A 103,942-nucleotide genomic window follows, 5' to 3' on the forward strand; every position below is an offset into this window, starting at 1 on the left:
GGGGGAGTTTATCAGCCTTGCCGACCTCGCCATGCCGGCAAGGCACGGCGCCATGCGATCATCGCCGGATGCAGACCTTCTTCTGGCATGACTACGAAACCTCCGGCGCCGACCCGCGCCGGGACCGGCCGCTGCAGTTCGCCGGCATCCGCACCAGCATGGCGCTGGAGATCATCGGCGAACCGGTGATGTTCTACGGCAAGCCGCCACGGGAGATGCCGCCGCACCCCGACGCCTGCATGATCACCGGCATCACGCCGCAACAGGCCGAACTCGACGGCGTCAACGAGGCCGACTTCGCGGCCCGCGTGCATGAAGAGCTGGCCCGGCCGGGCACCTGTGGCGTGGGCTACAACTCGCTGCGCTTCGACGACGAGTTCACCCGCCAGATGCTGTACCGCAACTTCCACGAGCCCTACGGCCGCGAGTGGGAGAACGGCAATTCGCGCTGGGACCTGATCGACTTGGTGCGCATGTGCCAGGCGCTGCGCCCCGAGGGCATTGTGTGGCCGACGCGCGAGGACGGTTCGCCCAGCTTCAAACTGGAGCACCTCGCGCGCGCCAACGGACTGAACCAGGAACGTGCCCATGACGCGCTGTCCGACGTCTACGCGCTGATCGACCTGGCCCGGCTGATCCGGGTGCGCCAGCCGCGGCTGTGGGACTGGCACTACGCGCTGCGGCGCAAGCAGAAGGTGTTCGAACTGCTCGACGTGGTGAACATGACGCCGCTGGTGCACGTGTCCTCGCGCTATCCGGCCAGCCGTCACTGCCTCACCGTGGTCGCGCCGCTGGCCGCCCATCCCAGCCGCGCCGGCGAGGTGATCGTGTACGACCTGGCGACCGATCCGGCCGCATGGCTGGCGCTGGACGAGGACGAGATCGCCGACCGCATCTTCACCCCGCGCGCCGACCTGCCCGAGGGCGTCGAGCGGATTCCGCTGCGCACCGTGCGCGCGAACCACGCGCCGGCGCTGGCGCCATTGTCCGTGCTGCAGGGCGTGGACCTGACGCGGCTGCAACTGGACCTTCCCCGCTGCCAGGCCCATCGCGACATGCTGCACGCCGCCGCCGGCCTGCCCGAAAAGCTGCGCCGGGTGTTCCAGCGTGCCGCCGAACTGCCGCCGCCTGAAGATCCCGAGTTGGCCCTGTACGGCGGCGGCTTCCTGCCCGACGCGGACAAGCGCCTGCTCGCCCAGGTGCGCGCCACGCCGCCGGCGGAACTGGGCAGCCGTCCGTTTCCTTTTCGCGACGCGCGTTACCCGGAACTGCTGTTTCGCTACCGCGCACGCAACTGGCCCGAGACGCTGGATGCCGACGAACGCCTCCGCTGGGAGCGCTTCCGCCAGGCACGACTGACCCGGCACACGCCGCTGACCGGGTTGACCCTGGACGACTACTTCGCCCGCATCGCCGAGCTGCGCGGCGATCCGCAGGCGCAGGACAGGCAGGGTCTGCTCGACCGGTTGCAGGCCTGGGGCGAACAGCTTGCCGACAGCCTCGGCGATACCTGAGACGCACACCGCCACCGCAGCACGATGGCGGGCATCGCCCGCCCTGTTCCCCTCTCGACGAACCCCCATGTCCAGAAGCTATTTCACCCCCGCCACATTCCGTTTCCTGCGCTCGCTTGGAAACAACAACAACCGCGAATGGTTCCACGCGCACAAGGACGACTACGAGCGCCATGTGCGCGAGCCGTTCCTGCAACTGATCACCGACCTGCAGGCGCCGCTGGCGAAGATCAGCAGCCACTACCGCGCCGATCCGCGCAAGAGCGGCGGCTCGCTGTACCGGATCCATCGCGACACCCGCTACTCGAACAACAAGCTGCCGTACAAATCGTGGCAGGGCTCGCGCTTCACCCATGAGCGACGCCACGAGATCCAGGCGCCGGGCTTCTACCTGCACATCGAGCCGGGCGACTGTTTCGCCGGCGGCGGCCTGTGGCATCCGGAACCGGACGCGTTGAAGCACATCCGCGAATTCCTGGTCGACAACCCGGCCGCATGGAAGCGCGCCACGCAGAGCAAGGCGTTCCGCGAACACCTGCAACTGGGCGGCGAATCGCTGGTTCGCCCGCCGCGCGGCTACGACCCCGCGCACGAGCTGATCGACGATCTCAAGCGCAAGGACTTCGTCGCCACCATGCCGCTTGGCGAAGAGCTGGCCTGCTCCGACGAACTGCTGCCGTGGACGGTGGCCGCGTTCAAGCGCGTCGCGCCGCTGGTCGACTATCTGTGTGCGGCGCAGGAGCTGGAGTTCTAGCGGGAGTCACCTCGGCTGCCTGCAGCCACGATCATCCCGATCACGGCGGCAAACGCCACGTAGTGCGCCGGCGCCAGCACGCCGAACTGCTTCACCAGCCAGCCGATCAGCGGCGGGGTGATGCCGCCGAACAGCGCATAGGCGATGTTGTACGAGAACGACAGGCCGGAAAAACGCACCGCCGGCGGGAACGCCGCCACCATCAGCGCGGGAACGACACCCACCACGCCCACCGCCAGTCCGGTCAACGCGTAGAGCGCGAGGAAATGCCCGGCGCCGGCCTGCAGGTCGAGGTAGAGCGCATAGCTGCACAGCAGCAGGCCGATCGCGCCGAGCAGCAGCGTCCGCGCGTAACCGATCCGGTCGGCCAGCCAGCCGTATCCGAGACAGCCCAGCGCCAGCGCGAACGAGGCCAGGTTGTTGCCCAGGAACGCCCGCGCGGGAGCAACATGAAAAGCCGACTGCACGATCGACGGCGTCATCAGGATGATCACCAGGATCGCCGCGGTAAGCATCCACGTCACCAGCATCGACAGCAACACACTGGGCAGATGTCGTTCGAACACGAGCCGCAATGGCAAGCCGCTGGCCAGTTCCCTGCGCGCATGCATCGCCTGGAACACCGGCGTCTCGCTGAGCCAACGGCGCAACCATACCGCGCAGAAGCCGAATACGCCGCCGACCAGGAACGGCAGGCGCCAGCCCCAGTCCAGCACCGCCGCGGGCGTCAGCCGGCTGTTGATCGCCGCCGCCACCAGCGAGCCGATCAGGATGCCGACGGTCAGGCCCGAGGTGAGGCTGGCGCAGGCGAAGCCCACCCGTCGCGCAGGCACGTGCTCGGCCACGAACACCCAGGCGCCCGGCACCTCGCCGCCCACCGCGATGCCTTGCACCACGCGCAGCAGCAGCAACAGCAGTGGCGCCAGCATGCCGATCTGCGCATGGGTCGGCAGCAGGCCGATGCCCAGCGTGGGCACCGCCATCAGGAACACGCTGAGCGTGAACATGCGCTTGCGCCCCAGCTTGTCGCCGTAATGCGCCATCACGATGCCGCCCAGCGGCCGCGCCAGATAACCCGCGGCAAAGATGCCGAACACCTGCAACTGGGCCAGCCACGGCGCCGTGTCGTGGGGAAAGAACAACTGGCTCAGCGGGATCGCGAAGAACACGAACACCACGAAGTCGTAGAACTCCAGCGCACCGCCCAGGGCGGCCAGCAGCAAGGTCTTCACGTCGCGCCTGTCGAGGCGGTCGCGATCGGGCAAGGCAGCAACGGCAGGCATCTCGACCACGCAGGCATCCCAAGCGTAAAGCGCGCAACCTTAGCGCACACCGGCGCTGCGGCGGTTGTGCACTTGCGTCAAGACGCGCACGTATGGCGCTGCTAGAGTCCATACCGTGCCGCACGGTCTGGGGGGATCTGGCGACACGTCCTGACGATGTCCTGGACATCACCTGTAGTCGGCCTGCCTGCAACACAGGGGGTTTGGCGTACCTGTGGCTGCACCCGGTTGGCTCCGCCCGCGGCATTCCGCCGCCTTGATGGGGAGAGATCAACGTGCGACGTACAACCTTGATGTTGGCACTGGCCCTGAGCTGCGCCACGGCGCAGGCAGCCACCACCGGCGTGGCCCTGGTCCACGGCACCGGCAACCAGACCGATGCGTACAACGACTACTGGCAATCCGACATGGTCGAAGGCGTGCGCAACGGCCTGACCGACCGCAGCAACCTGCTGGTGGTCAACTGCGACTTCAACCAGTACATGTGGGACGACCGCGCCGCCGGCTGCCTGGCCACCCAGCTCACCAGCTTCATCCAGAACCGCCACATCGATCGGCTGGTGGTGATCACCCACTCCAACGGCGGCAACGTGATGCGCTGGATCCTGTCCAACCCGACCTGGGACGCGCGTTACCCCGCGATCATCAGCCGCATCGTCAAGGTCGACGCGATCGCGCCCTCCAGTGCCGGCACGCCGCTGGCCAATGCGGTGATGGCCGGCAACGTGTTCGAGTCGGCGCTGGGCTGGCTGCTCGGCTACAAGACCGACGCCGTGCGCCAGCAGCAAACCGGCTGGATGGCCACCTACAACCAGCAATACCTGCTGGGCACGTCCGGCCGACCGGGTCTGCCGGTGCCGTTCCGCGACGTGGTGGGCACGGACGTGGTGTCGGGCCTGTTCAGCAGCCAAGCCTACTGCGGCGGCTACACCCAGAGCGTGGGGCTGGAGATCACCCAGAACTGGTTGAGCAGTTGCTCGGACGGCTTCATCGAATGTTCCAGCGCGTCGGCGGCCGGCACCGTGTGGTTCCGCGACACCCAGCGCACCGGTGGCTCCGTGCTGAACCACAACCAGAGCCGGCGTGCCTGCTTCGGCCTGCCGTCCATTCTCGCCAACGACATCAGGGGATGATCACCATGAAGAAAGGGATACTCGCAAGCGCATGGCTGGTGATCTTCGCCGCCGCGCCGGCCATGGCCGGCACCCACGCGCTGCTGCCGGCGCAAGCTGATGACATGGTTCCGCCCAGCCTGCAGGCACGCAGCGCCGGCACCCGCTTGACCGCCACATCTGCCGCCGCGACGCGCATGCATGTCGAGCGCCGGCCGGTCAGCGTGAGCTGGCCGCTGGCGCAGGACGCCACGCTGCAAGCGGTGCCGCAAGCGTTTTCGCGCAGCAGCCGCGAATACTGGCGCGACGTGTCGGCCACGGAACTCCAGCAGGGCCTGAAGCTGCCGCTGACCGCACCGGGCGCGATCATCCGCCTGAGTCCGGGCGACCAGGCGGTCGGCAAGCTGGACCCGGCCAGCGTGCGGCTGCAACTGGGCCGGCAATCGCTGAGCGCCGCGGCGGCCAGCAGCCAAGTCGCCGGCACCGCCCAGCTGCACGCCGCCGGCATGGACGTCCCGGCTGCCTCGATGGTGATGCGGCTGAAGCCCGAGCTGGGCAGCGGCGTGGCCACCTTGCAGGTCGCCTCCGCCCGCGGCCGCTACGTGGTGCATGTGTTCGAGCCGCAGAGCCCGTTCGCCGTCACCGCCCAGGGCAACCGCGACGACCTGCTGCTGGGCGAGGCGATCAAGGTGCGGGTGGTCCTGCGTGACGCCGATCGCGCCTTGCCGCTGAGCTCGGTGGGCGGCCTGCTGCGCGCACCCGATGGCAGCACCACGCCGCTCAGCTTCCGTCGCCAGGCCGACGGCAGCTTCACCGTCGATGTCCGTCCGCACAGCATCCCGACCACACCGGGCCTGTGGGAGGTGCACAGCTTCACGCAAGGCACCGACAGCGCCGGGCACGAGATCCGTCGCGACACCACCACGGTGTTCGCCGCCGCCCAGCCCGATGCCCGCCTCAGCGGCCTGGCCAGCACCGCGGTCGCCACCGATCGCGGCCTCGACATCAGCCTGGGAGTGGATGCCGTCTCGGCCAGCCGCTACGCCGTCTCGGCGGTGCTGTACGGGCGCGCTACCGACGGCCGGATGGTGCCGGCGGCGTTCGCCCAATCGGCCAACTGGCTGCCGGCCGGCAAGGGCCAGCTGACCCTGCACTACGACCCGCACAGCCTGCAGGGCATCGGCGCACCGTACGAACTGCACGACCTGCGCCTGCAGGATCAGCCGGCGGTCGGATTGCTCGAACGCCGCGCCGTGGCGATGCGCTTCGACACGCCCTGACTGACCCGTTCCGTCGCCAGGGACGGCGGCGGAAACGGCACGACGGACGGTGCGCGAATATGCCTGACCTGGTGCGCCCGTGAGCTGCCACGGCATCCACATGGGCGCGCCGGCCATCTCCTTCCTCTTGCAGCAGGAGTAAACGTGATGAACATGAGCAAGCGTCTGGCTGCCGAGTTCTTCGGCACGTTCTGGCTGGTTCTGGGTGGATGCGGCAGCGCCGTGCTGGCCGCCGGCTTTCCGCAACTGGGTATCGGTTTTGCCGGGGTGGCATTCGCGTTCGGCCTCACCCTGCTGACCATGTGCTACGCGATTGGCCACATTTCCGGCTGCCACATCAATCCGGCGGTCACCTGCGGTCTTGCCGCCGGCGGTCGCTTCCCGCTGAAAGACGTGATTCCGTACATCGTCGCGCAGGTGCTCGGCGGCCTGCTCGCCGGGCTGGTGCTGTACACGATCGCCTCGGGCAAGCCCGGCTTCGACGCCGCCACAAGCGGCTTCGCCTCCAACGGCTACGGCGCGCATTCGCCGGGCGGCTATTCGATGGGCGCCGCGGCGCTGTGCGAGATGGTGATGACCGGCTTCTTCATCTTCATCATCATGGGCGCCACGCACAAGAGTGCGCCGGTGGGTTTCGCCGGCATCGCGATCGGCCTGGCGCTGACCCTGATCCACCTGATCAGCATCCCGGTCACCAACACCTCGGTGAACCCGGCGCGTTCGACCGGCGTGGCGGTTTTCCAGGGTGGCTGGGCGCTGGATCAGCTGTGGTTCTTCTGGGTCATGCCGATCATCGGCGGCATCGTCGGCGGCGTGATCTATCGCTACCTGTGGAGCGACCGGCTGGAGCAGCCGGCGATCAAGGGCGACACCGCCTGAGCGGCACGGCGCGCGGCCAGCAAGGTCGCGCGCCCTGCCTCACGCCCGGGCAAACGGAAACGCCAGCACGTCGGCAATCGCGTCCGTGTCGGCCAGGCACATCAGCAGGCGTTCCACGCCCAGCGCCACGCCGGCGCAGTCAGGCATCGCATCCAGTACGCCCAGCAGGTTTTCATCCAGCGGAATCTCGTGCAGGCCGCGTTCGCGACGCACGGTGTTGTCGCGCTCGAAACGCGCGCGCTGTTCGGCCGCATCGTTCAGTTCGTGATAGCCGTTGGCCAGTTCGTAGCGGCCCAGGTAGAGCTCGAAGCGCTCGGCCAGCGGCGGCTCGCCCGGGCGGATCTTCGCCAGCGCGCACTGGCTCGCCGGGTAATCGTGGATCACCGTGATGCGATCGCGGGGAAACACCGGCTGCAGCTTGTGGGTGATCAGCAGGTCGAGCCAGTCGTCATGCCCCAGCCCCTCCGGGCCGATGCCGAATTCCGCCAGCGGCGCACGCAGTTCGTCGATCGACGCGTGGACGGGATCGATGCCCAAGCCGTCGAGGAACAGCTGCCGGTAACTGGTCACCACCACCTCGGCACGCCGACCGCGCATCGCCAGCGCCGCTTCCACCAGCTCGATCGTCTCGCTCATCAGCCGCCGGTGATCCCAGCCGACCCGATACCACTCCAGCATGGTGAACTCGGGGTTGTGCCGACCGCCCGCCTCGCCATTGCGGAACACCCGGCCCAGCTCGTAGCAATCGCCGATGCCCGCGGCCAGCAAGCGCTTCAGTGGATACTCCGGCGACGTGCGCAGCCAGCGCTCGCGCTCGCCCGCATCGACATGGCCGCTGAAGATGCTGCCGAAGCTCTCGATGTTGGGGTCGGTATTGCCCGCCGCGGACAGGATCGGGGTTTCCACCTCCAGCACGTTGCGCTCGGCGAAGAACGCGCGCAACAAGGTGTACAGCCGTGCGCGCAGTTCCAGCGTGGCGCGTGGGGATATCGTCATCAGGTGCGCTCGTGCTCATCGAGCAGGGCAAGCAACTGCGCCTCGTCCCACACCGGCGCGCCCAGTTCCTTCGCCTTGTCGAGCTTGGAGCCCGCTTCCTCGCCGGCGACGACCACGCTGGTCTTCTTCGACACCGAACCGGACACCTTGGCACCCAGCGCTTCGAGCCGATCCTTGGCCTGATCGCGACTGAGCGACGCCAGGCTACCGGTGAGCACGAAGGTCTGCCCGGCCAGCGGCGCCTGGGTCACTTCGTCCGCGGCGGGCATCGCCTCCAGCAGACGCTGCATCGACGCCTCGGCGCCCTGCAGTTCGGCATGGGCCGCCGGATCGGCCAGGAAGGCTTCCAGCCCGCTCGCCGCCACCTGGGGCACGCCGGCGGTGATCCAGTGCGCTGCCCCGCCCGCCAGCAGTTTCTGCAAGGTGGGAAAGTGTTCGGCGAGCAGCTTGCTGCTCTTGGGGCCAAGCTTGCTGATCTTCGCCATGTCCAGCAGCACACCGAGATTCAGCCGCTCGCGCAGCAGCGGCGACGGCGCGGCTTCGTCGCTGAAGCTGATGCCGGCGGCCAGCAACTGGTCGACCACCTGCTGGTTGCCGTCCTGCGCGAAGAAGCCGGCGATCGACCGGGCCACTTCTTCGCCGATGTCCGGCAGTACGCGCAGCAGCGGTGCCGGCGTGCTGCGCACGAAATCGAGCCGACCCAGCCACGCGGCCAGGGTCTTAGCCGTGCTTTCGCCGATGTGCATGATGCCCAGCGCGTAGAGGAAGCGGGCCAGCGTGGTGTGCTTGCTGGCCTCGATGCCGGCGACCAGGTTCTCCGCCCACTTCGTCGCCACCTTGCCGGCCTTCACCGTTTCCGGGGTGGTGCCATCGCGCTCGTCGATGCGCCGTTTCATGTCGACGAAATCGTCCACGCCCATGCCGTACAGGTCGGCTGGCGTGTGCACCAGGTCGAGCTCCACCAGCGCCTCGGCAAAGCGCTCGCCCAGGCCTTCGATGTCCATCGCGCGACGCGAGGCGAAATGGATCAGCGCCTCCTTGCGTTGCGCGGCGCAGATCAGTCCGCCGGAACAGCGCCAGGCCGCCGCGCCCTCCTCGCGGATCAGCGCGGAATCGCAGATCGGGCAGCGCGTGGGCATGGTCCAGGGCTGCGTGCCTTGCGGCCGCAGGTCCTCCACCACGCGCACCACTTCGGGAATCACGTCGCCGGCGCGGCGCACGATCACGGTGTCGCCCACGCGGGCATCCAGTCGTGCCACCTGGTCGGCGTTGTGCAGGGTGGCATAGGTCACGGTGACGCCGCCCACCTGCACCGGCTCCATCCGCGCGCGCGGGGTGGCGGCGCCGGTGCGGCCGATCTGGATCTCGATGTCGAGCAGGCGGGTGGTCTGTTCCTGCGCCGGAAACTTGTGCGCGATGGCCCAGCGCGGTGCGCGCGAGACGAAGCCCATCTCGCGCTGCCCGGCATAGTCGTCCAGCTTGTAGACCACGCCGTCGATGTCGTACGGCAGGCTGTCGCGCTTCGCGCCGATGCGGCGGAAATAGGCGATCAGGCCATCGAAGCCGCGCGCCACATCCACTTCCGGCGAGACCGGAAAGCCCCACTCGCGCAGTTGCTGCAGGGTGGCCGAATGGGTCGGCGGCAATTCGCCGCCCTCGACCACGCCGATCGCGTAGGCGAAGAAGCTGAGGCGCCGCTTCGCGGTGATCGCCGGATCGAGCTGGCGCAGCGAACCGGCCGCGCCGTTGCGGGGGTTGGCCAGCGGCTTTTCGTCGTGCTTGCGGGCGTATTCGTTGAACGCCTCGAAATCCTTGCGCAGCATGATCACTTCGCCGCGCACTTCCAGCACGGCCGGCCAGCCGGAACCGCGCAGCTTCAGCGGGATCGCCCGCACGGTGCGCAGGTTCGCGGTGACATCCTCGCCGGTCTCGCCGTCGCCGCGGGTGGCGCCCTGCACGAATACGCCGTCCTCGTAGCGCAGGCTGATCGCCAGGCCGTCGAGCTTCGGCTCCACCGAGAACACCGGAGTCCTGCGTTCGAGCGTGTGCTCGATCCGTCGTTCGAAGTCGGCGATTTCGCGGAAACGCTCGCGCTCGTTCTCGCCTTCCTGCTCGAACGCATTGCCCAGCGAAAGCATCGGCAAGGCATGCCGCACCTCGGCAAAGCCGCCGCTGGCCCGCGCACCCACCTTGCGGGTCGGCGAATCGGCGGTGGCCAGCTCGGGCCATTCCGCCTCCAGCGCTTCCAGTTCGCGCATCCGGCGGTCGTACTCGGCGTCGGTGATGTCCGCGTCGTCGAGCACGTGGTAGCGGTAGTTGGCCTGCTCGATCTGCGCCCGCAGCGCGGCGCTGCGGGTAACGATGTCGGCGGGAACCGGGCGTTCGGTCATGCGGGTCTCCTTCGGATCACCCCGCAGTTTAACGACACCGGCACGCGATGCGGCCTCAGCGGTGGAAGTGTCCGGCGGCCTCGGGCTGGTAGGCGATCTCCAGCACTTTCAGGCGACGCTTGCGACCGTCCGGGGTGGGCCAGTCGATCTGCTGGTCGCGCGCCAGTCCAAGCAGGGCGCTGCCCACGGGAGCCAGGATCGACACGGTGCCGGCCGTGCCGGCCGACGCGGGGTAGACCAGGGTCAGGGTCAGCTGCTCGCCGTTGCTTTCGTCCTCGAAGGTGACGGTCGAGTTCATCGTCACGACATGGTCGGGCATCGCCGACGGCTCGACCACCTCGGCACGATCCAGCTCCGCGCGCAGCGCGTCCAGCTTGTCGGCTTCCGCCGTCGGCAGACGCTCCAGCAGCGCTTCGATGCGCTCCATGTCGATGCGGGAAACAGTGATCGGTGGCTTGCTCATGGCTTTTCCTGATGCTCGCGGCTCCTGCCGCGCAAAAGCACACGCCGGAACGAAGCCGCTCCGGCGCGTGTGGTTGATAAGGCCGTGATACCTGTATGGGCATGACCGGCAGATGAAACAAGGTTCACTGTGATGACAGTGGCAGCAGAAATCAAGCCACCGTGGCCGCTATCATGGCCGGCCATGCCTGTTCGAAGCCCCGTGGTCCCTGACGTTGCACCGCTTTCCGCGCCCGATCCCCTGGCCGGCGCCGTCGAAGCCGAGGAGCCGACCTCGCGTGAACGCTACCGCGGCCTGCTGTGGCTGGTTGCCGCAGCCTTCTTCATGCAGGCGCTCGATTCCACCGTGGTCAACACCGCGGTGCCGGCGATGGCCGAGGCACTCAAGGTCACGCCGCTGGGCATGCGCACGGCGCTGACCAGCTATGTGCTGACCCTGGCCATCCTGATTCCCGCCAGCCCGTGGCTGTGCGACCGCTTTGGCACCCGCCGCGTGTTTGGTGCGGCGATCATCGTGTTCGGCCTGGGCTCGTTGCTGTGCGGTATCGCGCAGACGCTGCCGCAGCTGGTGGCGGCCCGCGTGCTGCAGGGCGTGGGTGGCGCCTCGCTGATGCCGGTGGGGCGTTATGTGCTGGTGCGCAGCATCGACCGGGGCGAGTTCGTGCGGGCGATGAGCACGGTGGCCACCTTCGGCCTGCTCGGCTCGGTGCTCGGTCCGCTGCTGGGCGGCGCATTGGTGGAGTTCACCTCGTGGCGGCTGATCTTTTTGATCAACGTGCCGGTGGCGATCGCCGGCGTGTGGATGAATAGGCGCGACATGCCGGAGTACCGGCTCGATCACGCCAACCGCTTCGACCTGGTCGGCTTCCTGCTGTTCGGCGCGGCCTCGGCGTTGCTGCTGACCGCTTCCGAGCTGGCCGGCTCGACCCCGGTGCCGTGGTCGCGCATGGGCCTGTGCACGCTGGCCGCCCTGCTGCTGGGCGCGATCTATCTGTGGCACAGCCGGCGCACCGAGCATCCGGTGGCCGACCTGGCACTGCTGCGCGTGCGCAGCGTGTCGGTGGCGATCGCCGGCGGGCTGTTCACCCGGCTGGGCATTTCGGGCATGTTCCTGCTGCTGGTGTTGTTCCTGCAGGTCGGCTGCGGCTGGTCGCCACTGGCGGCCGGCCTGATGATGGTGCCGCAGGCACTGGGTTCGATCATGGCGAAGTGGGCGGTCAATCGGGCGCTGGTGCACTACGGCTATCGTCGCCTGCTGATCGGCAACACGCTGATCGTGGCGGCCCTGCTGGCGACGTTCGCGCTGCTCGGCCCCGCCACGCCGGTGTGGCTGATCGCCGTGCTGACCTTCGCCTACGGCGCATTCGCCGGCCTGCAGTACACCACGATGAACACACTGATCTATGTCGACCTGGACATCCGGCATGCGTCGATGGCCTCCTCGATGGCCTCCACCGTGCAGTACCTGGCGATGAGTTTCGGCATTGCGCTGGCCACGCTGCTGATGGAATTCATGCTCACCGGGCACGCGCACGACGACTACGTGATGGCGTTCCGCTGGACCGTGCTGCTGCTGGCGCTGGTCACCGCGGGAGCAAGCCGGGTGTTCAGCCGGCTGCGCCCGGAGCGGCGGCCCGACCTCGCCGCGCCGTCGGACTGACCGCGACGGGTTGCGCCGGCCTCGGCCGGCGGCTGCTACCCTTCCTGCCAACCGATATCACGTTCTTGCCCAAGGATCTTCCATGCGATGGTTTGCCGCCCTGGCGCTCCTGTCCGCCAGCACGCCGCTGATGGCGGCCGAAACCGGCGCCGGGGTGAACTTCCACCTGGTGGCGCACCCGATCGGCTGGGTGGCGCTGGCGCTGTTCGTGCTGGCCTACGTGGCGGTGATCCTCGAAGAGCGTATCCACATCGCCAAGTCCAAGCCGGTGATGCTGGCCGCTGCGCTGATCTGGGGCATGATCGCCTGGCAGAACGGTGGCACCGGCACCGATGCCAACCTCACTCGCGAAGCCTTCGAGGCGATGTTCCTCGAGTATGCGGAGATATTCTTCTTCCTGGTCGTGGCGATGACCTACGTGACCGCGATGGGCGAGCGCGGCGTGTTCGAGGCCTTGCGCTCGCAGCTGATCCGCTACGGCTTCAGCTATCGCAGCCTGTTCTGGATCACCGGCCTGCTGGCCTTCCTGATCTCGCCGGTGCTGGACAACCTGACCACCGCGCTGGTGATGTCGGCGGTGATCCTGGCGGTGGGCGCCGGCAACACGCGTTTCATCACGCTGGCGATGATCAACCTGGTGGTGGCGGCGAATGCCGGCGGCGCCTGGAGCGCGTTCGGCGATATCACCACGCTGATGGTGTGGCAGGCCAACAAGGCACAATTCTTCGACTTCTTCCGGCTGTTCTTCCCGGCCGTGGTGAACTGGCTGGTGCCGGCGCTGATCATGTTTGTCGCGCTGCCGAAAGGCCGGCCGGCGAGCACCGAAAGTCACAGCCGGATCAAGCATGGCGGCATCAGCATCTGCCTCACGTTCGCCTTGACCATCGCGATCACCGTGGTCGGCCGCCAGTGGCTGGGCATGCCCGCCGCCTACGGCATGCTCACCGGCCTGGCCCTGCTGAACCTGCTGGCCAGCCGCATCGACTATCGCCAGCGCCACTACGCGCTGGCGCACGGCGCCGAGGAACAGGGCTATTCGATCTTCCGCATCATCGCCAACGCCGAGTGGGACACGCTGCTGTTCTTCTACGGCGTGTTCGCCTGCGTCGGGGGGCTGGCTGCGCTGGGCTACCTGGAACTGGCCTCGACCCGGCTCTATGGCAACCTCGGACCGACCACGGCGAACGCCGCGATGGGCGTGCTCTCGTCGGTGGTCGACAACATCCCGATCATGTTCGCAGTGATCAAGATGAACCCGCCGATGGACGCCTCGCAATGGTTGCTGATCACGCTGACCGCCGGCGTGGGCGGCAGCCTGCTGTCGGTCGGCTCGGCAGCGGGCGTGGCGCTGATGGGCGCAGCGCGGGGCCAGTACACCTTCATGAGCCACCTGCGCTGGAGCTGGGCGATCGCGCTGGGCTACGCCGCCAGCATCGCCCTGCACCTGTGGCTGACCCGGTTCGTGTTCGGCTGATCGAAGCGCGCGTCGCGCAAAACATCGCCGGCGGTGGCCCTGTACCATTGGGCGCTTGCCCGACGGAAAGACGATCCATGCACCACGCCGCCGACATCCTGCTGACCCTGTTCGTCATCTTCGTCGCCGCGCAGATCGGCGCGGAAATCGCCCAGCGGATAAAGCTGCCCGGCGTGGTCGGCGAGATCGCCGCCGGCTGCGTGATCGGACCGTCGCTGCTGGGCTGGCTGAGCCCGGAGCAGATCCTGCCCGGCACGCCGCTGGACGTGCTGGCCGAGATCGGCGTGGTGCTGCTGCTGTTTTCGGTAGGCCTGGAAACGCGGCTGGATGATCTGAAAAAGGTCGGCAAGAGCGCCCTGCTGGTCGGCGTGCTCGGCGTGATCATTCCCTTCGTGGCCGGCGCGCTGTGGGCGCATGGCGAAGGTTTCGAATGGATCAAGTCGATGTTCGTGGCGGCCGCCTTCGTCGCCACTTCGGCCGGCATCACGGCGCGGGTGCTGCAGCAACTGGGCGTGCTCCAGCGCATCGAGAGCCGGGTGATCCTGGGCGCGGCGGTGATCGACGACATCCTGGCCATGCTGCTGCTCGGCGTGGTGTCCTCGCTGCAGGGCGGCGGCTCGCTGGACCTGCATTCGCTGCTGCTGACCCTGGCCGGCGCGATCGGGTTTGTGGCGATCATCGGCTGGGGTGGCTCGCAGGTGATGCGACGTCGCTCGGGCTGGCTGGAGGCGCCGATCAGTCCGCACTCGGCATTGAGCGTGGTGCTGGCGATCTGCCTGGGCCTGGCATGGCTGTCCACGCGCTTCGGACTGGCCGCGATCATCGGCGCGTTCCTGGCCGGCATGATCGCCTCGGAAACCCGCCAGCGGAAGGAGCTGGAGCACCAGACCCTGCCGCTGCTGTCCTTCCTCACGCCGTTCTTCTTCGTGGTCACCGGCGCCAAGGTCAACCTGGCCGAACTGGCCAGCGTGGATGCGCTGCTGATGCTGCTGGTCGCCACCGCGATCGCGATCGTGTCGAAGTTGCTGGGCGGCTTCCTGGGCTCGCTGTCGCTGGGCCGGCGCAGCGCCACCATCATCGGCTTCGGCATGGTGCCGCGCGGCGAGGTGGGTGTGGTGATCGCCAGCCTGGGCCTGGCCGCGGGCGTGTTCAGCGATCGCATCTACGCCGTCATCGTGGCGATGTCCCTGCTCACCGCGATGGTCACGCCGCCGCTGCTGGCCTGGCTGCTCCGCCGCGGCGACGCCGGCGAAGCAGCCGGGTGACCCTCGGCCCGTCAGGACAATCCACCCACGGCAAGCGGAGTCGGCCTATGCTGGGCGCTGCCGGCAGCAAACGGGGGTAGCACCGCGTGGATACGAACAAGACCGTCCTCATCGTCGACGACGACAACATGGTGCTGGAATCCATCGACCTGTTGCTGTCGGCTGCCGATGGCCTGCAGAGCATCCGCGCGCTGGGTTCTGCCGGCGCGATGAGCCACCTTCGGCAGGCGCACGTCGACGTGGTCGTCGCCGACGTGATTCTCGCCGGCAGCGTCTCCGGCATCGACATCTGCCACGAGGCGATCAGGCACAACGACGAGGTGGCCATCGTGGTGATCACCGCCGACACCGAAGTCCACGTGCACGACATTCCCGATCGCGGCGTGTTCCTGCGCAAGCCGTTCGGCGCGGCCGAGCTGCTGGCGGCGATCGGCCTGGCGCTGGGCAAGGTCCGGCGGCGCTGAAGCAGGTCGTGCCCGTCGGCGGGCAGCGGACTGCTCAGAACAGCTGCAGGCGTTCGCGTACCTCGCTAGCCGTGCGGCCATAGCGGGCGCGGAAGGCGCGCTGGAACTGCCGCTCGCTGGAGAAGCCGTGGCTGAAGGCGAGATCGGAGATGTTCCGTTCCGGCTGCTCGCGAAGATCCCGGTGCACCGCCTCCACCCGCCGGTCGCGGATGTAATGCTGCACGCCGCCGCTGTCGGCGAACATCCGGTACAGCTGCGCCCGTGACACGTGGAACCGGCGCTGCAGCACGGCCGCGCTCAGTTCGTGGTCGCCCAGCTGGGCCTCGATGTGCTCGCGGATGCGCACGTGCAGCGTCTCCGCCCATTGCGGGCGGTCGCGCTGGCGCGATTCGGCGCGCAGGCAGCCGCGCACCACCGCCAGGGTCGCGCTGGCGGCCTTGCCGGCGTGACTGGTCTCGATCCCGGGCAGCGTCCCCAGCAAATGCAGCAGGTGCTGGGTCAGCATCCGGCACGGCAGGTGGTCCTTGCGCAGCACCCGGCCGTGCAGTGGCGAGTGCGCCTGGTCGATCGCCTTGTGCCTGAGCAGCAGGTTGAGGTGCGCGCAACCGGCTTCCCACAATTCGGCCGGCTGCGCCAGGTCGTTCAGGTAGATGTCGCCCATGCGCAACTCGACCGTGCCGCGCTTGCCGAAGCTGCCCCGCGCCGAACCGCTCAGCAGCAGGCGCAGCAGCACGCACTGGCTCAGCGGACTGCGGGCGATCAGCGCGGCATCGCGCCGGTACCTTGCCGGGCTCGCGCTCGACTGCGCCACCCGCAGCGAGCCCAGCTCGAACACGACGATCGAGGCATCCATCGGCTCGTCGTCATCGGGCTGCACCTCGGCCAGCGGGGCGATCCAGCGCGCGTACGCCCGCGAGCGCAGACGCGGCTCGATCAGTGCGGTGCTGAAGGTCCTGCATGGCAGCGTGGCTTGCCGGCCCTTCGCTGGAACGGACGTATCCATCGAACTCCTCCTGAGGTCGAGTCCTCCCCTGCGGGAAGTCTTGAAGCCACGCACAGACCATGCCAGCGCGCTTCGCATGGGCGCCGTCGTCGTGCGGCGATGCCTGCCGACGGCGACGGCGTCCATCACGCGAGACGGTCTTCCTGCGAAGTCCTCCTCACCGTCGCCATGGATGCCATCGGCGCCGGAACGTGTCCAGTGGGTCGACAGGTAAAGCCGCCAGCTGGAGACGAAACGTCGCGAGCGCGCGAATGAAACGTCGCGTGCATCGATATCGCCCTGCCTAGAATGCAGATGTGGGAATCCGCTGTGACGATGCGCGATGGCGTTGCGCACCTCGGGGAATCCCGGTCGTTCAAGTCTGCGTCCCCGGCCGGATGCGGTGCGCTGTGCACCGACTCTGTCCATCCGGCCGGCGACGCATCCCGGGCGATGCGTCGGCACGAACCCTGACGGCGAAGCAGGCCTTCGCCCTCTTCTGCGACGCGCCGGATCGATCCTGGCGCGCGACAGCGGCATCCAAGGCGTCTTCATGTGGACGTCCAGACGAAATCGGCAAACATCCGAAGGAGCGGATCGCCACCTGAATACCGTGCCATCTCCCCGCGCAGGGCGGATGAATGGTTCCGCGCGAGACCGCCCGATGAGCTGACCCAGGCGCCAGGGCGACTGTCGCAACTGAGCAGTTTCTGACCTTGCCGGCGACATGAAATGACAGTGCGAGATGAAATGACGCGTGCCCGTGGCATGCGGGCCAGACCGGCCGGGAGCGGCAGGCGGCCGTACGGCGCGCCGGGACGCGGCGCTTTTTCACGTCGCGACGACACTTCCGCCGCCGCGACCGCCGTCGAGTTCAAGCGTGTTTCTCAGACCATGGAAAGTCCGATGAACTGCACCCTGGCAAATGAATCGCCGCAGGCGCGCTGGCTGGATCAGCTCGATACCGCCACGCGGCCGGTGGACATCGCCGCCATGATTGTCGAGCTGGTCGAAGCCTATGCCGAATGCGCCAGCGCCCGCGTGCTGTGGGAACTGGGCAGCGGCTTCGATCATGCCCGCGGCGGACCCGCGGGCTGGCTGCGCGGCGTGGCCGCATCGGGCATTCCGCAACGCGTGCCGGCCATCGGCGCGCTGGCCTTTCGACTGTGCGAGCGACCACGGCCGATCCTGCTCCTGCTCAACCTGCACGGTGGCGCCGACGCCACCGCCCTGATCACCGAACTGGAGCCCCTGCTGCAACTGGCGGGGCGTCGACTGGGCATCCTGCTGGGCTGGATCGAACAGCACAGTGCGCCGCCTCCGCTGGAGTATTCCGAGCGGCTGCACCGCGCCCTGTTCACCATCGCCGACCTGGCCGGTTGCGGCCGCGACATCCGCGCCATCCTGCGCGAGATCCACGCGGTGCTGGGCTCCCTGCTCCGCGCCGAACATTTCTGCGTGGTGGATCACCAGCCGCAGCGCGAACTGCTCCGCTTCGTCTATACCTCCGACCCGCGCAGCCTGCCGCCGCTGGCGGCATCCGGCCATGAGGTGTCGCTGGCGTCGATCGGCGGCTCACCGCTGTGGTATCTGCTCCACGATGGCAAGGCGCTGCTGGGCACGCCGGCACAACTGGGCAAGCAGGTCTCCGGGCCGCTGGTGGTGGAACTCGACGATGCCCAGTGGATGGGCGTGCCGATGCTGCACCAGGGCGAGATCCACGGTGCCGTGATGGTGCGCAGCCGGCAGCCGGACAGCAGCTACTCCAACGAAGACCTGGTGCTGCTGGAATTCGTGGCCACCCATATCCGCTGCGTGATCGAGCGGCATCGCGAGGCCGAACAGAACCTCGACGAACAACGGCAAACGCGGGCGCTGGCCGAGGCTAACCGGGCGCTGCAGGACCGCGTGGCGCAACGCAGCCGTGCCCTGCACAAGGAAGTCGGCGAGCGCGCGCGGGTGCAGCAGCAGCTTGCCCACGAGCAGACCCACGACGCCCTCACCGGCCTGGCCAATCCGCGCTGCCTGCATGAGCACATCGAACGATTGCTCCACGCGTTGCAGCGCGATCCGACCAGCCCCGCCGTGCTGCTGCAGTTGAACCTGGATCGCTTCGCCGGCATCAACGAGGGTCTCGGCCATTTCACCGGCGACGAGGTGCTGCAACAGGTCGCCACGCGCCTCACCGAATGCCTGGGCAACCGGCCCGGTCTGGTCGCCCGCCTGGCCGGTGACGAATTTGCCGTGCTGATCCCGCAGATGGCCGGGACACGCCAGGCCATGCGCATCGCCCAGCGGATGATCGACTGCATCGGACAGCCGATCACCGTGGCCGGCCGCGAGCTGCACCTGTCCGCCCGCCTCGGCGTGCTGCTGTGCGACGCCGGCTACCGCACGCTCGAACACGTACTGCGCGATGCGGACATCGCCCTCCATCGCGCCGCGTCCATCGACGTTCCGCGCATCGCGATGTTCGAGCCGGCGATGGCCGGCGAGGTCGTCGAGCGGCTGGCACTGGAAACCGACCTGCGCGAGGCGCTGCGCGAACACCGCTTCGAACCCTGGTTCCAGCCGATCCGCCGGCTGCACGACAACGGCATCGCCGGCTACGAAGCACTGATCCGCTGGCGCCGGCCCGGCCGCGGCCTGGTCGAGCCGGGCGACTTTCTCAAGGTCGCGCACAGCTGCCGGTTGCTGGAGGCGATCGACTGGCAGATGTTCGAGCGCAGCTTCCGCACGTTCGCCCAGCACGGCCCCGCCGATGCCTTCCTCACCTTCAACGTGTCGGCTGCGCATCTCGGCTCGGACGATTTCGACCGGCGCCTGCTCGGCCTGCTGGCCAGCGTGAAGCTGCCCGCCTCGCGGGTGATCGCGGAAGTCACCGAGGACGTCCTGCTGGAAGACCCAGACCACGTGCAGGCGATGCTGCTGCGGCTGCGCGCCGCGGGCGTGGGCGCGGCGCTGGATGATTTCGGCACCGGCTATTCCTCGCTGCAATACCTGCAGCGCCTGCCGTTGCGCATGCTGAAGGTCGACCGCGCCTTCGTGGACGGGCTGGGCAAGCCGGCCAACCGCGGCAGCGCCTGCATCATCGCCGCCGTCATTGCGCTGGCCCGTTCGATGGACATCCAGGTCATCGCCGAGGGCATCGAAACCATCGAGCAGTGCAACGCCCTGGCCGAGATGGGATGCCCGCTGGGTCAGGGCTACCTGCTGGGCAGGCCGGCAGCCGCAATGGACGTGGCGACGCCAGCGGTGAAGACGGCCATCGCCGGCTGATCGTCTGGCGCGTGACGGTGGACGATTGCACCCGGACAACGGAGCGCCTAGGCTCGGCGCTTGCGATCACACCGGGGAAGTCGATCATGCGTCCATTGCGCGTACTCACGCTGTCTGCCGTCGTTGCCGCCACCCTGCTCGCCGGCTGCTCGTCCGGCACCTCGTCGTCAACGGACCAGGCCGCGTCACCGGCCGCCGCTTCCAGCGTGCATGCCGCCCGTCCCGACGGACAGGCTGCGCTGGCCTCGGCCGTCGACACTTTCCTCACCGGCTATTTCGAGCACTACCCGGTGTTTGCCGCCGGCGCGGGCAAGCACGAGTTCGACGGCAAGCTGCCCGACTTCAGTGCGGAAGGATTGCAGGCCAACGCCGCCTGGCTGCACGCGCAACGCGACAAGTTCGCCGCGTTCCCCGACGACCAGCTCGATGCCCAGGGCCGCTTCCAACGCGACTACGTGCTGGCGGTGCTCGACGGCCAGCTGTTCTGGCTCGAAGATTCCGGCGCGCCGTACAAGAACCCGACCTTCTACACCGGCGACCTGTCGCCCAGCATGTACCTGACCCGGCCGTATGCGCCGCTGGCCCAGCGCATGGCCGCCTTCGTCACCTACCAGGAGGCGCTGCCCAGGGCGCTGGCCCAGATCAAGGCCAACCTCAAGCTGCCGCTGCCGGCGTCGTACATCGACGTGGGCGTCAATTCCTTCGCCGGCTTCGCCAGCTTCTTCAAGACCGACGTGCCCGGCATCTTCGCCGAGGTGAAGGACGACGCGCTGCAGGCACGCTTCAAGGCCAGCAACGCCGCCGCGATCAAGGCCTCGCAGGACCTGGCCGACTGGCTGAAGTCGCAGAAGCCGCACGCCACCCAGGATTTCGCCCTGGGCGCGGAAAAATTCTCGAAGATGCTCCATGCCACCGAGCGGGTCGACCTGCCGCTGGAGCAGCTCAAGGCGATCGGTGAATCCGATCTCGCGCGCAACCTCGCCGCGCTGAAGAGCGCCTGCGCCCAGTTCGCGCCGGGCAAGTCGCTCACCGATTGCGTGGCGAAGGAAAGCGCCGACAAACCCACCGGCGGCGCCGTCGAAGGCGCCCGCGCCCAGCTTGCCAGCCTGCGCCAGTTCATCGTCGACAAGGACCTGGCGACGATTCCCGGCACCGAGCAGGCCAGGGCCGAGGAGGCGCCGCCGTTCAACCGCTGGAACTTCGCCTATATCGAAATCCCCGGCCCGTACGAGAACAACCTGCCCTCGGTCTATTACATCGCCCCGCCGGACCCGACCTGGAGCAAGGCCGACCAGGCCGCCTATGTGCCGGGCAAGGCCTCGCTGCTGTTCGTCTCCGCCCACGAAGTCTGGCCCGGCCACTTCCTGCAGTTCCTGCATGCCAACCGCGCGCACTGGAAGTTCGGCCAGCTGTTCGTGGGTTATGCCTTCGCCGAAGGCTGGGCGCATTACGCCGAGGAGATGATGTTCGATGCCGGCGTCGGTGGCGGCACGCCGGAAACCCACATTGGTCAGCTCACCAATGCCCTGCTCCGCGACGTGCGCTTCCTCTCCGCCATCGGCCTGCACACCGGCGGCATGAGCATCGCCCAGTCCGAGCAGATGTTCCGCGAGCAGGCCTTCCAGGACCCGGGCAACGCCCGCCAGCAGGCCGCCCGCGGCACCTACGATCCGGCCTACCTCAACTACACCTTGGGCAAGCTGATGATCATGCAACTGCGCCAGGACTGGATCGCCGCCCATCCCGGCCCGAACGCGCTGAAGGCGTTCCATGACCAGTTCCTGAGCTACGGCGGCCCGCCGATTCCGCTGGTGCGGCAGCAGATGCTGGGTGGGCCGGTGGAGGCGAAGCTGTGGACGAAGGGCGACGTGCCAAGCGCACCCGCAGCGGCGGCCGCGCAGTAATCCGCACTGCGCCCCGCCGTCGGTCCACACGAGGGCGCGCAGACTGACGGCAGTTCACGGCACCGTTCCCGCACAGCCTGTGCCGGAACGGGCTTTGTGGCAGGCTTGGGCGAAGCGCCGCGATGGATGAACGTCGGCGTCGACGTGCCGCTCCCTCAGCGCCGGGACATCGCGAGATGAAAATGTACGCCGGAATGTCCCGCATCTATGTGCCGCTGCTGCTGGCGCAACTGGGCGTGATCGCGTGGGCGCCGGCGCACCTGCTTTCCTGGAGCTACGCCGCCGTGCTGGCGATGCTGGTGCTGACGGTGGCGCAAGGCTGGCGGCGGCTTCGCCTGAGCGTTCCGCACAATCGTCCGCTGTGGAGCCTGCTGTTGCTGGCGCTGGTCGCGCAGCTCGGCGCGTTCGGCCTGCTGTTCACCGATTCGCTGTCCAATCCGCTGGGCACCCTGGTCGCCTTCGACCCGACCTTCTACTTCTGCCTGAGCAGCCTGCTGCTGACCATCGCCGCGGCCTACAACCCGGTCGCCACGCTGTACCGCTGGGCGGGCGTCGTCGATGCGGTGCTGGCGTGCGCCATCGCGGCACTGTTCTACTTCACCCTGCACCAGGTGCTGAACGCACCATCGCCGACACCGCCGCCGGCCACGTTCGTGATGTGGATGTTCGATGCGATGGGCCTGTTCGTGGCGGTGTTCGCCACGCTGCGCCTGGTTTCCACCAAGCGCTCCGACGAGCGGCGCTTCTTTTTCGTGCTGAGCGTTTTCGCCTGGCTCGAACTGGTCGTGCCCGGCATCCACAACCGTTTCATCCTCCACAGCGAGTCCTACCTGCCCGAGCTGCTGCTCGGCCTGCCCTTCGTTGTGCTGGGTTTTATGCTCGGTCGGCGGCGGAAGGTCTGGTTGCGCAGCTATCGACCCAGCCGCCGGATTCGCCACCTTGCCGAAAGCATCAGCCCGTTCGTGATGAGCCTGGCCTTGTGCTGTCTCGCGTTCGCCCAGCTGGGCAAGAACCCCGTGCTCGCCACGAGCACGTTGATCCTTGCCATCGCGTCCTACGCGGCGCGCAACGCCATCGTGCTCGGACAACACCTGGCCTTCGAGGACGACCTGCGCAAACTCAAACGCGGCCTGCAACAGGCCGTCGTGCGCGACGACCTCACCGCCCTGCCCAACCGCCGCGGTTTCTATCGGCTGATGAGGCGTGAATGGGAAGACGCCCTGAAAACGGGGCGCGCGCTCAGCGTGGCGATGATCGACATCGACAGCTTCAAGGCGTTCAACGACACCTACGGCCATCTCGCCGGCGACGACTGCCTGGTCGCCGTGGCGCACGCATTGCATCGCGAGGCGAGCCTGCAACCGGACGTGATGGTCGCCCGTTACGGCGGCGAGGAATTCGTGGCCCTGACGGTCGGCTACGCGCCCGCCGCGTCGGAGGACATCCTCGAACGGTTGCGCCGGCGGGTGGAGGCGATGCAGATCCGCCACGCGCGCAGCGCCCAGGACGTGGTGACCATCAGCGCCGGACTCGCCTCGACCGCGACAGCCCGCTACACCAACAGCGAAAAATTCCTGAATGCCGCGGACGAGGCCTTGTATGTGGCCAAGGGAAGCGGAAAGAACCGCGTGCAATGGGTGGAGTGATCCGGCACCGGATGAGCACCAAACCTGGCGATTCGCGACGAGCAGGGGTAGGGGTAGCCGCCAGTGCAGCAATGGCTCAGGCCAGCAACCCCAGCGTCCGGAGCGCCGCTTCAGCCGCTTCGTGATCCTGCGCAGCCGTGCCGCCGGAAATGCCGATGCCACCGGCAAGCTGGCCGTCGAGGATGATCGGCACGCCGCCGCCCACCGCCATCAGTCGCGGATGCCCTCCCAACGGCGCCACCGACGGCTCGCCCATGTACTGATTCCACTGATGGGTGGACATGCCGAACGATGCGGCAGTCCAGGCCTTGTCCATGGCCACCTCGGCGGTCAGGAAGGGAGCGCTGTCCGCACGTTCGAAGGCGCGCAGGTGACCGCCCGCATCGGTGATGGCGATGGTGGCGGCGAAGCCGCGCTCCGCGCATGCCGAGCGGGCGTGGCCGAGCAGTGCCTGCGCGGCTTCCAGGCTGAGTGTGGTGTTGGATGCATTCATGGCAGTTCCCGGGAGTGATGGATTAGCGAGCGGCAACGACGACTTTGCCGATCATGTTGCCGGCCTCGACCAGCGCGTGGGCCTGGCGCAGGCCGGCGGCATCGAGGCCGTCGATGCGTCGGGTGAGCGTGTGCACGACATCGCCACGATCGACCAGTTCGGCCATGCGACGCAGCAAGGCGTGCTGGCGGGCGATGCTGCGCGTGGTGAAAATCGGGCGCGTGTACATCAGCTCCCAATGGATCGAAATGGACTTGTTCTTGAACGGCCCGATGTCGAGCATCTTCGGATCGTCGATCAGCGCGAACTTGCCTTCCGGGCGCATCACCGCGGCGATCTGTGGCACGTAGCCGGCGCTCTCGTTGAGTCCCACCACGAAATCGACTTCCTCGATGCCCAACGCCGACAACTGCGGCGCCCACGGCTCGCGATGGTTGATGACGTGGTGGGCGCCGTGCGCCAGCACCCACTCGCGCGTCTCCGCCCGCGAAGCCGTGCCGATGATGGTGACGCCGGTCAACCGGCGTGCGAGCTGGGTCAGAATGGAACCCACGCCGCCGGCCGCACCCGTCACCAGCAGCACGGTGTTCTCGGTGGGATCGACTTCGTGGATGCGCAGGCGGTCGAACAGCAGTTCCCACGCGGTGATGGCGGTCAGCGGCAGCGAAGCCGCTTCGGCGAAATCCAGCGACCGGGGCATCGGACCCACGATGCGCTCGTCGACCGCATGCAGCTCGCTGCTGCTGCCCGGCCGCGTGATGTCACCGGCATACCAGACGCGATCGCCGGGCTTGAAATGCGTGGCCAGCGGCCCCGTCGCCCGGACGATCCCGGCGGCATCCCAACCCGGGATGCGCGCGGCTCCGTCCGGAACCTCGCCATGGGCCCGGATCTTGGTATCCACCGGGTTCACCGAGACGGCTTTCACTTCGACCAGCAGATTGTGGTCGCGCAATTCCGGCGTGGCGACCTCGATGTCCTGCAAGGCCTCGGGGTGATCGATCGGAAGATTCTGGTAGAAGCCGACAGCTTTCATGGCATGCGCCCGGTGTGGTGAGGGGCACAGTCTGGCGAGTCTCGCTTTGTCGAAAAATGGGTTAATGTCGGTAACACTTTCCGACTTTCAAAGAAAATGATCCGACTCGACGACATCCAGATCTTCGTGCAGGCGGTCGAAGCGCAGAGCTTTTCCGAGGCGGCTCGCCAGCTCAATATCGCCCCCGGCCTGGCCAGCGCCGCGGTGCAGCGGCTGGAAAAGGCGCTGGATACCCGGCTGTTCGTGCGCTCCACCCGAAGCATGCAACTGTCGACCGAGGGCGAGCGGTACCTGCCGCATGCGCGCGCCATGCTCGAGGCGCAATCGCAAGGCCAGCGCGCGCTGGCCAGTGGCCAGGACACGCTGTCCGGCAGCCTTCGTCTCTCGGTGCCTTCGGACTTCGGAAGGAATCTCCTGCTGAGCTGGCTCGACGAATTCCAGCACCTGCATCCCGCGCTGTCGCTGCACGTGCGGATGAGCGATCGCGCCGCCGCCCTGACCCGCGAACCGCTGGATGCGGTCGTGCGCTACGGCGCATTGTCGGACTCGTCGCTGGTCGCCATACCGCTCGTCGACAACAACCGACGCGCGCTATGCGCGGCACCTGCCTACCTGGAGCGTGCGGGCACGCCCGCCAGCGTGGACGATCTCAGACAGCACAATTGCCTGCGCTTCGTGTGGAGCGAACAACTCCACGAACGCTGGCTGTTCACCCTGCCCGGCGGCAACAAGACCGTCAGCGTATCGGGCAATCGCATCAGCGACGACGCGGACACCGTCCGTCGCTGGGCCGTGGCCGGCGAAGGGATTGTCTACAAATCGCGCCTCGACCTCATACCGGACCTGCGCGCCGGCCGCCTGGTCGAGATCTTTCCGCCGGATCATTGCGAACCCTCCCCGCTCAACCTCATCTGTGCGGACCGCTCGCGGCTGACGCCGACGATCACGCAGCTGAAAACCTTCCTGCAGGCGCGTTGCGCGGGCCTGCTCGACGACTACTGGCGTCATGTCGCAGCCAGTACCGCCACTCGAAACCCCAAGGCCAGGGCGGCCCGGTCAACGGCCAGTCGTCGCACATCGCGGAAATGACCATGCTCCAGCAGGTGCCGTCCCCGGCACCTGTTCCCAGGTTCCGTCCTGCGCGTACATGAGGGGCTCGGACAAAGCCTCGCCCCGCACGCTCAGTAGTCGCGTCCCTTCTTCTCGCGCTGCAGTCGTTGCGCAGTGCGGTTCAACACGCCGTAGTGGCGCTCGTGCTCGCGACGTTCCTTCGTCGAACGCGCCGCCTGGGCGGCCTCGCGCTGCAGCTTGCGGTAGTTCGCGAGCCGGCGGCCGTCCAGCGTGCCAGCGGCGATGGCATGCTCCACCGCGCATCCGCGGTCGCCCTGGTGGCGGCAGTCGTGGAAACGGCACTGCGCAGCGAGCCGTTCGATGTCATCGAACGCGGCATTCATGCCCGTTTCGACAGCGCCGACACGCAGCTCGCGCATTCCCGGCGTGTCGATGACCCACGCGCCCGACGGCAACGCAAACATCTCGCGCGCCGTGGTGGTGTGACGGCCGCGGGCGTCATCCTCGCGAATCCCTCCGGTGGCCCGGGCCGCGCTGCCCATGAGGGTGTTGGCCAGCGTCGACTTGCCGACGCCGGACGAACCGACAAAGGCCACCGTCTGCCCACCGCCCAGCCAGCCCGCCAGCGGTTCGGCACAAGCCGTCGAGGTCGCGTCGATCGACACGCTGGCGACGGCGGGCGCGATCGTGCGCACCGCGTCGAGGTAGCTTCCGACGTCATTGCACAGATCCACCTTGGTCAACACGATGACCGGTTCGACGCCCGCCTCGAAAGCGACCGCCAGGTAGCGCTCCAGCCGCGACAGGTTGAAGTCGTGGTTGCACGAGGTGACGATGAAGAGCGTGTCGAGGTTGGCGGCGATCGCCTGCAGCCGATGCTCCGAACCTGCCGCGATGCGGGCGATCAGGGATTGCCGCTCGAGTAACCGCAACACTCGTGGCGCCTCCATTTCAAGCAACAGCCAGTCGCCCACCGTGATCGCGGGTTCGACTGCCGCCGACAGGGTGACGCTGGCCGCACCACGTGCAGACAGCACCGACAACGCGTTGCGATGCACTCCCACGACCCGGGCCGGATAACCGGCCTCGAAATCCTGCAGGGTCAGATCGTGCGAATAGCTCAACCGCCAGCCGAGCTGGGACAGCGTAAAAGTCTGGGAATACATGCGTGGAACCCCGGATAAAGACAGAACGCAGCAACCACCCATGCAGGTGGTTGAACGGAACGCCAGGTTCGACGCGTATCAGGAAGAAAGGTGGATCGGCCGACGAACGGCGATCCGGGGCGCGTATATCAGCGCAGCGCCAACCCGGCGGAAATCGTGGAATGAACAATCATGGTCAGCGACCTCCAGGCTCGGTTGGTGGAAGGGGTTTGGAGATTATCGGGTGGTCGGGTGGAGTGCAAGACGGCCGGAACGGGAGGTTCGAGCGCGGACACTGCATTCGTCCGCGCTTCGTTTCGGAGCGATTGCATGGTTCCCGACAGGACTGTTGGTGACGCGAGGCGGAAAAAATCCACTTCAGTCGGTCTGACCAAGGATGCCAGGGAAGTCAGCACTGCTTAACTTCCTCCGTCCCGGTTTCCGGTTTCCGACCTGATGTCGAACGCGAGGCTCGACCATGTATTTCGATGAGGGCTTGGCAGGAGGCAGGCGTGGGCGTTCAAAACAATCAGCCTCTTCCTACATCGAAACGTCTATCTGGTCACACTTCATCGTGCTTGAGGGACGGACGATTCACTGGCTCCAATATCGGAGCGTCAGGGAGACGTAAGCATGAATATACGACTGACCTGTTTGGCTCTCGCTGCCGTCGCAGCAGGGTCGCTGTTTTCATCTCAGCCAGCCACTGCGCAGCCCAATTGCCCCACCTGCATGGCGGCGTATTACGCGTGCGTTGCATCCGGCAAGACGACCTGCGACACCACCTACGCCACGTGCCTGCGATATTGCCCGGTGGCAGTTTCCGCCCCGAAACCGATCAAGCGCGATAAGTCGCAGGAACGAGCGATCGACAACAAAGGCGCTGTCGCGTCGCTCGCGACGCTGTAACGATCCTAGGCCACGCGGCTCCCGCGTGGCCTCTTACTACGCATGAACAGTTCGCAGTCCTGGCGCCGCTCTCCAATCAATACGCCAGCGGCCCCCGTGTCGGGCACCCATCGCTGCAGCTTGGCGTGCACTTCTGCGCTCTGAAGCGCAGCGACCATCTCGTCCGCTTCCGCCTGATGTTGCAGCGTCGGCTAGCGCCGGACACCTGTCGGTTTGTTTCCTGACTCGCGGGGTGGTCTCAGATTGTGCCGATCGCGGTGGTGTGGATATCAGCTGGTTCGCTGGCGCGTGTCGGGTTTTGCTCAAGTCGCCCGCCGCGCAGATACAGCCACACCATGATGCACCTCTGGAAACGTCGGCACGCTCTCCGAGCCAGGCACCTCTTTCGCGAGCTCTTCCTGAGATATCCGGATCCGCTTCCATATGCCAGGTATCGCACCGACCAGTCACAGACCGCGATGCCGTGCCAGCCGCGGCGCCAGGCTAGCGCACCGGTGACGCCTTCGAGCGTGACCAGGAACGGGACAGGTTCACCCTCCCCTTGAGGATGGCGGAGAGTGTGGGATTGTTCGGCTCATCCGTGAGCCTCGGCGCTGCGCGCTACGGGGCCAGCCAGGGGCTGTTCGAATTCGTTCCAGACGGATTCATCGACGACGTAGGCAGGATGCCGTAGTCGAACATCGGCGCAGCCGATGGCCCGCAGGGCGAGGCACAGGATGAGCCGAGTAACCGGTGGGTCTCATCCCAGTCGTTACCATCACAAACGCAAAACGCCCCGTAGGGGCGCTTTGCGTTTGTGGCGGAGAGAGTGGGATTCGAACCCACGGTAGGCTTACACCTACGGCAGTTTTCAAGACTGCTGCCTTAAACCGCTCGGCCATCTCTCCATAAGCTCGTTGTCTGCAGCAAGGCGCGCGTTGCGCGCCACTACGGCAGTTTTGTTCCGGGCATCCTGCCCTCCACCCCTTCGGGGCCAGCGGCTGCGCCGCTGTCCGCTTCGGCTCCTGCCTCCGCGTCAAGACTGCTGCCTTAAACCACTCGGCCATCTCTCCAAACTTGTTCGCGATCCTCTGCGAGGGTCGCCATGCTATCAGGAACCACTCTGCGGATGACCGCCGGGACGCTTCTTCGACAGCGCGACCAGGCACCCCACCAGAATCGCCACCGGAATCAGCGCCCCCAGTAGCGGGAACAGCAACACCGGTTCGCGAATGACCATCGGCACCAGTTGGGTGGCGCTGGCGAAGGCGATGATGCACAGGCGCAGGCGGCGGTTGTGGCGGGCGAACCAGAAGCTGCCGATGACCAGCAGCAGCGCGATGATCGACAGTGCCAGGTCGATCTTCGGCATCTGCCATACGCCATCGAAACCGAGGCGCATGCCGAGGACCGAGAGCAGCACCAGCATCAGGAAGTAGCTGGTGTAGAACTCGACCTTGTCCCACTTGCCAGCCGACGTGACCACGGTGTTCACGCGATGCGATCCAGCCCGGCCATGTACGGGCGCAGCACTTCGGGTACGGTGATCGAGCCGTCGGCGTTCTGGTTGTTTTCCATCACGGCGATCAGGGTGCGGCCGATGGCGAGGCCGGAGCCGTTCAAGGTGTGGACGAGTTCGGGCTTGCCGGTTTCCGCGTTGCGCACGCGGGCCTGCAGGCGGCGGGCCTGGAAGTCTTCGCAGTTGGAGCAGCTGGAGATTTCGCGGTAGGTCTGCTGGCTGGGCAGCCACACTTCGAGGTCGTAGGTCTTGACCGCGGTGAAGCCCATGTCGCCGCTGCACAACAGCATCTTGCGATACGGCAGGCCGAGTTTCTGCAGCACGGTTTCGGCGTGGCCGACCATTTCTTCGAGCTGCGCGTGTGATTGGTCGGCGCGGGCGATGTGCACCATCTCGACTTTCTCGAACTGGTGCTGGCGGATCATGCCGCGGGTGTCGCGGCCATAGCTGCCGGCCTCGGCACGGAAGCACAGGGTGTGCGCGGTCATGCGCAGCGGCAGCGCGTCGGCGTCCTGGATGGTGTCGCGCACCAGGTTGGTCAGCGAGACTTCGGCGGTGGGGATCAGGTAGCGCTTGGTCTCGCCCACTTCGGTGGCGAACAGGTCTTCCTCGAACTTCGGCAGCTGGCCGGTGCCCTGCATGCTGTCGGCGTTGACGATCACCGGCACGTTGCACTCGAGATAACCGTGCTCGCTGGTGTGCAGATCGAGCATGAACTGGCCGAGCGCGCGGTGCAGGTGGGCCAGTTGGCCGCGCAGCACGGTGAAGCGCGCGCCGGAGAGCTTGGCGCCGGCGTCGCCGTCGAGCCAGCCATGGGTTTCGCCCAGCTCGACGTGGTCTTTCACCGCGAAGTCGAACGTGCGCGGCGTGCCCCAGCGGCTGGTTTCGACGTTGCCGTGTTCGTCCTTGCCGATCGGCACCGACTCGTGCGGGATGTTCGGGATGCCCAGCGCGATGTCGGCGAGCTTCGCCTGCACCTCGGCCAGCGCCTGTTCGTTGGCCTTGAGCTTGTCGCCGATGCCGGCGACTTCCGCCATCAGCGGCGCCACGTCCTCGCCTTTCGCCTTGGCCTGGCCGATCGCCTTGGAGCGGGTGTTGCGCAGGTTCTGGAGCTCCTGCGTTTCCATCGCCAGTTGCTTGCGGCTGTTCTCCAGCGACTCGACCGCGGTGACGTCCAACGTGTAGCCACGGGTTTCGGCGAGGCGTGCGGCGGTTTCGGCGAGGCGCGAACGCAGCAGGGAGGGATCCAGCATGAGCGAAGTCCGGGTGAAGGCTTGAACCGGGAATTATCGCTGGGGGGTGGTGGTGGCTGCAATGTTGGTGCGGGTGGTGTGGGGTTTCTCTCGCTGCGCGGGCCAGAATCTGTTGTTTGAACCCGGCACTGGCTAGAACTTGTTTTCGTGGGGGCTTCACCCCTCCCCGGCCCTCCCCTGCTGCACGTCCCATAAGGGGACTTCCTGCGGTCGCAGGGAGGGAGCGAGAACCGGCTGCGCGAGTTGGATCTGGGCTTTTAGGTGGCCAGTTTGCGTTCGCTGCGGCCCAGCCACCAGGCCATCGCGGCGCCGGCGAGCAGCCAGCCGACGAGTTGTTCGACCAAGGCGGCCAGGGTGAAGTCGAGCGGGAAGCGGTACCAGTTCCAGTACGGCAGCATCGTGCTCAGCCAGGCGAACACGGCGGCGGTGGCCGCCACGCCGATGCGCCGGCGGAAGCCCATTCCGGCCAGTCCGAGGATGCAGGCCAGCGCCAGGGCGGCGAGCGTGTCCGATGCCCATTGCCGTCCGATTTGCGGGCCCATCTGCATCATGTCGTCGCCTTGCGGCAGGTAGACCACCCACGCATACGGCGAGGTCGCAGCCTTGGCCGAGTAGGCCTTGATCACCGCCTCGTCGCCCATCTGCTTCGGGTCCAGCGACGGCAGAATGTAGACGCCTGCCTGGTTGCCTAGCCCTTCATGCAGGCTGTTCAGCACCACGTTCTCGTTGGCCGGCAGCTGGATGCCGACGTTGCCCAGTCCCAGCGCCATGTGCGCCAGCACGCCCCATACGAAGATCACGATGCCGCCGACCAACCCCGCCACGAGTACGCGCATGGTTCACCCCTTCCCGGCTGACGGGCCGAATCTATGCCGGGCATCGCGGCAACGGCAAGGGAGCGTGCAGCAGCGGAATCAGCCGCCGCGGGCTTTTTCGCGGGCGGCGCGCAGGGCCAGCAGTTTTTCGCGCAGTTGCAGTTCCAGGCCACGTTCGACCGGTTCGTAGAACACGCTGCCGACCAGTTCGTCGGGCAGGCATTGCTGGTCCAGCGCGATGCCGCCTTCGGCGTCGTGGTCGTACTGGTAGCCCTTGCCGTAACCCATGCCCTTCATCAGTTTCGTCGGCGCGTTGCGGAGGTGCATCGGCACTTCCAGCGTGCCGCCCTGGCGCACCGCGTCGCGGGCCTTGTTGTAGGCCATGTAGGCCGCGTTGCTCTTGGGTGAGATGGCCAGCCAGATCGCCAGCTGGGCCAGGCCCAGCTCGCCCTCGGGGCTGCCCAGGCGCTCGTAGGTATCCCACGCGTCCAGCGCCATGCGCCAGGCGCGCGGTTCGGCCAGGCCCACGTCTTCGACCGCCATGCGGGTCATGCGGCGCGCGAGGTACAGCGGGTCGACGCCGCCATCGAGCATGCGGCACAGCCAGTACACCGCGGCGTCGGGATCGGACGAGCGCACGGATTTGTGCAGCGCCGAGATCTGGTCGTAGAACTGCTCGCCCTGCTTGTCGAAGCGGCGGGTGCGGTCGGCCAACACCTGGCTCAGCGTGGTTTCGTCGATGGTGCGTTCGTGGGCCAGCTCGGCGGCGATTTCCAGCAGGGTCAGCGCGCGGCGCACGTCGCCGTCGGCGGCCTGGGCAATCGAGTCCAGCGACTCGTCCGACACCTGCAGCTGCAGCTCGCCGAGGCCGCGTTCGTTGTCGGCCAGTGCGCGTTTCAGCGCGGCGATGATGTCGGCGGTGGAGACCGGCTCCAGCACGTGCACGCGGCAGCGCGACAGCAGCGCGGAGTTCAATTCGAACGAGGGGTTCTCGGTGGTGGCGCCGATGAAGATGATCACGCCGCGTTCGATGTGCGGCAGGAACGCATCCTGCTGGGTCTTGTTGAAGCGGTGCACCTCGTCGACGAACAGCACGGTGCGCCGGCCCTGGGCGAAGTTCACCTCGGCCTCGGCCAGCGCCTTGCGCACGTCCGGCAGGCCCGAGAGCACGGCCGAGATCGCGCGGAAATCCGCATCGGCGTAGCGCGCCACCAGCAGCGCCAGCGTGGTCTTGCCGCAGCCGGGCGGCCCCCACAGCACCATCGAGTGGATCTTGCCGGCCTCCAGCGCGCGACGCAGCGCCTTGTCCGGGCCGACCAGGCGCTGCTGGCCCACGATTTCGTCGATGCTGGTGGGGCGCATGCGCTCGGCCAGCGGCTTGAGCGCTTCGGGTTCGGCGAACAGGCCTGGGGAGACGGGGGAAGTCGGGCGTGGCATCGGGCCATGATAAGGCATCGTCCCCCCACCGACCGGGCTCCGGAAAGCTCGCAAAATACCGCTAGAATGGCGGCACCGTGCGGCCCATGTCCGCACGGACAGGCCGGGGGGCGCGGGCAGGATGAAGTCGGGTACGGGGGAATCGTTCAAGCGGACCATCTTGCGGGCGGGCGCGAGCAGCACATGCCTGCCATGCAGCCTGCTCGATCCGTGACGCGATCGGGTCGCCAGCTGCACTGCGCGACCCTGGTCGGGTTGCTGCTGTGCCTGTTGACGGCGTTCGCGCCGGTTCGGGCCAGCGGCACCGACCCCGACCCCTGGTCGCCGTTCGATGCGCCATGGTTCAGCACGCTGGACATCGCCGAAGGCATTCCGCACTCCACCACCACGGCCGTGGTGCAGGATCGCAGCGGGTTGATCTGGATCGGCACCATCGGCGGGCTGGTCCGCTACGACGGATACCGCATCGAGGTGCTGGGCACCCGCAACAACAACAGCCCCGGCCTGCCCGACAACTATGTGCGTTCGCTGTACGCGTTGCCCGATGGCGGTCTGCTGATCGGCACCAACGCGGGCGGCCTGGTCAGGTTCGACCCCAGCGACAACAGCTTCAAGGTGTATCCGGTCGGTCCGCAGGGGCTGTCCGATCACAAGGTCTACGCGATCAGCAGCGATCGCGCCGGTGGCGTCTGGGTCGCCACCGAGGGCGGGCTTGACCATCTCGACCTGGCCAGCGGCGCCATTCGCCGCGTCGACACCGGCAAGGCGACGGCGGCGCGCAATTTCAGCGTGCTGCAGGATCGCGACGGCAACGTCTGGCTGGGCAACAACAGCGGTTTGTTCGTGCGCCACCGCGGCAGCGCTGAGTTCGTTCGCGAAACGCCCGTCGACCAGGACGCCGGCACCGTGCTGGGCGACCAGATCTGGAGCATCCTGCAGGATCGGGCCGGACGATTGTGGGTGGGCAGCGTGCAGGCCGGCGCAGCCTGGCGCGACGCCGACGGTCACTGGCACGGCGTGCCCGGTTTCAGCGGCTACGCCAACGGTGCACGCCACCCCACCGTGCGCGACATGCTGGAGGTGGCCGACGACAAGGTGTGGATCGCCACCGACGGCAACGGCGTCATCGAATACACGCCCGGCAATACCGCCACCCACGCGATCGCCCACGATCCGGCGGTGCATTCATCGCTGCCGGGCGACTCGGTGCGGTCGCTGCTGCTCGATCGTGCCGGCAACCTGTGGGTCGCCACCGACCTGGGGGTGGCACGTACGCACCGGGGCATCCACACCGCGTTCTCGCTGCTGCCCTCGCCGCTGGACCCGAACGCGCTGAGCACGTCCAATGTGCGCGCGATCTTCGTCGACAGTCGCGCCCGGATCTGGCTGGGGCTGGGCGCGGGGCACATCGACATCATCGACCTGAAAGCCGGGCGCATGAAGCACCTGCTGCTGGCCGGCAGCCAGATCCAGCGCGGCGTGCACAGCATCACCGAAGCCGCCGACGGTTCGATCCTGGTCGGCACGCAAGGCCTGGCGAGGATTGATCCCGATACGCTGGCGATCGAGAACTCGATCGTGCCCGAGCTGCACGACAAGCCCGTGCTGGGCCTGAAGCCCGATGGCGACCGCGTGGTGATCGGCACCTACGACGGCGTCTATCGCTACGACCCGCGCACGCATGCGCTGGAACATCTCGGCCACCGTGCCGGCGATCCGGCCAGCCTGGCCAGCAACACGGTGCGCGAAATCGTGCGCGCGGGCAGCGAGTGGTGGTACGCCACCAGTCGCGGCATCAGCATCGCCCGCGGCAATAGCCTGCCCACCAGCTTCACCAATCTGCTGCATCGTCGCGGCGACCCCACCAGCCTGCCGCAGGACTACATCAGCTCGCTGATGGCCGCCGCGGACGGACGCGTGTGGGCCAGCACGCTGGGCGGGCTCAGCGTGCTGCACCAGCAGGACGACGGCACCTGGAGCGCGCGGACCATCGGCACCGGCGACGGCCTGTCCAGCGACAACGTCAACACCGTGCTGGCCGATGACGCCGGACAGATCTGGGCCAGCCTGTCGAACGGCGTGGCGCGGGTCGACAGCCAGACCCTGGCGGTGGCCAACCTCGGCGCCCGCGACGGCCTGCACATCGCCAGCTACGTCAGCATCGCCGCCGCCCGCGCACCCACCGGCGAACTGCTGTTCGGCGGCCAGGCCGGACTGACCGTGATCCGCCCGCACTGGCAGCCGCCGGCCAGCGCGCTGGCTCCGCTGGTGATCACCCGCGCCGAGGTCAACGGGGTGCTGGTGCCGTTCGGCAAGCTGCCCGGCGATGGCGGCAGCATCCGGCTCGACGGCGACACCCACAACCTGCGCCTGAACTTCGCCCTGCTCGACTACCAGGCCGCGATGGAGACGACGTACCGCTACCGCCTGGAAGGTTTCGACCAGAGCTGGACCGACATCCCCAAGGGCAGCGCGCCCAGCGCCAACTACACCAACCTGCCCCACGGCAGTTACCGGTTGCGCCTGGTGGCGACCACCCAGGGCCTGCAGCCGCGCACGGCCGAAACGCAACTGACGGTGCTGGTCAGCCCGTACTGGTACGAGACCACGCGCACCCGGATCGCCGCCGCCATCCTGCTGCTGGGGCTGATCGTGCTGCTGGTGCACCTGCGCACGCTCTACCTGCGGCACCAGGCGCGCCGGCTGCAGCGCGAGATCGACGAACATACGCAGGCCCTGCTGGCCGCCAATCGACGACTCGACGAACTGGCCAGCACCGACGGGCTGACCGGCGTCTTCAACCGCCGGCGCTTCCTGGAACTGGTGCGCACGCTCAGCGAGAAATCGCCCGACGGCGTCGCCTGCATGGCCCTGTTCGACCTGGATCGCTTCAAGCTGATCAACGACACGCACGGCCACCAGGCCGGCGACACGGTGATCTGCCAGGCGGTCGAGGTGATCACGCGGCATTGCCGGCACACCGACCTGATCGGACGCTACGGCGGCGAGGAATTCGTGCTGTGCCTGCCCGATACCCACCTGCAGCAGGCGCACGAGATCATCGAGCGCATCCGCGTCGAACTGGCCGGCATGATCCTGGTCCACGACGGCTCGCCGGTGATGGTGACGGCCAGCATCGGCATCGCCCAGCGGCAGCCGCATGAAGCCTTCGAATCGTGGTTGTCGCGCACCGACAAGGCGCTGTACCAGGCCAAGCGCAACGGCCGCAACTGCTGCGCCCTGGCCAGCTGAAAGCTGGCCAGGATCAGCGACCACCCGACTGAAAGCGGGCCAGGATCAGCGTCCGCCCAGTTGAAAACGGGCCTCGATCAGCCGACGCCGGCGCGCCGTTCCATGCTGATCCGGTACTGGCGGTAGATGCTGTAGCCCAGGCCGCACAGGCCGGTCAGCGCCGCCGGCACCAGCAAGGTGCGCTCCTGCATCAGCTTGAACAACAGCGCACCGGCCGCGCCGCCGAGGGTGAAGGCGGTGACCACCAGCACGCAGACGCGGATGCGCAAGGTATCGACCTGCAGGCCGCGCAGGCGTTGCCCGATGTAGATGCCCAGGTCGGTGAACATGCCCGACACGTGGGTGGTGCGGAACACCATGCCGCTATACGTGCTGGCCATGCCGTTCTGCAGGCCGATGGCGATCGATGCCAGGTAGATCCCCGCCGGATTGCCGCGGGTCATCAGGGGCACGGCGGCAAACAGCAGCAGCGACTCCAGCACCAGCGCCAGTCCGTAGCGCCGGCCGAGCTTGAGCGTGTGCTGCTGCACGATGATTCCGCTGAGCACCGCACCGAAAACGAAGGCCGCGACCGACAATCCCCAATGCACGATTTCGGGCCCATCGGCGGTGCCCAGCGACGCGCCCAGCAGGGTCGTCGATCCGGTCAGGTTGGTGATCGCCTGATGGCGGAAGCCGAGGTAGCCGGCCGCATTGACGATGCCGGCAATGAAGGCCAGCACGCCGCCGCCCACCCAGGCCCAACCCGGCAACTGGCGCAGGACGGGCATCGACGGATCAGTCTTTCAGCGGCTGGGTGGTGATCACCGGCAGGTCGCCGATCACGTCGGCGCCCTGCGGTGGCACGAAGTTGAAGGTGGCCGGCGGGATCGGTGCGTTGCGCTGCCAGTTGGAAAAGCGGATGTCGGTGGTGGAACCGAGCTGGTCGCGGAACGTCATGCGGGCCAGGCCATTGGCGTCGAAGCCGAGGTCGGCGTAGTCGAACTGCGGGTCCTTCGCGGTGGAGCTGAGCCGCAGCCAGACCAGGCCGTCATGCTCACCCTGCTCGACGACCTTGAAGTCCCGGTCCATCTGCTTGAGGTCGGTCAGCACGGTGAGCGGGCTGTGCGATTCCTCGCTGCTCTGGATGCGCACCGTCACCTGCTCCAGCTCCGGGTCGTACAGCCACACCCGGCTGCCGTCGGCGACGATGGTCTGCTGGTACGGCTTGACGGTGTCCCAGCGGAACTGCCGCGGCGCCTGCAGGGCCAGCGTGCCGGAGCTGTTCTTGCTGGTGCTGCCGTTGATGTCGGTCAGGGTCTGGCTGAAATTGCCGGTCAGCGAATGCAGGCCGGTGGCAAAGGCATCCAGCCGCGCCCGCGCCGGGCCGGTGGCGGCCTGCGCCGCGGCACTCAGCAACAGCGCGGCAGCGGACAGGACGAGCATGAAGCGTTTCATCGGATTCCCCGAGAATGACGATGGAAGGAATTGTGGGCAGTGCTGGCTTAACCGAACCGTAGGAGCGCACAGGGTGCGCCGACTTCAGTTCTTCGGCGGTGGCGGCGCCAGCACTTCGCGGTTGCCATTGTGTTGGGGCGCACTGACCACGCCGTCCTGCTCCATCTGCTCGACCAGTCGCGCGGCCCGGTTGTAGCCGATGCGCAGATGCCGCTGCACGCCGGAGATCGAGGCGCGCCGCGTCTGGGTGACCACGGCCACCGCCTTGTCGTACAGCTGGGTGTCGGCATCGCCGCCTTCCTCGCCTTCCTGCGGCAGGCCGGAGTCGTTGATGAACTTGCCGTCGCTGGTGGCCTGCACTTCTTCCAGCACGCCCTCGATGTAGTTCGGCGCACCCTGCGAGCGCAACCAGTTGACCACGCCATGCACCTCGTGGTCGTCGACGAAGGCGCCGTGCACGCGCTCGGGCGTGGCGGTGCCCGGCGGCAGGTAGAGCATGTCGCCGTGGCCAAGCAGCGCTTCGGCGCCGGACTGATCAAGAATCGTGCGCGAGTCGATCTTGCTGGACACCTGGAACGCGATGCGAGTCGGGATGTTGGCCTTGATCAGGCCGGTGATCACGTCCACCGACGGACGCTGGGTGGCCAGGATCAGGTGCACGCCGGCGGCGCGCGCCTTCTGCGCCAGGCGGGCGATCAGCTCCTCCACCTTCTTGCCGACGATCATCATCATGTCGGCGAACTCGTCGATGATGATCACGATGTACGGCAGCGGCTCCAGCGGCTCGGCCGCCAGGTTCGGCATCTCCGGGTTGGGCCGGAACAAGGGGTCCAGCAGCGGCTGGCCGGCGTTCTCGGCGTCCTTCACCTTCTTGTTGAAACCGGCCAGGTTGCGCACGCCCACCGCGGCCATCAGCTTGTAGCGGCGTTCCATCTCGGCCACGCACCAGCGCAATGCGTTGGCCGCTTCCTTCATGTCGGTGACCACCGGCGCCAGCAGGTGCGGGATGCCCTCGTACACCGAGAGCTCCAGCATCTTCGGGTCGATCATGATCATCCGCACGTCCTTGGGGCTGGCCTTGTACAGCAGGCTCAGCACCATCGCGTTGACCGCCACCGACTTGCCGGAACCGGTGGTGCCGGCCACCAGCAGATGCGGCATCTTGCCCAGGTCGACCACGATCGGTTTCCCGCCGATGTCCTTGCCCAGCGCCAGCGCCAGCGGCGACTTCAGCTGGTCGTACTTGTCCGAACGCAGGATCTCCGACAGGTAGACGATCTGCTTGTGCGTGTTGGGGATCTCCAGGCCGATCACGTTCTTGCCGGGGATCACGTCGACCACGCGCACGCTGACCACCGACAGCCCGCGGGCGATGTCCTTGTCCAGGCTCGACACCTGCGAGCCGCGGATGCCGGGCGCCGGCTCCATCTCGAAACGGGTGATCACCGGGCCGGGATAGGCGCCGACCACCTTTACGTCGATCCTGAAGTCTTTCAGCTTGAACTCGACCTGGCGCGAGAGCACTTCGAGGGTTTCCTCGGAATAGCCCGGCCCCTGCGGCGGCGCTTCGTCCAGCAGCGACAGCGGCGGCAACTCGCCCGGCGTGGCGGCGCCGACGAACAGCGGGATCTGCGTTTCCAGCCGGGCTCGTTCGCTGCGCGTCACCGGCGCGGGAGGCGCCTCGATGCGCACCGGCTCGCGCTTGGCCTGGCGCACCGCGTCGGCCTTCTTCACCACTTCGCGTTCGGTGCGCGCCTGCCGCGCGGCCATCGCCTGCGGCGCCTCGCGCAACTTGCCGCGCAGCCAGCCGGCCAGCCTCAGCACGCCCTGCCCGGTCCAGTCCATCACGCGGAACCAGGACAGTCCGGTGGCCAGGGTCACGGCGATCAGGAACAACGCCAGCAACAGCAGCGGCGCGCCCTTGTCGCCGAACGCGCTGAGCAGCGCATCGCCGACCCACACGCCGATGATGCCGCCCACGCCCTGGGGCAGCACCGGTTCGTCATGGAAATTCAGATAGAGCAGCGCCGGCCCGGTGATGAAAAAGAACACGAAGCCGATCAGCCGCAGCGCCGGTTCCCACGGATGCACCACCCGTTCGTCGGCGCGCTGGCGCAGTACCTGCACGCCCAGCAACAGCAACAGCAGCGGGAAGCAGTAGGCCACCAGGCCGAAGATCCAGCGCAGCAGGTCGGCGATGTACGCGCCGACGGTGCCGCCGAAATTGTGCGCATGCTCCAGCTGGCCCGCATTGGTCCAGCTGGGGTCATGCGGGTTGTAGCTGAACAGGCATACCAGCAGGTATACCGCCAGCGGCAGCAGCAGCAGGGCGCCGGCTTCACGCAGCCGGCGCTTCAGCTCCTCGCTGAGGCCTTCCCTCGGTTTTTGCTTCACGTTTGCGCTTCGCGCCACCTTGGGTGCCCCCTTCCTGACTGCCAAGGGTCAGAGCATACCTTGCAGCGCCGGATGCACCAGCTTGCCGCCATCGACGTTGATGCCGACCTTCAGCGGCTCGAACTCGCGCCACTCGTTGCCGGCGGCCAGGCGCTGCACATAGGGCAGGATCGCGGCGGAGATCGCCAGCGACGAGGTCTGCGGCACGGCGCCGGGCATGTTGGTCACGCAGAAGTGGGTGACGCCATGCACGTCGTAGGTCGGCTCCTTCCAGGTGGTCGGCCTGGAGGTCTCGAAGCAGCCGCCCTGGTCGATCGCGATGTCCACCAGCACGCTGCCCGGCTCCATCGTCTTGACCATTTCCTCGGTGACCACCCGCGGCGCCTTGGCGCTGGGCACCAGCACGGCGCCGACCACGATGTCGGCATCGCGCACTTCCTCGGCCACCGACGACTCGTAGGCGTACAGCGCGGTGACGTTGGGGGCCAGTTCCATCATTTCGGCCAGGCGATCCTGGCGCTTGTCGAACACCACCACGCGCGCACCGGCAGCCGCCGCCAGCGAGGCCGCGGCCTTGCCTGCGGCACCGCCGCCCAGCACCACCACCTTGCCGCGCGAGGTCGAGGCCATGCCGCCCAGCAGCTTGCCCTTGCCGCCCTGCGGACGATGCAGCAGGGTGGTGCCGATCTGCGTGGCGATACGGCCGGCGATCACCGACATCGGCAGCAGCAGCGGCAGGCCGCCGTTCTCTTCCACCGATTCGAACGCCACGCCGGTCAGGCCGATGTCGAGCAGGCTCTTGGTCAGCGCCGGTTCGGCAGCCAGGTGCAGGTAGCAGAACAGCAGGTGATGCTTCTTCAGCAGGGCCAGGTCGCCGGCGATCGGCTCCTTCACCTTGACGATCAGCTCGCCCGCTTCATACAGGGCCGCGGCGTCCGGCACGATCTTGATGCCTTCCTTGACATAGGCCTCGTCGGCAAAGCCGCTCTTCAGTCCGGCGCCGGACTGGATGAACACTTCATGGCCACGACGCACCAGGTCGGCGGCGGCGGCGGGAACGAGGGCAACACGACCTTCAAGGGTCTTGGTTTCGGAGGGGATACCGATACGCATGGAGAAAGAATCCTGTGGGAGCACGTTGTAAATCCATCGCGCAACCGCCGCGGTGGTGTCGTTGATCTGCCGGCACCTTGAATCGGTGCTGCGTATTCCCCATCCTTCCGGGGTTCGTGCGCTTTGTCGTCGTCAGCCCGCGCGTGGCGATGAAACCGCCGCGTGGGCTGGAGCGAATAGCCACTCAAGTCACCAGCAAACCCAAGGATTATAACCATGAGCACCCCCAAGCACAGCCGCCTGCTGATCCTCGGCTCCGGCCCCGCCGGCTACACCGCAGCGGTGTATGCGGCGCGCGCCAACCTGAAGCCGACCATGATCACCGGCCTGCAGCAGGGTGGCCAGCTGATGACCACCACCGACGTGGACAACTGGCCGGGTGACGTCGAGGGCCTGCAGGGCCCGGCGCTGATGCAGCGCATGGCCGAGCACGCCGAGCGCTTCCACACCGAGATGATCTTCGACCACATCCACACGGTCGACCTGAAGCAGAAACCCTTCCGGCTCAAGGGCGACTCGGGCGAATACACCTGTGACGCGCTGATCGTCACCACCGGCGCCACCGCCAAGTACCTGGGCATCGCCAGCGAAGAGAAGTTCAAGGGCAAGGGCGTGTCCGCCTGCGCCACCTGCGACGGCTTCTTCTTCCGCGACCAGGACGTGGTGGTGATCGGCGGCGGCAACACCGCGGTCGAGGAAGCGCTGTACCTGGCCAACATCGGCCGCAAGGTTTACCTGGTGCATCGCCGCGACAAGCTGCGCGCCGAGAAGATCATGCAGGACAAGCTGTTCGAGAAGGCCGCCGCCGGCAAGATCGAGCTGGTCTGGAACCACACCATCGACGAGGTGCTGGGCGACGACAGCGGCGTCACCGGCGTGCGCGTGAAGGACGTCAACTCCGGCGTCACCCGCGACATCGAGGCCACCGGCTTCTTCGTGGCGATCGGCCACACGCCGAACACCGGCATCTTCGAAGGCCAGCTCGACATGCACGACGGCTACATCAGGATCCACAGCGGCCAGGGCGGCATGGCCACGATGACCTCGGTGCCGGGCGTGTTCGCCGCCGGCGACGTGGCCGACCACGTCTACCGCCAGGCCGTGACCTCGGCCGGTTTCGGCTGCATGGCCGCGCTGGACGCCGAGCGCTGGCTCGACCAGCAGACGCCGGTGGTCTAGGCCGGGAATCGGGAATCGGGAATCGCGTTCAGGGCACTCTTTGGTAGCAGAGGCAGAATCCGAACAGCCGTCATTCCCGCGAAAGCGGGAATGACGTCGAAAGGGTGGAAACGACGCTCACCTTCCCGAATCTCTCGCAACACGGTATTCCTGCCACCTCATGCATGACATCCGCTTCCACGCCGCGATCGCCGAGCTGCCTGCCGCGGCGTGGGACGCACTGCTTCCGGAACCGAACCCGTTCGTGTCGCACGCTTTCCTGCAGGCGCTGGAAAGCGGCGGCTGCATTCGCCCCGACTGGGGCTGGCAGGCGCATCACCTCAGCCTGCACGAAGGCGAACGGCTGGTCGCGGCCGCGCCGCTGTACCTGAAGGGCAACTCGCACGGCGAGTTCGTGTTCGACTGGAGCTGGGCCAGCGCGTGGGAGCGCGCCGGTGGCGATTACTACCCGAAACTTCTCAACGGCGTGCCCTACTCGCCGGTGCCCGGTCCGCGCTTGCTCGCCGGCAACGGCACGGGGCGCCTGGATCTGCAACGCGCGCTGGTGGATGCCATGCGCGCCGAATGCGACCGGCTTGGCTTGTCGTCGGTGCACGCTAACTTCCTGCAAGCGGACGAACTGGCCGCATTCGGCGATGACTGGCTGGCGCGTTCGGACGTGCAGTTCCACTGGCACAACCGGGGCTATCGCGATTTCGCCGACTTCCTGGCCGCGCTGAACCACAAGAAACGCAAGAACATCGTGCACGAACGCCGCCAGGTCGCCGCCAGCGGCCTGGCGGTGGAATGGCGCCCTGGCGACAGCCTGAGCGATGGGGAATGGTCGCGCGTGCATGAGCTGTACGAAGCGACATTCGACATGAAGGGCAACCACGCCGCGCTGACCTCCGCATTCTTCGCTCGGCTGGGCGAACTGGGTCCGGCGATCCAGCTGGCGCTGGCACGCGATGACGGCCACATCGTGGCGATGGCGCTGTTCGTCCAGGGCGGCAACGTGCTGTACGGCCGCTACTGGGGCGCCAGCGTGGACGTGCCGGGGCTGCATTTTGAACTGTGCTACTACCGCGGCATCGACTACGCCATCGCGCAGGGGCTGCAGCGTTTCGAACCGGGCGCGCAAGGCGAACACAAACTGGCGCGGGGATTCCTGCCCGCGCGAACGCATTCCCGCCATTACCTGGTCAACCGGGACTTTCGCGCCGCCGTGGCGAACGCGCTCGCCGACGAGGCCGCGGCGGTCGATGATTACGCGGCGGAACTCGCCGCGCACAGTCCCTATGCCCGGCGCGAGGCGGCACCCCGATGATCCGCCTGCCCCTGCTGGACGCCCATCAATGGGAGCGCTTTCCCGACCCCGGCGAGGCGCTGACCGAACCCAACGGCCTGCTGGCCTTCGGCGGCGACCTGGGTCCGGAGCGCCTGCTGGCCGCGTACAGCCAGGGCATCTTTCCGTGGTTCAGCGAGAGCGAACCGATCCTGTGGTGGTCGCCCGACCCGCGCTGCACCTTCGACACCGCCAGCGTCCACCTCAACCGCAGCCTGCGTCGGCAACTCCGCGGCCGGCGCTGGCACCTCACCGTCGACCACGCGTTCGAACAGGTGATCCGCGCCTGCGCACAGCCGCGCCGCGACGACTCGGGCACCTGGCTGGTGCCGGCGATGATCGACGCCTATGTGCAACTGCATCGGCTGGGCCATGCGCACAGCATTGAAGTGTGGGACGGCGAGCGCCTGGTCGGCGGCATCTACGGCGTGGCGATCGGTCGGCTGTTCTGCGGCGAGTCGATGTTCAGCGTCGAAAGCGGCGGCTCGAAGCTGGCGCTGGTCGCCCTCGCTCGACTGCTGCACGCGATGGGCTTTCCCCTGCTCGACACCCAGGTCAGCAACCCGCACACGCTGGGCCTGGGCGCCGTCGAGATTCCCCGCACGACCTACCTGCAACAAGTGGCGCGACTGGGCCGGTTGCCCGGACGGATCGGCAGCTGGGCGGATCTGACGCCCGAACTGCTCCAGCCCTGCACGGCAAGCCGCACGGACGATTGACCGGACAACCGTTCCAGCCGCGATCAACCGGTCCGGGCGGTGTACTTGCGCGCCACGTAGTCGTCGAGGATGCCCACGAATTCGTTGGCGATATTGTCGCCACGCAGGGTCATCGCCTTCTCGCCGTCGATGAACACCGGCGCCGCCGGCGCCTCGCCATTGCCCGGCAGCGAGATGCCGATGTTGGCGTGCTTGGATTCGCCCGGGCCGTTGACGATGCAGCCCATCACCGCCAAGGTGAGGTTTTCCACGCCGTCGTACTGCACCCGCCACAGCGGCATCTGCTCGCGCACGTGTTCCTGCACGGTCTTGGCCAGTTCCTGGAAGAACTCGCTGGTGGTTCGCCCGCAACCCGGGCAGGCGGTGACCAGGGGGGTGAACGAGCGCAGGCCCATGGTCTGCAGCAGCTCCTGCGCCACGATCACCTCACCGGTGCGCGAGGCGCCGGGTTCGGGCGTGAGCGAGATGCGGATGGTGTCGCCGATGCCTTCCTGCAGCAGCACGGCCAGCGCCGCGGCCGAGGCAGTGATGCCCTTGGAACCCATGCCGGCCTCGGTCAGGCCAAGATGCAGCGCGTAATCGCAGCGGATCGCCAGATCGCGATACACCGCGATCAGCTCCTGCACGCCGGAGACCTTGCACGACAGGATGATGCGGTCGCGCGGCAGGCCAAGCTTCTCGGCCAGCGCCGCCGAGTCCAGCGCCGAGCGGATCAGCGCCTCGCGCGCCACGTGCGAGGCGTCCCACGGGTCGGCACGCTGCGCATTCTCGTCCATCAGCGCGGCGACCATGCCCTGGTCCAGCGAGCCCCAGTTGGCGCCGATGCGCACCGGCTTGTCATAGCGCAGCGCCTTTTCGATGATCGAGGCGAACTGGCTTTCGTGCTTCTTGCCGAAGCCCACGTTGCCCGGATTGATCCGGTACTTCGCCAGCGCCTCGGCGCAGGCCGGCTCGCGCTCGAGCAGCAGGTGGCCGTTGTAGTGGAAGTCGCCCACGATCGGCACGTCCACGCCCATCATCGCCAGCCGCTCGGCGATGCGCGGCACCGCGGCCGCCGCGGCCGGCGTGTTGACCGTGATGCGCACCATCTCGGAGCCGGCGCGGGCCAGCTCGGCGATCTGTTTCGCGGTGCTGGCCGGATCTTCGGTGTCGGTGTTGGTCATCGACTGCACCACGATCGGCGCACCGCCGCCCACCTTCACCTTGCCCACATGCACGGCCACGCTGGGCCGGCGTTGCGCCGGCTCGGCCGGGCGCGCTTTCTGTACAGCTATCTCACTCATGGATTCAACCGGATAACAGGTCGCGATGGTTCGCGGCGATGCCGGCAAGAATACCCGATCGGGGCTGCCCTTCCGTGGCAAATCGGCGCAGGCTGAACGGGCGCGCGCTGGCCCCGGGGCTTTCTGCAGGCTCGTCCCATGGACGAATTGACGCAGCGGCTTGATCGGAGTCAATACGGCGCCTCATGCTTCTCCTAAAATTGCGCAGTTATCCAGCCGGGAAACCCCATGCCGAACACCGAGTATTACAACGACAGGGTCGTGCGCCAGTTCCTGCTGGCCGCCGCCGTATGGGGCATCATCGGCATGTCCGTCGGCGTCTACGCCGCCGCCGAACTGATGTGGCCGGCGCTGAACTTCGAGATCCCGTGGCTGACCTTCAGCCGCATCCGGCCCGACCACACCTTCGGCGTGATCTTCGCCTTCGGCGGCTCGGCGCTGATGGGTACCTGCTACTACGTGGTGCAGCGCACCGGCCATGCCCGCCTGGCGTTCACCAAGCTGGCCGGGTTCACCTTCTGGGGCTGGCAACTGGTCTGCGTGCTGGCGATGATCACGATGCCGCTGGGGCTGACCCAGAGCAAGGAATACGCCGAGCCGGAATGGTTCATCGACATCCTGATCGCGGTGGTCTGGGTGGGTTTCGGCGTGGTGTTCTTCGGCTCGCTGATGCGCCGGCGCATCAAGCACATCTACGTGGCGAACTGGTACTACGGCGCGTTCATCATCGCCGTGGGCCTGTTGCACATCGTCAACAACCTGGCCCTGCCGGTGTCGTGGACCAAGTCGTATCCGATCTATTCCGGCGTGGTCGACGCGATGGTGCAGTGGTGGTACGGCCACAACGCGGTGGCGTTCTTCCTCACCGCCGGCTTCCTGGGGATGATGTACTACTTCGTGCCGCGGCAGGCGCAGCAGCCGCTGTGGAGCTACCGTTTCTCGATCGTCAATTTCTGGGCGCTGATCTCGGTCTACATGTGGGCCGGCGCGCACCACCTGATGTACACCGCCCTGCCCGACTGGGTGCAGTCGGTGGGCATGGCATTCTCGCTGGTGCTGCTGATGCCCAGCCTGGGCTCGGCCGCCAACGGCCTGCTCACCTTCAACGGCTCGTGGTGGCGGCTGAAGACCGACCCCGCCGCGAAGTTCATGGTGATATCGCTGGTGTTCTACGCCGCCTCGACCTTCGAAGGCTCGATGATGGCGATCAAGACGGTGAACTCGCTGTCGCACTATACCGACTGGACCATCGCCCACGTGCACTCCGGCTCGCTGGGCTGGGTCGCGATGATCACCATCGGCTCGCTCTACGCGATGGCGCCCCGCGCACTGGGGCGGCCGGAGATGTATTCGCACAAGGGCATGGAAGTGCACTTCTGGCTGCACATCATGGGCACCTTGCTGTACGTGGGCTCGATGTGGACCGCCGGCGTCACCGAAGGCCTGATGTGGCGCGCCACCAACCCCGACGGTGCGCTGACCTACGGTTTCCTGGACAGCCTGATCGCGATCAAGCCGATGTACGTCATCCGCTGGCTGGGTGGCGTGTTCATCCTGTCGGGCATGTGGGTGATGGCGTGGAACCTCTGGCATACGGCGTCCGACGCCCGCGCGCGGCTGATCAAGCCGATTCCCGTGCCCATCCCCGAACCGGTGCCGCATCAGGTACCCGCGCCACTGCCCGCGGCCGGCTGAGGAAGATATCGACATGGCTTACAAGCATTTCGAAGCAATCGAAAAACACGCCGGCCTGCTGGCGGTCGGCATCGCCATCATGGTCTCGCTGGGCGGCCTGGCCGAGATCACCCCGCTGTTCATCGAAGCGCACACGCTGGAAGCGCCGCCCGGCGTCCATCCGTACGACCCGCTTCGACTGGCCGGTAAGGACGTCTACGTGCGCGAGGGCTGCTACCTGTGCCACTCGCAGATGATCCGCGCGCTGCGTTTCGAGACCCAGCGCTACGGACATTTCTCCACCGCGGCCGAATCGGTCTACGACCGCCCGTTCCAGTGGGGCTCCAAGCGCACCGGCCCGGACCTGGCGCGCGTGGGTGGCAAGTATTCCGACGACTGGCAGCGCATGCATCTGATGGACCCGCGCCAGGTCGTGCCGCAGTCGAACATGCCCGCCTACCCGTGGCTGGCCGGGAAGAAACTCGACGCCGCCGACGTGCAGGCGCGCATGCGCGTCCTGCGCAAGCTGGGCGACCCGTACAGCGATGCGGACATCGCCAGCGCGCCCGCCGCGGTGGAAGGCAAGACCGAGATGGACGCCCTGGTCGCCTACCTGCAAGGCCTGGGCGTCAGGAACGAGCCTGACCCGGCAGTAGCTCCGGCCAGCACGGGAGGTGCGCCATGACCCCGATGAATCCGGCCTGGGGCCACCTCGCCGGCGCCATCATCCTGCTGATGATGTTCACCTTCATCGGCATCTGGTTCTGGGCCTGGCGCAGATACCACAAGCCCACGTTCAACCGCATGGCCAGGCTGCCGATGGAAGACGAAGCCGAAACCGGCACCGAGGAGAATCGCCCATGAGCACGGGATGGTCGTTGTGGGTGATGTTCCTGGTAGTGCTGAACATGGGCATCACGTTCTTCCTGTTCCTGTGGGGCCCGCGCGCGAAGATCCCCACCCTGCCCGACGGCACCAGCGGTCACGTCTGGGCCCACGGCGTGCTGCGCGAAGGCGTGCGCAAGCTGCCGCTGTGGTGGGTGGTGTTCTCCGGGGCGATGTTTGTGGCCGGCTTCGTCTACCTGGCGCTGTTCCCCGGCTTCGGCAGCTTCAAGGGCGTGCTCGGCTGGACTTCGCATGGCGAACTGGCCCGCAATGTGGCCGCCAACGAAGCCGAGCTGGCGCCGCTGATGGAGCGCTTCAAGCTGTACCCGGTCGAGCAACTGGCGAGCGATCCGGCCGCCCTGCAGATGGGCAAGGTGCTGTTCGAGGACAACTGCGCCGCCTGCCACCAGCGCAGCGCGAAGGGCAACGTGGCGCTGGGCGCGCCGAACCTCGCCGACAGCGACTGGCTGTACGGTGGCGGCGGCAGCGACATCACCACTTCGATCCACGACGGCCGCAGCGGCGTGATGCCGCCGTGGGCCAGCCTGGGCGCGGACAACGTCAAGAACCTGGCGCAGTACGTGCTGAGCCTGTCCGGCGCACCGCACGACGCGGCGAAGGCCGCCGCCGGCCAGCCGATGTTCGCCACTTGCGCGGCCTGCCACGGCGCCGATGGCAAGGGCAATCCGGCGCTGGGTGCACCCAACCTCACCGACCAGGTCTGGCTGCATGGCGGCAGCGTGGCCGACATCGAGAAGACCATCGGCGAAGGACGCCAGGGCCACATGCCGGCATGGAGCCCGCGCCTGTCCGACGACCAGATCCGCGTGGTCGCCGCCTACGTCTACCAGCTGTCGCACCCGGTCGATGAACAACGGCAATGACTCCGCCGCCCGGCACGGATCGGCCCGCGGATCAGCATGGTATCGACAGCCGATCGTGTGGCTGGGAGCGTTCGTCTTCGTGGCATCGATCGCCGGTTGCGTGTGGCTGATCGTGGTGGGCACCCGCTACGCCGACACGCCGCTGGACACCTCGCACACCGTGTTCGGCGTACCGGTCAGCGCGCATAGCGCCGCGCCGCCCCCGCCAACCACCGACCCGCCGCGATGAACGACTACGCGGCGTGGGCCCATCCGCAACTTGCCGCGCAGGTGCTGCGCCCCCGTCGCGACGGCAGCAGCGAGGTCGCCCTGTCGGTCGAATCCTTGGCCGATGCGCGGCAGGTGTTGCGGCTGGAACAGCTGATCCGCTCGCTGCCCGGCGTAAAACGTGTCGCCATCGATCGCCCGGCGCGCCGGGTGCGCGTGGTGCTGGATGCCGGCCGCACGCCGCTGCCCACCCTGATGGCGAATTTCGCCGCGGCCGGCTGCCCGGCGCAGCCGCTGCAGCACGAAAGCATCGACGACGTCCGCTCGCAGGAACAGCACGATGCACTGAAGCGCCTGCTGGTGGCCGGCATGTGCTCGATGCAGGTGATGACGTACGCCTTCGTCATCTACATCGGCGTGGTCGATTTCGTCGACTTCAGCACGCGCAACCTGTTCCGCTGGCTCGGCCTGCTGACCAGCGTGCCGGTGGTGTTCTATTCGGCGCTGCCGTTCTTCCGCGGCGCGGTGCAGGAACTGCGCGAACGCCGGCTCGGCATCAACCTGCCGGTGGCGCTGGCGGTGGCCCTGGTGTTCCTGGCCAGCATGTTCAACACGCTGCGCGGCAGCGGCGAAATCTATTTCGATTCGGTGACCATGTTCGTGTTCCTGCTGCTGGGCGGACGCTACCTGGAACTGCGCTCGCGCCATCGCAGCGGCGCGATGGGTGACGCGGTGATCGACGGCGCACCCTTGCTGGCGCAGCGCCGCCGTGCCGACGGCGAGCTGGAAACCGTGCCTGCGATGACCCTGCTGCCCGGCGACCGCGTGCATATCGCCGAAGGCACCCGCGTGCCCGCCGACGGCGTGTTGCAGAGCGCCCACGTCGAGCTGGACGAAGCGCTGCTGTCGGGCGAATCGCGGCCGGTGCGACGCGTGCGCGGCGAACCCCTGATTGCCGGCAGCGTGCTGTTGTCCGGCCCCGCCGAATTGCTCGTGGAGCACAGTGGCAACACCACCACAGTGGCGCGACTGGGCGAACTGGCCACCCGTGCGCGCCAGGCGCGCTCGACGATCGCGGCCAGCGATCACGTGGTCGGCCGCTTCGTGGCGCGAGTGCTGGGCCTGACCGCACTCACCGCCATCGGCTGGTTACTGGTCGATCCGGCGCGTGCGTTCGAGGCGGCGGTGGCGGTGCTGGTAGTCGCCTGCCCCTGCGCCTTCGCGTTGACCCGCCCGGCCACGCTGACCCGGGCACTCGGCGTGCTGGCCGGGCGCGGCGTGCTGGTGACCAGCGGCGATGCGCTGGGCCGGCTGGCCGAGGTCGACTACGCCCTGTTCGACAAGACCGGCACGCTGACCGTGCCGCAACTGCAGCGCCGCGCGGTCGAACCCCTGCGCGGCGACAGCGTCGAGCGGGTGCTGCAGCTGGCCGCCGCGCTGGCGCATGAAAGCTCGCACCCGCTGGCCCGCGCCCTGGCCGATGCCGCGCGCCAGCAGGCCATGCCGCTGCAGGCGCAATCGGTGCAGGTGGCGGCCGGCGCCGGCATTTCGGGCGAGGTGGCCGGTCACGCACTGTGGCTGGGACGCGCCGACTACGCGCTGGCGCCCAGCGGCCAGCCGGCTCCCGCCGGTGTCGCGGATGCCTTGCTGCTGACCGACGCGGACGGCGTCATCGCGGCCTTCCATCTCGACGAACAACCGCGCACCGATGCGCAACACGTGCTCGAACGGCTGCGCGGGGACGGCATCACCACCAGCATGGCCAGCGGCGACGCGAGCAGCCGCGTGGCCACGATGGCCGCCCGCCTGAGCATCGCCGACTGGCACGCCCGGCAGTCGCCGGCCGACAAGCTCGAACGCCTGCAGGCAGCCCATGCCGAGGGCCACACCACGCTGGCGGTGGGCGACGGCAGCAACGACGCGCCCCTGCTGGCCGGTGCCGACGTCTCCGCGGCGCTGGCCTCCGGCACCGAACTGGCCCAGGCCCATGCCGACCTGCTGCTGATGGATGGACGTCTGAACGGACTCATCGACGCACGCGCGATCGCCCGTCAGCTGCAGCAGGTCACCGCGCAGAGCCGCCGCTGGGCGCTGGCCTACAATCTCTGCGCGGTGCCGTTCGCCGCGTTCGGCGTGGTGCCGCCGTGGCTGGCCGGCATCGGCATGTCGCTCAGCTCGCTGGTGGTGGTGCTGAACGCGCTGCGCGTGGGACGGCCGGAGGCCACGGCCGATGACCGCGCCGGCCCGGCCACCGGCGCACGCGAGTTGCCCGCATGAACATCCTGCTGGTGCTGATTCCGGTGACCCTGGTGATCGTGGTCGTGGCCGTGCGGCTGTTCTTCTGGGCGGTCAACCACCAGCAGTTCGACGACCTGGACAGCCCGGCGGTCCTGCCGCTGCTGGACGAGCCGGCTACGGACCCGACGCCCGCTGGTTTGCCGGTTGATCCACCGGCGGAGGCGTCGGCCGATCGGTCGGCACCTGCCGACGCAGGGCCACCTGCAACAGGCGACGCTGCAGGCGATCGGCCAGCGTAAGCGGATCGACCAGGCCCATCCGCGCCAGGGCCTCGGCCTCACCCGGCGCCGCTTCGCCCGGTCGACACGCGACCAGCAGCAGGCCGAGCTTGCCGCGCCAGCTGGCGCCGGCGTGTTTCAGCCACTCCAGCGCCGGCAACAGGCGTTGCTCGACTTCGCTGAAATCGCTGCCGAACGGAAATTCGGGCAGCACGCCGTGCTGCCGGAACGGCGCCAGCGTCTTGCGCAGGTGGAGCGGGCGATGCAGGCGCCAGCTGTCGGGTATCACGAAGTCCGCGGCCAGCTTGCCATGCGCCTTGGCCTCGGCGCACAGCGCGTCGAGGAAACGCGCGTCGGTGATCGCCAGCATCGCCTCGATGCACTCGCTGTCGCTCTTGCCACGCAGGTCGGCAATGCCGTACTCGGTGATGATGATGTCGCGCAGGTGGCGCGGGATGGTGGTCTGGCCGTAGCTCCAGCGGATGTTGCTCTCGATGCCGCCCTTGCTGCTGCGGGTGGCGCGCAGCAACAGCACCGAGCGCGCATCAGGCAGTTCGTGCGCCATCGCCACGAAGTTGTACTGGCCGCCGACCCCGCTGACCACGCCGCCGTCCTCCAGCGTGTCCGACACCACCGCGCCCAGCGCGGTGGCCATCATGCAGGTGTTGAAGAAGCGGGCGCCGCGCCGCTGCAGCATGGCCAGCGACTGGTGCGTGCCGTAGAGCTGGTTGACGTTGGACACCGCGCACATGTCGATCGCGTCCGGGTCGGCCGCCTCGGTGGCGTCGAGCCAGGCGTACAACTCGCGCGAGCCCAGGAAGAACGCGCCGCGCAGGTAGTGCCCGCCCGGCGTGTCCGGATTGAGCCGGCCCGCCGCCGCGGCGCGTTCCAGCGCCAGGTTGTCCCAGCTGCGCCGCTTGAGGATGCCGCCCCGCTGCAGGTGCATGAAGCCGTCCATCACCATCTCGCTGGCGCCGTACAGGCCGGCCTCGAACGGAGCCAGCCCGCCCTGCCAGCCGGCCAGCGCATGGGTGACGCCGGCCGGGTCCAGCGCCACCAAAGCGCGACGCCACTGGATGTTGTTCTGCTGGCGCAGCAGCAAGGCCTTCACCAGCGCATCGGACAGTGCACCGATGCCGATCTGCAGGCAGCCGCCATCCTTCACCAGCGCGCTGGCATGCAGACCCAGCGCGTACTCGGCCAGGCCCACCGGCGCGCGGGGCAGCGCGAACAGCGGCGGCGAATGCGGCGGCCGCAGCTCCACGTCGAAGTAGGTTTCGGCCACCTCGGCGTCCCCGCCGAGATACGGCAGATCCGGATGCACCACCGCCACGCACATTGGCCGCGGCTTGCCGGCCAGCTGGGTCAGCCGCAGGAAATCCAGGGTCAGGTCCGGATTGCACGACAGGCTGTAGTGCACCCCGTCGGGTCCCTCGCGACGAGCCACCAGTTGCACCAGCAGGTTGATGTCCTGCACCACCAGGTCGCGCGCGACGTGGGTGTAGTTCTGGCTGATGTAGCTGCGTTGCGCGCTGCCCGAATGCAGCATCGCGCCCGACTGCAGGTAGAACTCGTGCACCTCGACGTTGGCCGGCAGCGCGTCGCGCGCCTGGTCCAGCGCGTACTGCGGATCGACCGCGTCGGCGCCGAAGTGGCGTTCCAGGAACGGTTGCAGGAAGCGCTGCTCCAGTCCCGGCGACGCCTGCGGCCGGGTCAGCGACAGCGCGGTATACAAACGCATCGAGCGCGTGGCGTTGGCGCTGATCGCCCGGTAGATCGCATTGAGCAGTTCGTGCGGCTTGCCCAGGCCCAGCGGCGCGGCGATGCGCAGGTCCGGCCCCAGCACGTCCATCAGGTAGCGTGCGCAGGCATCGGTGTCGGCGTAGCGTTGCTCGATCGGCATGCGCGCGATGATGCCAGAAGGCCGATGAAGGCGCCGCGTCGACAGGCCATCGCCTACACTCGGCCCATGCCCACACCCCTGATCCCCTCCACCCCGAGCCGCCTGCTGGCCGAGCAGGCCTTGAGCCGCGCGGCCGGCGCGCCCCTGCTCAGCGGCAATGCGGTGCAGTTGCTGATCGATGCAGCCGCCCATTACGACGCCTGGCTGGCAGCGATCCGCGGCGCGCAGCATCGGGTGCTGCTGGAAAACTACATCGTGCGCGACGACGAGGTCGGTCGCGCGTTCCGTGACGCCCTGGTCGAGCGCGCCCGCTCCGGCGTGTTCGTCGCCGTGGTCACCGACTGGGTCGGATGCCTGGGCCAGTCGCGCCGTTCGTTCTGGGCACCGCTGCACGCGGCCGGTGGCGAAGTGCGCGTGTTCAATCCACCCCGGCTGGGCCAGCCACTGGGCTGGATCAGTCGCGACCATCGCAAGCTGCTGGTGGTGGATGGCGTCCAGGGTTTCCTGTCCGGCGTGTGCATCAGCGCGAAGTGGCTGGGCGACGAGCGGCGCAACGTGCCGCCGTGGCGCGACACCGGCATGGCGCTGCAGGGCCCGGCCGTGGCCGAACTCGAAGCCGCCTTCGCGCAAAGCTGGGGCGAGACCGGCGCCGCGCTGCGCCCGCTGCCGGCGGCGCCGGTGGCGGAAAGTCCGGTCGGCGAGGTGTCGCTGCGGGTGATCGCCACCCAGCCGTCTACCGCCGGCATGTACCGGCTGGACCAGCTGATCGCCTCGATGGCGCGCAAGACCCTGTGGCTGACCGATGCCTATTTCGTGGGCGTCGCCCCCTACGTGCAGGCGCTGATCGCCGCTGCCCGCGATGGCGTGGACGTGCGCCTGCTGGTGCCCGGCAGCAGCGACATCCCGGTGGTGGCGGGCATGTCGCGCTCGGGTTACCGGCCGCTGCTGAAGGCCGGCATCCGGGTGTTCGAGTGGAACGGTTCGATGCTGCACGCCAAGACCGCGGTGGCCGATGGCCAATGGGCCCGGGTCGGCTCGTCCAACCTCAACATCGCCAGCTGGCTGGGCAACCACGAGATCGACGTGGCGGTGGAGGATGACGGCTTCGCCGGCCAGCTGGCCGCGCAATACGAAAAGGACCTGGGCAACGCCACCGAGATCGTGCTGGCCTCGCGCCGGCGCCGTGGCGGCAACGGCGAGAGCGAACGGGTGTGCAGCAGCGAGGCGCGACGGCCACGGGTACGCCACGGCGGCGGCAGTTCCGGTCGCGCGGCAGCGGGCGCCTTGCGCATCGCCAACAGTGTCGGCGCGGCGCTGACCAACCGCCGCGTGCTGGGCGACACCAGCAGCAGCCCGCTGATGATCGGCGCGGGCGTGCTGCTGGCGTTGGCGGTGGTGGCCTTCCTGTGGCCCGCCTGGATCGGCTGGCCGCTCGGCGTCATCGCCGTCTGGTTCGCCTTGAACCTGGGCATCCGCAGCTGGCGCGTACGCAAGCGCCGCTGGCGCGAACTGCGCGATGCGGGCGAAGACGACTGAAGCGACGCGACGGTCTTGATGCTGTTCCTGCGCTTACCGCGTCAAGCAGATGTTTTCCAACAACTTGATACCGTGCATCGTGCTAGGCTCGCGCCCTTATGTCAGCGCCGTACGACCGCACCGAAACACGCCACATCCTCACCCCCAGCTCGCTCAACCGGCTGGTGCGCGACCTGCTGGGCGATGCCCTGCCGCAGGTGTGGATCGAGGGTGAACTGTCCAACGTGGCCAAGCCTGCGTCCGGGCACCTGTACTTCACCCTGAAAGACAGTGGCGCCCAGGTGCGCTGCGCGATGTTCAAGATGAAAGCCTCCGCGCTGCGCTTCCGTCCCGCCGACGGCATGCAGGTGTTGTTGCGCGCGAAAGTCGGCCTGTACGAACCACGCGGCGAGTTCCAGTTGGTGGCCGAGTACATGGAACCTGCCGGCGAAGGCGCGCTGCAACGCGAGTTCGAACAACTCAAGGCGCGACTCGATGCCGAGGGTCTGTTCGATCCGGCGCGCAAGCGTGCCCTGCCCGTCTACGCCCGGCGCATCGGCGTGATCACCTCGGCCACCGGCGCGGCGATCCGCGACGTGCTCAGCGTGCTGGCGCGGCGCTGGCCGCTGGCCGATGTGGAGATCCTGCCGGTGCCGGTGCAGGGGCGTGAGGCGCCGCCGGCGATCGTCAACATGCTGCGCAAGGCATCAAACGGCGCACGCCACGACGTACTGCTGTTGACCCGCGGCGGCGGCTCGCTGGAAGACCTGTGGGCGTTCAACGACGAGGCGGTGGCGCGGGCGATCCACGCCAGCGCGGTGCCGGTGGTGAGCGCCGTGGGCCACGAGATCGATTTCAGCATCGCCGACTTCGTCGCCGACCTGCGCGCACCCACGCCTTCGGCAGCCGCCGAATTGCTGGTGCCCGACGCGGTGGCGGTTGGCCGCCACCTGCGGCAGTTGCGGCAACGCCTGGCCACCCTGCAGCAACGCCGGCTGCAGGCACATTCGCAACGCGTCGATCACCTGTTCGCGCGGCTGCAGGCCCAGCGCCCGCAAGCGCGCCTGGCGCGCGACCGGGAACGCCTGCACCACCTGCGCCACCGCCTGCTGGTGGTGCTGCGCGAACAGGGCCAGCAACGCGGCACCCGGCTGGAACGATTGCAGGCCCGACTGCTGGCGCGACATCCCGGCGCCCGTCTGCCGCTGCTGGCACGCCGCATCGCCGAACAGGATCAGCACCTTCGCCGCGCCATCGCGCAAATCCTCGAACGACGGCGAACCGCCCTGCGCCACGCCGGCCACGCCCTGCACGCGATCAGCCCGCTGGCCACGCTGGAACGCGGCTACGCGATCATGTTCGACGCCGACGGCAACGTGCTGCGCTCGGCGAAGAATGTCGCGCCCGGCACGCCGCTGCGCGCGCGACTGGCGGATGGGGAGCTGGGGCTGCGGGTGCGTGAGGACTGAGCAGCGCAGCGGCGCATGCCCTGATCGGGACGACCTGGCTCGACCAGGCGAGGACAGGCAGGCAAAGACAGGCAGGTGAGGACAGGCAGGCGAGGACAGGCAGGCGAGGACGGAAGCGTTCGGTCGTCACTCGAATCCCGCCCTGCTGTTCAGCGGCCATGCCGGGATGGCGCCTGGCGACCGCGACACTACATGCCGTGGGACACCTTCATGCCGAACTTGCTGCAACCGAGAATCGATCCGCCCAACCCGGAATGATTGAACGGGCTGATGTGCGGTTGCATGGTGACCTTGACGGTATCGCCATCCTTTTTCACATCCACGATCCGCTCGATTCCGGCATCCGACCCGTAACTGAAGTTCTGGCTGGTGTACACGTTTCCCGAACCGTAGTCCGTGTCCACATGCCCGGCATAGACGTCGCGAGAGCCACCGAGCACCGCCGAAATGCTGGTCACCAGGTAATACCTGCCCAGTTTCATCCGGGAGAACTGGAACTCGCCGTTCTCGTTGGGCTTGGCTTCCATCCGGGCCACGACCAGGTCCGGGTCCGTCAGCACCTGGTCCCTGCCGGGCTTTGCCTTCTTGCCGAGCGCCAGGATCTGTTGCAGGTAGGGCGTCGCTGGATACAGCAGCACCGGCTGGCTTCCCAGTACGAGATTGCCCCGCCAGCTCCCGCACACTTGTCCCCTGATGATCGAGTGCCCCGGCTCCAGCGCGGCCTTGGCGGCAGCCAGATCAAACGGCACGTTCGGCTTGAGGATATTCACGACAGGCCTGGTCACCGGAATCGTGGTACGCGACTGCTCCATAGTTTCCGCCGCCGTCCGGGCAGGCTCGACCTGATCCGGCAAGGCGGGCCGACCGGCCTCGAACTTGCCGACCATCGCGCACAGCCGCTCCGGCACGCCTTTGCTCTCCTTGCCGGGGGACACAATCGAGGTGAATGAAATCCCGGAGGGTTGCTGAACCTGGATCAGCGTCGGAATGGGAGACGGCGGCTTGCCGATCCCCATGCTGGGATTCGGGCTGCCGTAGTCCGGCTCGGTGGCGATCACATAGCCGTCGGCGGTGGCGATCTTCCGCACATCGTCGAACGCCTGTTGCACGCTTAGCCCGGCATGAGTGGACGTCGCCGTGAAAAAGCGCGCGCCATCGCTCACCATGACTACATGCAGGTTATCCGTGCATGACGCCGTGGCCATGCCGATGGCCGGCGCTGCCATCAAGATCAGAAACGGGACAATCGTCCGCATCGGTCGCTTGTTCAACGAAATAATCATCGGTCCTCCATGACATGTATCCACCAGGCATCCACGTGCCCACGTTCGAACCACGCGCTCAACGAACCCCATGATCAACGATCATCAATCCGGCATGTCCGTGGTGCGGGAGCATAGCATCCGGCAGCGGACACGGTGCTGCCGATGCCGCGACATGGCGCATCCACGCAGGCCGCCTCACAGCCTCTGAACACCGCGACGTCCTATGCTTGACGGATCACCAGCGCAGGCCAACGCCATGTTGAACAAGACCTATCCCTACTACCTCGCCAACCGGCCGCAGACATCGAAGACGATGCTGGATGTGCGCGACAAGTACAGCGGCAAGCTGGCCACTCGCGTCGCGGTGCCGGATGCGAAGGCCACCGAGAAGGCGATCGCGGCCGCGGTGAAGGCGGCCGCGCCGATGCGCGAGTTCAAGCCGTGGGCGCGGCAGGCGGTGTTGCAGCACTGCGTCGCGCGTTTCAGCGAACGCCGCGACGAACTGGCCGAGGCCCTGTGCATCGAGGCGGGCAAGCCGATCAGGGATGCCGCCGGCGAAGTCACCCGACTGATCGAGACGTTCCGGATCGCCGCCGAGGAAGCCGTGCGGATCAACGGCGAGACGATCAACCTGGAACTGGCCAGCCGTCTGGACGGCTATCACGGCTACACCAAGCGGGTGCCGCTGGGCCCGGTGTCGTTCATCACGCCGTTCAACTTTCCGCTGAACCTGGTCGCGCACAAGGTGGCACCGGCGATCGCCGCCGGCTGTCCGTTCGTGCTCAAGCCGGCGGAGAAGACCCCGATCGGCGCGCTGATCATCGGCGAGGTGCTGGCCGAGACCGACTTGCCGAAGGGTGCGTTCTCGATCCTGACCCTGGATGGCGCGCACGCCGCGCCGCTGGTCGAGGACGAACGCTTCAAGCTGCTCTCGTTCACCGGCGGCCAGATCGGCTGGGACCTCAAGGCCCGCGCCGGGCGCAAAAAGGTGGTGCTGGAACTGGGCGGCAATGCCGCGTGCATCGTCGACGCCGACCAGGGCCCGAAGCTGGACAAGGTGGTCGAGCGCCTGGTGTTCGGCGCGTTCTACCAGTCCGGCCAGAGCTGCATCGGCGTGCAGCGCATCTACGCCCACGCCGACATCTACGATGCGCTGAAGCGCAAGCTGGTCGCCGCCACCAGGAAACTCAAGGCCGGCGACCCGAAGGACAGGAACGTTTTCCTCGGCCCGATGATCGACGAGGCTGCCGCCGAGCGCCTGCACGGCTGGATTCTCGAAGCGAAGAAAGCCGGCGGCAAGATCCTTTGCGGCGGCAAGCGCAACGGCAACATGCTCGACGCCACCCTGATGGAAGGCGTTCCGAAAGATGCCAAGGCCAGTCGGCAGGAAGCGTTCGGCCCGTTCGCCCTGCTCGCCTCGTACCGGAAGTTCGACGAGGCGATCGCTATGGTCAACGACTCCGACTACGGCCTGCAGGCCGGCATCTTCACCGACAGCCTGGAGCACGCGATGCGGGCGTGGAACGAGCTGGAGCAAGGCGGCGTGGTGGTCAACGACATCCCCAGCTTCCGGGTGGACAACATGCCGTATGGCGGCATCAAGCTTTCCGGCCTGGGCCGCGAAGGCATCCGCTACGCGATCGAGGACATGACCGAGCTCCGCCTGATGGTGATGCGCGAGTCCGCGTAGCAGCGCGCTCCTACAACGCGCCGGGCCTGGTCGCCTCCACGTTCCAGCCCATCGCGTTGTACCAGCGGTAACGTGCGATGCCGGCGTATTCGTGCAGCGCCATGTCGGCCATCGCGAAGTTGTACGACAACGGCTCCCATGAGGCGACGCCGCTGACGTAGTCGGCGCGCACCGGCGTGGCATGGATGCCGAAGTGGCTGAAGTACAGCATGCCCCGACGCAGGTGGAAACCGGACGAAACCAGCAGCACGCGATCGGCGCCATACGCCTTCAGCAACGGGCCGCTGAATTGGGCGTTCTGCCAGGTGTTCATGCTGCGCGGTTCCAGCAGCACGTCGGCGGGATCGACGCCAAGCCGTTGCAGGTCCAGCGCATAGATCGCCGCCTCCGACTGGCCCAGTCCCCGCGCATCGCCGCCGCTGACCTCGATCTTGCAATCGCGTGGCGCCTGCCGGCAGGCGCGGTACAACATCGCCGCCTTGCTGATTCGTCCATAGGCGAACAGGCTGGCCTCGACCGCTCCCGCATCACCCGCGCGCACCGTGCCGGCGCCCAGCAACACGATGGCGTTGCGCTGGCCCCAGACGATCGGCACGTCGGTCGCGACTTCCGCTTGCAGGTGCGCCAGCAGCCAGCTCGGCAGCGGTCCACAGCCGGTCGCCAGCAACAGCAGCACGGCCAGGCCGAACAGCACCCGACTGCTGCGGCGCCAGCGCAGCCATGCCAGGACGCTGGCCAGCACGATCAGGATCAGCAACGCGTTCATGGTCATGGATCGGTGATTCCGGACAGGTCGGTGGATGATGGCGGGTGCTGATGTCATTATGCCGGTGCCCCGCGCCGACGCGATCGCAGGCCATGCCGGAGGCATGGCGACGGGGAATCCGCCCGGCATGGATCAACGCATCGGAGTCTGCGCATGACCACCCTCGTCTTCGTGCACGGCTGGAGCGTCACCGACACCTCCACCTATGGCCAGTTGCCGCAACAGTTGCAGCGGCACGCGGCCGCGGCCGGCGTCGCGCTGAGCTTCGCCGACATCTGGCTTTCCGAGTACGTGAGTTTCGACGACGCGGTGACCGTAGCCGACCTGGTGCGCGGCTTCGACCACGCCTTGCGCGACCTGCACCTGCTCGACGCCAGCTTCGCCTGCATCACGCACTCGACCGGCGGCCCGGTGATCCGCGAGTGGCTGCGCGCCCAGCGCGACCGGCCCGCCACGCACAGCACGATCCGGCTCAGCCATCTGGTGATGCTGGCACCGGCGAACTTCGGCTCGGCCCTGGCGCAACTGGGCAAGGGCCTGCTCGGTCGGCTCAAGTCGTGGTTCGACGGGGTGGAGCCGGGCCAGCGGATACTCGACTGGCTGGAGCTTGGCAGCGCGCAGTCGCTGTCGCTCAACCTCGACTACATCCACGGCGACGATCCGGTGAAACGCGGCCAGTTCGCGTTCGTGCTGACCGGCGACCGCCCCGACCGCACGCTGTACGACCACCTCAACAGCTACACCGGCGAGGACGGCTCCGACGGCGTGGTGCGCATCGCCGCGGCCAACCTCAACGCCCACCACGCCGTGCTGTCGCCGCAAGGCAACCGCTATGGCGACATCGACACGCTGGCGCTCAACCTCAGCCGCGGCCCGCGCTGCGCGTTCAAGCTGATCGCCGGCGCGGCGCACTCCGGCGACCGACTGGGCATCATGGCTGCCGCGGCGCCCGACACCGTGGCGGCGATCCTGCGCTGCCTGCAGGTGCGCAGCGCGGATGACTACGAAACGCTGTGCGATACGTTCGATCGCGAGAACGCCGCCCGCGACGCCGACAAGGTGGAGCTGGAACCGGCCGGCCCGTTCGCGCCGCGCGTGCACATCCACGACCCGCGCAGCCTGCTGATCGTGCGGCTCACCGACGAGGCCGGCGAACCGCTGACCGGCGCCGGCTTCCTGCTCACCGCCGGCGTGCCGGCCAGCGCCGACCTGCTACCGGAAGGCTTCCTGCTCGATCGCCAGGCCAATTCGAAACAGCGCACCACGATCTCGCTGTTCCTCGACTACAGCCTGCTCGCCGGCGACGCCCGCGTGGCCGACCCGCGCAACAGCCGCAAGACCCTGCGCCCCGCCGTCGCCAGCCATCGTCCGTACGGCGCCAGCGTGCAACCGGTGGACCTGGTCGGCCTGGTCCATCACGCGCTGGCGCAAAGCGACCGGCGCGACGACCTGTTCGCCATCCTCGGGCCACACCAGACCACCGTGCTCGACGTGGTGCTGCCGCGCAAGGTGCGCGAAGGCGTGTTCCGATTGACCCAGGATCTGCGCCCCGAGGACTTCCGCCGGCCGGTGCCCGGCGCCTTGATCAGCTGATGGCACGGCCGTGGTCACGACCACTCGGCGCGAGGGCAACACTGGCTGACTGACCCGGGTCCCGATGCGATGCGACGCATAATGGATCGGCGATACTGCGCACTCGCGACATCCGCGCTCCCGATCCGTGTCGGGGCCCGACCGGATTGGCGCCTTGCGGTATTTGTCGATCCGGCCCTGGCATGCAAAAGAAACCGATCTTCTTCGACCCCTCCGGCCGGCGCGCCAGCCATGTCTCGCGGCTGGCCCTGCTGGCCGGGGTGGTCAGCACCCTGTTCGTGGTGGCCTGCGCGATCAGCCTGTTCGTGGGCCCGACCATGGACGGCCTGCACATCGGCGAACACGCCCGCACGCGGCACGCCCTGGCCAACGTGAAGGCGGCTGCCCCGGAACTGTTGAAGCCCGCCGCGAAACTGGCCGCCGAAGTGCGTGCGCGGCAGAAACTGTTGCATGCCCCGAAAACGCATGCGAGCAAGGCGGCCGCCAGCCACGTGCCGCCGCCTTCGCTGGACAAGCCGGCCGGCCGGCCGCTGGCGATCGGCTTCTACGTCAACTGGGACGACAGCAGCTATTCCTCGCTGAAGCGCAGCCTGCCGCAGCTGGACTGGGTGATTCCGTCGTGGATGAGCCTGAGCGGCAAGGACATGGCGCTGCACACCAGCGTCGATGCGAAGGCGATCAACCTGATCCGCAAGCAGAAGCCCTCCACGCCGATCCTGCCGCTGCTGCAGAACGCGGTGGACGCGAACTGGGACGGCCCCGGCCTGGCCCGCCTGCTGGCCGATCCGGCGCGGCGGCAGGCGCGCATCGGGGAGATCGTGGCGTTCGTGGCGGCCAACCACTTCCAGGGCGTGACGATCGATTTCGAGGACCTTCCCGAGTCCGCGCAACCTGACCTGAAAGCCTTCCTCGGCGAACTCAACGACGCGTTCGACCCGCACGGCTGGGGCATCGTGCTGTCGGTGCCGTTCGACGACGCCAGCTGGGACTATGCCGGTTACGCCGACATCGTCGACTTCGTGGTGCTGATGGCCTACGACGAACACTGGGCCGGCAAGACGCCGGGCAGCATCGCCGGCCAGCAATGGTTCGAGCAGACGCTCGAAAAACGCATGAAGGAGCTGGACCCGGAGCAGACCATCGTGGCGATCGGCAGCTATGGCTACGACTGGTCGCACGGCAACAATGCCGAGGCGCTGACCTTCCAGGACGCGATGGACCGCGCCTCCGACGCCCAGGCCGATATCGCCTTCGACCCTGACACGCAGAATCCGCATTTCTCCTACGACGAGGACGACGGCAGCACCCACCAGGTCTGGTTCCTCGACGGCGTCACCGCGTACAACCAGATCCACGCCGCCGACGAGTACAAGCCCTACGGCTACGCCCTGTGGCGGCTGGGCTCGGAAGATCCGTCGGTGTGGTCGGTGTTTGGCCGTCCGTATGGGGCGTCCGTGCCCGACCCGTTGCGCACCATCGGCGCCGGTGAGGACATCGACATCGAAGGCCAGGGCGAGGTGCTGGAAATCGCCTCGCAGCCTTCCGCCGGCGCACGCAGCATCGAGGTGGACAAGGACGACGCCAGCATCGATGACGAAAGCTACACCGCCCTGCCCAGCTCCTACGTGATCCAGCGCGCGGGCACCCTGCCGCACAAGATCGCGCTGACCTTCGACGACGGTCCGGACCCCGAGTGGACGCCGCAGATCCTCGACATCCTCAAGGCGAAGCACGTTCCGGCCACCTTCTTCATCATCGGCGAGAACGCCGAGATGTCGCCGAAACTGGTGCAGCGCGAAGTCGCCGAAGGGCATGACGTGGGCAACCACACCTTCACCCACCCCAACCTGGGCGACAGTCCGCCAGGCATCGTCTCGCTGGAACTCAACGCGACCCAGCGGCTGTTCGAGGCGCTGACCGGCCACTCGATGCGGCTGTTCCGCGCGCCCTATTTCGGTGACGCCGAACCGACCACCGCCGACGAACTGGTGCCGATCGAGATCGCGCAGAAGATGGGCTACCTGTCGGTCGGCCTGCATGTGGACGCCGAAGACTGGCAGCGCCCCGGCGTCGACGCCATCGTCGACAACGTGCTGAACGCCATCAACACCAAAAACGTGGAGCGCAAGGGCCAGGTGGTGCTGCTGCACGACGGCGGCGGCGAACGCTCGCAGACGATCGCCGCGTTGCCGCGGATCATCGACAGCCTGCGCGCGCAGGGCTACCAGTTCGTCACCGTGTCGGAACTGGCCGGGCTTACCCGCGCGCAGACCATGCCGCCGATCGCGCCCGGCTCGCTGTCGCAGTGGACCGACCGCGTGGTGTTCCTGGCGCTGGGCTTCTTCGGCCACTTCATCCGCTGGCTGCTGACCACGGCGATCGCGCTGGGCGTGGCGCGACTGATCCTGCTGGGCGGCCTGGCCCTGCTCAACCGCGCCCGCGAGAAGCGGCGCGTGGCGCCCGTGCTGGGCGAACAGCCGCCCCTGGTTTCGGTGCTGATTCCTGCCTACAACGAGGAAAAGGTGATCGCCAGCTCGATCCGCCAGATCCTCAAGAGCCGCTACGCGAACCTCGAAGTGATCGTGGTCGACGACGGTTCGGTCGATGCCACCTCGGCCGTGGTGCGCCAGCACTACGCCGACGAGCCGCGGGTACGCCTGCTCACCATCCCCAACGGCGGCAAGGCGCATGCCGTCAACACCGCCTTGCGCGAAGCCCACGGTGCGGTGGTGGTGGCGCTCGACGCCGACACCCAGTTCGAGCCGGACACCATCCCGCGCCTGGTGCGCTGGTTCGCCGATCCCAAGGTCGGCGCCGTCGCCGGCAACGCCAAGGTCGGCAACCGGATCAACCTGATCACCTTGTGGCAGGCGCTGGAATACATCACCGCGCAAAATCTCGAGCGCCGCGCGCTGGCCGCGCTGGGCGCGATCACCGTGGTTCCCGGCGCGGTGGGTGCGTGGCGCCGCGAAGCCCTGGAGCAGCTCGGCGGTTTTCCCGCCGATACGCTGGCCGAAGACCAGGACCTGACCATCGCCGTGCAGAAAGCCGGCTTCAAGACCTTGTTCGACGCCGAAGCGATCGCCTGGACCGAGGCCCCCGACAGCGCCCGCGGCCTCGCCCGCCAACGCTTCCGCTGGGCCTACGGCACCCTGCAATGCCTGTGGAAGCACCGCGACGCCACCTTCAATCCCCGCTACGGTTCCCTGGGCACCATCGCGCTGCCGCAGGTGTGGCTGTTCCAGATCCTGTTTTCCGTGGTCTCGCCACTCGTCGACCTGGTGCTGGTCTGGCAGATCATCAGCACCAGCCTGGATTACCTGCAACACCGCGGCCAGTTCGACGACACCAACCTGCTGCGCATGCTGGTGTTCTACGCCGCCTTCATGGCCATCGACCTGGCCGCCTGCGCACTGGCCTTCGCGATGGAGAAGAAGGAAAAGTGGAGCCTGCTGTGGTGGCTGGTCTTGCAACGCTTCGGCTACCGCCAGCTGATGTACTACGTGGTGGTGCGTTCCGTCTGGACGGCCATCAAGGGCCCGTCGGTGGGCTGGGGCAAGCAGGAGCGCAAGGCCACGGTGACAACCGACGAGACGGTGGCGTCCTGAGGCAACCGGCGCCCGGGCGCGGCACTTGACATACAGGTTCCATGGAAACAATATGCGTTCCATGGAACCTTTCTGGTGAACCGCACGTGCCGAACGCATCGAAGGAAAAAGTCCCGCCCAATCCGCTGCATGCCCACCTGGGTTACTGGCTGCGGCTGGTCTCCAACCAGGTGTCCGGCTCTTTCGCCAGCGCCCTGCAGGAACGGCAGCTCTCCGTCGCCGAATGGGTCGCACTCAACCATGTCGAAATGCATCCCGACATCACCGCCGCGTCGCTCGCCGACGCGATGGGCATGACCCGCGGCGCCGTTTCCAAGGTGCTGGACAAGCTGCTGACCAAGAACTTGTTGCTGCGCACCCCGAGCCCGCAGGACAGCCGCGCGCAGTTGCTGGCACTGACCCGGTCAGGAAAGCGCCTGCTGCCCGCGCTCACCGACATCGCCAACGGCAACGACAACCACTTCTTCTCCGTCCTGGCCGCCGACGAGCGGAGCGAGCTGCGCAGGCTTCTGCAGAAACTTGCCGATGCCCACCCGTTCAGCGCGGCACCTGTCGATTAGGCAGCACGCGTCGACAACCTGACCTCAACCTTCCATGCACGAACCAGGAGAAACCCCATGAGTGAGGCGATGGCCCACCTTCAAGCCGCCCAAGCGCAAGCCATGGCCGGTCGTCCCCGCGTGGGCGGCTTCCCGTACCTCGCCGAAACGCTGAGGCGCGCGGGCGTGACACGGAATGTGTGGCAACTGCCCGCCTGCCAGAGTCTGTACCTGACCGAGCGCGGCGCGGTGCTGCAACAAAGCACGCCGCTGGTGTCCGGCATGGCTGATGTGCCCGGCTTCGATCAGCCCGCGCTGATCCGCGCGCTGCGCACCGACCAGGCCGGGGAAAGCAGCTTTGCGGACTTCCTGTTGGCCAGCTGGAACGCCGGCGTGGTGCGCTATGAGGTCGACCTGCTCAAACGGCAGGTGACCTATTACGGCTGCAACGGCGAGTCCTATGTCGAACACTATCCGGCGGTGTCGCTGTCATCGGCGAGCCTCACACCGAGCTGATTTCCCGCTCAGCCGTTGCCGCGCACCCGCATGGTCAGTCCCTTCAGGAAATTGCGCAGCAGCTGGTCGCCGCACAGCTTGAAGTTCTTGTGGTCGCTCTGGCGGAACAGCGCGCTGAGTTCGGGCTTGGAGATCGGCAGGCCGGCGGCTTCGAGGATGTCGTGCATGTCGACGTCCTTCAGCTCGAAGGCCACGCGCAACTTCTTCAACACCACGTTGTTGGTGACGCGTTTCTCCGGAGGCCGCGCCGGGCGGCTGTCGTCCTTGCCGCGGCGGTGGAACACCAGGCCGTCCAGGAACAGCGCCAGCGTCTGGTTGCCGCATTCCAGATAGCCCGGCTCGTTGTCCTTCTTCAGGAAACCCTGCACATCTTCCTTCGTGACCGGGGCATCGGCATCGGCCAGGTGGATCAGCTCGACCACCTTGCCGTCGCTGAGGTCGAGCATGTAGCGGATGGAACGCAGTACGTCGTTGTTGATCATGTCGGTCCGGTGGGTGTCGCGCAGGGGCGCCATGCTACCGCGCCGCAACCGGTTTGACCCCGTTTCCCCGTTCACGGCGTTTCACCTTTCACCACCTGGAGAGGAGAACCGCCCGATGAAACTGAAAGCCCTGTTGCGCAGCCTGCTGCTGGCCTTGCTGGTGATCGTCACCGGCTGCAGCGTGTCGCGGCCCGCCAACGACACCCCCGCGCGCAAGAACGACAGCGCACCCACGCCACCCGTCCCGCCGGTCGGGCAACCGAGCCCTCAGGTCAAGGCGCAACCCAGTCCCCGAGCCGACAGTCCCGCCGATCGCGCTTCATCCACCGTCGGCCAGCCTGCACCCATGCCCGTGGCACCGCCCGCGCCACCGGCGCTGGCCGAGGTCGCCGCGATGTCCTTCAACGCACAAAGCGCCAAACGCATGGCCTACATGCCGTCGCCGACCTTGATGCAGCCGCTGCCGGGCGACATCAATACCGAGAACTACACCCATCGCGACACCAACCCGGTGCAGCTGGTCAGCGAGCAACCGGTGTCCACCTTCAGCATCGACGTCGACACCGGCTCGTACACCAACGTGCGCCGCATGCTGAGTGCGGGGCAGTTGCCGCCGGCTGACGCGGTGCGGGCGGAGGAGTTCATCAACTACTTCGACTACGGCTACACGCCGCCAGCGAGTCGCGAGCAGCCGTTCAGCGTCACCACCGAGCTGGCACCCGCACCATGGAACGCGAAGCGGCAATTGCTGCTGGTCGGCATCCAGGGCTACCGCGTGCCGGCCGCGCAGATCCCCGCCTCGAACCTGGTGTTCCTGATCGACACCTCCGGTTCGATGGACGAGGCGGACAAGCTGCCCCTGCTGCAGGCCTCGCTGAAGCAGCTGGTGCGTCAACTGCGCAAACAGGACCGCGTGGCCATCGTCAGCTATGCGGGCTACGCCGGCGTGGTACTGCCCTCCACCGCGGGCGACCAGCACGCCACCATCGACGCGGCGATCGACCGGCTGTCGGCGGGCGGCTCCACCAACGGCGGCGCCGGCATCGAGCTGGCCTATGCGCAGGCCGAACAGGGCTTCATCAAGGGCGGCGTGAACCGGGTGATCCTGGCCACCGACGGCGATTTCAACGTGGGCACGGTCAACCAGGAAGCGCTGAAGACCACCATCGAGGACCACCGCAAGAGCGGCGTGGCGCTGACCACGCTGGGATTCGGTCAGGACAATTACAACGACGCGATGGCGGTGATGCTGGCCGACGTCGGCAACGGCAGCCACCACTACATCGACAGCCTGCAGGAAGGCCGCCGCGTGCTGGTCGACGAGATGTCCGCCACCTTGCTGACGATCGCCAGGGACGTGAAGATCCAGGTCGAGTTCAATCCCGCGCAGGTGCAGGAATATCGCCTGATCGGCTACGAGAAGCGCATGCTGAAGCGCGAGGACTTCAACAACGACAAGGTCGACGCCGGCGAGATCGGTGCAGGCGCCAACGTCACCGCGATCTACGAGATCACCCCGAAAGGCTCGAACGCCGCGCGCATCGATCCGCTGCGCTACGGCAAACACGTGGCCACGGATGAAAGCGGCAACGAACTGGCCTTCCTGCGCCTGCGCTACAAATTGCCGGGGCAAGCGGACAGCAAGCTGATCGAACAGCCGATCGCCGCGCACGCCGAGGCACAGGCCAGCGAACGCCTGCGCTACGCCGCCGCGGTGGCCGCCTTCGCCGACGCCCTGCGCGGCGGCAAATACCTGGACGGCTACGACTACACGCAGATCGCGAAACTGGCCAGCGACGCCCGCGGCGACGATGCCGACGGCTACCGCGCCGGCTTCGTGCAACTGGTGAAACTGGCCAACGGGCTGGTCACGCGCGGTCATGACGGCGCCAGCGACACCGCGGCGCGCTGAGGTTTCCGGCCCCGCTGCGGCGGTGGCGGTCATGGGCAGGCTCTCCCCGCTGCCCTTCCCCGGCCACCACCGCGCAGCGGGACTGGAACCGGCAAGAGCACCCCACCCCAACCCTCCCCTGCGTGCAGGGGAGGGAGCAGCCTTGCCGTGGCGTCGAAATCTGTCGGACAGGATGAGCGCGGCACCACCAGCCCTTTCTCCTCCCCCTGCATGCAGGGGGAAGTTGGGAGGGGGTGACGCTTTTCGCGGGAAACATCACAACCTCCCCGCTCCCCGGCGATTTGCCTTACCCTCGCACTCCATGGATGCCGCGGTCGATCCCGATGCCCTGCTGATGCTGGCCTACGCCCGTGGCGACCTCGCCGCGTTCGAGGCTTTGTATGCGCGTCATCGCGGCATGCTGTACCGCTTCCTGCTGCGCAGCGTGCGCGATCCGCATCGCACCGACGAGCTCTTCCAGGAAACCTGGAGCCGGGTGATCGGCGCCCGCGAGCGCTACCAGCCGCAGGCGAAGTTCAGTACCTGGCTGCTGCAGATCGCCCACAACCTGATGATCGACGGCACCCGCCGCCAGCGCCCGATGGCCGATGGCGACGAAGCCGAGCTGGCACTGGCCAACCTGGCCACGCCCGAACGCGAGCAGCCCGACCACGCGCTGTCCGCCTTCGAACGCCGACGCAACCTGCAGCTGGCGATCGAGCAGTTGCCGGACGAACAGCGCACCGCGGTGCTGCTGCGGCTGGAGCAGGAGCTGAGCCTGGAGGAAATTGCCGTGGTCACCGGTGCCGGGCGCGAAACGGTGAAGTCGCGCCTGCGCTATGCCATGAATCGATTACGCGAAGTGCTGTCCGAATGACCACGCCCCTGCCCCCGAACGATCCGCCCTCAGCCGACGAGCCGCTGCCCGGCGAAGCCGAGCTGGCCGCGCTGTATCGCGAGCTGCCGCGCAGCGAGCCTTCGCCCGCGCTGGATGCGGCGGTGTTGCGTGCAGCCGCCGCGGCCCTCGCCCCATCCGGCAACCCCACCGTTACCGAGCGGCGCAAGGGTCCCCGCGAGCCCGGTGACTGGGTTCATCCGAAGCCGGTTTCGGCCGTCACGGCAAAGGCGATTCCTTCGATCGACGGCGCCCCGCGGCGCCGGCGCGCACCGCCCTGGCTGATCACCCTGGGCAGCGCCGCCAGCCTGGTGCTGGTGGCCGGCCTGGCGTGGCAGCTGCGCGAATCCGGCCCGCCGCCATCGGCACCGGCCGCCGCCCGGGAGGCGACCGCCCCGACCGTCTCCAACATGGCCAGGCACGAAGTGTCCGCGCCGCTGGCGGGCACGGTCGCGCCCGCCGCACAGCCGGCACCCCGACTCGCCGATCAGCGCGCCGCGCTGCAGGCGTCCGCGGCGAAGAAGATGAAGCAGGACAGCGCGGTCCAGTCGGCTCGACTCCAGTCGGCCCGACGCGCGGCCGCGGCCAAACCGATGGCTGCGCCCCCACCGCTCGCCGAAGTGGCCGCACCCGCGCCGCAGGTGCAGTACGCACCGCCTCCACCACCCGCGCCACCGGCGCCACCCGCGCCACCGCCGCCCGCACCGCTGCAGGAAGCGTCCGCCAATGCGGCAGCCAGTGACGCATTCGACAAGTCGGCGCAACCGGTTGCACCCAGCGCTGCGTCCAGCGACCAGGCTACCGCCGCCCGCCCCGGCGATACGCCGGCGCAGGAGCTGGACAAGATCCGCCAACTGTTCGCGCAAGGGCATCATGACGAAGCGCTGCAGCGGCTGCGCGCATTCCGCCAGACGCATCCGCAGTGGCCCTTGCCAGCCGAGCTGCAGGCGCAATTGCAGGAACCATGAGCGAACCGCTGTCGACCCTGGTCCAGCGCTGCGCTCATCAGGAAGAAATCCGCAAAAGCCGGTTCCTTGCCAACGCCGCCCCGGTGACGACGCCCGGGCAGGCGCTGGACTTCCTGCGCGAAGTCGCCGACCCCGCCGCCACGCACAATTGCTGGGCTTACCGCATCGGTCAGGACTATCGCTTCAACGACGACGGCGAGCCCGGCGGCACCGCCGGCCGGCCGATCCTGCAGGCGATCGAGGGCCAGCAGATGGATGGCGTGGTCGTGGTGGTGACGCGCTGGTACGGCGGCATCAAGCTCGGCGCCGGCGGGCTGGTGCGGGCCTATGGCGGCACCGCCGCCGAATGCCTGCGCCGCGCCGAGCGCGCCCCGATCGTGGCGATGGCACGGCTGGCCCTGCGTTGCGACTTCGCCGAACTCGCCCTGCTCAAGGCGCGCCTGAAGGAGTTGCAGGCCGAGGTCGAACACGAGTCGTTCGGCGCCGACGGCGTCGAACTGGAATTGCGCCTGCCGGACAGCCACGTCGCTGAAGCCTGCCTGCGCATCAGCGACATCAGCCGGGGCCGCAGCAGCGCCAAACGCCTGGATTGAGCGCCGCGGCCGGCAACGGCGCGGGCGATCGACGTCACCGCGATTGAATCGACCGTGCCACGCCCCACCTTGAAGGGCATTGCCCGCGTCATTGCCGACCCCAACTGCGAGTACCCATGAGCGACGCCACCACCGACACGCCCCGCCCTTCTCGTCGCATCGGCGCGCTGCGCGGACTGTGGCCGTTCCTGAAACCCCATCGCGTGCTGGCGCTGGGCTGGCTGCTGTTCCTGGGCCTGTCCTCGGGCGCGTCGCTGGTGCTGCCGCTGGCGTTCCGCCACATCATCGACCAGGGTTTCGGCCACTCCAGCAACGCAGTCATCAACGAGACCTTCATCGCGCTGTTCGGCGTGGCGCTGGTGCTCGCCTTCGCCACCGCCGCCCGCTATTTCTGCATCACCTTACTCAGCGAGCGCGCGCTGGCCTCGCTGCGGCAGACGCTGTACGCGCAGGTGATCCGGCTCGACGTGGGCTTCTTCGAGCGCAGCCGCGTCGGCGAACTGCTGTCGCGGCTCAGCGCCGACACCGAGGTGGTGCAGGCGCTGATCGGCTCGGGCGTGTCGGTGGCACTGCGCAGCGTGGTGATGCTGGTCGGCGCCAGCGCCATGATGGTATGGACCGCGCCGTCGCTGGCCGGCCTCACCGCGCTGGTGATCCCCGCGGTGATGCTGCCGATCCTGGTGTTCGGCCGCCGCGTGCAGAAGCTGTCGCGCGCCAGTCAGGACCGCCTCGCCGACGCCGCGGCGATCGCCAACGAAACGCTGAACGCCTCCACCGCGGTGAAGGCCTACGCCCGCGAGAACATCGAAAGCACCCGCTACAGCAACGCGATCCTGCGCGCGCTGGCCACCGCGCGCCGGCGCATCGGCATGCGCGCACTGCTGACCATGGCGGTGATCGTGCTGGTGTTCGGCGCGATCACCCTGGTGCTGTGGGCCGGCGCGCGCCACGTGCTGGCCGGCACGCTGGATGCCGGCGTGCTCGGGCAGTTCGTGCTGTACGCGGTATTCGCCGCCGGCTCGGTCGCCGGCCTGTCCGAAGTGTGGGGCGACGTGCTGCGTGCCGCCGGCGCGATGGAACGGCTGGGCGAACTGCTCGACGAGCGTCCCGAAATCGTGGCGCCCGCGCAACCGCTGGCCCTGCCCCGGCCGCTCAGCGGCGCGCTGCGTTTCGAGCAGGTGAGCTTCCACTACCCGACCCGCCCCGACACCGCCGCGCTGCACGACTTCACGCTGGACGTGCACCCCGGCGAAACCGTCGCCCTGGTCGGACCATCCGGTGCCGGCAAGAGCACGGTGTTCTCGCTGCTGCTGCGTTTCTACGATCCACAGTCCGGCCGCATCAGCCTCGACGGCGTCGACCTGCGCGCGGTGACGCTGGACGACCTGCGCGGCGCGATCGCGCTGGTGCCCCAGGAAACCGTGATCTTCAGTGGCAGCGCCGCCGACAACATTCGTTTCGGCCGCGACGGCGCCAGCGACGAGGAAGTGCATGAGGCCGCCCGCGCCGCCGAGGCGCACGACTTCATCAGCGCCCTGCACGACGGCTACCAGGCCGAAATGGGCGAACGCGGCGTGCGCCTGTCCGGCGGCCAGCGCCAGCGCATCGCGATCGCCCGCGCGATCCTGCGCGACGCGCCGCTGCTGCTGCTCGACGAGGCCACCTCGGCGCTGGACGCGCAGTCCGAAGCGGCCATCCAGCAGGCGCTGGAGCGTCTGGAGAAAGGCCGCACCACCCTGGTGATCGCACATCGCCTGGCCACCGTGCAACGCGCCGACCGCATCGTGGTGCTCGACGGCGGCCGCATCGTGGCGCAAGGCACGCACGAAAGTCTGCTGGCCGAAGGCGGGTTGTATGCGGAGCTGGCGCGGTTGCAGTTCGTGGCCTGACGCAAGGCATGCATGTCTCGATGCCGCGCCGCTTTCAGGCATCCGGCGGGGCGGCTATCCTGTTCGGTGGACATCCCTGGAGAGCACCATGCAACTGAAGCAGCGACGCATCGCAATCACCGGCGGTTTCGGCACACTCGGCCTGGCGGCGGTGCGCGCGGCGCTCGACGCCGGTGCCAAGGTGGTGGCCATCGATCGGGCCGATCCGCCGGCCGGCGGCATTGCCCAGGCAACCTGTCTCGGTGGCGTCGACCTGGCTGATCCGCAGTCGGCGAAACAGGCGATGACCGCAGCGGCCGCTGCCCTCGGCGGCCTCGACGCGCTGGTCAATATCGCCGGCACCTTCCGCTACGAAAACGTCGCCGACGGCAGCGTGGATACCTGGGACCTGCTGTATCGGGTCAATCTGCGCACCGCCGTGGCGGCAAGCCAGGCCGCGCTGGAACACCTGCAGGCCGGTGGCCGCATCATCAACATCGGCGCGGCGTCCGCCGTGAAGGCGGGCGCAGGCGTCGGCGCCTACACCGCATCCAAGTCCGGCGTGATGCGCTTCACCGAAGCGCTGGCCGAGGAGCTGAAGGAACGCGACATCACCGTCAACGCGCTGCTGCCCAGCATCATCGACACGGCACCCAATCGCGCCGACATGCCCAAGGCCGACTTCTCCCGCTGGGTCAGGCCGGAGCAACTCGCCGACGTGATCGTGTTCCTGCTGTCGGAACAGTCCTCCGCGATCACCGGTGCGCTGATCCCGGTGACCGGCCGCGTCTGAACGGGCTGGCTGGAACACGCCATGTCCATCGTCTTGACGCCATTCGCGCGCACCCGATTGTTCCCGCGCGACCGCCGCCGCAGCGCCATCCAGGATTGCAGCGCAGAGGAGTTCGAGCGGCACCTCGACACCGAAACACCGCTGCACGTACTCGACGGCTACGCGCCGTTCTGCAAGCTGCACGTGCATCGCAACTGGACGTCCACACGCTGCACCGCCACGCCGATCACCGAGGCCAATCGCCACCTGCTGCGTTCGGCCTACGAGGCGCGCAGCACCGAGGAACTGCCGGTGCTGGTGCGCTGGTTCGAAGGCATCGATCCGCCGGTCGCGAACTATCTGCTGCCGATCCTCTACAGCCGCGAGCAGCTGGCAAAGGAAGGCGCGCCGATCGACGCAGACTGGGGCGTGGTGGGCTGCCTCTACACCGCCGAGCCGGAAGAGATTCCGATGGTGCCGATCACCATGCTGCGCAATGCGCTGGGCGTGGAGGAAGGCGGCTCGGGCGTGCCGCTGGATCGCGCGGCGTATCGACAGGCGGTGGCATTCTGGGAGCGGCATGCGAACTGGCGGGGGTGAGAAGAACGACCCCGCAAGAGCGACCCCACCCCAACCCTCCCCTGCGTGCAGGGGAGGGAGCGCAACGGATCAGCCGGCCAGCGAGCTGTTGTCGATCACGAAGCGGTACTTCACCTCGCCCTTGACCATGCGGTCGTAGGCTTCGTCGATCTGCTGGGCGCGGATCATCTCGATGTCGGAGACGATGCTCTTGTCGGCGCAGAAATCCAGCATCTCCTGGGTTTCGGCGATGCCGCCGATCAGCGAACCGGCGATCGCGCGGCGCTTGAAGATCAGGTTGGCGATGTTCGGTGACGGATGCGGGTGCTCCGGCACGCCGACCAGCACCATGGTGCCGTCGCGCTTGAGCAGGCTGGTGAAGGCATCCAGCGAATGGCTGGCGGCCACGGTGTTGAGGATGAAGTCGAAGCTGCTGGCGTGCGCCTTCATCTCGTCGGCATTGCGCGACACCACCACCTCGTTCGCACCCAGGTCCAGCGCCGCCTGGCGCTTGCCGTCCGAGGTGGTGAACGCCACCACGTGCGCGCCCATCGCGTGGGCAAGCTTCACGCCCATATGGCCCAGACCGCCGATGCCGACCACGCCGACCTTGCTGCCGGGACCGACCTTCCAGTGCCGCAGGGGCGAGTAGGTGGTGATGCCGGCGCACAGCAGCGGCGCGACCGCCGCCAGTTGCTCTTCCGGATGACGGATCTTCAGCACGAACTTCCTGTCCACCACGATGCGCTGCGAATAGCCGCCCAAGGTGTGTCCCGGCGCGTCCGGCGTGGGGCCGTTGTAGGTGCCGACGAAACCGTTCTCGCAATACTGCTCCAGCCCCTCGTCGCAGGCCGCGCAGTGCTGGCAGCTGCCGACCAGGCAGCCCACGCCCACGGTGTCGCCGACCTTGAAGCCAGTGACTTCATGGCCCACGGCGCTGACGTGGCCGACGATCTCGTGACCGGGCACGCAGGGATAGAGCGTGCCGCCCCACTCCGAGCGCACGGTATGCAGGTCGGAATGGCAGACGCCGCAGTAGGCGATCTCGATCTGCACATCTTGCGGTCCGGGCGCGCGGCGCTCGATGTCCAGGGACTGCAACGGCTTGTCGGCAGCATGGGCGCCGTAGGCTTTGGTAGTCATGGCATTTCCTTGGGTTGGGGAATCGTGGGGGAACAGGAGAATCAGGCGACCAGCCCTACACGATATTCCTGATCGCCCCTCTTCTCCATCCCTCCGGCCAGCGGCCGTGAAAGCCGGTGCCGGGTCGCGGACCGGGATGACCCTGCCTATCGTGCCGATCGGAAAAACCGAATGGCTTGTTTGGGTGCATGAGGGCAGACTCGATCGGGTTACCCCGGCTGGCCATCATCGAAGGAGGCAATCCCCATGTCCCATGACCCGAACAAGCCCGACGGCGACTCCACCACCGGCTCCGGTGCGCCCGCCGTCAGCGACCGCAATTCGCTGACCATCGGCCCGAACGGCCCGATCCTGCTGCACGACGTGCACTTCCTCGAACAGATGGCGCACTTCAACCGCGAGAAGGTGCCCGAGCGCCAGCCGCACGCCAAGGGCGCCGGCGCATTCGGCGTGCTGGAGATTTCCGAAGACGTTTCGGCCTATACGAAAGCGGCGCTGTTCCGGAAGGGCGCGAAGACCGACATGCTGGCTCGCTTCTCCACCGTGGCCGGCGAATCGGGCAGCCCGGATACCTGGCGCGACGTGCGCGGCTTCTCGCTGAAGTTCTACACCGACGAAGGCAACTACGACCTGGTCGGCAACAACACCCCGGTGTTCTTCCTGCGTGACCCGATCAAGTTCCCGCACTTCATCCGCAGCCAGAAGCGCCTGCCCGACTCGGGCCTGCGCGACAACCACATGCAATGGGACTTCTGGACGTCCAATCCGGAAACCGCCCATCAGGTCACCTACGTGATGGGCGAGCGCGGCCTGCCGCGCACCTGGCGGCACATGAACGGCTACGGTTCGCACACCTACATGTGGATCAACGCTGCCGGCGAGAAGTTCTGGGTGAAGTACCACTTCCACACCCGCCAGGGCATGGCCTTCTTCAACAACGCCGAAGCCGCCGCGATGGCCGGCGAGAACGCCGACTTCCATCGCGCCGACCTGTTCAACGCAATCAAACGCGGCGACTTCCCGGTGTGGGATCTGTCGGTGCAGGTGATGCCGTATGCCGAGGCGAAGAACTACCGCTTCAATCCGTTCGATCTCACCAAGGTCTGGCCGCACAAGGACTACCCGTTGATCAAGGTCGGCACGATGACCTTGAACCGCAATCCGGAGAACTTCTTCGCGCAGATCGAGCAGGCCGCGTTCTCGCCGGGCAACACCGTGCCGGGCATCGGCCTGTCGCCGGACAAGATGCTGCTGGGCCGGGCGTTCGCCTACGCCGACGCGCAGCGCAACCGCATCGGCACCAACTTCCATCAACTGCCGGTGAACCAGCCCAAGGTACCGGTGAACACGTACATGTTCGACGGCCAGATGGCCTACCACCACAGCGGCAACGCACCGGTGCACGCACCCAACAGCGGCGGCCGCCCGTGGTCGGACGAGACTGGCGCGGTCGAGAACGGCTGGGAAGCCGACGGCGACATGGTGCGCAGCGCCTATACATTACACGCAAAGGACGACGACTTCGGCCAAGCCGGTACCCTGGTGCGCGACGTGTGGAACGACGCCCAGCGCGCGCAGTTCGTCGACCAGGTCGCCGGCAGTCTGCTCGGCGGCGTGCGCAGCCCGGTGCTGGAACGCGCCTTCGCGTACTGGAAGAACGTTGACGCCACCGTTGGCCAGCAGATCGAGGACAAGGTGCGCGCCGGCAGTGCGCCGGAACCGGCCGAAGGCATGGGCGAAGGCTAAGTCGATCGCGGAGTCGGATGCGCCGTCTGCGCACGGTGCATCCGACTCCGCGCGATGGTCGTCAGCGCAGCTCTATTCGCAGACGAAATCGGCGCCGAGCGGATGGCAGAAGTCGGGCCAGCCGTAGACACGCCAGTATTCGACCAGTCCCAGGTCGATCACGATCTTCCTGAAGCCGGGCAGCTTGCGCACGTCGCGCAGCAACGGTTGCCATAACGGCGCCGTGTCGCCCATCTCCGGCGCAGCTTTCGCCAGCAGGTCGAGTGCCAGTTCCGGCTGGTGATAGTAGGCAGCCCACCAGATCAGCATGTCGGCGGGATCGGGGGCAGCAGCAGCGCGGCGAAGCGCGTTCGCCGCACCGGCGGGTGCATCGAGGAACTTCGCCATCGCGTGGTCCAGGCGAAAGTCCGCGGCGCTGTCGGGTATCGAGGCCAGGCGTCTGTCGATCTCCGCCCGGTTCCGCGTGGTGAGCGCGGCGATCAGGCCGGCCCTGAGCAGGGGCAACTCGAAGCCCTTGAGCTTGCGGCCACGGTCGACCTCGGCAAGCGCGCCGGCGGGGTTGCCGTCAGCCAGGTAGGCCGAACCCAGGAAGCCCGCAAACTCGACAACGAACGGGTCTTCGGCCCGTGCGCGCTCGAGCTCGAGGATGGCTTCATGCACGCGACCGACCTCAAGCAGGAAAACGCCACGCGGCGCGTGCGCCTGGTTGGCCATCCCGTACCGGGCATAAGCCGCCTGCAGCTGTTCAAACACGGACGCGGCCTTCAACCAGTGGCCGCGCCGCGATTCGGCGATGCCGCTTTCCAGCAACACCTGCGGCGCGTCCGGCGTCAGCGTGCTTGCTCGCTCAAGCGCCATCGCGGCTTGCTGGCGCCATTCGGCGGCGCGCGCGGGGACGACGAAGGCGCCATTGATGCAGGCCGTGTGGAGTCCCGCCCAGCCGATCGAGAACTGCGGATCGAGCGCGACGGCACGCTGCATGTGCGCGATGGCCTGGGCCTGCGCCTCCGGCGTCGAATCCACGGTGAGTTCCATGCCGCGCAGGTATTCGTCATAGGCGGCGACATTGCGCGTCATGCCCGGTACACGCCCCACGTTGCCGACGCCGAACAGATCGCCCACGCCGAGCCTGACCTGCAGCGCATCGGCCGCGGATCGGGCGATCTCGTCCTGGATCACGAAAATGTCGTCGAGTTTGCGCTCGTAGGTCTGTGACCACAGCTGGTCACCGCTGCGCGCATCGCTCAGCTGCGCGCTGATGCGCACTCGATTGCCGGCCTTGCGCACGCTGCCGCGCAGGATGTGGTCGACGCCCAGCGCGGCACCGATCGTGCGCAGGTCGTCGCTGCTGTCCCTGAACCGGAACGACGACGCGCGCCCGGTCACGCGCAGGCCGCGAACACGTGACAACGCGTCCAGCAGCTCCGTCGTGATCCCGTCGGCGAAATAGGCCTGCTCGGGATCGGAGGAAAGGTTCTCGAACGGGAGCACGGCAACCGACGGTGCCGCCACGCTGCGTGCGTCGCGATGGAAGTTCAGCGCGAACAGCGCCAACAGCGAAAGGCCGATCAGCGCGACGCCGAGCAAGGCGGTGATCCACCCCGGGCGGTGCGTCTTCGCACCATCCGCCGGTGCCGGGCGAACGGCCGGCACCGAATGCGGGGTGGCTCCAATCACCTCCACCGGGACCGTCAGCCGATAACCACGCTTGGGAATCGTCTCGATGTGACGCGCGCCGTCATCAGCATCGTCGAGGACCTGCCGCAACTGGCGAATGGCGACGTAAACCGATCCCTCGCCCACCACCACGCCCTTCCAGACCTGCGCCATCAGTTCGTCGATCGAGACGACCGCCCCGTCCTGCCGGGCCAGCACGACCAGCACGTCCATGGCGCGCGGCTCGACGCGGATCGACCGGTCGTCGCGTTCGAGCAGGTTGAGGTCGGGGTGCGCCGTCCACGCGCCGATCCGGATGCTTGCCACCTCGCTCACTGCCGCCCTCCGCCAATCCTGCGCGAAAATTAAGACGTTCCTCAGGCCCCCGTTGCGGCTCGATTGTAGCGTCGTACCGTTCGTTCAAACGCATCGGGAGACGCATCATGCAAGCCGACGGCTGGAACACCGGAACAAGCCTTGACGCGGGACCCGCGCCGCGGCCCCGGAGGGCATTCGCGACCGCGCCAAATCCGGGCGTGGCCCACCATTTCTTCGTCGGCATCGGCGTCTGGTGCATCCTGCTTGCCCTCGTCGGCTTCGTGCCGAGCTTCCAGGCGGCCTTCGCGGGTGAGTTCCGCATTCCGCCGATCGTGCACGTCCACGGCGCCGTCATGATGGGCTGGCTGCTGCTCTACACCGCGCAGGCTGGCCTGGTCACCCGGGGCAACCTGCGCCGGCATCGACAGATGGGCTGGCTGGCGACCGGCTGGGCCAGTGCCGTCTGGATATCGATGGGCGTCGCCACCGTCGCCGCCCTGCAGCAATACACGCCGGACGAGGCGCCGTTCCTGGTCAAGCCGCTGTTGATCCAGCTCGGGACGCTGGTGGTCTTTCCGGTCTTCTTCATCGGCGCCGTGCTCGCCCGGCGACAGGCGGGCTGGCACAAGCGGCTGATGACCCTGGCCACCTTCGTGCTCGTGCAGGCCGCGCTGGATCGCATGCGCTGGCTGCCGGACCTGGGCCTGCCCGGATTCTGGGAAGCCGGCGTGCGCGGTTACGTGTTGCTGCTGTTGCCACTGGCCAGCTTCGACCTCTTCACGCTCAGGCGCATCCATCCCGCCACCCTGCTCGGCGCCGGCCTGATCGTCGCGATGCATGGCGTGGTCAGTTTCTACTGGGCCGACGATGGCTGGAACCAGCTCGCGCGCCATGCCTGGATGGGGTTGCGTTGACGGCAAGCGTGCGGGGTGGCCGAACGTGAACCGCAACCGTGCCTTCACCCGGAGATCACGCCTCTTTTCACGCCGCCGTTCCCGACGCGGTGCTTCCCTCGGCGTGTCGAGTCGGCCAGCGGATCGGATCCGGACCTGCACGTCTTGAACCTTCACCCGGTGCGCCGACGACACCGTTCGTACTCAACAGCCCAAGGAGTTCACCATGATCAAGCGCCTGCTTCCCCTGTTGATCGGATTGTCGGTTTGCGGTGCGGCCTTCGCGCAGGAGATGCCCGCCACCAGCCAGTCGGCGACCACGACCACGCAGACCACCACCACGGTTTCCACCTGGACCACGCAGCCACCCAGCGGCGCGTTGAGCGAGGACGCGATCAAGACCGCGGTCGCCGATGCCGGCTACAAGGAAGTGAAGGGCCTGAAGTTCAAGGACGGCGTTTGGCACGGCAAGGCCCGCGGCGGCAACAAGCAGTGGGTGAAGCTGGCGGTGGGGCCGGTCAACGGCAAGGTCTATGTCGATGACGCGCCCTCGAAACTGGACAAGGACGAAGTCAGCGCCAAGCTGGCCGCCGCCGGGTACCAGAAGATCCACGACGTGGAATACGAACACGGCCTGTGGAGCGCCGATGCGGAAACCTCGCACGGCCACGACGTCGACCTGCTGGTCGATCCGGATGACGGCAGCGTGGTGGCCAAATCGCGCGACTGATGCCGGGCGTCCAGATGGCCCGGTCCCGGCGCGTGACGACGCGCCGGTTTTTTTTGTCGTGAAGAACCCACCAGCCCTGGGCCAAGCAACCCGATTGCATTCACACCCGTGCCGCAGCGATGGTAGCCTGCCACCTGCAGCAGCTTTTCTGACCCGAATGGTCTGACTTCATGGCGGATGCTTCATTTCTGGCGGGCGGCGACGAAATGGGTGCGTTGATGCGTGCCCACGACTGGGCATCGCATCCGCTGGGCAAGCCGCAGCTGTGGCCCCAGGCACTGCGTACCGCCATCCGGCTGATGCTCAATTCGCGCCACCAGATGGGCATGTTCTGGGGCAGCGAGGCAATCTGGTTCTACAACGACGCCTACGCGCAGACGCTTACCGTCGAGCGCCATCCCTGCTCGCTCGGCCTGCCCGGTCGCCAGGTATGGCCGGAGATCTGGACGGACATCGGCGCCCAGGTCAGTCAGGTGATGGCCGGCGGCAGCGCCACCTGGCACGAGAACCAGCATCTGGTCCTGCAGCGCAATGGTCGCGACGAGGACACCTACTGGACCTACAGCTACAGCCCCATCGACGACGAATCCGCGCCCGGCGGCGTGGGCGGCGTGCTGGTGGTGTGCACCGAGACCACCGAGCAGGTGCTGGTGTCCCGCCGCGCGGTGGAGGAGCGCCAGCGCCTGGCCGAACTGTTCGAACAGACGCCGTCGTTCATGGCCTTGCTGCGCGGACCCGAACACATTTTCGAGCTGACCAACCCCAGCTACGTCCGCCTGATCGGCGAACGCAACGTGCTCGGCCGTTCGGTGGCCGAGGCCCTGCCCGACGCGGCCGCCCAGGGTTTTGTGGGCCTGCTCGATACCGTTTATGACAGTGGCGAGCCCTACGTGGCAATGGCGACGCCGTTCGCGATGCAGCCGGCACCCGGTGCGCCGATCAGCCAGCGCTACCTGGACTTCGTCTACCAGCCAATCAGGAATGCGCTGGGCGAAGTCACCGGCATCTTCGTCGAAGGCACCGACGTCACCGAACGCGCGCTGGCGGAAAACGCGCTGCGTTCCAGCGAGGCGCGCCTGCGTATGCTCAATGCCAACCTGGAGCTGCAAGTCGCCCGACGCATGCACGGTCGCGCGCGCACCTGGCAGCTGAGCACCGACCTCATGGGCGTACTCAATGCCGAGGGCATCTTCGAGCTGTCCAACCCCGCCTGGCAATCGGTGCTGGGCTGGCCGGAGGAGACCATCGCGCGCACCCCGTTCTTCGACTTCCTGCATCCCGACGACCTGGCCCGCAACCGGCTGGCGTTCGCCCGCGCCATCGAGCTAGGCGAACCGGCGCTGTGCTTCGAGAATCGCTACCGCCACGCCGGTGGTGGCTACCGCTGGCTGTCGTGGGTGGCCATTCCCGAAGACGACAAGGTCTACTGCAGCGCGCGCGACATCACGGCCGACAAGGAAGCCGCCGAATCGCTGGCGCGCACCGAGGCCGCCTTGCGCCAGTCGCAGAAGATGGAAGCCGTGGGCAAGCTCACCGGCGGCCTCGCGCACGACTTCAACAACCTGCTCGGCGGCATCATGGGCGCGATGGAAGCGGCGCGGGCAAAGCTCGACCAGGGCAAGATCGAGGACGTGCCGCGCTACCTCACGCTCGGCGAAACGGCAGTGCGCCGGGCCGCCTCGCTGACCCAGCGTCTGCTGGCCTTTTCCCGTCAGCAGACCCTCGATCCGCGCTCCACCGACATCAACCGGCTGGTGGCCGGCATGGAAGAGCTGATCCGCCGCACCATCGGTCCGGCGATCCAGCTGGAAGTGGTCGGTGCCGGTGGCCTGTGGCCCAGCCTGGTCGATCCGCCGCAGCTGGAAAGCGCCCTGCTCAACCTGTGCATCAACGCGCGCGACGCGATGCCGGACGGCGGTCGCCTCACCATCGAGACGGCCAACCGCTCGCTGGACGAATACGCGGCGGCGGCCTGCGAACTCGAACCGGGCCAGTACGTCTCGCTCAGCGTCACCGACAACGGCAGCGGCATGACACCCGAGGTCATCGCCCGCGCCTTCGACCCGTTCTTCACCACCAAGGCGATCGGCCAGGGCACCGGCCTGGGCCTGTCGATGGTCTACGGCTTCGCCCGCCAGTCCGGCGGCCAGGCGCGCATCTATTCCGAACCGGGCACCGGCTCCACCCTGTGCATCTACCTGCCCCGCCATCACGAGCCCGCCGTCGACCCTGAAACCACGCAGCCGGCGCGCCTGGCCGAAGCGCCGCCGCAAAGCGAGACGATCCTGGTGGTCGAGGACGAACCCTCGATCCGCGAACTGGTCTGCGAAGTCCTGGCCGATGCCGGCTACACCGTCCTGCAGGCCGGCGATGGCAGCGCCGGCCTGCACATCCTGCAGACCGGCACCACGATCGACCTGCTGATCACCGACGTGGGCCTGCCCGGCGCCATGAACGGTCGCCAGATGGCCGACACCGCACGCAGCACCCGCCCGCAACTGAAAATCCTGTTCATGACCGGCTACGCCGAGAACTCCATCGTCGGCAACGGCAACCTCGAACCGGACATGCACGTGTTGACCAAACCGTTTTCACTGGACGTGTTGCGGCGCAGGATCCGAGACATCCTGCCGGGCTGAGATCCCTGCCTGGCGGCGCTTCGACTCCGTCCGCCGCGCGGGCTACGCTCAGCGCGAACGGGGACGGGACATGTGCCGGCCGAGTCGATCCTCATCGCGGACGCATGACCATCCCCACCACCAACCGAAAGCTGCGGAGAGTCACGTGCACGCGAGGACAGATTCCAGCCATGGCGATGTCGGTTATGACATCCCCGCCCTGCCCGGCATGGACGAGTCGGACATCCAGACGCCTTGCCTGGTGCTCGATCTCGACGCGCTGGAGCGCAACATCGTGAAGATGGGCGACTACGCGAAAGCGCACGGCATGCACCACCGCAGCCACGGCAAGATGCACAAATCGGTCGACGTGCAGAAGCTGCAGGAACGCCTGGGTGGCGCGGTGGGCGTGTGCTGCCAGAAGGTGTCCGAAGCCGAGGCCTTCGCTCGTGGCGGCATTCGCGACATCCTGGTGTCGAACCAGGTGCGCGACCCGGCCAAGATCGATCGGCTCGCCCGCCTGCCGCATCACGGCGCGCGCATCATCATCTGCGTCGACGACGAAGCCAACGTGGCCGAGCTTTCCGCCGCCGCGCAAACACACGGCAGCACTCTCGAATGCCTGGTCGAAATCGACTGCGGCGCAGGCCGCTGCGGGGTGGCCACCACTGGCGAGGCGATCGCGATCGCCAGGGCCATCGACGCAGCGCCGGCCCTGGTTTTCGGCGGCATCCAGGCCTACCAGGGCGCCATGCAGCATCTGGAAAACTACGCGGACCGCAAGGCCAGACTCGACGAGGCCATCGCCATGGTGAGGATCATCGTCGATGGCCTGAACGCGGCCGGCTTGCCCCCGCGACTCGTTACCGGCGGCGGCACGGGGTCGTATCCTTTCGAGTCCGGATCGGGCGTCTACAACGAACTCCAATGCGGCAGCTACGCCTTCATGGACGCGGACTACGGACGCATCCGCGACAGCGACGGCCGGCGCATCGACCAAGGCGAATGGGAGAACGCGCTGTTCGTCCTGACCTCGGTGATGAGCCACGCCAAGCCCGGCCAGGCCGTGTGCGATGCCGGCCTCAAGTCGATGTCGCTGGACAGCGGCCTGCCCGTCATCCACGGCCGCGACGACGTGCGCTACCTCGGCGCCTCGGACGAGCACGGCGTGATCGCGGACGTGAACGACGTCCTGCGCATCAACGAAAAGCTGAAACTCGTTCCCGGCCATTGCGACCCGACCTGCAACCTGCACGACTGGTACGTCGGCGTACGCCACGGCAAGGTCGAGGTGGTCTGGCCGGTGTCGGCGCGCGGCAAGAGCTATTGAGGATTGGCCGCAGGCCGCCTGGTCATTCGCTCCGACATGTAACGCGCGCACCTGATCCGGCCCGGTCGATGGCCGGATTCCGCCAGCACGCTTGCTCAAGTATTGATTTAGATATATCTAAAGATGTATCGTCCGACACTCTTTCGATATATCGAAATCTGCCCATGCGCCTGCATCATCGACTGCTGGACGCCCTGCGGGAGCGTCATCACCACCATCATCATTTCGATCCATGCGGGGTCGCACACGGGGAGCATGCGCACGAATGGCATGCGGGCCGTGGCGGCTTCGGCGGACGCCACGACGCGGATTTCCCCGGCGGCTGGGAAGGCCTGCGCGGCGGCGGGCGACGTGGCGGCGGCGGTGGCCGCATGTTCGGCCATGGCGACCTGAAGCTGCTGCTGCTGGCGCTGATCGAGCAACAGCCGCGCCACGGCTACGAGATGATCCGCATGATCGAGGACATGTTCCACGGTCACTACACGCCCAGCCCCGGCGCCGTCTATCCCACCCTCAACATGCTCGAGGACATGGGCCACGCGGAAGTCGCGCTCGAACAGGGCAATCGCAAGCTCTACTCCATCACCGAGGCCGGCCGCGAATTCCTCGACGAAAACCGCGAAGCGGTCGAGGCGATGACCGAACGCACCCGCCACAGTGCCCGCATGGCGGCGAAAATGTCGGCACCCATGGCGGTGCGCAAGGCCATGCACGCCCTGAAGCATGCACTACTGATGCGCAGCGAGTGGGACAAGGCCGAAGCACAGCGGGTCGCGGACGTGCTCGAGCGGGCGGCCCGCGAAATCGCCGCAGGCGCTCTCCGCGAGTGATCGGGCTCTGCGCCGGGTCACTCGCGCCGCGACAACTCATCGACCCTGCACGAGATGCTGCGGGCCGGTAGCCGCGTACCCGGCTACCGGCCCGGCTGAGAACCTCCTCCCCTGCGCCAGCCATCGCCAGCGCGCCCAACCGATGCCACGGAGACAGCCACGATGTCATCCCATACCCATCACAAGTTGCGACACGACCTGGTCAAACGCATGCTGCAAGTGACCCAGGTGCAGCGACTGAGCCCGCACATGCAGCGCGTGACGTTCGGCGGCGAAGAATTGCGCGGCTTCGTCAGCGCCGCGCCCGACGACCACGTGAAGCTGTTCTTCCCCAACAGCCAGGGCGACATCGTGCCGCCGGTCATGGGTCCCAATGGCCCCAGCTATCCGTCCGGCCGCGAATACTCGGCGATGCGCGACTACACCCCGCGCCGGTTCGACGCCGAGCGCAACGAACTGACCGTCGACTTCGTGCTGCATGGCGATGGCCCTGCCTCCGCCTGGGCGGAACAAGCGGTCGCGGGTCAGCAGCTCGGCGCGGGCGGCCCTCGCGGCTCGTTCGTGGTCGCCGATGACTTCGAGCACTACGTATTGATCGGTGACGAAACCGCGCTCCCCGCGATCGGCCGATGGCTGGAAGAGATGCCCGCGTCGGCGCGCGTCCACACACTGATCGAAATTCCCGAAGCCGCCGATCGCCAACCGCTGGCCTCGCCGAATGTCCGCTGGCTGGAGCGCAACGGTCGCCCCGGCGCGAGCAGCCAGCTGCTGGAGCAGGCACTGCAACAGATGACCATCCCGGCCGGAGACAGCTTCTACTGGATCGCCACCGAGTCCCGCCGCGCACGCGCCATGCGTCAATGGCTGGACGAACACCGGCAGGTGCCGAAGGAGTGGATTCGCGCCACCGGCTACTGGAGCGCAGCGGCCGAGTGAAGCGTGGGCTTGGAAATCTTCAGCGGGATTTTCCTGCGTCGTCCGAATGGGAACCGCTCCGTCGTGCGAGAACTTCATGCGGGATCACGAGCTCAGCTCTCGATGGTCACCCGGTAGTCGACCGCGGCCACCTTGATGATGCGAGCGCGTCGGGCGCCCATCGCCGATGTCGATGCCATGATGATTCCACACTGAAGAACAGACGTCCCGAAGCCAGATCCGTGATCAGCTCGTCGCAGGATCATGCGATGCGTCCCGCGTCGAAGGCTCATGCGTTGGCGTGATCAACCTGGACGGGAGTACCTTGTTCGATGGCAGATGCGATGCGCCTCCGCACGCCTTCGTTTTTGACACAGCCATGACGGACGAAGTGCGAGGTAATGGTCGTCATCATGCTTGTGCCCGGCGCGATCCATCGCCCGCAGCTTATCCCGACTCCTGCCCGTACCCGTGAGGTTTCGAATGATCGACTCAAACGGTCGTACCCCTTCCCATTCCGCCTGGCCCGTCATGGCCGCCACCGCGCTGCGTGTGGCGTTCGGCCTGATCTGGCTGGTGGGCGCCGCGCTCACCTGGATGGATAGCTTCGCCGCGCATTACGTGGGCTATTTGCACAACGCGGCAGAGGGGCAGCCGGCGTGGTCGGCGTGGTGGTTCAACCTGTGGATCGGCGTGGTGACGCCCCACGTCGGCTTGTTCGTGTGGCTGACCCGCATCGCCGAAACCACGCTGGCGCTGGCCCTGATCTTCGGCTTCGCGCGCAAGGTAACCTGCGTTCTCGGCCTCCTCTTCAGCCTGCTGATCTGGAGCACGGCCGAAGGTTTCGGCGGACCGTACTCGGTGGGCGTGACCAACATCGGCTCGGCGCTCAGCTACGTGCTGATCTTCGTCGCGCTGATCATCGTCAACTATCGCGTCGGACTCAGCCCGTACAGCGTCGACTACCTCATCGAGAAACGCTGGCCGGCCTGGCACAAGGTTTCGGGGTGGCATGAAACGATCGAGCCAGTCGACCTGACGCCGCTGCCCTGGCGGGTGCAGGCACCGGCGCTGGCGGGCGTCGTGATCCTGGCCGCGTTGCTGCTGGCCAGCCTGCAGAGCGCGCTCAACGTGAAGTCGGCCTCGCCGACCGCAGCCGCCGCCGCGGTGACGCCGCTGTCGCTGGCCTCCAGCGAACCGATCAAGGAGGCACGCGACGCGACCCTGCCGCCGGTGGCCACCGGCAACAGCGTGGACGTCCATATCGATTCCACCGACGACAAGGTGGAGATCGCCAGCGGCGTGGAATACCAGGCGTGGACCTTCGGCAAGAGCGTGCCCGGCCCCGCCATCCACGTGCGCGAAGGCCAGACGGTGAACCTGGTGTTCACCAACCGCGGCACGATGCAGCACTCGATCGACTTCCACTCGGCGATCACGCCACCCAGCCTGCACTACGTGGAAATCATGCCGGGCGAAAGCGTCACCTTCTCGTTCGTCGCCAAGGTCGCCGGTGCCTTCCTCTACCACTGCGGCACGCCGCCCACCCTGCTGCACATCGCCAACGGCATGTACGGCGCGATGATCGTGGACCCGGCTACCCCGCTGCCGCCGGCGGACAAGAGCTACGTGCTGGTGCAAGGCGAGTGGTACACGCAGCAGATCGCCGGCAAGCTGATGGGCAGCAACTACGACAAGATGCTGGAGATGCGCCCCGACGAAGTGGTGTTCAACGGCAAGGCGTTCCAGTACCGCGACCATCCGCTGACCGGCCGGGCCGGCGAGCGCGTGCGCATCTACATGGTGAACGCCGGGCCCAGCCTGTGGAGCGCGTTCCATGTCATCGGCGCGATCTTCGACAAGGTCTATCCCGGCGGCAATCCGGCACAGGCCATTGATGGCGTTTCGACCTATACCGTCGGCCCGGGCGAAGGCGCGGTGTTCGACCTCACCCTGGACGAGCCCGGCCACTACCCGTTCGTGGATCACTCCATGGCGCACGCGATGATCGGTGCGATCGGCGTGCTGGACATCGAGGGCGCGCCCGGCACCCCGGCCGCCGCACCCCCGGTCAGCAAGGCGGCGCCGCCAGCCGCCGGCGAGGCCAGCGCCCCGAAGGCGCCGACCGGTCCTTACGCCTACAGCCCCGAACGCGGCGCCACCGCTTACGCCACCTACTGCGCGGCCTGCCACCAGGCCAGCGGCATGGGCCTGCCGCAGACCTTCCCGCCGTTGAAAGGCAACAAGGTGGTGCTGGATGACAACCCGACCAGACACCTGCAGGTGATTCTCAACGGCCTGACCGGCGAGCCGATCGACGGCGTGGTCTGGCCCGGCGCCATGCCGCCCTTCGGCCCCAGCCTCAGCGATGCCGACATCGCCGACATCGCCAACCACGAGCGCACCTCCTGGGACAACAAGGCCAAACTGGTCACCGCCGCCGACGTGAAGGCAGCACGCACCGCGGGCGGGAAGTAGCAAAATTTCCCCGGATATCTTCGCCGGCCTGACAGGAAGCCCCTCACGCGGGGCTTCCGTCGCTGCAGCCCCCTCCTAACGAGACGGAAGATCCTGCCTGCGGCTCAGTGGCCGATCATGTGCAGCGTCAGCGCTTTCCAGGCGGCGTTGGGCAGCAAGCTCAACGCGGTGGCCTGGAGCAGCAGCACCCAGGCCAGACCCGCGATGTACGCGGGATGCAGGCGGCCACGCGTCAGCAAGTCGTAGGCGCCCAGGCCCAGCATCAGCAAGTCGCTACCCAGATAGACCGCAACCGCCGTACCCGCCAGACCGTCGCCGAGGGGTGCGGCGGCGAAGCCGTTGAGGAAGCGCCCGAAACCGGCGTCGCTGATGTAGATCAGCCCCATCAGCATCAGGCGCTTGTGGGCCGATGAGGTCTTGCGCAGCAGCAGCCCTGCTCCCGTCAACCCGGCGAAGCCCAGCATGTCGGTCAACTGGACGGCCAGGAATTCCGGCGTATCGCCCGTGGCCGCGTAGCGGATGCCGTGCACCACGATCGCCGCGGCGGGGCCCAGCACCAGCATCACCACGGCGAGGGCTGCGCCCGCGATGCCCAGCTTGCGGTGGATGTCCGGCCGGCCGTTGCGGATCAGCGCCACCTGCGTGGTGAACAGCACCAGATAGCCCACGAAGGCCACCGCGTGAACGTGGACGATCCAGGGATAGTCCAATCCGAACTTGCGCAGGTGACGGAAGCTGTCGGTGCCGAAACCCGACAACACCCCCAGCCACACAAGGGCGGTAAACAGCAGGAATGCCTGGCGATCCGCGCGAGGCTGCGCAGGAAAGTATCCAGAAGCGATCGCGGTCATCGTTTGCTCCCCGAGCAAAGCCACTGCGCCACGGAAAGCTAGACCCAATCTGCGGCGGATGCAATCGGCGGCTTGGGTGGCGGTCTTCGCAAGCGCGGCACGTGGAAAGACCGCATCGCCCTTTGCATGCGCCGCCGATCAGAAAGCCCGTCGCGGATCTTCAAGCGGTCGCAAATGAACCCTGCTCCGTTTTCCCGCCAGCTCAGGACGACGTCGAGAGCGTGCCCGCTTCGGCCATCGGCGCCAGCCGCGCACGTTTCACCGGTGCCGTTTCCGGCACCTGGGTGATCGCCACCAGGCCCACCACCACCGCGCCGATCATGTACCAGGCCGGCGCCAGCGGATTGCCGGTCAACTGCGTCAGCCACGCCACCACGAACTGGGTGGAACCGCCGAACACCGAGATCGCCACCGCATAGATCATCCCCAGCCCGCCGGAGCGCACATGCGCCGGCAGCGATTCGGTCACCGCCACCAGCACCGTGCCGGTGGACAGCGTCGAGGCGATCGCCAGCACCGCGGTAATGCCGAACAGCGCCACGCCGGAACGCTCGCGCCCCAGCAACCAGAACGCCGGAAAAATCACCAGCAGCAACACCACCCACGGCACCACCATCACCGGCTTGCGGCCGATCCGGTCGGACAGCCAGCCGCTGAGCGGATCGCACACCAGCCCGCACAGGCCCACCATCACCGTGGCGCCCAGCGCCAGGCGCTCGGGCATGCCCAGGGTGGCGTTGGCATAGGTGGTCATGTAATCGAGTACGTAATTGGTGGTGGTCGCGGCCGCCAGCATCGCCAGACCCAGCAGCGCCACCCGCCGATAGCTGGGCATCCACGGCTCGGACGGCGGCGCCGCGGGCCGGGTCGCGGTGGCGGCGTCCAGCGTTTCCACCAGGTTGCGCCGCATGAACCAGCCGAACGGCACGATCACCGCGCCCAGTCCCAGCGCCAGTCGCCAACCCCACGCATCCAGCGCCGCCGGGCTGAGCCAGTGCGCCAGCAGCACGCCTACCAGCCCCGCCATCAACACCGCCGCATCCGCGCTCATCGCCTGCATCGAGATGTACAAGCCCCGACGCATCGGCGGCGCCGCCTCCATCAGGAAGGCCGTGCTCGGCCCCACCTCGCCGCCCAGCGCGAAGCCCTGCAGCAACCGGAACCCCACCACCAGCGCCGGCGCCCACAGACCGATGGCCGCATACGAAGGCGTCAACGGCAAGCCGATCACCGCAATGCCGATGAGCGCGAACGACAGCAACATCGCTGGCTTGCGCCCGCGCCGATCGCCCATCCGCCCGATCACCCACGCGCCCAGCGGACGGGTCAGAAAGCCCGCACCGAACGTCGCCAGCGAAGCCAGCAGGCTGATCCCCGGTCGATCCGAGGGAAAGAATGTGCGGCCGATCTGCGCGGCGAAAAAGGCGTAGGTGATGAAGTCATAGAACTCCAGCGCATTGCCCAATGCCACCGCGACCACATGTCGCCGAGGCAACACGCGCGCTACAGGCGGATCGAGGCCTGCGGCCTCCGCACCATGATCGGTCATCGAAATCCCCCAGCAGCCCCTGCTGCATCCGTTGCAGCATCGGGCATGGAGGCATCCAAGGCAATCGGCTGATGCTCGGCGCCGATCGTCGGCTCTCCGTTCTACCAGCTCGCTGGCAAGGAATCAGGGACCACATTGCCGTTGCTGCTCACAAGACATGTCCACGCCGCGGGCTTCGAATTCGACCCTGTCTTGAACCCCTCCCTGGAAAGTAAACTCCGACGATGGCCTCCGTCGTCATCGGCCCATCGCTGCCGCAAGTCCGCAATACTTCGCTCGTGGCTTCCTGGCTCCATGACTTGCGAAGGGCGCACTCACCCTTCGAGCACTCTGCGCAAAATCTTGATCGAGCAGGACGTCCTTCGGGAAACTTCAGCCTCTGCCACATACTCCGCACGGAAGGCTTCTCATCCGGCCCATCGCCACTATCTGACAAGGACCCTCGTCATGACGCATTTCAAAGACAGCTTCAATCAGCACACCGATGTGATCTACGGAACCGGACTGTGGATTCACATTTACATCTACAACTATTACTTCGGCTGGCCCACCAGCAATCCCATCGGCAAAAAAGACATCAACATGAATCTGCCGAAGGGAACGTTCGATCCCTACATGTCCTTGGCGCACGACAAGTACGGCAACAACGTCATCAATCGCTACAACGAGCCGATCCACCCGAAGTCGTTCCCTGTCGACAAGGCGACGAAAACTGTGGCACCAGCAGCCCTGAAGCCGGTCGCCACGACTTACGACTCCACCACACAGGCTCTCGCGCAGTCCTATATTGATGCCCTGAAAGCGTGCAAGCACCTGGGAACCGAATCCATCGAGGGTGCAATCACGGAGCGATTGATCCGCACGCTGGGCAAATACGAAAAAATGCAGACCATCGACTTCAAGAAGTCGCAGTTCAACAAGAAGGAGTCAAGCCGAATCACCAACCACCTCTACGACGTCTGCATCCGCCGCTCCTGCAAGTACGGCGTGTTCTACTTCACCCACGTCAAGAGCGCGACGTTGCATTACATCCTTGACGAGATGGACATGAGCACCATCGTCAACAAGACGATGCTCACCAACGAGACCGCCGGCAGCAAGAAGGTGCCGATCTGCACTTCCGAGCTGCGCTACATGTTCCGCCACTGGAACAGCCTCAAGGACAAGTCCGTGCTTTTCTACGACGGCTACCGTACCTGCGAGGCGCCGTGGTATGACACACGCTGGCAGTCCACCCGCGCCGACTGGGCCGATTACGCCATCGCTCGCGTCGCCAAATACCGATCAACCATCGCGGCCACGATGGGCAACTCCTCCCTCCTGAGCGAATTCGACAGGTTGGCCAAGTTTTACGGGTTGGCACGAACACCGGTGACGGCGCGCAAGGTGATCGAGAGTTTCCACGCCCTGCCCGCCAACCTGACCAACCACCCGTCGGATGACACGATTCCGACTTGAAGTCCGCGGCGTCCGGAAAAGGTGCCGAGGGCATTCCGAGCGTCCCCGGCGCCACGCCTTGAATGGCAGTGCGGTCTGGAGGCTGGGATCACCGTAACTGTTTCATCAAGAAACGGAGTCGGGTTGAGGTGGCCCCGATCTTCGGGACCCCGATCTTCGGCGTCATTTATCCGACCAACACCTTGAACGCGCCAAGAACAATTTTCCCACCGTGCGCCGTGGTGTCGGATATTCGGGCCGCCGGCATTCCGCCGATGAAAACTTTCGTCGAACCCATGGCGATGAGATCTGGCGGGCCAACACAAACGGCCATGTCCCCTGCGCGCGCCGCAGGAAGGCCACCGACCAATACCGTCGGACAACCCAGTGCCACCGGCCCACCCACATGAGGAACCACACCAGTGACCATCGGGCATACATGGAAATCGGAAATCCTGGCTGCCGGCAAGCCTGCCCCGCCTCCGCCCGATGACGAGCTCGATCCGCCGGAAGCACTGGAGGTTACCGAAGTTGCGCCGGCCACAGCAGTCGCGGGATTCCTCAAGGCCAGGTCGGCTTGTTCCACTGCTGAGAAAGCCGCATCAGGGCTCAAGTCATGGATGGACTTCAGTGTCTGCCGCGGGATGTTGTTGAGGTCGGTGACTTTGTCATTGTTGAGCAGAGCTGCCAGTTCGTGGTTGCGGAAAACCCGCTCACTTGGAGCATTGACGATGAAGCAACGGCAGCTACCTGACGCTTCGCTTGCATACTTGACCGACGCTTTGCCCCACACTTGGTCAGCTTGTTGACGGGACAGACCAGAGGCGGGGGTGTAGAGGTTCCGGCTTTCAAGCCATTTTCCGCAAGGCGTCGCTTCCAGCGTCGTGGTTTTCTTTCCTGCCCGACTGCAAAGTTCTGTATAAGCTTCCGCCGCCGCGCGGTTCTTCCCCGCATCATCCGAGTAGAAAACCGCTCCATCGTGCGGGGATGCAACCGGAAATGTTCCGGATGCTATGACGCCTTCCAGCCGTACCACTTCCATGTGAGATGTCATGGGGTCAGTTCTCGATGGTCACCCAGTAGTCGACAGCAGCCCACGCATCCCGCAGGTTATTTTCAATCTTCGCCCGGGCGAAGCTGTCGATCCGCTCCTGTTCGAACGGAGGCTGCCAGTGGGCATCGTGCGGCAGAAGAATGGCGGCCCCGAAACGTCCATGGTCATCCACGATGGTGTCGCAATACAGCAACAGTACGTGGTCCCTATCCTTGTATTGCATGGTGTTGCGATCCCTGCTCGAGACCTCGATGCCAAGATCGTTGGTCAGCCATTGCGGTGCAATTGCCCTGAACATGTGAACCTTCCTTGATAGTGCAGACGCGACGGGCGCCTCTCATTGATGTTAGTGCCACGATGGTTTTACGGAAGCCTATTTGATCAAGCCGCGCAAGAATGCGGCCTGCATCCTGGTTCCGGTTCGCTGCTCAATAGGAAGAGGAACCCATCATGCGGAGCTCTTCTTGCAGCGTAACCCTATCGAAGAGCAATCAGCCCGCTGCAGGTTCGACGTGACGACAGTCACGACTGGCAGGCACGAACCGTAGGCGAAGCGGGTTTCGATATCCTCGGCGAACAAATCGATGTCGACCGAATTCCGGCTCATGCGGATACCTTCCCGATAAGCCGACCCGCCGCCGGCCCACGCAGCTTACTGGCCCGTTTCAGTTTGCCCCAGAGCCACAAACCCCATCCGCCTGTCGGAACAATCTCGGGGTCAGAGTGCACTTTCCCGAGCCACGCTATCGGCGGCGGTGCGTGCCTGGGTAATGACTAGGCCCGCATTTCAACGGGCGATCATCGGCGTCAAGCCTCTGCGCCGGTGAGTTTCTCCTCTTCGCAAGCGACGGCAGCTCCCCTGCCCGTACTTTCCCTTCCGGGTCACGTGGCGCATGCTGGGCACTGCCGAGTCATACGACGCGTGGTCGAGGCTGGTTCGCCCGCCTTCCGCCGCCAGCTGGCATCCAGGGGAATCCACTGACAGAACAACGTTCGGCATTCATGCCGATCAAGCCCGGGCGAGCTGATTCCTGCATCGGCGGACCGACGCATGGGTGTGTCCGGGTAGTAGCGACAACCACAGCAGCATTGCGCTTTTCGTTTCCACACCATCGAGGATCGATTCATGCCAGCCAGTCAGACGTTATGGAATAAGGTGACCGGGCCGTCCGCCGGACTCGTGCAGCAGCACTACGTCGAAGGACGGGTTGAAGCTCTGTATCGGCGCAACCGGTCGCTGGAAAAGCAGGTGGCGCAGGCATTGGCTTCCGCGCCGGCGCTCGCCGGCATGAAGCTCGGTGGCGACAAGTGGATTCCGGTTTACGAGACGATCAACCGCAATCTCCAGGCCGCCTCGCTCACCATCAACTTCTCGGCGGACAGCTGGTTCACCACCGAGAACAACTACTCCACCTACGCGCAGGCCTATTCACGCTCCGGCCGCCACGCCGGGCAGGCCCAACTGCTGGGTGATCCGAAGAACCCGCCGGTGATCCGTGCGAATGCCGACGACAGGGTCACCTTCGACAATCTCGTCGGCGCCAAGGCGCCGCAGGTGCCGCAGCGTGGTCTGATGCCCGGACGCCAAGGCGTGGATCGCGTCCGCGAACAGATGGCGTTCCGCGCCGGCCCGAATACCCGCACCGTCGCTGACCCCGCCCAGCCGAGCCAGCCGGACAAGAAGTACGCCGACTCCACCAACAGTCGCTTCAACGCGGACAGCAAACAGGTGTTCGCGGCGCTCAATTACGGCCGCCGCTTTCATGGCTCGACCTGCGACTACGGCAGCAGTCACCTGGTACTGCATCCGAAATTCAAGGTGAACGCGCTGTACTACCCGGGCGATACCTTCTACATCCCCGATGGCTCGATGCAGGCTGCTTTCCACGTGCTCGGCTCACTGGTGGCATGGGCCAAGCCGGTGATGCTCGATGCAATCATCAAGAGCTGCTACTCCAACAACGTGCTGCCCGACACAAGTGACGAAAAACTGTTGCTCGAGGGGCACGTGTTCAGCGAGTTGACGTTCGCCGGCAACATCAGCGAGGTCGTACTCGATGCCAGACACGGCTCGATCCAGCACCAGAACGCCAGAAAATTCTGCGCCAAACACGGGATCAAGCTGGTGCTGGTCGGCCCGGTCAGCTAAGCCGGCCGCCGCACCTGCAGAACGCGGGTGCGGATTCGGAACGGAACCGAGGGCGCGATGGTGGCGAGGTCGTCGGCGGACAAATCGATGTCGACCAGATTCCGGGTCATGCGGATACTTCCCTGATACGCCGGCCCGTCGCCGGCCCGTCGCCGGCCCGTCGCCGGCCCACGCAGCCTACCCGTAGCCATCAATCCCACTCGCCTGTCGGAACATCCGAAATGCCGCGCAGCACACGCTGACACAAGGTGCGCAACGCGGTCGGCCGTTCCGCATCCGCTCGCAGGCAAGTGTCCCGCCCCGTCCGCAACGGATGCCGCTTCGCGTGCAACCGTCCCGACCTTGCGCGCCCCGCGCCGACCGGCGCGTACAAGCCTGCAACGGTTACGCGCAACGTTCGATCTGTCGCACACCATCGAAGAAACCCCGACCGCAAGGCTCCAACCCTTGCATCGCGAAGGTGCCGAACCTTGCGCGCAAGGGCCCAACCCTTGCGCGCAAGCGAATGACCTTCGCGGCCGCGACTCGAAGCGTGGCGTGGCGTGCAAAGCTGCAAGCCTTGCCGTTGCAAGGATGCGTGCCTTGCGCGCTAGGGCTTCGGGCTTGCATGCAAGGGGCGGAACCTTGTGCGCGAATGCATGGGGGTGGCGCCCGGAGGTCGGAGCCTTGCGGAGGGATATGTCAGCCTCGCAAACGGATCAGCAGCGTTGGACCGACAAGGAGTCGAACGCCGACGACCATCCACGCACACTCAATCGAAATGCTCGATGTCGTCCGGCAGGCGCAGCCAGGCGTGCTGACGCTCCTCATAAACCGATACCTGCGGCTGGGGGAACCGGGGATCGGCAAAAGCGCCGACCGCCACGGTGACGAACCCCGGCACCCCGTCGCTCTCCCAGCACACGGTGGCACCGCAGTCGCCACAAAAGCGGAACCGGGCGACGCTGCCGCTGCCACCGGCCTGGGCGTATTCCCTGTTCGACCCCTCGATCGTCACCGCATCCAGCGGAAACCGCGCCTGCACCCCGAACGCACTGCCCGTGCGTTTCTGGCAGGCCAGGCAGTGGCAGACGGAGACGCGGACCGGCTCGCCACGGGCGTGGACGACGAGGTTTCCGCAGCGGCAGGTGGCTTGGCGGTCGGTCATGGAAGCTCCCGATGGATTTGACCGGCACCGGGATTCCCGGGCCGACCTTTCGCGACAATTCAAACGGCCGCAGGTGAATCTGACCTGATCTTCAGTCGAGCTGCGAAGCAGCTTCGGCCTGCAAGAACCGTCAGGTGCTGAGCGACAAGCTCAACACATGGTCATCGTAGACTCGTCCACCCACATTGAATTTGCGTTCCGTGAGGTTGCCAAAGCCCTGGCGGCGATAGAACCCGATGGCAGCGTCATTACCCGCATAGACACCAAGCAGAAGGCGAGCCGCGCCCGTGGAGCGGGCCTGCTCCACGGCCTGCGCAAGCAAACGCTTGCCGGTCCCGCCTCCGTGGTAGCGACCAAGCAGATAGATGCGTTTCAGCTCGAGGTCACGAGATGGATCGGCCAGAGGAAGGTCGGGTGGGGCGAGAACCAGATAACCCACGGGGGCGTTGCCAGGAATGACCTCCGCCACCCAGACCCTGTAACGCGGATCCTCGAGCCACTGCCTGTACTGGGCAGAAGAGTGGGCCGCGCGACAGTGTTCGACGATGGCGGCACCATCCAGCACGCCGGAGAACGTTTCAAGAAAGGTCGCCTGCCCCACCAGGGCCAGCGCATCTTCATCTCCGACTTTCGCTCGCCGGATCGATATCTCGGTTGCCATTGAAGCTTCCATCAACACCTGAGGCCTGAGTTAACCGCGCCGCGAAGGGGCTTCGGCTTGAATAATTGTAAGGTGTCTTCCGAGGGGAAGAACCGGTACATGACATAGGTGTCCACTGGCCCAGTTGCTGGTGCCCTCGACGCTAGATCAAATATTCAAACGGCTGTAAGTGAACCTGACCCCGTTTTTCTCATCCCACCAGCCTTGAAAGTTGCGCGTCGTTTCGCAACAACAAACACCAACGAGCGACAGCAGAAAGCTCAGCCGTCGGAGCCGTCATCTCTCGCACGCTCGCACGGACTTGGGACAGTTTCGCTTTGGCAACAGGATTGCCACCCAGTGCGCATCGAGCTTTTGCCATTTGATAGTCAGCAATCAATCGTTCGACCTTTTGCCATATTTTTCGACGCTCGTCAGTCAACGGGGGATGCTCGTTGAGTTTGAGGCGCGTCACTGTCTCCTTGACGCGCTCCTTGTCCCAATCCGAGGCGTCAGGTACTGCTATCGCCTTCCCTTCCTCATCGAATGCAAGAAGTGCAACGTCCTCGTCATCGATCGGGTCGAGTAGATATCGTGTTTCGGCCTCTTCGCAAGGCTCCGAGAATGACGAACACAGCGAACCATCCTTGAGGGGGAACCATCCGCCTTTTTTGCGATTTCCGACGTTTCCGCAGGCGCGCAAGTTCATGTAATCAAAAGCCAACCACCAATAGCCGTCGCGGATCTGAGTATTCAGTGCCTTGGCTTCCTTCTTTGGCCTAAAGTGTTCGACATCGTAATGCGAGTACAGTTCGCGCACCTCCGAAAACCAGCACTTCCCCGACGATAAAGCCAACAACCATGGTTTCAACGCACCCCAATGGTCGCTGTAGTAGTCGATCAATTCGTTACGCTCTTTCCGATATCCCGACTTTTCCAAATCGGCGAGATAGCCAACCAACTGTTTGGACCTTGCTTTCCAAGCATCCCACTGTGCCGGCGTCCACGGTACCCAACCTGGAATATTGGTGTCCGTAGGAAGCTTATGTTCGAGGTCAATCCAGATCACTGGTCGTCGTCCTCACGCAGAATTTCATCAATGATCGAATCAGCAATCGCGTCCTGCTCGGCTTGTTCCTCAGGGGTCAGCGTTGGTTTACGGAAGCGCCGGTGCTGAGCCATCTTGCGCACGAACAGGGCGTAATCTGGATCACGGAAGTCGGCTGTCGAGAATCCGAGATCTGCAAGCTCGGCGCTCAGCCGACTGAGCTCGGCATCTTCTTCAGCGGTGCGCGGTGAGGTAACGAACAGCTCGTTGCGGCGAAACAGGCGACGCTCGGTTTCACTGTCCAAGGTGGATGACAGGCCGAACAATTCGCTCTTCAGCAGGCCGGTCACGCCCATGCCCTGCGGATGCTCGTCGGGAATGTCCACAACGGTGCGATCGCCGTTACGGCGCAGGATGTGCACCTGCTCGCGTTTGAGGCTGCCCACCATCATCGGGTCATGGGTGGTGATGAGGATTTGCGATTCGCCTTGCACCATGGCCTCGCTATCCGAGGCCAGAACGCCTTCGATATCGTCGAAGTAGCGCAGCTTCCAGATCGGATTGAGGTGGGTGTCCGGCTCATCGAGCAGGAACAGGCAATGGTTTTCGCGAGTGATGCGCATCAGACCTAGTACGGTGAGCATCTGTAGCTCGCCTTCGGAGAGTTGGGTAAAACCTACCTTGCCGCCGTCCTCGTCGCGCTTCTTAACGGTGATGCGCACCTCGTCGATCAAGTCGCCGATAAAGGCACCTTCGGCGTAGCGGAAGAAGCTGTCGGTACCGCCAACCAGAGCGCCTAGCTCCTTTAGCTTTTCCTGGCTAGGCACAAACAGGTACAGCTGCCTTTGCTTCTCGCTGCGGCCACGGAAGTCGATCTGCTTGGTGGCTTCCTGCTCGATGGGCGCCCAGGCCACTTGCCACAGTTTGTCGAGGAACTCGCTTACCACATTGCCGCGCGCGTACCAGAAGCGCGGGTCGCCCTCGCTCAATTCCTGCTCATCGAACTTGCCACTTCGGCGCTTTTCGCGCAGGCGGTGCGGCTCTTTCAAAACGAACAGCGCCGATTCCAGAGACTCGATGTGCAGATTTTTCAGCACTTTCTGAAAAACTGGGTCGTCCGACAACAAGCAGGCCAGCAATACCAACTGGCTGTGACCACCGCGGCAATAGAACAGGCGGCGCAGGCGATCGTCACCAGTGTGCTTGAGTTGGCTGTCTCGCCGGCGCTTCGCTTCGTCAATCGCACGGATATCGGCTTCCGACGCGGAGAAATTCTCCAGCAAACCCTCGGGCAGAACTTCCTCGGCAGCAAGTTCCTGGTTCCTGTTGAAACGCCGCTGATGCTCCTGGAACAACGTCTCGATGCGCTCGTTGCGACCGGAGTAATAGGCAAAAACATGCGCGGGGAGCAGTTCGCGGTTCTTGAGCAGATAGCCCTGTGTTTCGGCCTTGTCATCCACCCACACATAGGGGCGCTTCTGCTTGGCGGTATCTGCCTGGATGCGCACGGCGCGGCCGCGAATGCTGTATTCCAGCGTGTAGTCGAAGGCCGCATCGCGATCCAGATCCACATCGCGGAAGATGGTGATCAGGGCCTCGATCAGATTGGACTTGCCGGTGCCGTTCTGGCCGATCAGAGCGTGGCTGCGAATGGGCTTGGGCGCAGTATCCGCTGAGCCGCCACTCGAAGCGCTCAAGTGCGACTCGAACGTAATCTCCAGATCGCGCAGGTTGCGAAAGGCCGGTATGTGGATGCGCTGCAGTTGCATGTCAGGCGCTCGCTGTGTCGGCGATCTTCTCGCGCATTTCAGCCACGGCTGGCTCCAGAATCCAGCCGTGGGTTATTTCGCTTTTCAACTGCGCATAGAAGGCATCGATCTCGCCACCGAAGCGCTGCCACAAATCCTTGGCGGCCATCTCGCTGTGATGGCGGGCAAGGATGGTTGCAAGTGGCGCTTGAGCTTTGACGCCCGGCGCGGCGCCCAAGCGCAGCGGGGCGATCAGTTCGGTTTGGGGGACTTTCACGGGCTCTTCTTCCTCTTCCATAGCTACACCGGTAAACGCTGCAACAGTAGCTGCCGCTAGCGCCTGCGCTACACCTCTCTTGGATGTCAGATGTGACGACCATTTGGCACACAGTCGCTCGTGGCTTCGTAAACTTTCCAAAATCTCAGGCAGCTTAGTCACTGGTGGAACAGGAATCCGAACGTTGCCCACCTGTGTGAGGTTCAGACCCGGCTTGTCCCCATAGATGTACTGCGTAAGAAAAGCCTGACCACCAAAGGCGCAGATCATCCAATAGTGAATGAACTCCGCAAAACACGGTTCATACAAGCGAATCAAAGCAACGTGCTGGCTGACATAGGCCATGTTCGAGAGCGTTGGAACGACTGCGCACCGCCCCACGTTTCCACCGGTAATGGTGAGCAGCAGATCAAATGGCCGCACCAAGGTCCGTTTCCCTTCCACCTTCGCCGGCAAATTCACAAAGGCCGGATTCTCAAAGATCAAGGCATCGTGCTTGATGTCTTGAGAACGAATGAACAAATCTCCCGTATTCGCCATATAGGCTTTCCAGCCTCGCGATCCGCTGGTGACGTATTCAGACAAATCGGCCAATCTTTTCCACTCCCAACCTCTTGGTAGCGTGTCATTTGCATCTGAATGGTCGTCACCGGCCCCCAGCTTGGAATCGCGTAAAAACACGCCTCGTAGCGCAAGATGGGAAGCCAAATCGCGAAGTTCTTTGACGTCCTCGGGCGCGTGAAACAGCTGCCCAAAGTTTTCAGCCAAGCGGATCCAGGTATTTTGCAGTTCGTGCGGACTGGTGGCGCTGGCGACGGCCTGCAGGGTGGATTGACGAAAGTTGTTCTGCAGTTTGCGGCGGGCTTGCTGCTGCGCTTCCAGCTTTTCGCACAAGGCCATCAGCTCATCGACTCTGGCGACGATGCGAGATTGCTCTTCATCGCTAGGAACTCGTAGCTTGATTGCCGAAAGCTCCGCTTTCCCTATCACTCCTTGCGCAGACCCACGCGAACCGCCACGAAGTCGCAAGGTGAACGGCATGAGCATGAAGTAGAGGTATTTTGTATTCAGTCCATTACGAGGCCTGATAGCTGCAACGCTCCGCCCGATCGCACAGTCAATTGCAAGGTTTAGCTTGCCAACCGTCGCGCCAACCACACATATGAGAACGTCGCCTTGCCTCGCGAGCTTCAGTGGCCTAGTTGTCCATTCACGCACAACTGGGTATAGCTCTCCGAACTCGCCGGTCTTAACAAAGATGGTTCCATCACCTCTTGTATTGCAGTCCATACTAGGAGGGGCTTGTCCCATCACGAAATCTGCGACTTTATCGAGATGTATTGCTTCGACCGGCTCACTGGCATCCAGCAATTTTCCATCAGAGGCAAGCGAGAAGACCAACTCTCGTAACCGCACCAAGCCCCCAGGCGCATTTGCGATATGCCCAAACTCCGCCAAAAACTGCTGCGCATCCATCAGGCGTCTTCACTCACGAAGTGATGCGCCAGCGCAGCTGCCAACTCGCTCTTCAGCTGGTTTTCGGTCTCTTCTATCTCGCCCAGCAGCTTCTTGTACTTCTCCAGCAATAGATCGGGGTCGAGGCTTTCTTCTTCGGGCGCGTTGGGGTTCTTGATGTCGAGGTTGTAGATAGGCCAGTAGATGCGATCGCCTGCCGCTTGGGCATCGCGCGCCTGCAACCGCAGCGGTTCGGCCTCGGCACGTAACACTGCAATCCGGGCTTCGATCTTTTCGCGATGATCAGCATTGGTGCTGCCGACCAGGCTCCTGCGCAACTCGCTGGCTTCGCCTTCCAGTGCAGCGGCCTGGTTGTTCAGATCTTCGGCGCGTTGCCAGTGCGGGCCTGCGTCGGCCTCGGCTTGCTCACGCTTGGCTTTGAAGTCGATCTTCCAGGCATGTTCGTTTTCAACGCGATCGGCGAAGTCGTTGGACTCACTGCCCCACCAGTCCTGCTCGGGCTTGAATTCTTCCAATCGGATCGGCTTGGTCTTGGAATAGCTCTTGTAGCCTGCCGGATACGGATGCTCGTAGAACCAGATGGCATCGGTGTGGAAGCGCTCACTGCCATCATCCACCGCACTGCCCTTGGTGAAGAACAGCAGGTTGGTCTTGATGGTGGTGTACGGGGCAAATACGCCCTTGGGCAGGCGGATGATGGTGTGCAGCTTGCAGTCGCGCAGCAGCAGCTGCTTCAACGTGCCCTTGATGCCATCGCCAAACAAGAAGCCATCGGGCAGCACCACGGCGGCGCGACCGTGTTCCTTCAACAGCTTTTTGATGATGAGCGACATGAACATGTCGGCCGTTTCACGGGTACGTAGATCGGCTGGATAGTCACTGCCGACGCCGTCGTCCTCGTAACCGCCGAACGGCGGGTTGGTGACGATGCAATCGACCTTGTCGTTGGCGCTCCATTCGTTCCAGCCAATGCCCAAGGTATTGCGATGTTCGATTTGGCTGGGCACGTCGATGCCGTGCAGCAGCATGGTAAGTATCCCCCGGCAAAGCCGGGGGCTTTAGTTTGTGAGCCGCTCGAAGCGGCTGGCGGGGTCGCTAACGCGGCCCCTTGGGTTGGGCCACCCTGTGG

General features: G+C 66.6%; 81 protein-coding genes, 1 tRNA gene and 1 pseudogene. 49 read left to right on the plus strand and 34 right to left on the minus strand.

Going from position 1 to position 103,942, the window contains the following annotated elements:
- Positions 1 to 68 precede the first annotated feature (68 nt).
- Both sbcB and ASD55_RS08365 read left to right on the plus strand, forming a co-directional pair.
- Positions 69 to 1,514 (plus strand): exodeoxyribonuclease I, encoded by a 1,446-nt coding sequence (sbcB, locus tag ASD55_RS08360; RefSeq protein WP_056765162.1) that lies wholly within the window; start codon positions 69 to 71, stop codon positions 1,512 to 1,514.
- Between the two features lie 67 nt (positions 1,515 to 1,581).
- Entirely contained in the window at positions 1,582 to 2,268 is a 687-nt protein-coding gene (locus ASD55_RS08365) for a DUF2461 domain-containing protein (RefSeq protein ID WP_056765164.1), read from the plus strand.
- On the opposite strand, the gene ASD55_RS08370 is transcribed toward ASD55_RS08365, so the two are convergent.
- Entirely contained in the window at positions 2,265 to 3,551 is a 1,287-nt protein-coding gene (locus ASD55_RS08370; protein ID WP_056765394.1) for an MFS transporter, read from the minus strand. The genes ASD55_RS08365 and ASD55_RS08370 overlap by 4 nt on opposite strands.
- A 293-nt stretch (positions 3,552 to 3,844) precedes the next feature.
- Here ASD55_RS08370 and ASD55_RS08375 point away from each other — a divergent pair, with 293 nt between their 5' ends.
- The 3 genes from ASD55_RS08375 (at position 3,845) to aqpZ (ending at position 6,822) form a co-directional block, all read left to right on the plus strand.
- Positions 3,845 to 4,684 (plus strand): hypothetical protein, encoded by an 840-nt coding sequence (locus tag ASD55_RS08375; RefSeq protein ID WP_082542697.1) that lies wholly within the window; start codon positions 3,845 to 3,847, stop codon positions 4,682 to 4,684.
- Between the two features lie 5 nt (positions 4,685 to 4,689).
- Positions 4,690 to 5,943 (plus strand): DUF4785 domain-containing protein, encoded by a 1,254-nt coding sequence (locus ASD55_RS08380; protein ID WP_235577760.1) that lies wholly within the window; start codon positions 4,690 to 4,692, stop codon positions 5,941 to 5,943.
- 147 nt (positions 5,944 to 6,090) lie between these two features.
- Positions 6,091 to 6,822: an aquaporin Z gene (gene aqpZ, locus ASD55_RS08385; protein WP_056765167.1), complete on the plus strand. Its 732-nt coding sequence runs from the start codon at positions 6,091 to 6,093 to the stop codon at positions 6,820 to 6,822.
- Between the two features lie 39 nt (positions 6,823 to 6,861).
- Here aqpZ and epmA read toward each other — a convergent pair whose 3' ends face one another.
- The 3 genes from epmA to rnk are packed head-to-tail and all read right to left on the minus strand — an operon-like array spanning position 6,862 to position 10,671.
- Positions 6,862 to 7,818 (minus strand): EF-P lysine aminoacylase EpmA, encoded by a 957-nt coding sequence (gene epmA, locus ASD55_RS08390; protein WP_056765170.1) that lies wholly within the window; start codon positions 7,816 to 7,818, stop codon positions 6,862 to 6,864.
- Positions 7,818 to 10,208, minus strand: a complete 2,391-nt coding sequence (gene ligA / locus ASD55_RS08395; protein ID WP_056765172.1) for an NAD-dependent DNA ligase LigA — start codon at positions 10,206 to 10,208, stop codon at positions 7,818 to 7,820. The genes epmA and ligA overlap by 1 nt, the downstream gene beginning before the upstream one ends.
- A 55-nt stretch (positions 10,209 to 10,263) precedes the next feature.
- Positions 10,264 to 10,671 (minus strand): nucleoside diphosphate kinase regulator, encoded by a 408-nt coding sequence (gene rnk / locus ASD55_RS08400; protein WP_056765175.1) that lies wholly within the window; start codon positions 10,669 to 10,671, stop codon positions 10,264 to 10,266.
- 201 nt (positions 10,672 to 10,872) lie between these two features.
- Between rnk and ASD55_RS08405 the strand changes: the two genes are divergently transcribed.
- The 4 genes from ASD55_RS08405 to ASD55_RS08420 all read left to right on the plus strand — a co-directional run bounded on the left by ASD55_RS08405 (position 10,873) and on the right by ASD55_RS08420 (position 15,533).
- A complete protein-coding gene (locus ASD55_RS08405; protein WP_056765178.1) occupies positions 10,873 to 12,330 on the plus strand; it encodes an MFS transporter in 1,458 nt (485 codons plus the stop codon).
- A gap of 82 nt (positions 12,331 to 12,412) precedes the next feature.
- The gene (nhaD, locus tag ASD55_RS08410) at positions 12,413 to 13,804 is read left to right on the plus strand and encodes a sodium:proton antiporter NhaD (protein ID WP_056765180.1); all 1,392 of its coding nucleotides are present in this window, start codon (positions 12,413 to 12,415) and stop codon (positions 13,802 to 13,804) included.
- Positions 13,805 to 13,881: 77 nt separating this feature from the next.
- Positions 13,882 to 15,069 carry a cation:proton antiporter gene (locus ASD55_RS08415; RefSeq protein WP_056765184.1) on the plus strand — a complete coding sequence of 396 codons (1,188 nt, stop codon included), beginning with the start codon at positions 13,882 to 13,884 and terminating at the stop codon, positions 15,067 to 15,069.
- Positions 15,070 to 15,155: 86 nt separating this feature from the next.
- Positions 15,156 to 15,533, plus strand: a complete 378-nt coding sequence (locus tag ASD55_RS08420) for a response regulator (protein ID WP_056719070.1) — start codon at positions 15,156 to 15,158, stop codon at positions 15,531 to 15,533.
- A 34-nt stretch (positions 15,534 to 15,567) separates the two neighbouring features.
- Here the strand turns inward: ASD55_RS08420 and ASD55_RS18645 are convergent, their stop codons facing one another.
- Positions 15,568 to 16,536, minus strand: coding sequence for a helix-turn-helix domain-containing protein (locus ASD55_RS18645; protein ID WP_056765187.1), 969 nt, complete (start codon positions 16,534 to 16,536; stop codon positions 15,568 to 15,570).
- Positions 16,537 to 17,421: 885 nt separating this feature from the next.
- On the opposite strand from ASD55_RS18645, the gene ASD55_RS08430 reads away from it, so the two are divergent.
- From ASD55_RS08430 to ASD55_RS08440, 3 genes are all read left to right on the plus strand, one after another.
- The gene (locus ASD55_RS08430; protein WP_056765190.1) at positions 17,422 to 19,794 is read left to right on the plus strand and encodes a GGDEF domain-containing protein; all 2,373 of its coding nucleotides are present in this window, start codon (positions 17,422 to 17,424) and stop codon (positions 19,792 to 19,794) included.
- Positions 19,795 to 19,880: 86 nt separating this feature from the next.
- Positions 19,881 to 21,698, plus strand: coding sequence for a DUF885 domain-containing protein (locus tag ASD55_RS08435; protein ID WP_056765193.1), 1,818 nt, complete (start codon positions 19,881 to 19,883; stop codon positions 21,696 to 21,698).
- A gap of 194 nt (positions 21,699 to 21,892) precedes the next feature.
- A complete protein-coding gene (locus tag ASD55_RS08440) occupies positions 21,893 to 23,344 on the plus strand; it encodes a GGDEF domain-containing protein (RefSeq protein ID WP_056765196.1) in 1,452 nt (483 codons plus the stop codon).
- A 76-nt stretch (positions 23,345 to 23,420) separates the two neighbouring features.
- On the opposite strand, the gene ASD55_RS08445 is transcribed toward ASD55_RS08440, so the two are convergent.
- The gene (locus ASD55_RS08445; protein ID WP_056765199.1) at positions 23,421 to 23,837 is read right to left on the minus strand and encodes a heme-binding protein; all 417 of its coding nucleotides are present in this window, start codon (positions 23,835 to 23,837) and stop codon (positions 23,421 to 23,423) included.
- Positions 23,838 to 23,859: 22 nt separating this feature from the next.
- Complete coding sequence (locus ASD55_RS08450) at positions 23,860 to 24,873, minus strand: zinc-binding alcohol dehydrogenase family protein (RefSeq protein WP_056765203.1); 1,014 nt, start codon at positions 24,871 to 24,873, stop codon at positions 23,860 to 23,862.
- A gap of 96 nt (positions 24,874 to 24,969) precedes the next feature.
- On the opposite strand from ASD55_RS08450, the gene ASD55_RS08455 reads away from it, so the two are divergent.
- Positions 24,970 to 25,962 (plus strand): LysR family transcriptional regulator, encoded by a 993-nt coding sequence (locus ASD55_RS08455; RefSeq protein WP_235577761.1) that lies wholly within the window; start codon positions 24,970 to 24,972, stop codon positions 25,960 to 25,962.
- Between the two features lie 92 nt (positions 25,963 to 26,054).
- Here the strand turns inward: ASD55_RS08455 and rsgA are convergent, their stop codons facing one another.
- The gene (gene rsgA / locus ASD55_RS08460; protein ID WP_056765205.1) at positions 26,055 to 27,110 is read right to left on the minus strand and encodes a ribosome small subunit-dependent GTPase A; all 1,056 of its coding nucleotides are present in this window, start codon (positions 27,108 to 27,110) and stop codon (positions 26,055 to 26,057) included.
- 612 nt (positions 27,111 to 27,722) lie between these two features.
- On the opposite strand from rsgA, the gene ASD55_RS18405 reads away from it, so the two are divergent.
- Positions 27,723 to 27,998, plus strand: coding sequence for a hypothetical protein (locus ASD55_RS18405; protein WP_157598924.1), 276 nt, complete (start codon positions 27,723 to 27,725; stop codon positions 27,996 to 27,998).
- Positions 27,999 to 28,795: 797 nt separating this feature from the next.
- On the opposite strand, the gene ASD55_RS08465 is transcribed toward ASD55_RS18405, so the two are convergent.
- The 5 genes from ASD55_RS08465 to ASD55_RS08485 form a co-directional block, all read right to left on the minus strand.
- Positions 28,796 to 28,885 (minus strand) — tRNA-Ser (locus ASD55_RS08465).
- Positions 28,886 to 29,088: 203 nt separating this feature from the next.
- Positions 29,089 to 29,472 carry a hypothetical protein gene (locus ASD55_RS08470; RefSeq protein WP_056719054.1) on the minus strand — a complete coding sequence of 128 codons (384 nt, stop codon included), beginning with the start codon at positions 29,470 to 29,472 and terminating at the stop codon, positions 29,089 to 29,091.
- Positions 29,469 to 30,749 carry a serine--tRNA ligase gene (gene serS / locus ASD55_RS08475; protein ID WP_056719053.1) on the minus strand — a complete coding sequence of 427 codons (1,281 nt, stop codon included), beginning with the start codon at positions 30,747 to 30,749 and terminating at the stop codon, positions 29,469 to 29,471. The genes ASD55_RS08470 and serS overlap by 4 nt, the downstream gene beginning before the upstream one ends.
- A gap of 257 nt (positions 30,750 to 31,006) precedes the next feature.
- A complete protein-coding gene (locus ASD55_RS08480) occupies positions 31,007 to 31,585 on the minus strand; it encodes a hypothetical protein (protein WP_056765208.1) in 579 nt (192 codons plus the stop codon).
- A gap of 78 nt (positions 31,586 to 31,663) precedes the next feature.
- The gene (locus tag ASD55_RS08485) at positions 31,664 to 33,001 is read right to left on the minus strand and encodes a replication-associated recombination protein A (RefSeq protein ID WP_056719049.1); all 1,338 of its coding nucleotides are present in this window, start codon (positions 32,999 to 33,001) and stop codon (positions 31,664 to 31,666) included.
- 210 nt (positions 33,002 to 33,211) lie between these two features.
- On the opposite strand from ASD55_RS08485, the gene ASD55_RS08490 reads away from it, so the two are divergent.
- Entirely contained in the window at positions 33,212 to 36,253 is a 3,042-nt protein-coding gene (locus ASD55_RS08490; RefSeq protein WP_235577762.1) for a ligand-binding sensor domain-containing diguanylate cyclase, read from the plus strand.
- A 77-nt stretch (positions 36,254 to 36,330) separates the two neighbouring features.
- Here the strand turns inward: ASD55_RS08490 and ASD55_RS08495 are convergent, their stop codons facing one another.
- From ASD55_RS08495 to ald, 4 genes are all read right to left on the minus strand, one after another.
- Positions 36,331 to 37,023 (minus strand): YoaK family protein, encoded by a 693-nt coding sequence (locus tag ASD55_RS08495; protein WP_056719047.1) that lies wholly within the window; start codon positions 37,021 to 37,023, stop codon positions 36,331 to 36,333.
- Positions 37,024 to 37,030: 7 nt separating this feature from the next.
- Positions 37,031 to 37,690 (minus strand): outer membrane lipoprotein chaperone LolA, encoded by a 660-nt coding sequence (gene lolA / locus ASD55_RS08500; protein WP_056765212.1) that lies wholly within the window; start codon positions 37,688 to 37,690, stop codon positions 37,031 to 37,033.
- A gap of 84 nt (positions 37,691 to 37,774) precedes the next feature.
- A complete protein-coding gene (locus ASD55_RS08505; RefSeq protein ID WP_056719042.1) occupies positions 37,775 to 40,102 on the minus strand; it encodes a DNA translocase FtsK in 2,328 nt (775 codons plus the stop codon).
- Between the two features lie 30 nt (positions 40,103 to 40,132).
- On the minus strand, positions 40,133 to 41,197 hold the full coding sequence (gene ald / locus ASD55_RS08510) for an alanine dehydrogenase (RefSeq protein WP_056719040.1): 1,065 nt from the start codon (positions 41,195 to 41,197) through the stop codon (positions 40,133 to 40,135).
- 216 nt (positions 41,198 to 41,413) lie between these two features.
- Here ald and trxB point away from each other — a divergent pair, with 216 nt between their 5' ends.
- The 3 genes from trxB to aat all read left to right on the plus strand — a co-directional run bounded on the left by trxB (position 41,414) and on the right by aat (position 44,419).
- A complete protein-coding gene (gene trxB / locus ASD55_RS08515) occupies positions 41,414 to 42,376 on the plus strand; it encodes a thioredoxin-disulfide reductase (protein ID WP_056719038.1) in 963 nt (320 codons plus the stop codon).
- 160 nt (positions 42,377 to 42,536) lie between these two features.
- Positions 42,537 to 43,682, plus strand: a complete 1,146-nt coding sequence (locus tag ASD55_RS08520) for a GNAT family N-acetyltransferase (protein WP_056765215.1) — start codon at positions 42,537 to 42,539, stop codon at positions 43,680 to 43,682.
- Positions 43,679 to 44,419 carry a leucyl/phenylalanyl-tRNA--protein transferase gene (gene aat / locus ASD55_RS08525; protein ID WP_056765217.1) on the plus strand — a complete coding sequence of 247 codons (741 nt, stop codon included), beginning with the start codon at positions 43,679 to 43,681 and terminating at the stop codon, positions 44,417 to 44,419. Before ASD55_RS08520 ends, aat begins: the two co-directional genes overlap by 4 nt.
- A 23-nt stretch (positions 44,420 to 44,442) precedes the next feature.
- Here aat and ispG read toward each other — a convergent pair whose 3' ends face one another.
- Positions 44,443 to 45,702: a flavodoxin-dependent (E)-4-hydroxy-3-methylbut-2-enyl-diphosphate synthase gene (gene ispG / locus ASD55_RS08530; RefSeq protein WP_056765220.1), complete on the minus strand. Its 1,260-nt coding sequence runs from the start codon at positions 45,700 to 45,702 to the stop codon at positions 44,443 to 44,445.
- A gap of 228 nt (positions 45,703 to 45,930) precedes the next feature.
- On the opposite strand from ispG, the gene ccoN reads away from it, so the two are divergent.
- From ccoN to ccoS, 7 genes and pseudogenes are all read left to right on the plus strand, one after another.
- Positions 45,931 to 47,397 (plus strand): cytochrome-c oxidase, cbb3-type subunit I, encoded by a 1,467-nt coding sequence (ccoN, locus tag ASD55_RS08535; protein ID WP_056765223.1) that lies wholly within the window; start codon positions 45,931 to 45,933, stop codon positions 47,395 to 47,397.
- Positions 47,398 to 47,410: 13 nt separating this feature from the next.
- On the plus strand, positions 47,411 to 48,061 hold the full coding sequence (ccoO, locus tag ASD55_RS08540) for a cytochrome-c oxidase, cbb3-type subunit II (protein WP_056765225.1): 651 nt from the start codon (positions 47,411 to 47,413) through the stop codon (positions 48,059 to 48,061).
- The gene (locus tag ASD55_RS08545; RefSeq protein ID WP_056765228.1) at positions 48,058 to 48,240 is read left to right on the plus strand and encodes a cbb3-type cytochrome c oxidase subunit 3; all 183 of its coding nucleotides are present in this window, start codon (positions 48,058 to 48,060) and stop codon (positions 48,238 to 48,240) included. The genes ccoO and ASD55_RS08545 overlap by 4 nt, the downstream gene beginning before the upstream one ends.
- Positions 48,237 to 49,145 carry a cytochrome-c oxidase, cbb3-type subunit III gene (gene ccoP / locus ASD55_RS08550; protein ID WP_056765230.1) on the plus strand — a complete coding sequence of 303 codons (909 nt, stop codon included), beginning with the start codon at positions 48,237 to 48,239 and terminating at the stop codon, positions 49,143 to 49,145. The genes ASD55_RS08545 and ccoP overlap by 4 nt, the downstream gene beginning before the upstream one ends.
- A complete protein-coding gene (locus ASD55_RS08555; RefSeq protein WP_056765232.1) occupies positions 49,129 to 49,374 on the plus strand; it encodes a hypothetical protein in 246 nt (81 codons plus the stop codon). Before ccoP ends, ASD55_RS08555 begins: the two co-directional genes overlap by 17 nt.
- The gene (locus ASD55_RS08560; RefSeq protein WP_056765235.1) at positions 49,371 to 51,629 is read left to right on the plus strand and encodes a heavy metal translocating P-type ATPase; all 2,259 of its coding nucleotides are present in this window, start codon (positions 49,371 to 49,373) and stop codon (positions 51,627 to 51,629) included. Before ASD55_RS08555 ends, ASD55_RS08560 begins: the two co-directional genes overlap by 4 nt.
- Positions 51,626 to 51,748, plus strand: a pseudogene (gene ccoS, locus ASD55_RS18935) (cbb3-type cytochrome oxidase assembly protein CcoS); the annotation flags it as partial. The gene ASD55_RS08560 and the pseudogene ccoS, both read left to right, overlap by 4 nt.
- A 16-nt stretch (positions 51,749 to 51,764) precedes the next feature.
- On the opposite strand, the gene ASD55_RS08565 reads toward ccoS, so the two are convergent.
- Entirely contained in the window at positions 51,765 to 53,771 is a 2,007-nt protein-coding gene (locus ASD55_RS08565; RefSeq protein ID WP_056765238.1) for an acetyl-CoA hydrolase/transferase C-terminal domain-containing protein, read from the minus strand.
- 66 nt (positions 53,772 to 53,837) lie between these two features.
- On the opposite strand from ASD55_RS08565, the gene ASD55_RS08570 reads away from it, so the two are divergent.
- Together ASD55_RS08570 and xseA are read left to right on the plus strand one after the other, a co-directional pair.
- A complete protein-coding gene (locus ASD55_RS08570; protein ID WP_056765408.1) occupies positions 53,838 to 55,307 on the plus strand; it encodes a phospholipase D-like domain-containing protein in 1,470 nt (489 codons plus the stop codon).
- 98 nt (positions 55,308 to 55,405) lie between these two features.
- Entirely contained in the window at positions 55,406 to 56,755 is a 1,350-nt protein-coding gene (gene xseA, locus ASD55_RS08575; protein WP_056765242.1) for an exodeoxyribonuclease VII large subunit, read from the plus strand.
- A gap of 188 nt (positions 56,756 to 56,943) precedes the next feature.
- Here xseA and ASD55_RS08580 read toward each other — a convergent pair whose 3' ends face one another.
- Positions 56,944 to 58,038, minus strand: a complete 1,095-nt coding sequence (locus ASD55_RS08580) for a hypothetical protein (protein ID WP_056765245.1) — start codon at positions 58,036 to 58,038, stop codon at positions 56,944 to 56,946.
- Positions 58,039 to 58,276: 238 nt separating this feature from the next.
- Between ASD55_RS08580 and ASD55_RS08585 the strand changes: the two genes are divergently transcribed.
- Positions 58,277 to 59,710, plus strand: coding sequence for an aldehyde dehydrogenase family protein (locus tag ASD55_RS08585; protein ID WP_056765248.1), 1,434 nt, complete (start codon positions 58,277 to 58,279; stop codon positions 59,708 to 59,710).
- A gap of 10 nt (positions 59,711 to 59,720) precedes the next feature.
- Here ASD55_RS08585 and ASD55_RS08590 read toward each other — a convergent pair whose 3' ends face one another.
- Positions 59,721 to 60,476, minus strand: a complete 756-nt coding sequence (locus tag ASD55_RS08590; protein WP_235577765.1) for a YdcF family protein — start codon at positions 60,474 to 60,476, stop codon at positions 59,721 to 59,723.
- 153 nt (positions 60,477 to 60,629) lie between these two features.
- Between ASD55_RS08590 and ASD55_RS08595 the strand changes: the two genes are divergently transcribed.
- From ASD55_RS08595 to ASD55_RS08610, 4 genes are all read left to right on the plus strand, one after another.
- Positions 60,630 to 62,069: a hypothetical protein gene (locus ASD55_RS08595; RefSeq protein ID WP_056765253.1), complete on the plus strand. Its 1,440-nt coding sequence runs from the start codon at positions 60,630 to 60,632 to the stop codon at positions 62,067 to 62,069.
- A gap of 182 nt (positions 62,070 to 62,251) precedes the next feature.
- A complete protein-coding gene (locus ASD55_RS08600; RefSeq protein WP_056765256.1) occupies positions 62,252 to 65,677 on the plus strand; it encodes a glycosyltransferase in 3,426 nt (1,141 codons plus the stop codon).
- 86 nt (positions 65,678 to 65,763) lie between these two features.
- A complete protein-coding gene (locus tag ASD55_RS08605; protein ID WP_056718998.1) occupies positions 65,764 to 66,237 on the plus strand; it encodes a MarR family winged helix-turn-helix transcriptional regulator in 474 nt (157 codons plus the stop codon).
- A 57-nt stretch (positions 66,238 to 66,294) separates the two neighbouring features.
- Positions 66,295 to 66,732: a DUF1398 family protein gene (locus tag ASD55_RS08610; protein WP_056718996.1), complete on the plus strand. Its 438-nt coding sequence runs from the start codon at positions 66,295 to 66,297 to the stop codon at positions 66,730 to 66,732.
- Positions 66,733 to 66,740: 8 nt separating this feature from the next.
- Here the strand turns inward: ASD55_RS08610 and ASD55_RS08615 are convergent, their stop codons facing one another.
- Complete coding sequence (locus ASD55_RS08615; RefSeq protein ID WP_056718994.1) at positions 66,741 to 67,214, minus strand: DUF1456 family protein; 474 nt, start codon at positions 67,212 to 67,214, stop codon at positions 66,741 to 66,743.
- Positions 67,215 to 67,329: 115 nt separating this feature from the next.
- Between ASD55_RS08615 and ASD55_RS08620 the strand changes: the two genes are divergently transcribed.
- The 7 genes from ASD55_RS08620 to ASD55_RS08650 all read left to right on the plus strand — a co-directional run bounded on the left by ASD55_RS08620 (position 67,330) and on the right by ASD55_RS08650 (position 74,801).
- Complete coding sequence (locus ASD55_RS08620) at positions 67,330 to 69,126, plus strand: VWA domain-containing protein (RefSeq protein ID WP_056765259.1); 1,797 nt, start codon at positions 67,330 to 67,332, stop codon at positions 69,124 to 69,126.
- 301 nt (positions 69,127 to 69,427) lie between these two features.
- Positions 69,428 to 69,982 carry an RNA polymerase sigma factor gene (locus ASD55_RS08625; RefSeq protein WP_056718990.1) on the plus strand — a complete coding sequence of 185 codons (555 nt, stop codon included), beginning with the start codon at positions 69,428 to 69,430 and terminating at the stop codon, positions 69,980 to 69,982.
- Positions 69,979 to 70,968, plus strand: a complete 990-nt coding sequence (locus tag ASD55_RS18410) for a hypothetical protein (RefSeq protein WP_056765261.1) — start codon at positions 69,979 to 69,981, stop codon at positions 70,966 to 70,968. The genes ASD55_RS08625 and ASD55_RS18410 overlap by 4 nt, the downstream gene beginning before the upstream one ends.
- The gene (locus tag ASD55_RS08635) at positions 70,965 to 71,561 is read left to right on the plus strand and encodes a YigZ family protein (RefSeq protein WP_056765264.1); all 597 of its coding nucleotides are present in this window, start codon (positions 70,965 to 70,967) and stop codon (positions 71,559 to 71,561) included. Before ASD55_RS18410 ends, ASD55_RS08635 begins: the two co-directional genes overlap by 4 nt.
- A gap of 116 nt (positions 71,562 to 71,677) precedes the next feature.
- Positions 71,678 to 73,450, plus strand: coding sequence for an ABC transporter transmembrane domain-containing protein (locus ASD55_RS08640; RefSeq protein ID WP_056765266.1), 1,773 nt, complete (start codon positions 71,678 to 71,680; stop codon positions 73,448 to 73,450).
- Between the two features lie 88 nt (positions 73,451 to 73,538).
- A complete protein-coding gene (locus ASD55_RS08645; RefSeq protein ID WP_056765268.1) occupies positions 73,539 to 74,222 on the plus strand; it encodes an SDR family NAD(P)-dependent oxidoreductase in 684 nt (227 codons plus the stop codon).
- A gap of 21 nt (positions 74,223 to 74,243) precedes the next feature.
- Positions 74,244 to 74,801 carry a DUF3228 family protein gene (locus tag ASD55_RS08650; RefSeq protein ID WP_056765271.1) on the plus strand — a complete coding sequence of 186 codons (558 nt, stop codon included), beginning with the start codon at positions 74,244 to 74,246 and terminating at the stop codon, positions 74,799 to 74,801.
- A gap of 69 nt (positions 74,802 to 74,870) precedes the next feature.
- Here the strand turns inward: ASD55_RS08650 and ASD55_RS08655 are convergent, their stop codons facing one another.
- The gene (locus ASD55_RS08655) at positions 74,871 to 75,923 is read right to left on the minus strand and encodes an NAD(P)-dependent alcohol dehydrogenase (protein WP_056765273.1); all 1,053 of its coding nucleotides are present in this window, start codon (positions 75,921 to 75,923) and stop codon (positions 74,871 to 74,873) included.
- 246 nt (positions 75,924 to 76,169) lie between these two features.
- Between ASD55_RS08655 and ASD55_RS08660 the strand changes: the two genes are divergently transcribed.
- The gene (locus ASD55_RS08660) at positions 76,170 to 77,669 is read left to right on the plus strand and encodes a catalase (protein WP_056765276.1); all 1,500 of its coding nucleotides are present in this window, start codon (positions 76,170 to 76,172) and stop codon (positions 77,667 to 77,669) included.
- Between the two features lie 72 nt (positions 77,670 to 77,741).
- Here ASD55_RS08660 and ASD55_RS08665 read toward each other — a convergent pair whose 3' ends face one another.
- On the minus strand, positions 77,742 to 79,661 hold the full coding sequence (locus tag ASD55_RS08665) for a winged helix-turn-helix domain-containing protein (protein ID WP_056765279.1): 1,920 nt from the start codon (positions 79,659 to 79,661) through the stop codon (positions 77,742 to 77,744).
- Positions 79,662 to 79,861: 200 nt separating this feature from the next.
- On the opposite strand from ASD55_RS08665, the gene ASD55_RS08670 reads away from it, so the two are divergent.
- From ASD55_RS08670 to ASD55_RS08700, 7 genes are all read left to right on the plus strand, one after another.
- Entirely contained in the window at positions 79,862 to 80,557 is a 696-nt protein-coding gene (locus ASD55_RS08670) for a hypothetical protein (protein ID WP_056765282.1), read from the plus strand.
- Positions 80,558 to 80,762: 205 nt separating this feature from the next.
- The gene (locus ASD55_RS08675; RefSeq protein WP_056718970.1) at positions 80,763 to 81,266 is read left to right on the plus strand and encodes a PepSY domain-containing protein; all 504 of its coding nucleotides are present in this window, start codon (positions 80,763 to 80,765) and stop codon (positions 81,264 to 81,266) included.
- 170 nt (positions 81,267 to 81,436) lie between these two features.
- Complete coding sequence (locus ASD55_RS08680) at positions 81,437 to 83,905, plus strand: hybrid sensor histidine kinase/response regulator (protein ID WP_056765285.1); 2,469 nt, start codon at positions 81,437 to 81,439, stop codon at positions 83,903 to 83,905.
- Between the two features lie 145 nt (positions 83,906 to 84,050).
- On the plus strand, positions 84,051 to 85,214 hold the full coding sequence (gene bhcC / locus ASD55_RS08685; protein ID WP_056765289.1) for a 3-hydroxy-D-aspartate aldolase BhcC: 1,164 nt from the start codon (positions 84,051 to 84,053) through the stop codon (positions 85,212 to 85,214).
- Between the two features lie 164 nt (positions 85,215 to 85,378).
- Positions 85,379 to 86,044 carry a PadR family transcriptional regulator gene (locus tag ASD55_RS08690; protein ID WP_056718964.1) on the plus strand — a complete coding sequence of 222 codons (666 nt, stop codon included), beginning with the start codon at positions 85,379 to 85,381 and terminating at the stop codon, positions 86,042 to 86,044.
- 162 nt (positions 86,045 to 86,206) lie between these two features.
- The gene (locus tag ASD55_RS08695) at positions 86,207 to 86,980 is read left to right on the plus strand and encodes a siderophore-interacting protein (RefSeq protein WP_056765291.1); all 774 of its coding nucleotides are present in this window, start codon (positions 86,207 to 86,209) and stop codon (positions 86,978 to 86,980) included.
- Between the two features lie 462 nt (positions 86,981 to 87,442).
- Positions 87,443 to 89,437 (plus strand): multicopper oxidase domain-containing protein, encoded by a 1,995-nt coding sequence (locus ASD55_RS08700; RefSeq protein ID WP_056765294.1) that lies wholly within the window; start codon positions 87,443 to 87,445, stop codon positions 89,435 to 89,437.
- 104 nt (positions 89,438 to 89,541) lie between these two features.
- On the opposite strand, the gene ASD55_RS08705 is transcribed toward ASD55_RS08700, so the two are convergent.
- Together ASD55_RS08705 and ASD55_RS08710 are read right to left on the minus strand one after the other, a co-directional pair.
- Entirely contained in the window at positions 89,542 to 90,288 is a 747-nt protein-coding gene (locus ASD55_RS08705; protein ID WP_056765297.1) for a hypothetical protein, read from the minus strand.
- Between the two features lie 202 nt (positions 90,289 to 90,490).
- Complete coding sequence (locus ASD55_RS08710) at positions 90,491 to 91,837, minus strand: MFS transporter (protein ID WP_082542705.1); 1,347 nt, start codon at positions 91,835 to 91,837, stop codon at positions 90,491 to 90,493.
- A gap of 447 nt (positions 91,838 to 92,284) precedes the next feature.
- Here ASD55_RS08710 and ASD55_RS08715 point away from each other — a divergent pair, with 447 nt between their 5' ends.
- Complete coding sequence (locus ASD55_RS08715; RefSeq protein ID WP_056718954.1) at positions 92,285 to 93,295, plus strand: hypothetical protein; 1,011 nt, start codon at positions 92,285 to 92,287, stop codon at positions 93,293 to 93,295.
- Positions 93,296 to 93,461: 166 nt separating this feature from the next.
- Here ASD55_RS08715 and ASD55_RS18065 read toward each other — a convergent pair whose 3' ends face one another.
- Both ASD55_RS18065 and ASD55_RS08720 read right to left on the minus strand, forming a co-directional pair.
- Entirely contained in the window at positions 93,462 to 93,704 is a 243-nt protein-coding gene (locus ASD55_RS18065; protein WP_082542706.1) for a PAAR domain-containing protein, read from the minus strand.
- A 628-nt stretch (positions 93,705 to 94,332) separates the two neighbouring features.
- A complete protein-coding gene (locus ASD55_RS08720; protein ID WP_056765300.1) occupies positions 94,333 to 94,626 on the minus strand; it encodes a hypothetical protein in 294 nt (97 codons plus the stop codon).
- Between the two features lie 828 nt (positions 94,627 to 95,454).
- Between ASD55_RS08720 and ASD55_RS08725 the strand changes: the two genes are divergently transcribed.
- Entirely contained in the window at positions 95,455 to 96,477 is a 1,023-nt protein-coding gene (locus tag ASD55_RS08725; protein WP_157598926.1) for a hypothetical protein, read from the plus strand.
- 751 nt (positions 96,478 to 97,228) lie between these two features.
- On the opposite strand, the gene ASD55_RS08735 is transcribed toward ASD55_RS08725, so the two are convergent.
- From ASD55_RS08735 to ASD55_RS08760, 6 genes are all read right to left on the minus strand, one after another.
- Positions 97,229 to 97,624, minus strand: a complete 396-nt coding sequence (locus ASD55_RS08735) for a GFA family protein (RefSeq protein ID WP_056765306.1) — start codon at positions 97,622 to 97,624, stop codon at positions 97,229 to 97,231.
- A 130-nt stretch (positions 97,625 to 97,754) separates the two neighbouring features.
- Entirely contained in the window at positions 97,755 to 98,285 is a 531-nt protein-coding gene (locus ASD55_RS18070; RefSeq protein WP_082542707.1) for a GNAT family N-acetyltransferase, read from the minus strand.
- 190 nt (positions 98,286 to 98,475) lie between these two features.
- Entirely contained in the window at positions 98,476 to 99,333 is an 858-nt protein-coding gene (locus ASD55_RS18075) for a hypothetical protein (RefSeq protein ID WP_082542708.1), read from the minus strand.
- Positions 99,330 to 101,081 carry an AAA family ATPase gene (locus ASD55_RS08750; RefSeq protein ID WP_056765313.1) on the minus strand — a complete coding sequence of 584 codons (1,752 nt, stop codon included), beginning with the start codon at positions 101,079 to 101,081 and terminating at the stop codon, positions 99,330 to 99,332. Before ASD55_RS08750 ends, ASD55_RS18075 begins: the two co-directional genes overlap by 4 nt.
- Position 101,082: 1 nt before the next feature.
- Entirely contained in the window at positions 101,083 to 102,813 is a 1,731-nt protein-coding gene (locus tag ASD55_RS08755; RefSeq protein ID WP_056765315.1) for a restriction endonuclease subunit S, read from the minus strand.
- Positions 102,813 to 103,841 carry an N-6 DNA methylase gene (locus ASD55_RS08760; RefSeq protein ID WP_235577763.1) on the minus strand — a complete coding sequence of 343 codons (1,029 nt, stop codon included), beginning with the start codon at positions 103,839 to 103,841 and terminating at the stop codon, positions 102,813 to 102,815. Before ASD55_RS08760 ends, ASD55_RS08755 begins: the two co-directional genes overlap by 1 nt.
- Positions 103,842 to 103,942: the final 101 nt, after the last annotated feature.

Origin of the sequence: Rhodanobacter sp. Root561 (genome assembly GCF_001427365.1) — a bacterium.
Taxonomy (GTDB): domain Bacteria; phylum Pseudomonadota; class Gammaproteobacteria; order Xanthomonadales; family Rhodanobacteraceae; genus Rhodanobacter.

Bases quoted from the DNA above. Each gene is read 5' to 3' on its own strand.
- sbcB (WP_056765162.1), top strand. From the start codon at position 69: ATGCAGACCTTCTTCTGGCATGACTACGAAACCTCCGGCGCCGACCCG.
- ASD55_RS08365 (WP_056765164.1), top strand. From the start codon at position 1,582: ATGTCCAGAAGCTATTTCACCCCCGCCACATTCCGTTTCCTGCGCTCG.
- ASD55_RS08370 (WP_056765394.1), bottom strand. From the start codon at position 3,551: ATGCCTGCCGTTGCTGCCTTGCCCGATCGCGACCGCCTCGACAGGCGC.
- ASD55_RS08375 (WP_082542697.1), top strand. From the start codon at position 3,845: ATGTTGGCACTGGCCCTGAGCTGCGCCACGGCGCAGGCAGCCACCACC.
- ASD55_RS08380 (WP_235577760.1), top strand. From the start codon at position 4,690: ATGAAGAAAGGGATACTCGCAAGCGCATGGCTGGTGATCTTCGCCGCC.
- aqpZ (WP_056765167.1), top strand. From the start codon at position 6,091: ATGAACATGAGCAAGCGTCTGGCTGCCGAGTTCTTCGGCACGTTCTGG.
- epmA (WP_056765170.1), bottom strand. From the start codon at position 7,818: ATGACGATATCCCCACGCGCCACGCTGGAACTGCGCGCACGGCTGTAC.
- ligA (WP_056765172.1), bottom strand. From the start codon at position 10,208: ATGACCGAACGCCCGGTTCCCGCCGACATCGTTACCCGCAGCGCCGCG.
- rnk (WP_056765175.1), bottom strand. From the start codon at position 10,671: ATGAGCAAGCCACCGATCACTGTTTCCCGCATCGACATGGAGCGCATC.
- nhaD (WP_056765180.1), top strand. From the start codon at position 12,413: ATGCGATGGTTTGCCGCCCTGGCGCTCCTGTCCGCCAGCACGCCGCTG.
- ASD55_RS08415 (WP_056765184.1), top strand. From the start codon at position 13,882: ATGCACCACGCCGCCGACATCCTGCTGACCCTGTTCGTCATCTTCGTC.
- ASD55_RS18645 (WP_056765187.1), bottom strand. From the start codon at position 16,536: ATGGATACGTCCGTTCCAGCGAAGGGCCGGCAAGCCACGCTGCCATGC.
- ASD55_RS08430 (WP_056765190.1), top strand. From the start codon at position 17,422: ATGAACTGCACCCTGGCAAATGAATCGCCGCAGGCGCGCTGGCTGGAT.
- ASD55_RS08435 (WP_056765193.1), top strand. From the start codon at position 19,881: ATGCGTCCATTGCGCGTACTCACGCTGTCTGCCGTCGTTGCCGCCACC.
- ASD55_RS08440 (WP_056765196.1), top strand. From the start codon at position 21,893: ATGTCCCGCATCTATGTGCCGCTGCTGCTGGCGCAACTGGGCGTGATC.
- ASD55_RS08445 (WP_056765199.1), bottom strand. From the start codon at position 23,837: ATGAATGCATCCAACACCACACTCAGCCTGGAAGCCGCGCAGGCACTG.
- ASD55_RS08450 (WP_056765203.1), bottom strand. From the start codon at position 24,873: ATGAAAGCTGTCGGCTTCTACCAGAATCTTCCGATCGATCACCCCGAG.
- ASD55_RS08455 (WP_235577761.1), top strand. From the start codon at position 24,970: ATGATCCGACTCGACGACATCCAGATCTTCGTGCAGGCGGTCGAAGCG.
- rsgA (WP_056765205.1), bottom strand. From the start codon at position 27,110: ATGTATTCCCAGACTTTTACGCTGTCCCAGCTCGGCTGGCGGTTGAGC.
- ASD55_RS18405 (WP_157598924.1), top strand. From the start codon at position 27,723: ATGAATATACGACTGACCTGTTTGGCTCTCGCTGCCGTCGCAGCAGGG.
- serS (WP_056719053.1), bottom strand. From the start codon at position 30,749: ATGCTGGATCCCTCCCTGCTGCGTTCGCGCCTCGCCGAAACCGCCGCA.
- ASD55_RS08480 (WP_056765208.1), bottom strand. From the start codon at position 31,585: ATGCGCGTACTCGTGGCGGGGTTGGTCGGCGGCATCGTGATCTTCGTA.
- ASD55_RS08485 (WP_056719049.1), bottom strand. From the start codon at position 33,001: ATGCCACGCCCGACTTCCCCCGTCTCCCCAGGCCTGTTCGCCGAACCC.
- ASD55_RS08495 (WP_056719047.1), bottom strand. From the start codon at position 37,023: ATGCCCGTCCTGCGCCAGTTGCCGGGTTGGGCCTGGGTGGGCGGCGGC.
- lolA (WP_056765212.1), bottom strand. From the start codon at position 37,690: ATGAAACGCTTCATGCTCGTCCTGTCCGCTGCCGCGCTGTTGCTGAGT.
- ald (WP_056719040.1), bottom strand. From the start codon at position 41,197: ATGCGTATCGGTATCCCCTCCGAAACCAAGACCCTTGAAGGTCGTGTT.
- trxB (WP_056719038.1), top strand. From the start codon at position 41,414: ATGAGCACCCCCAAGCACAGCCGCCTGCTGATCCTCGGCTCCGGCCCC.
- ASD55_RS08520 (WP_056765215.1), top strand. From the start codon at position 42,537: ATGCATGACATCCGCTTCCACGCCGCGATCGCCGAGCTGCCTGCCGCG.
- aat (WP_056765217.1), top strand. From the start codon at position 43,679: ATGATCCGCCTGCCCCTGCTGGACGCCCATCAATGGGAGCGCTTTCCC.
- ispG (WP_056765220.1), bottom strand. From the start codon at position 45,702: ATGAGTGAGATAGCTGTACAGAAAGCGCGCCCGGCCGAGCCGGCGCAA.
- ccoN (WP_056765223.1), top strand. From the start codon at position 45,931: ATGCCGAACACCGAGTATTACAACGACAGGGTCGTGCGCCAGTTCCTG.
- ccoO (WP_056765225.1), top strand. From the start codon at position 47,411: ATGGCTTACAAGCATTTCGAAGCAATCGAAAAACACGCCGGCCTGCTG.
- ASD55_RS08545 (WP_056765228.1), top strand. From the start codon at position 48,058: ATGACCCCGATGAATCCGGCCTGGGGCCACCTCGCCGGCGCCATCATC.
- ccoP (WP_056765230.1), top strand. From the start codon at position 48,237: ATGAGCACGGGATGGTCGTTGTGGGTGATGTTCCTGGTAGTGCTGAAC.
- ASD55_RS08555 (WP_056765232.1), top strand. From the start codon at position 49,129: ATGAACAACGGCAATGACTCCGCCGCCCGGCACGGATCGGCCCGCGGA.
- ASD55_RS08560 (WP_056765235.1), top strand. From the start codon at position 49,371: ATGAACGACTACGCGGCGTGGGCCCATCCGCAACTTGCCGCGCAGGTG.
- ASD55_RS08565 (WP_056765238.1), bottom strand. From the start codon at position 53,771: ATGCCGATCGAGCAACGCTACGCCGACACCGATGCCTGCGCACGCTAC.
- ASD55_RS08570 (WP_056765408.1), top strand. From the start codon at position 53,838: ATGCCCACACCCCTGATCCCCTCCACCCCGAGCCGCCTGCTGGCCGAG.
- xseA (WP_056765242.1), top strand. From the start codon at position 55,406: ATGTCAGCGCCGTACGACCGCACCGAAACACGCCACATCCTCACCCCC.
- ASD55_RS08580 (WP_056765245.1), bottom strand. From the start codon at position 58,038: ATGATTATTTCGTTGAACAAGCGACCGATGCGGACGATTGTCCCGTTT.
- ASD55_RS08585 (WP_056765248.1), top strand. From the start codon at position 58,277: ATGTTGAACAAGACCTATCCCTACTACCTCGCCAACCGGCCGCAGACA.
- ASD55_RS08590 (WP_235577765.1), bottom strand. From the start codon at position 60,476: ATGAACGCGTTGCTGATCCTGATCGTGCTGGCCAGCGTCCTGGCATGG.
- ASD55_RS08595 (WP_056765253.1), top strand. From the start codon at position 60,630: ATGACCACCCTCGTCTTCGTGCACGGCTGGAGCGTCACCGACACCTCC.
- ASD55_RS08600 (WP_056765256.1), top strand. From the start codon at position 62,252: ATGCAAAAGAAACCGATCTTCTTCGACCCCTCCGGCCGGCGCGCCAGC.
- ASD55_RS08610 (WP_056718996.1), top strand. From the start codon at position 66,295: ATGAGTGAGGCGATGGCCCACCTTCAAGCCGCCCAAGCGCAAGCCATG.
- ASD55_RS08615 (WP_056718994.1), bottom strand. From the start codon at position 67,214: ATGATCAACAACGACGTACTGCGTTCCATCCGCTACATGCTCGACCTC.
- ASD55_RS08620 (WP_056765259.1), top strand. From the start codon at position 67,330: ATGAAACTGAAAGCCCTGTTGCGCAGCCTGCTGCTGGCCTTGCTGGTG.
- ASD55_RS08625 (WP_056718990.1), top strand. From the start codon at position 69,428: ATGGATGCCGCGGTCGATCCCGATGCCCTGCTGATGCTGGCCTACGCC.
- ASD55_RS18410 (WP_056765261.1), top strand. From the start codon at position 69,979: ATGACCACGCCCCTGCCCCCGAACGATCCGCCCTCAGCCGACGAGCCG.
- ASD55_RS08635 (WP_056765264.1), top strand. From the start codon at position 70,965: ATGAGCGAACCGCTGTCGACCCTGGTCCAGCGCTGCGCTCATCAGGAA.
- ASD55_RS08640 (WP_056765266.1), top strand. From the start codon at position 71,678: ATGAGCGACGCCACCACCGACACGCCCCGCCCTTCTCGTCGCATCGGC.
- ASD55_RS08645 (WP_056765268.1), top strand. From the start codon at position 73,539: ATGCAACTGAAGCAGCGACGCATCGCAATCACCGGCGGTTTCGGCACA.
- ASD55_RS08650 (WP_056765271.1), top strand. From the start codon at position 74,244: ATGTCCATCGTCTTGACGCCATTCGCGCGCACCCGATTGTTCCCGCGC.
- ASD55_RS08655 (WP_056765273.1), bottom strand. From the start codon at position 75,923: ATGACTACCAAAGCCTACGGCGCCCATGCTGCCGACAAGCCGTTGCAG.
- ASD55_RS08660 (WP_056765276.1), top strand. From the start codon at position 76,170: ATGTCCCATGACCCGAACAAGCCCGACGGCGACTCCACCACCGGCTCC.
- ASD55_RS08675 (WP_056718970.1), top strand. From the start codon at position 80,763: ATGATCAAGCGCCTGCTTCCCCTGTTGATCGGATTGTCGGTTTGCGGT.
- ASD55_RS08680 (WP_056765285.1), top strand. From the start codon at position 81,437: ATGGCGGATGCTTCATTTCTGGCGGGCGGCGACGAAATGGGTGCGTTG.
- ASD55_RS08690 (WP_056718964.1), top strand. From the start codon at position 85,379: ATGCGCCTGCATCATCGACTGCTGGACGCCCTGCGGGAGCGTCATCAC.
- ASD55_RS08695 (WP_056765291.1), top strand. From the start codon at position 86,207: ATGTCATCCCATACCCATCACAAGTTGCGACACGACCTGGTCAAACGC.
- ASD55_RS08700 (WP_056765294.1), top strand. From the start codon at position 87,443: ATGATCGACTCAAACGGTCGTACCCCTTCCCATTCCGCCTGGCCCGTC.
- ASD55_RS08705 (WP_056765297.1), bottom strand. From the start codon at position 90,288: ATGACCGCGATCGCTTCTGGATACTTTCCTGCGCAGCCTCGCGCGGAT.
- ASD55_RS08710 (WP_082542705.1), bottom strand. From the start codon at position 91,837: ATGACCGATCATGGTGCGGAGGCCGCAGGCCTCGATCCGCCTGTAGCG.
- ASD55_RS08715 (WP_056718954.1), top strand. From the start codon at position 92,285: ATGACGCATTTCAAAGACAGCTTCAATCAGCACACCGATGTGATCTAC.
- ASD55_RS18065 (WP_082542706.1), bottom strand. From the start codon at position 93,704: ATGGTCACTGGTGTGGTTCCTCATGTGGGTGGGCCGGTGGCACTGGGT.
- ASD55_RS08720 (WP_056765300.1), bottom strand. From the start codon at position 94,626: ATGTTCAGGGCAATTGCACCGCAATGGCTGACCAACGATCTTGGCATC.
- ASD55_RS08725 (WP_157598926.1), top strand. From the start codon at position 95,455: ATGCCAGCCAGTCAGACGTTATGGAATAAGGTGACCGGGCCGTCCGCC.
- ASD55_RS08735 (WP_056765306.1), bottom strand. From the start codon at position 97,624: ATGACCGACCGCCAAGCCACCTGCCGCTGCGGAAACCTCGTCGTCCAC.
- ASD55_RS18070 (WP_082542707.1), bottom strand. From the start codon at position 98,285: ATGGCAACCGAGATATCGATCCGGCGAGCGAAAGTCGGAGATGAAGAT.
- ASD55_RS08750 (WP_056765313.1), bottom strand. From the start codon at position 101,081: ATGCAACTGCAGCGCATCCACATACCGGCCTTTCGCAACCTGCGCGAT.
- ASD55_RS08755 (WP_056765315.1), bottom strand. From the start codon at position 102,813: ATGGATGCGCAGCAGTTTTTGGCGGAGTTTGGGCATATCGCAAATGCG.
- ASD55_RS08760 (WP_235577763.1), bottom strand. From the start codon at position 103,841: ATGCTGCTGCACGGCATCGACGTGCCCAGCCAAATCGAACATCGCAAT.